Origin of the sequence: Brevundimonas sp. SPF441 (genome assembly GCF_009661015.1) — a bacterium.
GTDB lineage: Bacteria > Pseudomonadota > Alphaproteobacteria > Caulobacterales > Caulobacteraceae > Brevundimonas > Brevundimonas vesicularis.
The window spans coordinates 1-98,818 of the sequence record NZ_WJWX01000010.1 but is presented as its reverse complement, the minus strand read 5'-3'; the positions used below and the strand labels follow the sequence as shown (position 1 = coordinate 98,818).

Here is a 98,818-nt window from a genome sequence, read left to right as displayed (position 1 = left end):
GTGGGTCGCGGCGGCGTCGGGGTCGGGCGCGGCTGGGGTTGCGGCGGCGTCGGCTCGGGCGTCGGCGGTACGGGATCGGGCTGCTGCACCGGGGCGGTCGCGGCGTCGTCGGGCGAGGGTTCGGGCTGCGGATTGTCCGCCGGCGCCGCCTGGATCACCTCCTCCGAGACGATGGTCACCGGCACCGAGGCGACCAGCGGCGTCTCGTCCTCGTCCGTCTTGTGCGACACCATCACGAAGGCGAGCGCGATCACCCCGGCGTGCAGGGCGAGCGATCCGAGGATGGCGGGGCTCGGCCGACGCAAAGGATTCAGGCCTCCGGCGCCGTGTCGGTGATCAGGTTCAGCTTGGTGAAACCCGAGGCGCTCAACCGCGCCATCACCCGCGCCACCGCCTGATAGGGGGCGCGCCCGTCGGCCCGCACGAACACCGGCCGCTCGGCCGCCCTGTCGGCGCCGCCGGCCTCGGTCAACAGGCGCGTGGACAGGGCGTCGAACGCCGTCTCGCTGTCGCCGACGAAGATCGCGCCCTGCTGGTCGATGCTGACCGACAGGGGTTCGGACTTGATCTCGACCGCGCTGGCCTCGGTCTTGGGCAGTTCGACCGGCACGCCCACCGTCAGCAGCGGCGCCGAGATCATGAAGATGATCAGCAGCACCAGCATCACGTCCACCAGGGGCGTGACGTTGATCTCGGTCAGAGGCCCTTTACGCCCCCTGCGCCCTCGACGCCCGCCGCCGCTCGCACCACCGCCCAGGGCCATGGCTCAGACGCCCCGCTTCAGGCTGAGGTCGCTGGACGGCGGGGGCGGAGGCGGCGGTGCCGACGGGCTGCCCAGGCGGCGCGCCACGGCGGCCTGCAGGTCGTCGGCGAAGGCCTCCAGGCGGCCGACGAACTTGCCCGCGTCGATCGAGAATTTGTTGTAGGCGATATAGGCCGGGATGGCCGCCGCCAGGCCGATGGCGGTGGCGAACAGGGCTTCGGCGATGGCCGGCGCCACCGTCGTCAGATTGGTGTTGCCTGCCGCCGCGATCCGCCCGAACGCATTCATGATGCCCCACACGGTGCCGAACAGGCCGATGAAGGGCGAGGCCGTCGCCACCACCGACAGCACGCCCAGGCCGTTCTCGATCCGCTGGCCCTCGCGCGAGATCAGGCTGTTCATCGCCTTGTCGATCCGCACCAGCAGCAGGTCGCCCTGATGCTCGTTCAAAGCCCCGCGCTGACGCGCCTCGCGCCAGTCCGACAGGGCGATCACCAGCATGCGCGGCAGGGCATGGTCCGGCTCGGGTCCGGCCTGGGACGCCACCTCTTCCAGCGACCGGCCGGACTGAACCGACTTTTCGAACTCATCGGCGCGCTTGTTCAGCGCCGTGAACCGAACCGCCTTGTCGATGATGATCGTCCACGACCAGATCGAGGCCGCCGCCAGCCCGATCATCATGCTCTTGACCACCCAGTCGGCGGTCAGGAACAGCTCGACCGGGTTCATCATCGCGGCGTCGACAGGCGTGGTCATTCAGGCGCTCCGGGCGGAATCGAGATCGTCACGTCCCCTCTTCGACCGAGCGGACGTGACCATTGTGTGGCGTCCGGCCCGTTTAGCCCCGACCCGTCCGCCCGTCATCTGACAGGCGCGTCATAAGGGTTAACGGCAGGTTACTCGGACGCCGTCCGACGCGCGTTCGGATCGACCGCGACCGACACGGGTGCGCCTACGCTGATGATGACGCCCTCGTGGCCTTCCTTGGCGATGGAATAGGTGGCGGCGTCCTTCAGCAGCTGCTCCTCGCATTGACGGTCGCCGGGGCGGCCCAGTTCGGCGCAGCCGCGCTTGGCCGCATCGGTCCAGCCCAAGACCCGGCGCGTCGCCGCCTCGGCCCGCTTGATCGCCGCCTCGTCTTCTGCAGCGGCCTGCGCGATCAGGGCCTGGCGCGCGCCCTGCTGGTATTGCAGCTCGGCCTGGCCCGCCATCTTGCGTTCCCAGACCTTGTAATAGGGACAGCCTACCAGCCCGCCGCCGACCAGCAGCACGAACAGCAGGATCGTGACGATCACCGCGCTGGCGGACATCTTGTAGGTTTCTGCGGCCATGACGTTTCCCCCTCGTTGGCGCGATCCTAGTCGGCGGTCCCACCGGCCGCCAGCCACGGCGTGACCTTCTCGACCAGAGCCTTCGACGGCCGTCGCGGCCGTCCGTCCAGATGGATGCACACCGCCGTCACCTCGGCCCGGCACAGCACCTCGCCGGCCCGCTCCACGCTCTGGCGGATAATCAGACGCACGCCCTTCACCTGCTCATAGACGGTGCGCACCACCAGGGCGTCGTCGATCCGCGCGGGCTTGAGATATTTGATGTTCAGCTCCGACACCACGAAGGCCAGCGGCTCGGCCTCCTCCAGCAGATCGGCGTGCCCCACCCCGATGGCGCGAAGAAAATCGGACCGCCCCCGCTCGAAATAGCGCACATAGTTGGCGTGATAGACCAGGCCGGTGAAATCGGTGTCCTCGTAATAGACGCGCACCGGCAACAGGTGATCGCGCCCCTCGAAACGGCCGGCGGTGGGTTGGTCGGAGATTGCGGTCACTGAAACCTCGTGCGTCGTGCAGTCGCCATAGCCAGTCCGATCGCGACAAGCCATCCGATCACCGGCGAAGCGCCATATCCCACCACCGGCGCCGGATAGGCGCCCAGCAGATTGCCCGCCGACAGACCGATCCAGAACCCGGCCATGGCCAGTCCGACGGCGGCTCCAACGCCGCGCGCCCGCCAGCCTACCCAAAGCAACGGGGCCGACAGCACGACCAACGCCAGGCCCGCCGCCACGCCGAGGATCGGCGACATGGCCCAAACCGTCGGCACGACATCCTCGACATAGGGAACGCGCGGCAGGGCCTGCGAACGCGTCAGGCTCCAGAGCGCCAAAATCCAGGCCAGGGCCGCCAGCGGCGCCAGCGTCTTCCACGACCCTCTCGCCGCCGTCAGCAATCCGGTCGCCCCCAACGCGAAGGCCAGGCTGGCGGCCCCGTCGAAGCCGAGGCCGAACGTCAGGATCGTCAGGCCAGCGACGCCTGCCGTCCACCCATCGTCTGCATCCTGCGCCACGAGCCAGAGCAGCGGGGCGCCCAGCAGCGAAGCGGGGTGAATCAGAACCGGCCCCAGCGCCAGCCAGCGATGCGCGCCCTGCATCTCCACGCCCGTCGTCAACATCAGGACGGCGACGACCAGGATCGCCGCCGCCAACATCAACCTCGGACCCCGGCCTGGCCGCGCCATCCGCGACGCCGCCCACAGCGCCACGGCCCCGATCAGAAACGCCGCGCCCTGGACCACGACCGACGCCGTCCCCGCCCCGGCCGCCCGGATCGCCAGCAGGCTGATCGCCGCCGTCGCCGTGATTTGTGCGATCAAGGCGAGTGCCGACCGCTTCAACCGACGACGGATCACGGCCGGCGGTTCGGCGCGGCCATGAAGCCGGGGCAGTAGCTTTGGCGCATTTCGCGGAACTCGGTCGGCAGAGGGTCGTCGCTGAACAGGATGCGATTGGGGATGGAGACGAAGCCCACCGCCGGCCCGCCGGCGACGCGCCCGACATAGCCGCATACCGATCGCCTTTCGCCGTTCTCGGCGTAGCGCAGCTCGGCGCCGCGCCCCGCCTGGGTGCGGATTTGGCGCATCACCCGCGCATCGGCCGCCTCGGGCGACGGGGTATTCGACGGCTGCATCAGCACCCAGACGCCGACCGCGCACAGGGCGAGAACCAGCGCCGCCGCAATCATCAGACGCTGCTGAAGCGGACTACGATGGCGCATCACCCTCATGCGGCGGGCGCATCCAGGGTGAAGTCCAGCGGCGTGTCGGCGGCGGGCAGGCAGGCCCGATCCACCGGCTTTGACGGATCACGCAGGAAATCGCGCGCCATCTCGCGCGTGCAGGGGCTGGCGTTGATGACGCCGTGGGTCGCGTTGGTCACGATCACCACCTGGCTGTTCGAATAGCCCTTGGCGGCCGCCTCGGTCAGCGGCGGCGGGCAGCCCGGATCGATCTCGGCGGCGACGAACAGGGTCGGGATGTCAGCCCGGACCGGCAGATTTTCGATCGGCAGCGCCGGCCGTTCGCCCACCGCCGCGCAGACGTCGAACAGCCGCGACAGCGACGGGACCAGCACCTCGGCGACCGGATCACCGGCCGCCCCGGCCGCCAGCCGCGCCTTGGACTCGAAAGGCAGCTCCTCCTTGCACAGATGGGCCATGTGCTGACCCTCGAAATAGTAGGTGCGGCCCTCGGCGATCTCCGCGACCGGCGTCAGGTCGCCGGCGATGATCTTGTCCAGATCGACCGGCAGGCTGCGCACGCCCGTCGCGCTATAGGTCGTGTCCATCAAGAAGGCCGACAGGTCGTCGACGGTGAAGGTGCGCCCGTCCTTGCCCGTCACCGGACCGGCCAGCCATTTGCGCGCCTCGGCCTCGAACCGTGCTTGAAGGTCCGGATGCTGCGCCGCGCAGGCTGTCTGGGCCGCGCATTTGGCCAGGATGATCTTCACCGCCGCCGACACCTGTTCGGGCGTGCCGACGGCCCAGTTGCCCTCGGGCGGCCAGGGGCTGTCCATCACGGCGGCGCGCACGATCTGGGGCTGGTGGGTGATCACCGCCGCCTCGATGCGCGGACCGTACGATCCGCCCCACAGGTCGATCTTGGCCAGCCCCAGGGCCTGGGCCATGTCCTTCACATCGTCGGCGATGGCGGCGGCGTTGTACTGGTTCAGATCAACGCCTTGCGCCTGATACCCCTTCAGACAGGCGATCAGCCCGTCGCGGTCCTCGTCGGACGGCGGCCCCGCATCGGTCAGTTCGACGCCCGGACAGTCCATCGACGGGTTGCTCGCCCCGCCGCCCCGCTGGTCGAACAGGATCACGTCCTGATCCACCGCAAAGGCTTCCGGATTGCGACGCAGCGCCGCCAGCATCCGCCCCGCACCCGGCGTCAGGGCCCCGCCCGGTCCGCCGTGGAACATCACCATCGGCGGCAGCGCCTGACCCGCGGCGTCCTTGTAGGGCGTGCTGGCCTTGAAGATGACGACGGCGATGTCGATGCGTCGATCGCTGACCGAGCCGTCGCGCGCCTCGTCCACCGTCAGGGTCCCGCACCGCACCTCGCGCAGGCCCGTCGGCCAATCACTGGGACAGGCCTTGTCGGTGAAGACGGGGGCCTCTGCTCTCGCAGGCGGCGCCAGACCAGTCAGGCCGGCCGCAAACGCCATCACGGCCAGGGTGCGCAGGATCATGGGACGACGGCTCCGGTTCGCCCCCAGCAAACCCCCGCCCGCCCCGCTTGGCAACGCCTATTCGAACAGGTCGCCGGGCACGGGTCCGGCGGAGGGTTGCGCCGGCGCGCTGAGGCCCAGATGCGCATAGGCCTTGGCGCAGGCCATGCGGCCGCGCGGCGTGCGCATGATGAAGCCCTGTTGCAGCAGATAGGGTTCGATCACGTCCTCGACCGCATCGCGCGCCTCGGCGATGGCGGCCGCCAGGGTGTCCATCCCGACCGGCCCGCCGCCATAGTTCTCGATCAACGCCTTCAGGAACCGTCTGTCCAGGCTGTCCAGCCCGGCCTCGTCCACCTCCAGCCGCGCCAGCGCCCGCGCCGCCACCAGTTTGGAGATCGTCTCGGCCCCTTCGGCCGAGGCGAAATCCCGCACCCGGCGCAGCAGGCGCCCGGCGATCCGAGGCGTTCCCCGCGCCCGCGACGCGATCTCGCGCGCGCCGGCCTCGTCGATGGCTGCGCCCATTTTGCGCGCCGTGCCGCGCACCACCGCCGTCAGTTCGTCGGGGGTGTAGAACTCCAGTCGCAGCGGAATGCCGAACCGGTCCCTGAGCGGCGTGGCCAGCAGGCCCGCCCGCGTCGTCGCCCCCACCAGCGTGAACGGCGCCAGGTCGATCCGCACCGAGCGCGCCGACGGCCCCTCGCCGATGATCAGGTCCAGCACATGATCCTCCATGGCCGGATACAGGATCTCCTCGACCTGGGGGCTTAAGCGATGGATCTCGTCGATGAACAGGACGTCGCGCGGCTCGAGGTTGGTCAGGATCGCCGCCAGATCGCCCGCCTTGGCCAGGATCGGCCCGGAGGTCGCACGGAACCCCACGCCCAGCTCGCGCGACACGATCTGCGCCAGCGTCGTCTTGCCCAGTCCCGGTGGTCCGAACAGCAGCACATGGTCCAGCGCCTCCGCCCGCCCGCGCGCCGCATCGATGAAGACCTTCAGATTGCCCTTGGCCTGCGACTGGCCGACGAACTCCGACAACGTCTGCGGCCGCAGCGCGCGATCGAAGGATTCGCCGGTCTCGGCCTCGGGGGAGATGACGCGGGTCATGTCGATGCGGCTCTCATCGGCCCAACTCCTGCAGCGCCGCGCGGATCACCGCCGACAGCTCCGCCTCTTCGCCCAGACGGATCAAAGCCTGATCCACGGCCCGGCGCGCATTGACCTCGGCGACGCCCAGTCCAAGCAGGGCCGACACGGCCTCGCCGGTGATCGAGGGAACGGGCGTTGCGATCTCGACGTGCATGCCGGGTGCGACGGGCGCAAAGCTGGCGTCGCCCAAGGCCTTGCCTTTCAACTCGGTGACGATCCGCAGCGCCAGCTTCGGCCCCACGCCGTTGGCCCGCGCCACCGCCGCCTTGTCCTCGCGCGCCACCGCCGACGCCAGTTCGCCGGGCGGCAGAACGTCCAGCACCGCCAGCGCCGCCTTGGGCCCCACGCCCTGAATGGCCAGCAGGGTCGTAAACGCCCGCCGCTCGTCGCGCGTTAGAAATCCATACAGGCGCGGCCCCGCATCCTCGCTCCACTGCGAATGGACATGCACCGTCGCCTCGTCGCCCGGCGCAGGCAGTCGCCCCAGCGTCCGCGCCCCGCACGACACGACATAGCCCACGCCGGCGCAGTCGATCAGGCATTCCGCCTCGCCGACCTCGGCCAGCACGCCTCTCAAACGCCCGATCACGCCGCCCCCCGGTGCATCGCTTCCAGCAGGGATCGCTTCCGGAGTTGCGCATGGGTGATCGCAACCGCCAGGGCGTCGGCCGCATCCGCCTTCACGTCGCCCGCGGTCGGCAGCAGCCGTTTGACCATGAAGGCGATCTGGCTCTTGTCCGCATGGCCTGCGCCCACCACCGCCTTCTTGATCAGGTTCGGCGAATATTCCGCCACCGTCAGACCCGCCTTGGCCGGCGCCAGCATCACCGCCGCCCGCGCATGACCCAGCTTCAGCGTCGAGGACGGGTTCACATTGACGAACACCTCTTCCACCGCCGCCTCCTCGCAGCCGTAGTCGGCGCAGATCGTCCCCAGCGCTTCGAACAGATGCAGCAGCCGCTCGCTGAACGGCGCGGTCTCGGGCGGGGCCACCACGCCGTGCGCCACCCACCTCAGGCGCGCGCCGTCGGACACGACGACCCCCCAGCCGGTGCGTCGCAGACCGGGGTCCAGGCCGATGATTCTGACAGGTTCGTTCGCCATCCGTTCCCCTCATGCCGCAAAGAGGGTTATCGGGCAATGAACGGTTTCAGTCGTCGCGCGGGTCCAGGCTGTAGGCGACCACGCCCGGTATGGCGCACAGCTGTTCCGCCAGCCGCTTTAGCTGGCTTTCCTCGGCGGCCTTCAATCGCCAGGTCCGTCGAACGGTCTGTCCATCGATCAGCTCGAAACGGTCATGTCGCGCGTCCGCATCGATGGCTTTCAGCGCCGCCTCGATCGCCGGCTCCGGCGACGCCTCGCGCCGCTCCCAGCACACTTCGGCGTCCACCACCGTGCGCGCGGGCAAACGCCCGTTGATCAGCCTCAAACCGATCAGGATCAGCGCCGTGACCACCGTCGCCGCCGTCCCCAGCGCATAGAGGCCTGCCCCGAACAGAATGCCGATCGCCGAAGTGATCCACAGCGACGCCGCCGTGGTCAGCCCGTGGATCGAAAATCCGGTTCGGAAGATCACGCCTGCGCACAGGAACCCGATCCCCGTCAGCACGCCGTGCGCCATCCGCGTCGGGTCTGTGACGATGTTCTCGTCGGGCAGGGCGCGGAACGCCCAATCCGCCTGCGACATAGCCGCCAGCATCAGCAGGGCCGACGCCAGGCTGACCAGAATGTGCGTTCGCAGGCCCGCCGCCCGGCCTCGCCATTCGCGTTCGAAGCCGATGAGCCCGCCCGCGATCACCGCGCCGAGGATCGGCAGGACAGCGCCTTCCAGACTACCCAGATTCATCCGCGCTCAACGATGCGCCGAGCGCGGATGTTCCTTGGACGGACGATGCTGCGACATCGTGGTCGCAGCGGCCGCCTCAACCGTGCTTATCGATATAGGTCTCGGGATCCTTGTTCACCGGCTTTACGCCGGTGATGTACTCGGCCTCGAAGGCGGCGAACTTGACCGCCAGCGCATGGCGCGTCTCGACGTCGGCGTTCATACGGAAATCGGTCAGCCCCTGGCGCTCTTCCTCGCCCATGTGTTTGGAGTTGACGACGTTCGCCTCGCCCACGGCGTCGAACCAGGCCTTGGTGCCGACCTTGTGCTTTTCGACCGCCTTGACCGCGTCACGCAGCTTGTTGTGGTCCTCGATGGCGTCTTCGGTCTCGCCCTCGACCGTGCCGTCCTCGGCGTCGTTGGCGCCCTCGCCCTGCTTCAGCAGCTCCGGATAGAAGAACCGCTCCTCGGCCTCGGCGTGCACATCCAGGAACGCCGACAACCGCGACCAGACGGCGCTCAGCGCATCGGTGTTCTTGGGGTCGATCTGTTCGATGATCGCAAACAGTCGACGCTGTTCGGCATGGTCGTCGAGGATCAGCTGGGTGATGTCCATAGGGGGCTCCAGGCGTAACGGTGAAGCCTCGTTACGCCCGGCGCACGACCCGGTTCCGTGCGAACGACTCGCGGTCGTTCGGGATCAGCCCGCGTACTTGGCCGCGTCCTCGTCGGAGATGTCCTCGTTGGAATAGACCGCCGACACGTCGTCCTCGGCGTCCAGCGCGTCCAGCAGCTTGAACAGGGTGCCGACGGCCTCGCCGGTCACCGGCACTTCGGATTGCGGCTTCCAGACGATGGCGGTGGACTTGGGGTCGCCCAGCACCTTGGACATGGCCTCGGCCACGTCGTTCAGGTCCTCGAAGGCGGTCCAGATCGTGTGGCCCGGCGCGTCCTCATAGATGTCAGGCTTGACCAGATCGCTCTCGACGTCCTGGGCGCCGGCCTCGATGGCGGCCTCCATGACGGCGTCTTCCGAACCGGCCTCGGCGGCGTAGGTGATCTTGCCCACCTTGTCCCACATGAAGGCGACCGAGTTCATCTCGCTCAGCGCGCCGCCGTTCTTCTTGAAGGCCGCCCCGATGTTGGACGCCGCGCGGTTGCGGTTATCGGTCAAAGCTTCGACGATGATGCCCACGCCGCCCGGACCCCGGCCCTCGTAGCGGACCTCTTCCATCGTATCGACGTCGCCGCCGGCGGCCTTGTTGATGGCGCGCTGGATCACGTCCTTGGGCAGGCTTTCGGCCTTGGCGTTGTTGACCGCCAGGCGCAGGCGCGGGTTCGCCGCCGGATCCGGCAGGCCCGACTTGGCCGCCACGGTGATGTCGCGCGACAGTTTGGAGAACAGCTTGGAACGCTGCGCATCGGCGCGCCCCTTGCGGTGCATGATGTTCTTGAATTTCGAGTGGCCGGCCATGGGATCGTCTTTGAGCGTTCTGAACCTGAGCCGCGCCTCCTAAACGAAGAGCGGCATCCTGTCACGATACGCCGATCGGGGGCGACAGGGGTGGAACCTGTACCGTTTGGGCGTATTGATCCGGGCAAGACAGACGGAGCGTAAAGCCATGACCGCAGACGACACCATCTATGAAGCCGAAGGCTATATGGACGAGGACCTGCACGAGGCCGACATTGTCGAGTGGTACGAAGCCCGCCCGGTCACCGTCTCCACCGCCGTCGCCACCGGCGCCATCGTCACCGCCTTCACCCTGGGCGCCCTGACCGCCGTCGGCGCCCTGTTCCTGATCGGCCGTCTGGACGACTGAGGCCCTAGACGCTCAGGCGTAAGGCCAGGGCCGCCAGGGCGACGCCCAGGACCGGCAGGGTGAGCACCACGCCCACCTTGAAATAATACCCCCACCCGATCTTCACGCCCTTCCGCGCCAGGACGTGCAGCCACAGCAATGTGGCCAGTGAACCGATGGGCGTCATCTTCGGCCCCAGGTCGCTGCCGATGACATTGGCGTAGATCATCGCCTCCCTCGCCGCGCCCGTCGCGCCCGAGGCGTCGATCGACAGGGCGCCGATCAGGACCGTGGGCATATTGTTGGCGATGGCCGACAGGAAGGCCGTCAGGAACCCGGTTCCGAAGGCCGCACCCCAGACCCCGCCCTGCGCAAATCCGTCCAGCAGGCCCGCGATCTGGCGTGTCAGACCGGCCTTGCGCAGCCCGTAGACGACCAGATACATCCCCAGTGAGAAGATCACGACCTGCCACGGCGCCTCGCGCAGCACCTTCGTCGTGCTGATGACCGCGCCGCGGCCCGCCACGACCAACAGGACGACCGCCCCCGTCGCGGCGACGGCGGACACCGGCACCCCTCGCGGTTCTAGCACGAAGAAGCCGATCAGCAGAAGCGCCAGGATGATCCAGCCCCAGAGGAAGGTCGCCCGGTCCTTGATCGCGCTGGACGGCGCGGCCAAGCGCTCCACGTCATAGGCCTTGGGGATATCGCGCCCGAACACCGCGAACAGCACCATCAGCGTCGCCGCGATGCTCGCCAGGTTCACCGGCGCCATGACCGCCGCATAGCGGTCGAATCCGATGTCGAAGAAGTCGGCCGAGACGATGTTGACCAGGTTGGACACCACCAGCGGCAGGCTGGCCGCATCCGCGATGAAGCCCGCCGCCATCACGAAGGCCAGCGTCGCTTTGGGGCCATAGCCGAGCGCCAGAAGCATGGCGATGACGATGGGCGTCAGGATCAGCGCCGCCCCGTCGTTGGCGAAGACCGCCGACACCGCCGCGCCCAGCAGGACGAACAGGACGAACAGCCTGCGTCCATGGCCGCCACCCCATCGCCCGACATGCAGCGCCGCCCATTCGAAGAATCCGGCCTCGTCCAGCAACAGGCTGATGATGATGATCGCGACGAAGGTCGCCGTGGCGTTCCAGACGATGTCCCAGACCACGGGGATGTCGGCCAGGGTGACGACGCCCAGCAACAGCGCCGCCGCCGCACCGCCCATCGCGCTCCAGCCGATCTGCAGGCCCTTCGGCTGCCAGATCACCAGGGTGATGGTGACCGCGAAGATCAGAAAGGCGACGATCATGGGCGGCTCCATCTCGGCCGACCGACGACCGCAGCGCCCCCTCTAGCTTGCACGACACCATATTTCCAGTATCTTGGAATAATGGAAGCTGAACCGGCCATTCTCGCGCTCGCCGCCCTGGCGCAATCCACGCGACTGGACGCCTTCCGGCTGCTGGTCCGCCATGCGCCGGACGGACTGCCGGCCGGAGAGATCGCGGACCGGCTCGCCGTTCCGACCAATACGATGTCGGCGCATCTGGGCGTGCTGTCGCGCGCCGGACTGATCGCGTCCCAGAGGCGCAGCCGGTCGATCATCTACCGCGCCGATCTGGATCGACTGGGCGAGGTCGTGCTGTTCCTGCTGAAGGACTGCTGCCAGGGCCGCGCCGAGCTTTGCCAACCCCTGCTGGCCGAACTGGCCCCCTGCTGCGACTGAGGCCAATGGACGTCGTTATCTATCACAACCCCGCCTGCGGCACGTCGCGCAACACCCTGGCCCTGATCCGCCACGTCGGGATCGAACCGCATGTGATCGAGTATCTGAAGACTCCGCCCAGCCGCGCGCTGGTGGCCCAACTGGTCGAGCGGATGGGTGGATCGGTGCGCGATATCCTGCGCGAAAAGGGTACGCCCTACGCCGACCTCGGCCTGGGCGACACAGGCCTGTCTGACGACCAGCTGCTGGACGCCATCGCGGCCCACCCGATCCTGATGAACCGCCCCATCGTCGTCTCGCCCCTGGGCGTAAAACTGTGCCGCCCGTCCGAGGCGGTGCTGGACCTGCTGCCCGACCATCTCTCCAAGCCCTTCGTCAAGGAAGACGGCCAGGTCGTTCTCGACGCCTAGGGGCGGGCGCGAGGTCTATGACGCGCGTTGCCCGTCCAGCCAGTCCAGGCGGCTGAGCTGCAGGCTGATCGCCAGTTCGATGCGGGGACGCTCGATCGGGTCCAGCGACACCACATACTGACGCAAGGCGGCGATTTCCGCCTCCACCGTGCGCCTCAAGGTCGCCATGGCCTCAACCTTTCTGACAGGCGGCAGGCGGTCCCACATGCCTGAGCGCAGGCGGAAGGGATCCAGACCGACGCTGGCGGCGCGCTCGGCGTCGCAGATCCAGTCTTCCATCACCGCGACTCCCTGCGCCGTCAGGGACAGAAGAACCGTGCCCCGGCCCGAACCCGTCTCGGCCGCGTCGATCACGCCACGATCCGTCAATCGTCGAATAGCCGGATAGACGGCGCCCGCGCTGCCCCTCCATTCCAGAGACATCGACTCCTGGAACGCCTTGCGGACTTTGAAGGCGGTCGAGGCTCCGCGATGGTGGATTTCCGACAGGATGGCGCCTTCCAGCTCCGTCAGGCTTCCTTGCCGATTGTTCATTTGACCCGATCCGACTCGATAGTCCTAATCGGACTATCGACGTCCATGGAGGAATGCATGATCCGGTCCCTGTTCAAACGCGCCATGGCGGCGTCCTGCCTGGCCGGAGTCAGCCTATCGGCTGGCCTTGCTGCGGCGCAAGCCGCGCCTGTCTCTCAAGCGACCCCTCAGGCGACCGCGTCGGCGCCGGCGGCCGCTGTGGCCCGCATCCCGCTCTATGTCTCGGACGGCCGGGCGCTTCTGATGATGCGGATCAACGGCGGCCATCCTGCGCCCGTCGTCTTCGACACCGGCACCAACGGCAATCTGATCTACAAGTCCTACGCCGACGACATGGGCATGCCGAACGTGGGCCCGTCCCAGTCCAGGGACGGCAGCACGGGCCTGATGGTGCCCGGCTATACGACCAGTCTGAAGGGCGTGACCCTGGGCGGCTATGCAATCACCGAGGGCCCGGCCACCGTCTTCGAGTTCAGGGACGAGGACGAAGTCGGCATCTTCGGGCCCAACACCTTCCCCGAAAAACTGGTCGAGATGAACCTGGCGAAGGGCGAGCTTCGCATCATGGCGCCCGACGCGCCCCAGCGTCCCGAGGGCCCCGGACACGCCTATTCCGACGACGAACGCCTGCCGGTCGTCGCCCTGGAGCTGCCGGGCGCCTCGGTCGAGGCCACACTGGACACCGGCAACGACAGCGCCTTCCTTCTGCCGCTGTCTCTGGTCAGCCAGATCAAGCTGAAGGGCGAGCCGCGCAAGATCGGCATCGCGACCTCGGCCGCCGGAACCCAGCCGGTGTACGAGGCCCAGGCCGATGGTCCGGTCAAGGTCGGCGGCGTCGTAGTCGACAGCCCCAAGCTACGCTTCATCGAGGGCGGAACCCCCAATATCGGCCTGCCCATGATGCGCAAGTTCCGGTTCGTCTTCGACCCCACCAACGAACGCACCTGGGTCCTGGCGGGCGACTGACGCTCAGGGCGGTCTGATGCCGTCAGGCGTCGGACCGTTCAGGCGTTTGCGGGACGCGATCCGTCAGCAGCTTCAGGACCTTGGCGGTGATGGCCAGTTCCTCATCGGTCACGCCCGCCAGCAGTCGGGTGCGGTCTTCGCGCGCGACACGATCGGAGGCGTTCAGCGCCTCCAGCCCCTTGGGCTCCAGCCGGATCAGATTGGCGCGTCCGTCGCCGCAAAACGGATGACGCGACACCAGACCTTCTTCGATCGAGAGCTTGATGCGGCGTGACAGCGACGCCTCCGATATCCGCAGGATCGCCGCCAGCTCCGACTGCGTCAGCCCCTTGGGCTTGGACGCCAGAACATACAGGTGCGCGCGCTGCGCCGCCGTATAGCCTCGGCCGCGAAACAGCGCATTGGCCCGCGTGATCCACGCCCGGGCCACGAAGGCGATGCGCATGGACACGACCAGTTCCAGGCTTCCGCGCGGATCGTCCCCGGTCGTCGATGCATCCGCCTCCGTAAGGCTCAGATAGAAGGCGTCATCGAGATCGGCGGGGTCGGAAGGCATTGGCATCACGCAAACAGGCGCTGGATTTCAGGCGAAGGGCGACAGCCCTACCCCGCGCGCAGGTTCTCCACCACGCTTCTCAGCCGCGCCGGCAGCGGCTTGGGCCGGCGGGTTTCGGCATCGACATAGACGTGGACGAAATGGCCGATGGCGGCGGGAACATCCACGCTGCGCTTGAAGACCGCAAAGCCGTAGGTGACGCTGGAGGTGCCGATCGCATCGACCTTGATGCCGACCTCGATCACATCGGGGAACTTCAGCGACGAGGTGTAGCGACAGCCCGAATCCACCACCAGGCCGATGGACTCGTCCAGCGCATTGGCGATCAGCAGGTGGGCGTTCACCGCCGAGTCCACGAACTCGTAGAATTTGGCGTTGTTGATATGGCCGTACTGGTCGTTGTCGGCCCAGCGGGTGGAGACCATGTGAAAGGCCTTATAGGTCGCCCGTTGCGCCAGCGCGCCCTCGTCTCGTTTCGGCATCGTCGTCTCCCTCGGCGACGCGAACCGTCGCTCTCGATCCCGACGCTCTAGCTTGGACGACGTTAGGTCAAGCGCCTATCGGTAGGTCGTTGATGACGAAGGCTTGAACCATGACCCTCACGACCCGCGCCGCCGTCCTGTCTGACATGGGCGCCGCCCGCCCCTACGCCGACAGCCGCCCCCTGTCGGTCCAGACCGTCACGCTGGACCCGCCCGGCCCCGGCGAAGTGCTGGTCGCGATCAAGGCCGCGGGCCTGTGCCACTCGGACCTGTCGGTCATCAACGGCGACCGCCCTCGCCCCCTGCCCATGGCCCTGGGGCACGAGGCGGCGGGCGTGGTCGAAGCGCTGGGGGACGGCGTCACCGATCTCGCCATCGGCGATCACGTCGTCATGGTCTTCATGCCGTCCTGCGGCCACTGCAACCCGTGCGCCGGCGGCCGTCCCGCCCTGTGCGAGCCCGGCGCCGCCGCCAACGGCCGGGGCGAGCTGTTGTCCGGCGCCCGCCGCATTTTCCGCGAGGGCGAGCCCGTCAACCACCACCTTGGCTGCTCCGCCTTCGCCGAGCGGGCCGTCGTCTCGCGACGCTCCCTGGTCAAGATCGATCCCGACCTGTCGTTCGAAGAGGCGGCCCTGTTCGGCTGCGCCGTCCTGACCGGCGTCGGGGCCGTTGTGAACACCGCCGGCGTCAAGGCGGGCCAGAGCGTCGTCGTCATCGGCCTGGGCGGCGTGGGCCTGGCCAGCGTGCTGGGCGCCTTGGCCTCGGGCGCCAGCCCCGTTGTCGCCGTCGACCTGTCCGAGGACAAGCTCGCCCTGGCCCGCACCCTCGGCGCGGTCGAAACCGTCAACGCCGCCGACCCCGATGCGGTCGATCAGGTCCGCGCCCTGACGAACGGCGGCGCCGACTTCGCCTTCGAAATGGCCGGCTCCGTCCGGGCGCTGGAGGCGGCGTGGAAGATGACCCGGCGCGGCGGAACCACCGTCACTGCCGGCCTGCCGCCGCCCGATGCGGCCCTTGCCGTCAATGTCGTCTCTCTCGTCGGAGAAGAGCGCACGCTGAAGGGCTCCTACATCGGAACCTGCGTCCCCAGCCGCGACATCCCCCGCTACGTCGCCCTGTATCGCCAGGGCCGCCTGCCGGTGGATCGCCTGATGAGCGGCGTCATTCCCCTGGATGACATCAACACCGGCTTCGACCGCCTCCACGCCGGCGAGGTCGTGCGGCTGATCGTCAGACCCTGACGACACTGTAATCCCGCCGCCCGGTTTCGGCCGCAAATCCGCAGACCAATGTCCGCTCAAGCTTCAGCGGAGATCTCCCATGCGCCCGTCTCGCCTGTCCTGCGCCGCCGCGATTTCGGCCGTCGCCCTGGCCTTCGCCGTTCCGGCCCTAGCGCAGGAGACCTCGCCTCAAAACAACGCCGAGATGGCCGCCATCTTCGCCGCCGACCAGGCCGTAAGGCAGAACCTGACGCCGGACTTTTTCAAAGACCGCGCCCGCGTCACAGAAATGCTCGCCGCCGACGCCGAACGCCGTGTCCAGACCCGCGCCCTGCTGGACGCCGGCGCGCTCCAGACTGGCGAGGACTACCGCGCCGCCGCCTTCGTCTTCCAGCACGGCTCCACGCCCGAGGATTATCTGCTGGCCCATAGCCTGGCCGTCGCCGCCGTCGCCAAGGGCTCGCCCGAAGGCGCCTGGATCGCCGCCGCGACGCTGGATCGCTATCTGCAGATGACCGAAAAGCCGCAGATCTACGGCACCCAGACGCGCAAGACCCGCGACGCCCCGGCCACCCTCGATCCCTACGACCGCGCCCTGATCCCCGACAGCCTTCGCGCCGTCTTCGGCGTCCCGCCCCAGTCGGAACAGGACGCCCGTCTGGCGGCCGTCAACGCCGCGGCGGAGGCCGCGGCGTCCAAGCCCTGATTGCTCAGTTCGCCGCCGGCTTCGGCGGGGCGTTCTTCACATACTGGTCCAGCCAGCGGGTCATCTCCCACAGGGTGTGGCCCACCGATTCCCGCGCGCGGTATCCATGCGCCTCCAGCGGCAGGGTGACGTAGCGCGCCGTCGCCCCCAGCCCCTTCAGCGCCGCATAGAAGCGCTCGGACTGCACCGGGAAGGTGCCCGAGTTGTCGTCCGCCTCGCCGTGGATCAGCAGGATCGGCTCGTTCAGCTTGTTCGCATAGGTGAAGGGCGACATCTCGGTATAGACCTCGGTCGCCTCCCAATAGTTGCGCTGCTCGGACTGGAAGCCGAACGGCGTCAGGGTGCGGTTATAGGCCCCCGACCGCGCGATCCCGGTGCGGAACAGATCGCTGTGCGCCAGCAGGTTCGCCGTCATGAAGGCGCCGTAGCTGTGCCCCCCGACCGCGATCCGGTCGCGATCCGCCACCCCCATGCCGACCACGGCGTCGACCGCGGCCTTCGCATCGGCGACCAGCTGCTCGACATAGGTGTCGTTCGGCTCGGCCCCATCCTTGCCGATGATGGGCATGGAGGGGTTGTCGAAGATCGCATAGCCCTGGGTCAGCAGGAACAGATGGCTGGACCCGCCCGGCCGCACAAAGCGGTTCTGCACGTCCACCGTCTGGCCCGCCACCGCCGCATCGGTGAACTCGGCGGGATAGGCCCACATCAGCATCGGCAGCGGCCCGTCGCGGTCCTTATCGTAACCGGCCGGCAGATACAGCGTCCCCGACAGCTTGACCCCGTCGGCCCGCTCATAGGTCACCAGTTGCCGCGTCGCCTCGGCCAGCTGCGGCGCCGGATCGGGGAAGTTGGTCAGCCGCGTCGTCTGGCCCGTCGTCAGGTCTCGGATCTGCAGATTGGGCGGATCCAGCCGCGTCTCGCGCTGCGTCACCACCCGCTTGCCGTCCGTATCCAGGAAGCCGACCACCGCCTCGTAATCCGTATTGGCCGAGGTCCACAGCCGTTCGCTGCGTCCCGTCGCCGGGTCCATCGCGGCCAGGAAGGGGAACTCGCCCTGCGGCGTCGCGCCCGCGCCCGACATCAGGATGCGCCCCTGCGGATCGAAGCGGATCACCGAGCGCCCTTGAGCATTCGGCTGGGTCACCGGCTGGCCCGGATTGTCGTAGCGCGCCTGATAGTTCCGCTCCAGCAGCACCCGGCCCTCGCCGGGGTTGGACGGATCCACCACGAAGCGCGTCTCATGCCGGGTGTTGAACCAGCGGCTGTTGACGATGGCCAGATCGTCCCGGCCCCAGACGACGCCGCCAAACCGTTCCTTCAGGTCGATCAGCTTCACAGGCTCGGCCGTGAACGGCGCGGCCTGCATGAAGACCCGATCCCGGAACTCGGCCGCCTTGCGGATGTCCCCGCCGTCCAGCGCCTCGACCCAGGTCAGGGTCGCCGGCGCATCGGCCCGCCATTCGACCGCGCGCGGCCCCGGCGCCACGGCGTCGAAGGCGGTCGGCACATCGTCCCTCAGCGGCAGGTCGGCGACCGTGCGCACCTCGCGACCGTTCATATCCGTCACCACGATCTCGGTCGGGAACAGGTCGTCCGGCACTGCGTAGGAATAGGGCCGCTTGGCGATCTCATGCAGGATGTATTGGCCGTCCGGCGACACCGCGGCATCCAGATAGACCGCAGGCGCCCCGATCGTCCGGGCACGGCCGTTCAGCGGAACCAGCGTCAGCTGGCTGGTGAAATAATGGTCGAACAGGGCCTCGTCGCCGGGGTTCGACAACAGGTCCTGATACGTCCGCACCGGCGCGACCCGCCCGGCCGTCTCCTCGATGTTCGGCCCCGTCGGCGCCGCCGTCACGTCGGGCGCCGGACCGCGCCCCGCCGGAACCGCCTCGACCAAAAGGCCCGAACTGTCGGGCAGCCACTCATAACCCGTCCCGCCGGTCATATTGACCACCGGATCGGTCAGCTTGCGCGCCCGCGCCGAGGCCACGTCCACCACCCACAGCTCCAGCCCCGTCGGCCGGTCCAGCACGAAGGCCAGCGACTTGGCGTCCGGCGAGAACCGCGGCGCCGTGAACCGCGCGCCGTCGGGCAGGGCCACGATGCGAGGCTGCCCCCCGTCCACCGCCTGCAGGCTCAGACCCGTCAGCCACGCCACCCGGCTTTCGGCCGCGCCGTTGTTCCTGGGATTGATCCGCGTCCCCGCCAACCGCAGCATCGGCTCGGCCAGGGCCTTGATGCTGGGCAGGTTCGACCGGTCCATCAGCACCAGCGTCCGCCGATCCGGGCTCAGCATCGACGACGGCGTCGGCTTGGCGTCCAGGATGTCCGCGATCGGCGCCGGCGGCTGCTGATAGACCATCGGCCCCGCAGCCGGCGCCGCGTTCTGGGCTAACGCCGCACCCGCCACGCCGCTCAGCAGCACCGCCGCCAGAACCAGCCCAACCCTACGTCCACGCATCATCATCGTCTGAAGTCCCCACAAATCCCGAGCCCCAGACCTAACCCCGCCTTTCCACCGCCGACAACCCGTTTCGGCGTTACAGTGTCACATTGGCGCGGCGACGCCTGCGCCTGGCCCAGTCGATCCTCGAAATATCGTTGATACTCCAGATTGCCGCTTTCGGGCTTCGGCGTTAAGTTTCGCCGGAAACATCGGGGGGTGTGTCATGGTGAGTGCGAACACGACGGGCGGGGCCGACCGCGTCTTTCCGGGGCTCGCCGTCGTCATGGCGCTTGTCGTCGTGGCGGGCTTTTCGCTTCAGCTGGCGATGGGCCGCTCCAGCTTCGAGGCTCCGCTTCTGGTGCACGCCCACGCCGTGGTCTTCATGGGCTGGGTCGTCATCTTCCTGGTTCAGAACCTGTTGATCGCCACGGGCCAGCTGCGTTGGCACCGACCGCTGGGCTGGCTGGCGGCCGCATGGCCGGCGCCAATGCTGATCCTGGGCTGGCTGGTCACCGAGGCCATGGTGCGTCGGGGCGACGTGCCCTTCTTCTTCCGGCCCTTGCAGTTTCTGGTCTTCGATCCCCTGTCGCTCGCGACCTTCGTCGGCCTCACCGTCGCGGCGGTCTGGCTTCGTCGGTCGACGGACTGGCACCGCCGCCTGCACTATTCCGCCATGGCGATCCTGCTGGGGCCGGCCGTCGGTCGGCTTTTGCCCATGCCCTTGCTGATCCCCTGGGCCTGGGAGGCGACCACGCTCGTCACCCTGGCGTTTCCAGTCATCGGCATGATCATCGATCTGGCGAAGACCCGCCGGATCCACCCTGCCTGGTTCTGGGGTCTGGGGGTTCAGATCGCCATGATCGCGGCGATCGAGGCCCTCACCTGGTCGCCGCTCGGCCTTCAGCTTTACCAGACCGTCACGGCCGGTTCTCCCGGCGCCGCCGTCGCGCCGCTCGCCTTCCCGACGCCCCCCGGTCCGCCGCCAGGGGTCTGAGCATGACGCAGAGGCGCAGACCGCGTCCCTACCCCGCCAGCAGCGCCTCGACCTGATCACGCTCCGGCGCCGACGGCTGCGCGCCAGGACGCGTCGCGGCGAAGGCTCCGGCGGCGCAGGCGAAGCGCAGCGCCTCGGCCGGGTCCATGCCTTCCAGCAAAGCCACCGTGATGGCGGCGACGAAGGCGTCGCCCGCGCCCGTCGCATCGACCGCCTCGACGGCCGGCGGGGTCGCCCAGGCCATTTCGACGCCGCGCTGATACATGGCCGCGCCTCGGGCGCCCTTGGTGACGACGACCCGTCCCCCGCCCCGGTGCAGGCCGTCGCCATAGAAGGCCGCCTCGGTCTCGTTGACGACGATAAGGTCGGCGCGGCGCAGCAGCAGTTCCGACACCGGCGCGGCGGGCGCCAGATTGGCGCAGACGAAGCCCGTCGCCCGGCCCACCGCCGCCTCGACCGTCTCGATCGGCAGCTCCAGCTGCACGATCAGCGCGCCCTCGATCCGCTGCGGCAGCTGTTCAGGGGTGACCATGTGGTTGGCGCCGGCCGCGACCACGATCTGGTTCTCGCCGGTCGGATCGACGGCGATCAGGGCCACGCCCGTCGGGGCCGCCACATCCACCTCCACCCCCGCCAGATCGACGCCCAGATCCTCCATCAGGGCCAAGGCCTCGCCGGCCATGGCGTCATTGCCGACCCGCCCGATCAGGCTGGCCTCTGCCCCCAGTTTCTCGGCCGCCAGAGCCTGGTTGGCGCCCTTGCCGCCGGGATGCCGCGCCAGGGTCGCCCCGGTCACCGTCTCGCCCGGCGCCGGCAGTTGGGGCGCGGTGGCCACCAGATCCAGATTGATCGAGCCGACGACGGTGATCCTCATGCGCCGGCCTCCAGCGGCTCAACCTCCAGAGCTTGGGCCTTCAGCTTGGCGACGATCAGGTCGAACACCCCTTGCGTATCCGCCGCGACCGCCCAGCGATGCCGCGCCGTCGCCGGATCGATCCGGAACTCGACCGCCGTATGCCCGCGCGTCAGGTCCGAACCCGTCTCCACTTCGATCCGGCAGGGCTTGGTCTCGAACAGGTCGGGCTTGATCAGCCAGGCGATGGGACACGGGTCATGCAACGGAGCTGCGTCCCAGCCCACGATCTCGCGCTCCACCCGCTGCGAGAACCGCAGCGTCGACGCCGCCGCCCGCGCGGCCTCGCTGTCGATGGCCTCTATCGCTACGATCCGGGCCTCGGTCGCGCGCACCTGATGGGTCGCGTCCAGGCCGAAGGCGACCACCTGACACCCCGATCCGAACACCACCGCCGCCGCATCCGGATCGGCCCAGATGTTGAACTCGGCGGATGCGGTGACATTGCCGCCTTCCGACCGCGCCCCACCCATGACGACCACCGGCCCCAGCCGTTCGGCCAGCCGCCGATCACGCCGCATCGCCAGCGCCAGATTGGTCATCGGCCCCAGGACGGCGATGGCGACCGAGCCTTCGGGCCGGCTCATCACCAGATCGACGATGGCGTTGGCGGCCGGTCCGTCGCCGACGATCCCCGTCGGTTCGAACGGCTCCAGATCGCCCAGACCCTCCACGCCGTGAAACTCGCCCGCCCCCGCCGGCGGACGTTTCAGCGGCCGCTCCGCCCCGCCGAACACCGGCACGTCCTCGCGCCCGGCGATCTGGCGGATGATGCGCGCATTGCGCTGGGTCTTGGCGCCGGGAACATTGCCCCCAACCGTGGTGACGGCCAGCAGCGCCAGCTCGGGCGCGGCGAAGGCCAGAAACAGCGCCACGGCGTCGTCCACGCCGGGGTCGCAATCGATGATCAGGGACTGAATAGACACCGCCCATGACTAGGCAGGCCGGCCGCGCGGAGCAAGCCGCAACCGCGCCTCAGACCCGACACGCTTCCACGCACGCCGTCACGCATGCTTGGGCCAGCACCTCGGCCGAATCCGTCAGGGGGATCGGCGCATCCTCGGCCTTCAGCAGCAGCGGCACCTCGGTGCAGCCGGCGATCAGCCCGTGCGCGCCCGCCTCCGCCAGGGTCTGAGCCAGCCGCAACATCCCTGACCGCGCCGCCTCGCCGACATCGCCGCGCTTGACCCCATAGACCAGCGCCATGAAGGCCTCGCGGTCCGCGCCCTCCAGCAGCACCGTCTCGAGCCCGCGCGCCGCCAGCGCCTGCGTGTAAAGCCGCTCGCCCCCCGGCGTCGCCAACACCCCGATCCGCTCAACTCCAGACGCCGCCGCCGCATCCGCCGTCGCCGCGATCATGTCGATGAAGCGCAGGCCCTTCGCCTCGCACGCCGCGCGTATGCCGCCCGCCTGGGCGTGGGCGGTGTTGCAGGGCATGGCGATCACCTCGGCCCCCGCCGCCGCCAGCCCCTCGGCCATCTGTCCCAGCACGACCTCGGCCTCGCCCGGCCGGGTGTTGCGATCGGGCACCTGGGGGTTCAGGTCCATCACCACCCGGATGTGATCGGCGTCCCCGTCCGCCGGCGTCAGCGCCTGCACCCGCGCCAGAAACGCCACCGTCGCCGCCGGTCCCATGCCGCCGATCACGCCCAGGATTTTGCTCATCGCATCACACCCCATCCCACGACCGCGGCGGCGGCCAGAACTGCCGGCACGGCGTAGCGGCTCTTCCAGGCCCACGCCACCGCCAGGGCGACCGCAAAGATCGCCACGGCCGCCGCCATCGACGGGGCCCGCTGCAAGGTCGCCCATCCCAGCTCCACGCTGGTCGCGGCGATGATCCCTACGACGGCGGCGGCGACCCCGGCCAGAAGATCGTGCAGCCGCCGGTCCTCGACCACCGCCTCCAGCCGCTCATAGAAGATCATCGAAAAGGCGAAGGCGGGGGCGAACACCCCGGCCGTCATCGCCAGCGCCCCGCCCCAGCCCGCGACCACGAAGCCGACGAAGGTGCAAAAGATCACCAGCGGCGCCGGGATCACCCCCGCAAAGGCGATCCCGTCCAGAAACGCCCCATCGTCGATCAGCCCGCGCCCCACCGTATCGGCGCGCACATAGGGAATGGCGGTATAGGCGCCGCCGAACGTCAGCAGCCCCGCCTTCAGCCCCGTCCAGAACATCGCGACCCAGCCGACGTCGCCCGCCGGCCCAGCCGTTTGTCCAAACAACGGCCCGCCGTCCCCCAGCCCGTGCATCGCCAAGGCTGCGACGCCCGCCAGCACCACGACCCCGACGGCCAGACCGACCCGCCCGGCCCGGACCAGCACATAGGCCGTCCCGCCCGCCGCCAGCACGATCCAGAACGCCGCCCCGGCCAGGGTCGCCGCAAAGCCGACGACGGCGACGGCCCACAGCCAGCGATCCTCCAGGATATGCGATCCGATCTTGCAGACGGCGCGCACGATCACCGCGACCACCGCCGCCTGAACCCCCAGGAACGCCCCGGCCAGCAGGCCCACGACCGGCGACAGCGCCACATAGGCCCAGCCGATCCCCAGCATCAGGATCAGCCCCGGCAGCATGAACCCCAGGCCCGCCAGCAGACCACCGATCCGCCCCCGCGCCCGCATGCCCATATGCACGCACAGCTCGTGCGCCTCCGGCCCCGGCAGGACCTGCAACACCGCCAGCAGCCGGTTGAACCGCGCGCTGGACATCCACCCGTCCTGATCGACCAGCTCGCGCCGGATCATCGCGATCTGCGCCACCGGCCCGCCAAACGCCAGCAGCCCGAACCGCAAGAACCGCAGAAACACCGCCGCCAAAGACAGCGCCGGCGGGACAGGTTCGGACTGCGGCGCAATCATCCGATCAGTCCTGATCTCGCGAAAAGGATTTGCAAGTCAGGCCAGCCCTTACTGAGGGCTCGCCATGGCTCTTGCGACCGCGTCCTGCATCTCCACCCTCAAGCCGGCCCACTCGCTTTCGGGCCTCAGCTTGCCCTCACATTGCTGTTGAAGGTGGCCCACGGGATAGACGTAGCTTTCCGATCGCTGCGCTGCGGCGCCGATCTCTTGAGGCCCGACAAAAATGCCAAGGTCGGCAAGCCGACTTTCGGTGGCCATGCGGGCGGCGACCATCGATGACACGAGCGCGTCTGGGACAGGCGCCGCGCATCTCACGGCGTCGTATCGATAACGGACCATCGCCAGTGCGTAGAGGTCAGACGCCTTCTGTCGATCATGATCCGCCCAAGCCACCGAAGCCACGAACAGACAGAGAGGCTGAGCGTCGCCACGACCGTTCCAAAGCGCCACACGATCGTCGTCGGATAGAGAGGCGCCAATAAATTTCGAGCATTGGCCCAGGGTGTTCGAGGCAACCGGCTGGATACCCTGGACAGCGCTGTCTTCACGCCTATTTTCGACCGAAGTGGCGGGTTCTGACCCGCAACCCAAAAGGCCCGCGGCGACAAGCAGGGGGACAAGAACTTTCAAGATGCTCACCTTCGTCAATGTCGCCCTCCGATCCGCAGCCCGGCTATGAAACTGGCGTCAGCCTAAACCAGCACAAGCAGCGCGGCATAGACGCGATCATCCAAAGTCGCCGCCCCCGTCTTCACCGCCTCGAGCCCGCGCGATCCGATAGGGCCCCGCACGCATCGCCAGCGGCCTCCCCTTCCAGCTCAGTCGCACCGCGCCCTCGTTCAACATGGCATCCACCGCGGCGTGAACGTCAGGCATCGCCTCGCGCCACGCGCCGTCTTCGCCCGCGACCACCCGCGCGACCTCGCTGGGGCAGACGGTGGCGTCCTCGGCCCGGGCGGCCAGCAGCGCCAGCGTCGCCTCGCGCGAGTCCATGACGGACGGCGCGCCTACAGCGCCCCTTCGATCTCGGTCTGATAGCCGAACAGCCCCTGCGCTCCACCAGTGTGCAGGAAGACCACCGTCTCGCCCTTGAACCGGCCGGCGCGCGCCAGGGCGATCAGCCCCTTCATCGCCTTGCCGGAATAGACCGGGTCCAGCACGATCCCGTCCAGACGCGCGACCAGGGTCAGGGCGTCGATCACCCCCTGGTCGATCAGGCCATAGCCCTCGCCGACATAGTCGCAGTCGGCGACCACCTGCTCGCGCGTCACCCGTCCCGGCTGCCCCAGCAGGGCGGCCGTCTCCTCGGCCAGTTTGAAGACGTTCGCCTCCTGCTTGTCCTTGGGCGCCCGCACACCGATGCCCAGCACGGGAATGTCCGCCCCCATGACCGCCAGCCCGGCGACCAGACCGGCGTGGGTGCCCGCGCTGCCCGTCGCCGTCACGATCCGGTGGACCTCCAGATCCATCTCATCGGCCTGGACCACGATTTCCCGCGCGCAATCGACATAGCCCAAAGCCCCCGTAGGGTTCGATCCGCCGCCGGGAATGACATAGGGCTTGCCGCCCCGCGCCCGCACCTCGGCCGCCGTCTTCTCCAGCTCGGCGACCATGTCCGTCCCGCCCGGCACGGTGCGCAGGGTCGCGCCGAACAGCCGGTCCAGCAGCACGTTTCCGTTGCCGACATAGTCCGTTGCCTTGGACCCCGTCCGCTCTTCCAGAATGATCTCGCACGCCAGACCGTGGGCCGCCGCCGCCGCCGCCGTCTGGCGCACATGGTTCGATTGCACCGCCCCTTGCGTCACCAGCGTGTCGGCGTCCTGTTCGAACGCCGCGCCCAGCAGGAACTCCAGCTTGCGGGTCTTGTTGCCGCCGCCGGCCAGGCCGGTGCAGTCATCGCGCTTGATCCACAGATCCAGGCCCAGCTCTTCCGACAGGCGGGGCAGCGGCTCCAGCGGCGTCGGCAGATGGGCCAGGCGGATGCGGGCAAAACGGGCGAGATGCATGGGACGGTTTCCTGTTCGCCGTCTTGATAGCCCGCGCCCGTGACATTCAAAAGCGCCAGCCAAGCCGCCGCCCCTTCGCCCGCCTCGACCTCAGCCCGGCGCGCCGGCCTCGGCCACACGCGTCGGGGCGACGAAGGCGGCGTCGCACAGGGCCTGGGCGAAGGCGTGGGACGTGACCGCCTGCCTGTCCATCAAGGCGTCCAGCACCCCGGCGCCCGCATCCACCGTCACGACCAGCGGATAACGCCCGACCACCTGACCGCCCTGCGCCGGATCGCGCAGCTCGGCGGTCGCCCGCATCCGGTGTTCGGCGCGATCGCCGGCCAGAATGGCCAGGCGCGGCGCCCGGCTCAGCGCCTCGACGTGGATGCTCAGGTTCAGCCGATGCCGGCCGCCGGCGCACAGCCCCATTTCGTTCAGCACCTCGTCGTTGAAGGTGTCGGCGAAGTCGTCCTCGGCGTCCAGCCAGCCGGTCGTGGTTGTGACGCTGCCGATCCGCGCCTGCTCGGCCATGGCGGGCGACAGGGCCATCGGCGCGCCGCCGACATCCACCGAGGCGCAGGCCGTCAAGCCCGCGCACGCCAGAACCGCGATCACGGCGGTCGTCTTGATCTCTTTCATCGTTCCCTCTCCCTAGAGTTGATACCAAGCTTGGCTGCGATGAACGCCGCCTGAACGTCGTTCGACAAGCGGTCCGGAGCCAAAGCCGGCGTCCAAGCGTTGCCGTCGCATGACCGCCGCCGCGCCCCCTTTGGATCTGCAACGCGAGCGCGCCTATGTCCGCGATCTGGGCCGCGCCTTCGCCGGCGCCCTGGTGTTCAACATCCCGCTGTTGATGACGATGGAGATGTGGGCGCAGGGCGTGATCATGGACCGCTGGCGGTTGCTGACCTTCATTGTCGCCGGCCTGCCGCTGCTTTACGGCCTGGCCTATTACGCCGGCTTCTCAAAGCGGCGCGGCCCGGTCAACGATGCGCTGGACACCGCCGTGGCCCTGGCGGTCGGCTTCATCACCGCGTCGGTGCTGCTGATCCTGTTTGGTGTCGTCGAATGGGACGCGCCGCCGCGCGAGGGCCTGGGCATGGTCGCGCTTCAGGCCATTCCCGGCGCCATGGGCGCGCTTCTGGCCCGGCGTCAGCTCAGCGGCGACGGCGGAGGCGACACGGATGAAGATCAGGCCTCCTATTTCGGCGAACTGTTCCTGATGGCGGCCGGCGCCCTGTTCTTCGCCCTGAACGTGGCCCCGACCGAAGAGATGATCCTGATCGCCTACAAGGCCACGCCCGCCCACATCCTGGCCTTGATCGCCGTCTCCATCCTTCTGCTCCACCTGATCGTCTTCAAGGCGGGCTTCGCCGGTCAGGAAGAGGCCGATCATCCGATCAAGGCCTTCCTGCATTTCACCCTGCCCGGCTACGCCATCGCCCTGGCCGTCAGCCTGTTCACCCTGTTCCTGTTCGGCCGCACCGACGGCCATGCCGTCGCCGGCGTGGTCCAGACCATGGTCGTCCTGGGCTTCCCCGCCGCCATCGGCGCCGCCGCCGCCCGTCTGTTGGTCTGACCCCATGCCCACGAAGACAAAGCCCGCCGCATCGACCCGCCCTCTGTTGCAATGGGGCATGGCCTTGCTCGGCGCCGTCATCACCCTGACCGCCATCGGCATCGTGGTGTGGGAGGCGCTCCAACCCACGGCCCCGCCCGCACTCAGCGCCCGCATCGTCGCCGTGGACGTCACCGCCGCAGGCCAGGTCGCGACCGTCCGGGTCCAGAACGACGGCGACGACACCGCCGCCGCAGTGGATATCGAAGGGGTTCTGGGCGACCAGACCGCGACCGCCAGCCTGGACTACGTCCCCGGCCACGGCCACGCCAAGGCCTACCTCCGCTTCGACGCCGATCCGCGCGCGGCGGCCGTCTCGGTCAAGGGCTGGTCGGCGCCTTGACTAATCTGGCGCAATTCATCCCTCTATCTTCGTGCTGCGGGAGGGTATCGATTGCTGGCTTTTGTTGTCTTCGTGCTTTTGGGTACGTCGGACGTAGTGAAGGTGGAGCCGGACGGCGTTGGCCGTTGGCGCATGACGATCACCGCCTCAGATGAAACTGATCCGCTCCGTTTAGCTGAACGCCTTCGCCCCGCCGCTGCCAATCTCTGCGGGGCAAAGGGGTTCTATTTCGATCATTATACTTTTACGCTCGATCAACAGGTGCTGGAACGTCAAAGCTCTGCCAAACAGAGTGACAAGATGACCCTGGTTCAAGATGTTGTTTGCGCATCTTTGCCGGCTGTGGCTACTGAGCCCCTGCCCGCGCCGCCTCTGACCGAGGCGGAAACCCTCGCCCTGAATGCTCGACTCGAAGCTCTGACAACGGGCTATTTTTCAGCCTTGGACGAGGGCCGATATGCTGATGCCTTCGTCACGGCTGATGACGCGATGACCGGCGGCGCCACGCTGTCGGACTGGAGTGAGCAGCAGAAGCGATTTCAGGCTTCCGCCGGCGCCGTCACCGAACGCCGGATCGGTCGATTGACTTGGTACTCCAATCCTCCCAACGCGCCATTCGGCCATTACGGCGCGGTTGATTACGTCGCTTCGCGGGCGCTTCAGGACGAGTGCGGCTATCTGATTTGGTATCGCCCTAGCGCCGACGCAGCCCTACGGCTCATTCGACAGGAAACGACGCTATTGCCGCACAACCTTCCCGCCGAAACGCGAGATACTCTGCGCAAGGCGCACTGCATCCTACTGTAGAACGTCACGCCGCCTGGGCCAGCACCGCGTCCTGCATCCGCTCGACCGTCTGCTGGGGCGCGCCGGCGCCGTCCACCGTGGCCCGCAGCGTCTCTTCCAGCGCCGGGGTCACGCGCACGCTGGCCATGGCCCAGCCGGAAAAGCCGCGCGCCGGGATCGGCTTGCGCTCGATCACCACCACCTCGTCATGGCGCGGATCGCCCGCCAGGCGCGTCATCAGCCGGTCCAGATCCTGCGCTGCGCCCTCCAGCACCTGCAGGAACCGCCCGTCGTGGATCAGCAGCGCCCCGGTCAGGTCGTCGCGCGCATTGTTCCGCTGCGACGTGGCCAGGATGTCCACCTGCATCATCAGGCTGTCGGCGTTGCCCCGCGCGCGGCTGGTGTAGAGGACGCGTTCCAGGTTCAGGCTCATATCCTCGTTTCACTCCGCCGACGCCGGCATCCGGCCCAAGCTTTGCGCATAGCCCAATAAATCCGCCGCGCCTACAAGGACTTATGTGCGGCCTGAATCCGCTCGAAACCTAACGACCGTCACGTTCTGAACGCCACAGAAAACGTGCGAAGCTTTCCCAGATTCCCGTCTGTGTTCCCGCGCGACGAACCTCCATGTCTGGCCCCGTGATTTCTGCCGTCTGGTCCCGCAAACGGCCATCGACGGTCGCGAGTTGCGCGCGGTATTGGCGCATGATCGAGGCATCCATCCGCCGATCAGCTCTTGCAAACCAGTCGTCGACTCCAAACCGCAAGGCGGCACGCGTTTGGGCCGCACAAACTAAAATTCCGCGCTTGTTCATCTCGGGGGTCGTCGAGGCCCATCCACGGACGCAACGGTCGGTAATGGCTCCGGCGCACTGGGAGAAGGCCGCCTCGTCTGCGCCGGCTGGCAGTTCAGTCATGCAATGCAGGACAGATCGCTTCGTGTGCTCGCTCGCACACTCACCCGGATCAGGCCCATCCGCACAAGCGATCGCCTGTTGAACCTGAGCGGCGGTGAATGTCGGCGTCGGCAGAGTTTGCGCCCCTTGAACAAGCGTGGCCATCACGAACGCAGCGATCATTGGTTGCAGCCCTGAAGTTGTAGACGGAACAGAGAACGACGCTCTACGGACGCTCGCCTTCTGCGTCTAGGTTTCTGCGAAATACGCGCTATCATGCAGGCGTTCTCCGGGGGGTCGCAATCGAGCGGCTGAGATAGAGGTTTCTCCTCTGACCCGTCGAACCTGATCCGGGTCATGCCGGCGAAGGGATGAGTACGCTTCTGGTCCACGCTACAGGACCCTCGCGCCCGACGTCGGCGGACCTCAAACCGCTTGAGGCCGCCATGAACATCCAAGTCACCCCGCCCGTCCTGCCCGAAGAGCCCAATGTCGAGTTGGCTCTAAAAGACGCCCGCGAGGAGGTCATGCGCGAGACCGGGACCATCCCGACCGGCGAACGGGCCGGCAGCCGCAAGGTCTATGTCGCCGGCGAACTCTATCCCGACATCCGCGTCCCCTTCCGCGAGGTCGCCGTCCACGCATCCGCCAACGAGCCGCCGGTGACCATCTATGACTCATCGGGTCCCTACACCGACCCGACCGTGACCATCGACATCAAGCGCGGCCTGCCCCGCGTCAAATCCAGCTGGCAGCTGGATCGCGGCGACATCGCCCCCGTCGCCAACCCGCGCGAGGTCAAGCCCGAGGACAACGGCCATGCGTCCGGCCGCCACCTGGCCCCGCGCTTCGACACCTCCCACCACCGCGTCTTCAAGGGCGTCGAGGGCCGCCCGGTCACCCAGTACGAATACGCCCAGGCCGGGATCATCACGCCCGAGATGGAATATGTCGCCATCCGCGAGAACCTGCGCCGCGAGCAGAACAGCCCCTGCATCCGCGACGGCGAGGACTTCGGCGCCGCCATCCCCGACTTCGTGACGCCCGAGTTCGTCCGGCAGGAGATCGCGCGCGGCCGCGCCATCATCCCGCACAACATCAACCACCCTGAGGTCGAGCCGATGATCATCGGCCGCAACTTCCTGGTGAAGATCAACGCCAACATCGGCAACTCAGCCGTCCTAAGCTCCGTCGACGACGAGGTCGACAAGCTGGTCTGGGCCACCCGCTGGGGCGCCGACAACGTCATGGACCTGTCGACGGGCAGGAACATCCACAACATCCGCGACTGGATCATCCGCAACAGTTCCGTCCCCATCGGCACAGTCCCCATCTACCAAGCGCTGGAGAAGGTGAACGGCGTCGCCGAGGATCTGACGTGGGAGGTGTTCCGCGACACCCTGATCGAACAGGCCGAACAGGGCGTGGACTATTTCACCATCCACGCCGGCGTGCGCCTGCCCTTCGTGCCGATGACGGCCAAGCGGGTGACGGGCATCGTCAGCAGAGGCGGCTCCATCATGGCCAAATGGTGCCTGGCCCACCACAAGGAGAGCTTCCTCTACGAGCATTTCGAGGACATCTGCGACATCATGCGCGCCTATGATGTCAGCTTCAGCCTGGGCGACGGCCTGCGCCCCGGCTCCATCGCCGACGCCAATGACGAGGCCCAGTTCGCCGAGCTGCGGACCCTGGGCGAACTGACCAAGATCGCCTGGGCCAAGGGCTGCCAGGTCATGATCGAGGGCCCCGGCCACGTGCCGATGCACAAGATCAAACAGAATATGGACGAGCAGCTGAAGCACTGCCACGAGGCGCCCTTCTATACGCTTGGCCCGCTGACCACCGACATCGCGCCGGGCTATGACCACATCACATCGGCCATCGGGGCGGCCATGATCGGCTGGTTCGGCACGGCCATGCTCTGCTACGTCACGCCCAAGGAGCACTTGGGCCTGCCGGATCGTCAGGACGTCAAGGACGGCGTCATCACCTACAAGATCGCCGCCCACGCCGCCGACCTGGCCAAGGGCCACCCCGCCGCCCGCCTGCACGACGACGCCCTGTCACGCGCCCGGTTCGAGTTCCGCTGGGAGGATCAGTTCAACCTGGGTCTGGACCCCGAAACCGCCCGCAAATACCACGACGCCACCCTGCCCAAGGAGGCCCACAAGACCGCCCACTTCTGCTCCATGTGCGGCCCCAAGTTCTGCTCGATGAAGATCAGCCAGGACATCCGCGACGCCGCCAAGGCCCAGAACGACGCCGGCGCCTCCCTGTCGGAAGCCGAAGCCGGCATGGCCGAAATGAGCGCGAAGTTCCGGGCTGGGGGTGGCGTGGTGGAGGTGAAGGTGTGAGGGGCTCGAACCTAACCAGCCCTAGATGATCAGAGCTCAACTATCGCGAGAAGCCGGTTGACACAGAGCCGGCTGCGTAGAAACCTGCGCGGCTAAGTGATTGCGGCCGTGATAGGCTGGTCGTCGAGCGGGGATGCCATCAACGTTTTCCCAATCCATTTCGATGTGCCAGGACATGAATTGCCCTTGTCCGCATTCGTGGACACATCGACTCAAACCGAAGCTGTCATACGCGCGCTGAGCCAAGAGCTCTTCGATGGTCAGCTACAATTTCAAATCGTTGTCCTGCCTCCGAGCGAAGGATCATTTCTCACACGTCTTGGAGTGATCTTGCTTGCGGGGTGGGGCATCGTGTGGACCTTCACTGAAAGTGATGTCGGGCAAGCATTCATCAAGGGCCTGACGGGCGCAGAACCTGCCCATTGGGCTGAGAAGGTTGGCGCAGCCGCTAGAAGTGCTCTTACGGAAAACGACGACCAGAACGCAGAGCGAGAAGCCGCAAATGTGATCGTGTGTGAGGCTGCAAAGGCTTTTCTCGCCACTCCGAATAGCGACCTTAAGCAAGTAGGCATTTCAGAATTTCGATTCCGGAGTGCCTATGAGGCTAAGAACGCCTTCTACGAAAGTTGTGATCTTGTACCACAGCTTTCTGGGGTGGGCTTTGATGAGCGGCCATTTTTCCCAATTAATAAGACTGATTTTCCTAAATATCAGTCGTTGCTTCCGCCGAAAAATGAAGAGTTTGAACAACCATGGTTTACTTCCATTACTCAGCTGAGAGTCACTTCGCCTAACTGGAACCGTGAAGACGGCGCGCGACAGTGGAAGGCTCGTGACCGTCATGGCCGAGACAGGTACTTTCGTGTTGAGGATGAGGACTTTTGGCACCGAATAGCTGACGACTCGATTGATACTCATGTCATCGACACAATGACTGTCCAATGGGCATTTCAGGGGCGGCCGGACCAACCGAAGAATTGCCGAGACCTCAAGGTATTAGAATTCAATGGTACAGTCTTAGCCCACCCCCTTCCTGACGAAGCTATCGCCTCAATGTTGGGAGATTCAACTCAGATGATGTCTGAGCATCCCGACTTGTTTTCTTAGTAATGCTCTTAAGTTTCACGTGAAGAGAATACGTGAATATTCCTAAACAGCCAGTCCGGCAGGCAAGACCACCTTCCTCAACCGCTTCCTGCGTCAGCGGGCAGAGGCGTTTCGGTTCGTGAACCCGGACGCGGCCTCCCTCTCCCGTTGGGAGAGGGCTTGAGCGCCTGGGAGCCGTCAGGCGATCAGACTTGCGTGAAAGGGTGAGGGTCGGACCTCGCCGTTGACGCACGACCCTCACCCTTTCGGCTTCGCGCATCGCTGACGCTCTGCGAGCCTCAAGCCCTCTCCCAACGGGAGACGGACGGTCGTTGCGGCTTCTGCTAGATTGGGGACCGCGATGAACAAGATGCTGATCGACCACGAAACTGCGCTGAAGGCCGCCCGCCGCGCCGCCGAGATGGCCAAGCATGGCACGCGCGAGGAGCAGTCCGGCAAGTTCCTGCCGCCGCCCGGCTGGAAGGGCCATCTGGTCACCGCCGCCGACACCGCGCCTGCACCGAAAAAGCGGGCCTAGACTTTCCCTCGCCCAACGGGAGAGGGAATGCACAGCTAGCCACCCTACCTATGCACGACGTCCCTGCCCCGGCCGTTGAAATCCCTCGCGTTTCGCGAAATCGACGGCCTCTACCCGATCACCCTTCGGGGCGGCCTTAGACTGGCGGCGCGTCCTGTGTCGGGCGCGGGCGACAGGCCGGGGATGGGATGGACGACGACCACAGCTATGACGACGGTGGGTTCGAGGGGCCGCGCGATCCGTTTTACGATGCGATGACCCAGCAGGCGCTGGATCAGATCCGCATCCTGCGCGAGGCGGGTCTGGAGCAGACGTATCGCGACGCCCTGCATCACGATTCCTCGCCCGAGGCCGAGGCGGCCTTCTGGCGCGCGCACGGCCTGCCGATGCATCTGCTGCGGCTGCCCGATCTGGTCACATCGGACCCCGCCGCGCGCGCGGCCGACCGGGTGCAGAACCGCGCCTATCGCCGCCTGTCGAAGGAGGCGTGGGAGGCGGCGGGCACGGCCTATCTGGCCGGCTCCACGGCCGAGGAGGTCAGCGCCGTCTATGGCATGGCGGTCAGCACCTTTCGCGCCCGCGCCAAGGACGAAGGCTGGCGGCGCGAGGATCAGCCCGATCCCCTTCGCGAGCCCATCGACCTGGAGGCCGAGACGGCCGACGGTTTGCCCGACTATGGCGCCATGGCGGCCCACGCCCTGGTGCGGCTGAACCGGGCGCTTCAGGCCGGGCGCGCGCTGGAGGCCGCGCGCTGGGTGCGGCTGCACGCCGACCTGACCCGGATGGCGGCCGCCCCGCCCGCACCTTCGTCTCAGCCCCCGCCGAAGCCGCCGGCGCCGCCCCCGGTGCCGCCCAAGGAACCCGACCTGGGCGAACGCGCCGCCGCCGTCGCCGAGGAGATCGGCCAGATCGCCCGCGAAGCCTGCGCCCTCAAACGCGGCGACTACGCCGGCCGCGACGCCCTGATGGCCCGCCTCGAGGCGCTCGACGACCTGAAACCGGCCCCGACATCAGACGAATTAGACGAAATAGACGGTGTTTTTGTGGGGGCGGGGTCTAAAGCCGAACCGCCGGGCTGAACGTGAATCGTGAGTGGTGAATCGTGAAAAGAGGCGCGCCTATTCACCAATCACCACTCACCATTCACCCCCCTCACACCTCCGACGCGATCTTGCGCAGGGCCTCTTCGAACACCGAGGCCGGCTGGCCGCCCGAGATCAGATATTTGCCCTCGACCACCACGGCCGGGACCGAGGTGATGCCGCGCGCACGCCACAGATCCTCGGCCTGGCGCACGGCCTGGGCGTAGCGGCCCGAGGCCAGGACCTCGCCCGCCTCGGCCCGGTCCAGCCCGGCCTTTTCGGCGGCGGTGGTCAGGACGCCGGCGTCGGTCAGGTTGCGGTTCTCGGTGAAGTGGGCGGTGAACAGCGCCTGTTTCAGGGCCTTCTGCTTCTTTGGCGCCGTCTCATGCGCCCAGTGCAGCAGCCGGTGGGCGTCGAAGGTGTTCCAGATGCGGCTGTCGTCGGTCATGCGCATGTCGAAGCCCACCTCGCCCGCCCGCTCGCGGATCATGGCGCGGTTGGCGGCGGACTGCTCAGGGCTCGCGCCGTATTTGCGGCCGATGTGTTCGACGATGTTCTCGCCCTCGGGCGCGATCTGGGGGTTCAGCTCGAATGGCTGGAAGGCGATGTCGGCGGCGATCCCCTCGGCCTTCAGGGCGTCCAGGGCCGTGTCCAGCCCGCCCAGTCCCACCACGCACCAAGGGCAGACGACGTCGGAGACGAAGTCGATCTTCAGGGTCTTGAGCGGAGCGTTCATGGCGCGGCCTTCTGGAACAGCGTGTGTTGCTTTCCGGATATGGCGACGCCGCGCGGCGCGACAAGTCTCAGCCCAGGCTCAAATCCCTGGGCGGGCGAATCCGCCGCCAGCGCGCCTCCACGAAGGCGAAGGCGCCGAAGGCCATCAGCCCCGCCGCCGTCAGCCCCAGGATCCACGATCCGCCCGGCTGGGCCTCCAGCGCGTCCAGCGCCGCCGCCGTCGTCGTCACCTCGCCCGAGCGCGCATGCAGCCCCGCCAGAACCACGAACACCCCCAGCGGCAGATAGGCGAACCCGCGCGCCGCATAGCCCGCCCGCGCCAGCGCCGTCGCCGTGCCGCAGAAGGCCTTGGGGCACGCCAGGGCGTCGTCGAAGTCGTCGCGGACGGCCCTGACGATATTGCCCACGCCGACGCCCAGCACCACCAGCCCCGCCCCGATCAGCAGCACCTCGCCGAACGGCATCCCCAGCAGCATGGCCGCCTTCTCCTGGTTCTCGGCTACGCTCTCGGCCTGGGCCGCAGAGGCGTTCGTCGCCTCGCCGAACTCGTCCAGATATTCGAACACCCCCGACGCCAGCACGCCGTAGAACAGGCCGCTGACCGCCTGGCCCGCGCGCGTTGTCCAGCCCTTCAAGTCGCTGCCCTCGTGATCCGCGTCGAACACCGCCTGCAAGACCCGCCAACCGACGAAGGCCCACAGGCCCAGCCCCAGCAGCACCAGCCAGACCTTGCCGAACGGCTGCTCGGCCAGCCAGCCCGCCGCCCCGCTGGTCCCCACCGCATCGCCGATCCGGTCCGTCGCCGCCAGCAGGGTCAGCGCCCCGGCCGACAGGTAAACGAAGCCTCGCGCCCCATAGCCGACCCGCGCCGCCCATTCGATCAGGGTCGCCAGCGGCGGCAGGCGAAGGGTCTTGGCGGCGTTCATGATGTCTCCCACGTCAGGACGCCCTCAACGCGCCGGCCAAGGCAAAGGCTCCGCTTCGACCCTGTGTCGACATCCGACAGACACCGACGGGCGTATGCCGCTACGGTTCGCCTCCTTGGGAGCCGTTCGCGTGAACATCTACGAGTTTCACTTCTTCGACGAGGCGGATCGCCGTCCGCTGCTCGACTTCTTCGACGGCGCCGACGACGCCACGGCGTTGGAAGCCGCGCGGTCGCAGCTGGCGCGCCATGCCTCCTGCGCAGGTGTCGAAGTGCTGGAAGCCGGGCGTCTGGTCGGCCGCGTCACCCGCTGAGCCTCGGCCACTCTCTGCCCGATCGCGTACACAACGCGGTAAAGACACGACTTTTCCCCAGAAAGCCGCGTGATATATAGCAACGCTGTGTCGAGATTCGACAGACGCCACGCTCAGATCGCCTTATGCGCGAACTTATGAACCGCCTCTCGCCTGGCAACCGATTGATCCAAGGGCTGAACCCCGACGATCGCGACGCTCTCCTCGCCATCGCCACTCCGGTGGAATTCGCGCCCGGCCATGTGTTCAGTGAGCCTGACGACGCCATCGAACACCTGCATTTCATCGACAGCGGCTTCTGCTCCTCGGTCGCAGTGCTGGAGGACGGCCGCACCGTGGAGACCGTGATGATCGGGCGCGAAGGCGTGCTGGGCGTCGTCGCCTCGGTCGTGCCGCACCATGCCCACACCCGCAGCGTGGCTCAGGTCGCCGGAACGGCGCGCCGGGTGGACGCCGCCAAGTTCCGCGCCCTGTCGGCTCAACGGCCGGGCGTTCGCGACGCCGTCGCCGAATACATGGCGCGGCTTCAGGGCGAGTTGGAGCAGTCGGCCGCTTGCAACGCTCTGCACCACGCCGGGCAGCGGTTCGCCAAATGGCTGCTGCGCTGCCATGACCGGGTCGAGGGCGACACCCTGAACCTGACGCAGGAGTATCTGGCCTCCATGCTGGGCTCGCAGCGGACCACGGTGAACGAGGCGGCGCAGGGGCTTCAGAAGGCGGGGGCCATCGCCTATTCGCGCGGCCGGATCACGGTGCTGGATCGCGCCGCCTTGGAGCGGGCGGCCTGCGAATGCTACCGCCGGGGCGGAGACCGGCAGCCCTAGTCGACCTGGGCGGCCGGCAGTTCAAGGACCGCCTTCAGCCCGCCCATGTCGCTGTCCGACAGCATCAGCCGCCCGCCGTAGGCGCGCGTCAGGTCGTCCACGATCGACAGGCCCAGGCCCGAACCCGGCGCGCTCTCGTCCAGCCGCGCGCCGCGCTGCATGACGGTGTCGCGCTGATCGGCCGGCAGGCCTGCTCCATCGTCCTCGACCACCAGGATCATCTGGCCCAAGCCGCTGCCACCCGCCGAGACGCGCACGCGGCGCCTGGAGAACTTGGCGGCGTTCTCGATCAGATTGCCCAGGATTTCCTGCAAATCCTGACGCTCGCCTAGGAAGGACAGGCTGTCGGGCGCGCGCCAGTCGATCTCGACGTTCTTGTCGCGGAAGACCTGTTCGATCATCACCGCCAGCTCGTCCAGCACCTCGGCGACGGGCGTCGTCTCGCCCAGACCGTGGGCGGCGCGGGCGGCGGCGCGGGCGCGGCGCAGGTGGTGATCGACCTGGCCCTGCATGATCTTGGTCTGGCGCCGCACCAACTCGGGCAGATCGCCCTCGCTCGTCCCCGCCTCGGCCAGCATGACGGAGATCGGCGTCTTCAGCGCATGGGCCAGGTTGCCGACGTGGGTGCGCTGGCGATCCACGACCTCCTGATTGTGATCCAGCAGGCGGTTCACCTGCTCGGCCAGGGGCTGGATTTCCTGAGGGTACGAGCGGCCAATCCGCGCCGACCTGCCCTTGCGCACATCCGCGATCTCATCGCGCAGGTCGAACAGGGGGCGCAGGCCGATCCGCACCTGGATGAAGACCGCCGATACGAGTCCGAGCCCCAAGATCAGGAAGGCGATCCAGGTCACGCGCGCGAACTGGCGTGTGTCTGCATCGACGTCGGAGCGATCCAGCGCGGCGATGAAGATGACCGGGTGTTCGTGCCGGGGGATGGACTTCATGCTGGCGGCGACGCGCAGCGGCTCGCGCGTCTCGGCGTCGTCCTTGGGGCCGGTGGTGTTGAAGGTGATGACGTCGCCGAAGGCCGCATCCAGCCGCGCGGGCAGGTCGGCGGGCAGGGCCAGGTCATAGCGCCACAGCGAGGTCGAACGCGCCAGACTGACCAACTGACCATTGGGGCGAACCTCCATGATCTGCCAGTATTTGCCCGACAGCAGCCGCAGAGTTCTGGCGTCCTGGATCTGCGGAATGGCCTCGCCTTGCGGCGTGCGACTGGCGCCGACCACGATCTCGTCGATCGTCTCGTTGAGCATGGCGCCCAGACGCCGCAGCGCGGATTCCTGAAAGGCCTGGGTCAGCACCAGCGCTGAAATGACCAGAGCGACCACGATCCAGGCCGAGGCCAGCCAGATCAGCCGGCGCGTCAGGGAGCGACCGGGGCGACCAAACCAGCGGCCCCAGTCGTGGAGCCCACCGGCGTTGGGTTTCGAAGCCGTCGCCTCGGTCACGCCGGGTCGGATTCGCCCGCCAGCGGCGTCAGCCGATAGCCGAGGCCGCGCACGGTCTCGATCCGGTCCGATCCGACCTTCTTGCGCACCCGGCCGATGAAGACCTCGATGGTGTTGGAATCGCGGTCGAAGTCCTGATCGTAAAGGTGTTCGACCAGTTCGGTGCGGCTGATGACGCGCCCCTGATGCATCATCATGTAGTGCAACAGCCGGTATTCCAGCGAGGTCAGGCGCAGGGGCTCGCCATTGACGCTGGCGCGCGCCGCGCGGGGATCCAGCCGCAAGCCGCCGCACGACAGCGTCGCCGAGGCGATACCCGCCGAGCGGCGCAGCAGCGCCCGCAGACGCGCCAGCAGCTCTTCGGTATGGAAGGGCTTGGTCAGATAGTCGTCGGCGCCGGCGTCGAAGCCCGCCACCTTGTCCGACCAGGCGCCGCGCGCCGTCAGGATCAGGACCGGCGTCGTCTTGCCCTCGCGCCGCCAGCGCTCCAGCACCGACACGCCGTCGATCTTGGGCAGGCCCAGGTCCAGGACGATGACGTCATAAGGCTCGTTCTCACCCAGATAATGGGCTTCTTCGCCGTCCGGTGCATGGTCCACGGCATAGCCCGCGTCGCCCAGCGCCGCCTTAAGCTGACGCGACAGATCCGCGTCGTCCTCGACCAGAAGCACGCGCATCAGTTCGGCCTGCGACGTTGATTGTTGTTGTCGGGACGCGCCTGTCCGGTCTGGCCGTCGACCACGACCTCCCGCACGCGCCCGTCGCGTTCGACCAGGACGGAATAGTTGCCGTCGCGGCGCGGTTGGGTGTCGATGGGACGACCGCCGCCGGCCTCGCCGCCACGACGACGGGCCTCGTCGGGACTGACGCGCGGACCACGGTCCTGCGAGCGCTGGTCCTGATCGCGCGACTGGGCCTGCGCCGACGTCGTCATGACGGGCGCGAAGGCCAGACCGAGAGCCAAGGCCAGGGCCGGAGGGGCGATCAGGAGAGGGGCGGGTTTGCGAAACATGGCGACCGATCTAGTCCCGATCATCTGAACGGGCGCTGAATACGTCGTATAGTTTAAAGCGAACGCTGCTCCAAACCGGAGACCAAATCAGAAGACGGCGGTGTGACGTCTTTTTCATCCAGATGAACCGAACCTGATCGATCCTGTTCAGAACCGGCTCAGTCGCCGGGTGCTCAAATCGCCTCATCGCTGGTCACCCCGACCGGCAGAACATTTGAGGAGATCGCCATGCGCAAGCTCATCGTCCCCGCCATCGCCCTGGCCGCCGCCTCGGTCGCCGCGCCGTCCTTCGCCCAATCCTATCACCACCGCCCGGCCCCGCCCCACCACGCCAGCTATGGCTCGTGGCAGTCGATCAACGCCCGCCAGGCCAACCTGGATCGCCGTATCGATCAGGGCGTCCGCAACGGCCAGCTGAGCCGCCGCGAAGCCACCCGTCTGCGCGGAGAGTTCAACAGCCTGCTGCGTCTGGAAGCCAACTATCGCCGCGGTGGCCTGACCGCTTGGGAACGCCAGGACCTGGACCGTCGCTTCGACCGCCTCTCGGCCCAGATCCGCTACGAACGCCGCGATTACGACAACCGTCGGGGCTAAGCCTTAAGCCAGAAAGATCAGAGGCGCGGTCGAAAGGCCGCGCCTTTCTTCTGTTCCAGCCTCAGTTATCGATCCTCAGACCGACGACATCGCAAGGCGACGATGGCGACCCCGGCAGGACTCCAACCTGCGACCTCGGCTTTAGGAAAGCCTTGCTCTATGCAGCTGAGCTACGGGGCCACGATCGACGCCGTAGCGGGTCGGGGCGGCGGGGGGAAGTCGGGGCGGCGAAAAAGTCGGCAGGCGGAGCGGCGAATGGCGGCTCGGGCGATTGTGGTTAAGGGGTCTTAACCTACCAGATATCGCGGTGAACAAAGGACGAAACGCGCGATGTCAGCGATTCGGTCCTGATTCGTTTCGCCCTTGTTCCGCCAGCACGGAACGGCCGTTAACCGATCGGCGGAACGTGGGCGGTCAGGGCGCGCAGGCCCTCCAGAAGGCGGTCGGAATCGGCGCTGGTCTGGCCCTGTGCGGCCAGGGTCAGGCGAAGCGCGCGGACGTGAACCTCGACCGACGGCCAGGACCAGACGCCGGCGCCCTTCATCCGGTCGGCGATCTCGCACAGGCTGAAGGCGGCCTCGAAGAAGGTCGGGACGTCCAGATAGCCGGCCATGTCGACCATGGCGGAAGCGAAGGCGTAGATTTGGTCCGGAGCGTCATGCGGGCGGGTGGCGCACAGGGCCTCGATGGCGTCGACGTTGGCCGTCAGCAGGGTGAAGACATGGTCGCGCTGTTCATCCAGCGCCTGGTTGGCGCGCGACTCGGCCTCGATGATCAGACGGCCGCCCGGCCGCGCCATCTGACGCTGGAGCGAGGTGTGGACGCGGCGGACGGTGGAGGGTTTGGGCGCGGCGACAGGTTCGGTCACAGGCTGACCTTCATCGGCTTCATCAGCATGTCGATCTCGTCCTGATCCATGTTTTCCTCGACCGCCTCGCCCAGATCACCGGTCAGGTCGCTTTCGCGACGACCATCGGTGCCGGGAGGCGGTCCGTAGTTGTGCACCCGGCGGTCGGGGCCGATGTAGTGCTCGGACTCGACGAAATCCCGATCCTCGCCCCCCAGCCAGATGATCCGTTTCAACAGCAGAGACGGCGACAGAGGTTTGGCGACGATAAAGCTGGCGCCACAGTCGCGGCCCTGGTGAACCTTGGCCTGCGAGGCGTGACCCAGGATCATGATGACGGGCACATAACGGGTCGGGGTGGGGGCGTCGCGCCGCAGCCAGCGCACGAAGTCATACCCGTCCATGTCCGGCATGATGCAGTCGATCAGGATCAGATCGACCGAGCGGCGCGCCAGCAGTTCGACGGCCGCCTGGGCCGAGGCGCACTTGATCTGCTCCTTGCAGCCGAAGCCCTGGACGATGGAACCCAGCATATCCAGCGACGTGGGCTGGTCGTCGATCAGAAGGACCGTGGTGTGCGCCAGATTGACCCGATCGCTCTTGGCCATGGCGTCAGAACAGCATGAGGTCGCCGGCGTCGGCGTTCGATTGCGGGCGATGCTCGCCGGCGGCGGGACGAAGGCGGCCGGCCATGTCGGCCAGCGACAGGCGGCTGACGGCCTCGGAAGGGCTGGCGCCGCCGCCCAGCATGCGCAGGACGCCGGACAGAGCCTCGAGGCGCTGGGTCAGGGCGTCCAGGGCCTGGGCCTGGGTCAGGGCGTTGGGACGTTCCTCGGGCGGGGCGCGGCGGACCAGATCACTGACCAGGGCCTCGATCCCGTCGATGCCTTCGCGCACCAGCATCAGCTCGTCCGCGACGGCGGCCAGCAGATCGGCGTGTTCGGGAGGGGCGCTCACGCTCAGAACAGTTCCAGGGCGCCGGTATCGACCGGGGCCATGACGGGCACGGGTTTGGGCGCGACGACGTCGGTGACGGCGCGCTGCAGGGCGCGGCCGGTGACGGGCCAGTAGTGCAGGCGCCGTCCGCCGTCGCCGCGCAGGCTGCCGCCCACGACGGGAATGCCTTCGTCGCGCAGGAATTTCTCGGCGAAGTCGGCGTTGCTGCGTCCCACGTCGCGCAGGCTGTCGAACATGCGGCCGCCGCCGAACAGCTTGGCCTCCAGCCGATCGCGACGGGCGCCGGCCTTGAGCATGTCGTTGATCAGAAGCTCCATCGCATAGGCGCCGTAGCGACGTCCCGCGTCGGTCCCTGCGCCCGAGCCCTCGGGCAGCAGGAAGTGGTTCATGCCGCCGACGCCTGCCAGCGGATCGCGCACGCACATGGCGACGCAGGACCCCAGGATGGTGCTGAGCACGACATTGGGATCGGACGTGATGAAATGCTCGCCCTGACCGACGTGAACGCGCTTTTCGACCGTGTCCTTCAGGGCGGCGAAACTCATGTCAGGGGACCGAAAACAGCTTCCAGCTTGCCCTTCAGCTGGGCGACGGTGAAAGGCTTGACCAGGTAGTTGTTGACGCCGAACTGCACCGCACGCTGGACCAGCTCGCGGTCGGCGCGGCCCGTCAGCATGATGAAGGCGGTCTTGGAGGTGGGGGGATGGGCGCGCACGGCGCGCAGCAGGCCCAGGCCGTCCAGGTTCGGCATATTGTAGTCGGAGATGATCAGGTGCGCGGGCTTGGACACTATCTCACGCAAGGCGATTTCGCCGTCGGCGGCCTCGCGGATCTCGCGCACGCCGAGCTGTTGCAAGCTGGTGCGCACCAGCGAGCGCATCGTCATCTGATCATCGACGACCAGGCAGTGGAGTGAGGCGGCGGCGGGCATAGGTTACGCTCCCGATTAGGCGACTGACCGCGCAGCCGGATCGGCGCACAGTTCGAGAATGGCGGGGGACAGGCGGTGCAACGGCAACTGCCGCTCCACGGCGCCGATTTCATAGGCGGCCTTGGGCATGCCGTAGACGACGCATGTCGCCTCGTCCTGGCCCAGGGTGCGGCCGCCGGCCTGGCGCATCGTCAGCAGGCCCTTGGCGCCGTCGCGGCCCATGCCGGTCAGGATGACGCCGGTCATCGGACGCTTCAGCCGGGCGACGGATTCGAACATCACATCGACTGACGGACGGTGGCCGTTGACGGGATCGCTGGCGATCAGGCGGCAACGGGGCGTCAGGCCGCCGGACACCTCAAGATGGGTTGCGCCGCCGGGGGCCAGATAGATGTGGCCCGGCTTCAGCGGGGCGCCGTCCACCGCCTCAGTCACGGTCGGGGCGCAGACGCGGTCCAGGCGGGCGGCGAAGCTGGCGGTGAAGGTCGCCGGCATATGCTGGGTGATGACGGTCGCGGGGCAATCCAGCGGGAAGCCGCTGAGCACCGTCAGCAGGGCCTCGACCCCGCCGGTGGACGAACCGATGGCGAGAATCTGATTGGGGTCGGCGTGATAGGCGCGCGGCGCCTCGGCGGCGGCGGGCGTGTCGCCGCGGGCGCGGACACGCGAACGGGCTGCTGTCTTCACCTTGCCGATCAGGTCGTGGAAGGCGTCGACGCTGGCGACCGCCGGCTTGGCCACCGCGTCCACGGCGCCGATTTCCAGCGCGGCCAGGGTCACGTCCGTGCCCGCCGCCGTCAGGGTCGAGACCATGACCACCGGCATCGGCCGCAGCCGCATGATCTTTTCCAGAAACTCCAGCCCGTTCATATTGGGCATCTCGACGTCCAGGGTGAGAACGTCGGGGTTCAGGGCCTTGATCGCGGCGCGCGCCTCGATGGGATCGGCGGCGGTGCCGACGACCTCGATCTCCGGGTCCGACTTCAGGGCGGCCGAGATCAGCCCGCGCATGGTCAGGCTGTCGTCGACGACGAGGACGCGGACGGGGCTCATGCGCCACCCAGGCGATAGGTCGTCAGGCCGGCGGTCTGAAGCTGGCTGGTCGCCGGGCCGGAGACGCGTTCGGAGTGACCGATGTAGAGGGTCGCGCCGGGGTTCATCAGCGGAGTGAACCGCTTCCACACCCGCTCCTGGGTGGCGTCGTCGAAGTAGATGACGACGTTGCGGCAGAAGATGACGTCGAACTTGCCCTTCATCGGCCAGTCGCCGATCAGGTTCAGCTCCTTGAAGCTGACCAGACGCTTCAGCTGCGCGCCCGCGACCCACTGGCCGCGATCGGCGCGGTCGAAATATTTGCGCCACAGGGTAACGGGCGCGGGCTCCAGCGCCTCTTCGGAATAGACGCCGTCATGGCCCTGGGCGACCATGTTGGGATCGATGTCGGTGGCCAGGATTCGCACATCCAGCTCGGCCGCTTCGGGCAGGGCCTGAAGCACGGTCAGGGCCATCGAATAGGGCTCCTGCCCGTTCGAGCAGGCAGCCGACCACAGACGGACCCGGCCGCCGGCGCGGGCGCGCGCCGCCAGTTCGGGCATGACCCGGTCGCGCAGGTCGTCGAAATGGTGCGGCTCGCGATAGAAGCGGGTGACGTTGGTGGTCAGGGCCGCCGTCATCTTCTGACGCTCGTCCACGCCGTCCACGCCCTCGACCAGGGCGCAGTAGTCGCGGAAGCTGGTCAGACCCAGGGTGCGCAAACGCTTGGCCAGGCGCGAATACACCAGCGCGGCCTTGCCCTCGTTCAGGGCGATGCCCGCGTGGGCGTGCAGCATCTGGGCGATGTGGCGGAAATCCTCGGCGGTGAAGACGAACTCGCCCTCGACGATGGATCCCCGGCCGGCGGCGGCGGTCATGCGGCTTCGGCCTCGACTTGCGGCAGGATGTAATCCAGTTCGATCAGGCTGATCATGCGGCCGTCGATCGAGAAGATGCCCTTGACGAAGGTCTTGACCTGATCGCTGGCGACGTCGGGCGTCGGCTGGACCGAGGCCTCGCTCATCTGCAGGATGTCAGAGACGGCATCAACCAGCAGGCCGACCATGCGGCCGCCGATATGAGCGACCATGATGACGTGGCGCGCCGTCGGTTCCGAGGTCGTCAGGCCGAAGCGCGCGCCCAGATCGATGATCGGCAGGACCGTGCCGCGCAGGTTGATGACGCCCTTCATGTATCCCGGCGAACGGGGCAGAGGCGTCGCCGGCGTCCAGCCGCGGATTTCGCGCACAGACATGATATCGACGCAGAATTCCTGACTGCCGATGCGGAAGGCGATCAGTTCACGCTGGAGATCTTTGGCTTCGGTCATGGTTCAGCTCGCGAGCTTGAAGTCGGGACGGACGGATTTGCGGCGCATGTCGGTGACCAGCACATCGACATCCAGGATCAGGGCGACGCGCCCGTCGCCCAGGATGGTGGCGGCGGCGACGCCCTCGACCTGCTGGTAGTTGGTTTCCAGGCTCTTGATGACCACCTGGCGCTGGCCCTGGATGGCGTCGAACAGCAGGGCCGCCTGCTGGCCGCCTTCGGTCTCGACGACCACGGCGACGCCTTCGGTCGGGTTCATCGGCTGTTCGCGGAAGCCCATGATCAGAGCCACGTCGATCAGCGGCAGGAACCGATCGCGGAAGCGGATGACGGGATCCACGCCGCCGACGAAATGCAGATCGACGGCCTGCGGAGTCAGGCTCTCGACGATGGCCGGCAGCGGCGCGATCAGCGTCTGTTCGGCGGCGGCAACAACCATGCCGTCCAGCACCGCCAGCGTCAGCGGCAGGCTGAGGGTGAAGGTCGAGCCCTTGCCCGGAACCGAGCTGATGGAGATACGTCCGCCCAAGGCCTGGATCGAGCGTTTAACCACGTCCATGCCCACGCCCCGGCCCGAAATGTCGGACACGACGGCGGCGGTGGAGAAGCCCGGCGCGAAGATCAGATTGTCGATCTGTTCGTCGGTCAGGGGCGCGTCGGCGGCGATCAGACCCTTGTCGACGGCGATCTTCTTGACCCGTTCGCGGTTGATGCCGCGGCCGTCGTCGGAGATTTCGATGACGATCCGACCCGAGCGGTGCAGGGCCGCGAGACGCACGGTGCCCTCGGCCGACTTGCCGGCGGCGACGCGCTCATCCGGGGTTTCCAGCCCGTGGTCGATGGCGTTGCGCAGCATGTGGGTGATGGGTTCAGCCAGGCGTTCGACCACGGTCTTGTCGACCTCGGTGTCCTCGCCGGCCGTGACCAGGCGAACCTGTTTGGAGACCATGTCGGCGACTTCGCGGACCAGACGGGGCATACGCTGGAACACCGACTTCACCGGCTGGGCGCGGATGGCCATGACGCTGTCCTGGATCTCGCGTGTCAGCAGTTCCAGGTCTTCGAGGCCGAGCGCGATGCCCGAGGAGCGGGCCAGACCGCTTTCCAGGACGCGCTGCGACAGCATCGCCTGCTGGATGACCAGTTCGCCGACGACGTTGATCAGGCGATCCACCCGATCAAGATCGACACGGATCGTCACCGGCGCGGGCGCGACAGGGGCCGAAGCCGGCGCGGGGGTCGCCGCCACGGGTGCGGCGACGGGCTCAACGACGGGCGTAGCGATGATCGGCGCCGGGGTGGGCTCGGGCTCCAAGGCGGCGAAGGGCACAACTTCGGCCGCCGGCTCGGCGGCGCCGGAGGCCTTGGCCAACAGGGCGGCGATATCCAGATCGTCACTGGCGGGCAGGACGGCGGCCGGTTCGTCGTCGAACGCGCCGATATCGGTTGCGCCGCCGGCGCCCAGGGGCGTGATGGTCAGGTCGCAGTCGCTTTCGACGAAGTCGAAGACCTCGCGCACGGCCGCCTCATCGACGGCGACGGCCAGATCGACCGTCCAGGTCAGGCAGCCGTCCTCGATGGACAGCGCGTCCAGCGTCGGCGTTTCGCTGTCGTCCACGAGGACCGTGACCGGGCCGAGACGACCCAGCTCGCGCAGCAGCAGGCTGGTCTCGTTGGCGTTCACGTACATCCGGCCCATCGGCTTGAACACGATGCGCCAGCCGACCGACGGCGCGTCGGCGCTCAGGTCGGCGATGGGTAAGGGCGCAGGCTCGTCCAGCGCCATGTCGAAGGCCATGGGAGTGAAGCCGAAGTCGTCTTCGTCTTCCTCGACCTCGACCTCGACCGGCGCCTCGCCGCCGTGGGTCAGGACCTGCATTTCGGCGACCAGGGCGGCGGACCGCGCCTCGTCAACCGGCGGGATCAGACCTTGGGCGGCCTGAATGTGATCGGCCAGTACGTCGGAGGCGCGCAGCAGGGTCTTGATGGTGATCGCGTCGCACGGTTTACGGCCTGCGCGTAGTTCGTCCATCAGGGTCTCGAAGACGTGGGCGAACCGGACCAGGGCCTCCAGGCCGAAGGCCCCTGCCCCGCCCTTGACCGAATGGACGGCGCGGAAGACGGCGTTGATCGTCTCCAGGTCGGTCTGACCCTGTTCAAGCAGCATCAACTTGGCTTCCAGGTCCGCGAGCAGCTCGTCGCACTCCTGGAAGAAGGTGGCTTTGATGGCTTCGAAGGCGTCCATTAGGTCGGGGTCCGGCGGGCTTCAGGCGATCAGGCGGCGACGCGGCGGACGGCGTCCACCAGCTTTGCGGGGTCGAACGGCTTGACGATCCAGCCGGTGGCGCCGGCGGCGCGGGCGCGCGCCTTCTTCTCGACATCGCTCTCGGTCGTCAGCACCAGCACCGGGGTCGTGCGGTGGTTCGGATCGGCGCGCACGCCCTCGATGACGCCGAAGCCGTCCATGCGCGGCATGTTGATGTCGGTGATGATGACGTCGGCGCCCTTGGACGCCAGGGTCTCCAGACCGTCCACGCCGTCCACCGCCTGGATCACGGTATAGCCCGCGTCTTCCAACGCCATCAGCAGCATGTCGCGCATGGTGCGTGAATCGTCGATCGTCAGAACGGTCTTGGTCATGCCAACGCCCCCTCGGTGTTGAAGTCCGGCGCGCCATAGGCCGCCCATTGTTCCGTCCAATATTGGGACACAGACCCTAAACTTAGGTTGACGCCGTCGGCCGCCCACGTCTTTCGCGCCGACAGCAGGATCTGAAGGCACAGGCCGCCCAGGCGCTGAACCGCAGAGGCGTCCAGGACCACCGGATGACCGCGCAGGGCCAGCAGTTCCGCCTTCAGCGGCTCGGCCGCGTTCAGGTCCAGCACGTCGGACAGGATCAGGGTTTCAGTCATCAGAACTCCTCCCAACCGTCTTCGACGGCGGCGGCTTGAGGCTTGGGCGCGGCGCCGCCACGGCCTATGGTCTTCAGCGCGGCGACCATGTGGCTGGAGCGAGCAACGGGCTTGGCGACGGGCGCAGGGGTGCGAACCGGCGCGGGCGCAGCGGCGCGCGACGGCGAAGACCCGACGCGGAACTGAGCGACCGAGGCTTGCAGGCTCTCCGCCTCCTGGGCCAGCGAATGGCTGGCGGCGGTGGACTGCTCGACCATGGCCGCGTTCTGCTGGGTGACCTGGTCCATCTGATTCACGGCGGTGTTGACCTGGGCCAGGCCGACAGCCTGTTCCTGAGCCGAGGCCGCGATTTCGGTGACCAGGCTGTCGATCTCGGCGACCCGGTCCACGATGCGTTGCAGGGCCTCGCCGGTCTCGCCGACCAGTTTGACGCCCGAGCCGACCTGACCCGTCGAGGCCGAGATCAGGGTCTTGATCTCCTTGGCGGCTTCGGCCGAACGCTGGGCCAGGGCGCGAACTTCGGAGGCGACCACCGCAAAGCCGCGACCGGCCTCGCCCGCACGAGCGGCCTCGACGCCGGCGTTCAGGGCCAGAAGGTTGGTCTGGAAGGCGATCTCATCGATGACGCCGATGATCTGATTGATCTGAGTGGACGAGCTTTCGATGGCGGTCATGGCCTGGACGGCGTCGCGCACGATCACGCCGCTCTTCTCGGCGTCGCCGCGCGCGGCCTGGACAACGTCCGAGGCTTGGCGGGCGCCTGAGGCGGTCTTGTTCACCGTCGCGGTGATTTCATCCAGGGCGGCGGCGGTTTCCTCCAGCGAGGCGGCCTGCTGTTCGGTGCGGCGCGACAGGTCGTCGGCGGCCTGCGAGATTTCGCCGGCGCCCGAGCGGATGCCCGAGACGTTGTTGACCACGACCGAGACGGCCTGCTGCAGCTGGGAGATCGCGGCGTTGAAATCCGTCTTCAGCTGCGCGGCCTTGGCGCTGAACTCGATGTCGATCCGGTAGGTCAGATCCCCGTTCGCCATGGCCGAAAGACCTTCGCCCAGGGCGCCGATGGCCTGGGCGTCCTCCGCGGCTTCGCGCGCCTTGTCGGCCTCGCGTTCGGCGCGTTCCTGCTCGGACATCGAACGCTGCGCCAAAGCGTCCCGTTCGACGCGGACCTTCTCGATCGCGGCGTCACGGAAGGCCACGATGGCCTGACCCATCTTGCCGAACTCATCCTTGCGCTCGGCGCTGGCGACCTTGATGTCGGTGTCGCCGGCCATCAGCTTTTGCATATAGCCGATCATCGTGAAGATCGGGCGCACGATGGAGCGCGTCGCGACGAAGCCCGCGATGAGGGCGATCACCAGCGCCGAGATCAAACCTACGATCGTGGCGATCAGCGCTGTGCGGCTGGCGGCGTCCTGAGCCTCGGTCGAGGCCTTGCGCGCCTCATCGTTGGCGGTCTTGATCTGGTCGATCGTGTCTTCGACAGGCGAGATGTAGTTGTCGGCCGTTCCGTTGCGCCCGACCATCTGCACAGCCTGGGCTGCCTGGCCATCGCGCACCATCGCCGAACCGGTTTCGACGACATTCTTGTACCAGGTCGCATTGGCCTCGACCGCCTTGTCCACCAATGCGGTGCGATCGGCCGGCAGTTCGCCGCGCAGCTCGTCCATGGCCGCCAGGAACTTGGCGCGGTGCGCATCGACGCGTTCAATATAGTAGGGGTCCTGAGACAGGAGGTAACCGCGGAAGGCGTTCTCCTGACGGGCCATGTAGAACTCGGCCGTCGCCGTGGTGCGGTTGGCCTGGTTTTCCACCGTGCGGACTTCGCCAGCCTTCTCCAGCTGAAGCAGACTGGCGATGACGACGGCGCCCATGACGGCGATCGCCGCCAAAACGAGGCCAAAGGCCGCGAACAGCTTGCGGCCGACGGGCATATTTTCAATCAACTTCAACTCAGCATCCCCCGGTGGATCGGTAACTCAGAACGAATAGGTGGCGGCGGCGACGAGGCGACCCTCATAGGGCTCGCCTGCGCTGTGGCGGTCGGTGTCGTACCAGCGCAGATCGACGGCCAAGGCGTCGGTCAGCTTCTGTTTGGCGCCGACGTTCCAGGCATTGTAGTCGACGCCGCCGTCGGCCATGCGGTTGGCGACGGCGGCTGAAATCTTCGTCTTGGCGGCGACGGAGACCGTGCCTTGAAGCTCCAGCCACCAGGCCTCTTTCGTCGCAGCGAAGCCGTCGGGCGAATAGTTGACGCGCAGGCGCGTCGCCACGGGGCCCAGCTTGCGTGAAGCGTCCGCCTGATATTCCCAGTAGTTTTTGTCTACGCCGGCGCGCGACCCTGGCAGGTCGCGATTCATGACCCCCAGATCCAAGGTGAAACCGCCCGCCTTGGGTCGCCAACCGACCATGCTGACGATCTCCATGTCGTAGCCTTGAGACCCGGCGGCGTCAGAGACGAAGACGCTGGCGTAGCCTTCGCCGAAGCCGGCTTCCGCCTTGGCGAAAGGCGCAACGTCCTGATTGCTCTTGCCCAGCCCTTTGCCGACATACTCGCTGGCGACACCGACATCGAGGCCGAACGATTGGGCCTGGGAGGTGATCGGTGCTGCGAGGCCTACTGCCGCGACAACAAAGAAGGCTGACGAACGAAACATGATGATCCCTGAAGCTTCTGCATTCTGAAGGCCAAGGATGAGGCGATGATTAATATTAAATCTGAACCGGACCGTATGTAGGATTGCGTAACCCATAAGATGTGTCGCCCAGCGTCCAAGCCGCGGCATCGTAGGGGGTGCGGGTCACTCCAAACCGAATTTGAGCGACTACGTATGTTCACGTAGTCGAAATGAGCCTATACGAAAGTTGTCAGAAAAGCGGCGAGGCCCGGCAGCCCAAGTTCTGTCGAGTTTTCGCATCCCAACCCATACTCCGGTGAAATATATCCAGCAGCCTAGGAACAGCACGAGGACATGATTTTCAGGTCCAGGACATGGTGGAGCGGGGTCTTGATCGCGTGTCTGGCTGTTCTTGTGGCGACGCTGGTTCGCAGCGCGCTCGAACCGTTTGGAAACTTCTACTATCTGCCGCTGGTCCCGGCGGTGATTGTTACGGCTCTGCTGGCGCAAAGGGGGGCGGTCGTGCTCGCGATCCTGTTGGCCATCGGGGCCAACCTGTGGCTGGTGCATCGCGAAAGCGTGCTGGATGCGGCGACCAACGCCGCGCTTTTCGCGGTTATCGCCTGGGTCATCGCCGAGGTCTGTCGTCGGCTGATCGACTCGTTGGAACAGGCCCGCGCCCTGACGCGCCATCTGGCGCTGCGCGAGATGCTGCTCGACACTATCGTGGCCACGACGCCGATCGTGACCCTGGACCGCGAAGGACGCACGCGCCGCGTGACCCCGGCCGCCGCCGATCTTCTGCGTGTGGATCGAGAGACGGCGATGGCGCAGCCTTTCGCATCGCTGCTGCCCGGCTTCGACGACGCAGCCCTGGCAAAGGCCCGTCAGGGCGGCGAGGTGCTGGGCCCGTCCTCCGGCCCTTGGACGAGCGGGAATATAGACAAGCCTGGGCCGCCGCTGACGCTTCACGCCAACGTGCTCCCCGACGACATCGCCCCCGAACACATCGTCCTGACGCTGGGCGATCAAAGCCAGGCCGAGACGATCCGCAAGGGCGAGCGCGACCTGAACGACAAGCTCAGCAGCGTCTGGCGTTTGAACTCGATGGGCGAAATGGCCGCGACCCTGGCCCACGAACTGAACCAGCCGCTGACCGCCGCCACCGTTTATCTGCATGCCGGCCAGGCCGAACTGACCCGGCTGGGAACGGTCGCGGAAGGGCCGGCCAAGACCATCGACCTGGCCAAGACCCAGTTGCTGCGCGCGGGCGACATCATCCGGCGCATGCGCGAACAGGTCGCCACAGGTTCGCGGTCCTTCACCGAAGAGCGCGCCTCGCTGATCGTCCTGGACCTGGCGCCGGTCTTCGCCCTGACGGGCCAGGACACCGACACGACGATCGCTCTGGATGTGGAAGAAGACGACGATCAGGTTCTGGCCGACCGCATTCAGATTCAGCAGGCGCTGGCCAATCTGGTGCGCAACGCCGTGGACGCGGTCATCGGACGCGAGGGCGCGCGGGTGACGGTGACCGGCCGGACGCTGGGCGTGGACGGCTATGAGATCGCGGTGTGCGACAATGGCGACGGCATCCCCGAAGACAGAATCGACAGCATTTTTCATCCGATGGCGACGACCAAGGCCGGCGGCATGGGTCTGGGGCTGTCGGTCACGCGTTCAATCGTCGAAAGCCACGGCGCGACCCTGGTCGTCAGCCGGAATTTTCAGGGTGGAGCGACCTTCTCGTTTCGTCTGCCGCGTCCAACGGAGTCCGAAATCTGATGAGCCCGCACTCCGTTTTCATCATCGACGACGACCCCGCCATGCGCGACGCCCTGGTGCTGATGCTGCGCGGGGCTGGCTACCGGGCGCGCAGTTTCGTCAGCGCCGACGACTTCCTGACCAATCTGCCCGAAGACCGCAGCGCCTGCGTCATCACCGATGTGCGGATGCCGGGGCTACAGGGTTCCGAACTGGTCGGGCGTCTTAAAAGCCTGCGCGGCGACACCTGGCCGGTGATCGTCATCACGGGTCATGGGGAGGTGACGCTGGCGGTTCAGTTGATGAAGGCGGGCGTCGTGGATTTCGTCGAAAAGCCGTTCGATCCGCAGCGAATGCTGGACGCGGTTTCCAGCTGCCTGGCCTCCCTGACCAGTCTTGAGGCCGAGCGGATCGCGCGCGAGGACGCCAAGGCCCGACTGGACACCCTGACCCCGCGCGAGCGGCAGGTGTTCGACGCCCTGATCGACGGCTGTTCCAACAAGGAGATCGCGCAAAGGCTGGAGATCAGCCCGCGTACGGTGGAAATCTTTCGCGCCAAGGTGATGACGAAAATGCAGGCCGCGAACCTGTCCACCCTGGTCCGGATCGGAATGCGCGCCGGCGACGCTTGAGCCGGACGAGATTCGTCGCCACCTTAGTCGCGACATGAGCGACCGGTCCGCAGGCCTCGCCCCGTCCCGCGTGACTGCGGTCCTGGGGCCCACCAACACCGGCAAGACCCATCTGGCGGTCGAGCGGATGCTGGGTCACGCCTCCGGCATGATCGGCCTGCCGCTGCGGCTGCTGGCGCGCGAGATTTATGAGCGGATCGTCAAACAGCGCGGCGCGGCGGCCGTCGCCCTGATTACGGGCGAGGAAAAGATCGTCCCGCCGCGCCCGCACTATTTCGTCTGCACCGTCGAGGCCATGCCGCTGGAGCGATCGGTCGAGTTTCTGGCCATCGACGAAATCCAGCTGGTCGCCGACCCCGAACGCGGCCACGTCTTCACCCAGCGGCTACTGCACGCGCGCGGTCGGTTCGAGACGATGTTCCTGGGTGCCGGCACCATGGAGCCGTTGATCCGCCGCCTGGTGCCGGATGTCGAGATCGTGACGCGCGACCGGCTGTCCACCCTGTCCTATGCGGGCTCCAAGAAGCTGACCCGCCTGCCGCGCCGCAGCGCCATCGTCGCCTTCTCGACCGACCGCGTCTACGCCATCGCCGAGTTGATCCGGCGTCAGCGCGGCGGCGCGGCGGTGGTGATGGGCAGCCTGTCCCCCCGCACCCGCAACGCCCAGGTGGCGCTGTATCAGTCGGGCGAGGTCGATTTCCTGGTCGCCACCGATGCCATCGGCATGGGGCTGAACATGGATGTGGACCATGTCGCCTTCGCGGGCCTGAGAAAGTTCGACGGGCGGCGCACCCGTTGGCTTTACGCCCATGAGATCGGCCAGATCGCCGGGCGGGCCGGCCGGCATCTGCGCGACGGCACCTTCGGCGTCACGGCCGAGGCTGAGGATCTGGACCCCGATCTGGCCGAACAGGTGGTCGAGCATCGGTTCGATCCGATCGAGGCGGCGGAGTGGCGAAACGCCCGGCTGGATTTCGACACCCTGCCCGACCTGCTGCGCTCGCTGACGGTGACGCCCCAGCGATCGGGGCTGAGCCTGACGGCCGAGGCGCTGGACGAGACCCTGCTGCGTCGCCTGATCAAGGACGAGGAGGTGGCCCGCATCGGGCGCTCGCGCGGGGCGGTCATGCGTCTTTGGGAGGCGTGCCAGTTGCCCGACTTCCAGAAGACGACGCTGGATGAACACGCCCGGCTGGCCAAGGACGTCTTTCACGCCCTGACCGGCAAGCGCGGCCGGCTGACCGACGACTGGATGGCGCCGCGCTTCGCCTTCGTGGATCGTGACGACGGTCAGATCGACCAGCTGTCGGCGCGGCTGTCGGCGGTGCGCACCCTGTCCTACATCGCCAACCGGCCGGACTGGGTCCACGACGCGCAAGGCTGGCGCGACAAGACCCGCGCGCTGGAGGACCGGCTGTCCGACGTGCTGCACGAGCGGCTGACCGCCCGGTTCGTGGATCGCCGAACCACCGCCCTGATGCGGGCGCTGAACGTGCGCGAAGACACGTTTGCAGGCGTCGCCGATGACGGCGAGGTCACGGTCGAGGGACAGGTCGTCGGCCAACTGGAAGGCGTGCGCTTTCAGATGGAAAAGGGCTCTTCGGCCCTGGAAGACCGCACCCTGCGCCAGGCGGCTGTGCGTGCGGTGACGCCCGAGATCAATCGACGGCTGGGGCGTCTGGCGGCCGAGACCGACGACGGTTTCTCGATCACGCCGGACGGGGCGGTGCTGTGGCGCGGCGTGCTGACGGCGCAGATTGCCGCGACGCCGCAGGGCGTCGATCCCTTTACGCCCTCCGTGCGCCTGCTCGGCGATCTGGGACCGACGCCCGCCCGCGAGCGCGCCCAGCGCCGGATCGAGGCGTGGCTGGCGGCGGAAGCGGGCCGTGCGCTGCGCGATCTGCGACGGCTGCGTCAGGCGGTCGAGAGCGGCGCGCTGAAAGGTCTGCCGAGGGGCATCGCCTTTCGCCTGATCGAGGCCGGCGGCGTGATCGACCGGCGCGAGGTCGAGCGCGATCTGGCTGCGCTAAGCCAGGTCGAGCGCCGTACGCTGCGCACTTTCGCCATCCGCATCGGGGCGCATTCGGTGTGGCTGCCCGGCCTTCAGAAGCCGCGCGCCCGCCATTTCGCCCAGGCCTTCGTCGCCACGCCGCTGATCCCGGCGACGCCCGATCTGATCCCTGCGCCGGTGGAGCCGCCCTCGGCGCGGCTGTTGTCCGCGCACGGATTGCGATTGGCGGGACGGTGGCTGGCGCCGGTCGAAACGCTGGAGAAGATGGCCGAGCTGCGAGCCGCCAATCACGGCCGGCTGTCTGAGGAGGCCCTGACCGATCTGGGTTGGCGCGCCGATCAGGCCAAACACATCATCGCCGCCCTTAAGGTCGAACGCGCCCGCCTGCCCGACAAGCCGGGCGCAGCGCCGAAGATCGTCAAGGACTCGCCCTTCGCGGCGCTGGCCGTCCTGACCGAAGCGCCGCCTGCGCGACCCAAGCGTCGTCGGCCGCGTCGAAAGGCGAAGGCTTGAACGAGAACGCCTGTCGCATCGACATCTGGCTGTGGCGCGCGCGGTTCGTGAAGACGCGCGGCATGGCGGCCGGTCTGGTGGAGCGGGGGGCGGTGCGGCTGACGCATCAGGGGCGCGAGACGCGGCTCGACAAGCCCAGTCGGTGCGTTCACGTCGGGGACCTGCTGACCTTCGCCCAGAACGGACGCGTCACCAGCCTGAAAGTCGAGGGGCTGGGCGAAAGGCGCGGGCCTGCCGAAGAGGCCCGCGCCCTGTATTCGCTTACGGTCTAAATGGGCTCACGCAGCGCGACGCGCGGTAGGCCCAAAAGAACGGCCTCAAGTCGCGCGCAGCGCGGCAGGCCCTACTTCTGGATGACGAACTCGCCTTCGATGTGCAGCTTCACCTCGTCGGAGACGGCCGGCAGGGCGTAGTTGATGCCGAAGTCCGAGCGCTTGATGGTCGCCTCGCCGTCGAAGCCGGCCTTGTACGCGCCCATGACGGTTCCGGCGCCGTTGAACTCGACCTCGATGGTGACGGGCTTGGTCACGCCCTTCAGGGTCAGATCGCCCACCACGGTCGCTTCGTTGGCGTCATCGGCGTCGACCGTGACCGAGCGCGAGACGAAGGTCGCAGTCGGATATTTGGCGGTGTCGAAGAAGTCGGCGGTCTGCAGGTGGGCCTCCAGACGATCGTCGTTGGGCGCCACGTCGGTCAGCGGGATGGTCGCGGTGAGGGTCGAGGCCGACGGGTTGGCCGGGTCCAGCTTCAGCTCCGCCTTCACGTTCACGAACTGGCCCGTATAGGTCGAAAGGCCGAAGTGATTGACCGACCAGGTGATCTTGCCGTGGCCGGAATCCAGATCGTAGTTCCCGGCGGTGACTTCGGCGGGGTTCTTGGTCAGAGCGGCCTGAGCCACGACCGCGCCGCCGGCGATCAGGCTGAGGGCGGCGGCGCCGGCGACGGCGTATTTCATGAAGGGGGTGCGCATGGGGAGTTCCTGTCGATGGGGCGGATATGCAATCAATACAGTTGCGATTAGGCGCTGTTCTGTCAAGGCGCTGCGAATGGCTCTCGCCTTAAGCCGCGCTGTTGACAGTTGGTTGCGTGGCCGCCATGTCGCAGGCCTCCCGCCCACAGACCGACACCCGTTTTTCGCTCAATGACCTACATCGTCACCGACGCCTGCGTGAAATGTAAGTTCATGGACTGCGTCGAGGTGTGTCCGGTGGACTGCTTCTACGAGGGCGAGAACTTCCTGGTGATCGCGCCGGACGAATGCATCGACTGCGGCGTGTGCGAACCGGAATGCCCGGTCGACGCCATCGTGCCGGACACCGAGGACGAGCCCGACGGCAAATGGCTTCAGGTCAACGCCGAATACGCCAAGGTCTGGCCGAACATCACCGTCAAGGGCACGCCCCCCGCCGACCGCGAGCAGTACGAGCGCGAAACCGGCAAATACGAGAAATACTTCAGCCCCAAGCCGGGCAAGGGTTCCTGATTCAAGGACTGGCGGCGCTCAAGCCTTGCCGTATTTGCACGTCCGCCCTGTGGACGTTTTGAAATTCCGCAGATTTGTGATAGGTTCTGTTTCATTGGATCGGGCGGTCCGCGAAATTTTCGCGCCGCCCGTGTTTGCGACAGAATCCCGCCCTAGACGGGATCGGCCAGAGGTTTGGTGATCCGTTTCCGCTTTTGACGCCTGACATCATCCCTTCCGACGGAGCGTTCCGGCGGATGAGATCCTGTTTGCGTTTCCTGCGCCTTCGTTTCGCCCGGCCCTGACCGGGAAAGGACGATTATGACGAGCAAGACTGGTCTGGAGTTCAAGGTTGGCGACGCGGTCGTCTATCCGGCGCACGGCGTCGGCAAGGTGGCGGCGATCGAGACCCAGGAAGTCGCGGGCATGTCGCTGGAGGTCTATGTCGTGACCTTCGACCACGAGAAGATGACCCTGCGCGTCCCGACCAAGAAGGCCGTGACGGCCGGCCTGCGTTCGCTGGCCGCCGACGACGTCGTGACCAAGGCCCTGACCACCCTGAAGGGCCGCGCGCGCATCAAGCGCACCATGTGGTCGCGTCGCGCCCAGGAATACGAGGCCAAGATCAACTCGGGCGACCTGATCTCCATCGCCGAAGTGGTTCGCGATCTGCACCGCGCCGACACCCAGCCGGAACAGTCCTATTCGGAGCGCCAGCTCTATGAATCGGCTCTGGACCGCATGGCGCGCGAAGTCGCCGCCGCCAACAAGATCGACAAGGACGCCGCCGTCGAGCTGCTCGCCAAGTCGCTCAGCGCCAAAAAGCCGATCCCGACCGCCGAAGCCGCCTAAGCTTCGAGTCTCGGACTAAAGAAAAGGCCCCGGAGCGATCCGGGGCCTTTTTTGATGCGTCGCAGAGCCGGGGTCAGAAGTATTCGGCGTTGGCCGGGCATTGGGCGCTGATGCGGCGCGCCGTGATGCTGGCGGGGATATAGGGGGTGCCGCGCACGATCTGGGCGCCGCCGCGGAAGCTGAAGCTGGTTTCGGTGTAGGTCCCATTCAGGCGAACGGCGATGCGACGGCCCTTGCGATCCTGACAGGTCCCTTCGAAGCGGGCGTTGCCGTTGCCGACCGCGCGAGTCGGATAGGTGCAGCGCCACTTGTTGGTCGACAGGCCGCCGAAGAATCGGTTGATCTCGCTGGGCCGCACGCACTTCTGCTCGGTGTCGCGCTGGCCCACCGCGCTGGTGGTGTATTCCCAATAGCCGGGCAGGACTTCGGACTGAGCTGCGGTCTGGGCCGGAGCGATGGCGGGCGAGGCCAGCATGAAGCCGCCGGCCATCACCGGGGCCAGGACGGCGACCGCGCGCTTGGGCAGGCGATCGATCAAGGACGGACGGGACATGGAAGCCTTCTGTTCTGCTTGGGTCTCTTTTGAGGTCGTCATCATATGGGCCATACAGGGCGGCATTTGAATGACGGCTGAACGAGACGCAGGGACGACGGGTCCAGACTCGGCTTGACGCCGAACCGCCTCTTCCCTTATACGGCCCCCTCTCGCGCGGGCTGGTTCCCGCGCGCAACTGTTTCATGCGTCCTCTCCCACGTTCGGGCTGGACGCCGCACCTTAAGGATCTGACGATGTCGCGTCGTTGCGAACTCACCGGTATCGGCCCCATGGTCGGCCACAACGTGAGCCACTCGAACATCAAGACCAAGCGCCGCTTCCTGCCGTCGCTGAAGACGGTCAAGGTCACGTCGGAAGCCCTGGGCCAGACGTTCAGCCTGCGCATCTCGAACGCCGCGCTGCGCACCCTGGACTACAAGGGCGGCCTGGACGTCTTCATCGTCAAGGCTCGCGACGAGCAGCTGTCGATCGCCGCTCAGCGCATCAAGCGCCAGATTCGCGCCAAGCTGGCCGAACAAGCCGCCGCCTGATCGGCGACCGCGACATAGAGTTCTGGAAGAGGCCGGTGGAAGCACCGGCCTTTTTCTTTGCGCCATTGCCCGCTCGCGCTAGCCTGTCACCTCAGAGAGGGACGGCTTCATGCGCATCAAGATCTTGCTTTTGGCGGCAGCCAGCGCCCTGACGCTGTCGGCCTGCGCCACCGCCGCCCAGCCGGCGCCGACGCCGACGCCACGTGAATCGACCGCCTTCACTCTTGCCACCGATCAGCCGCTGACGCCGGAACAGCAGGCGATGCAGTTCGACAAGGCCGATTTGTCGATCAAGGTCCTGCCCGAAGACAAGGCCATCGACGCGGTCGCCGTGCTGGACTTCACCGCCAAGGCGCCCCTGACCGCTCTGGTTGTCGAACTGGACACCCTACTGACCATCTCCTCGGTCCAGATCGACGGGGTCGAGGTCGCCGTCGATCGCTGGTCCAACCCCGAAGGCCGGCTGACGGTGCAGCTGCCCGAGCCCTTGGCCACGGGCCGGTCGGCAGCCCTGCGCGTCGCCTATGCCGGCCAGCCGCGCGTGGCGCCCCGGGCTCCGTGGGACGGCGGCTTCGTCTGGTCCACCGCGCCGTCGGGGGAGCCATGGATCGCCACGGCGGTTCAGGGCGAGGGCTGCGACATCTTCTGGCCCTGCATCGACAGTCCGCACGGCGAACCGGGTCGGGTCGATCTGCACATCACCGTGCCATCCGCCCTGTCGGCGCCGTCCAATGGCCGCTTCCTGGGCAAGGTCGATCACGGCGACGGCTGGACCACCTGGAACTGGTCGGCGAAATCGCCCAACACCTACGCCATCGCGCTGAACGTCGGGCCCTACGAAGAGGTGTCGGGCGAATACGCCAGCCGGTTCGGCAACACGATCCCGATGCGCTACTGGCATCTGAAATCGGACACCCCCGAACAGGTCCAGGCCCTGTTCGCCCAGTTCCCAAAGATGCTGGACTTCTTCGAAGCCACCGTCGGCCCCTTCCCCTTCGGCGATGAGAAGATGGGCGTGGTCGAGACCCCGCACCTGGGCATGGAGCACCAGACGATCAATGCCTACGGCAACGGCTACAAGATCGACGGGCGGGGCTACGACTGGCTGTTGCAGCACGAGTTCGCCCACGAATGGTTCGGCAACCAGCTGACCAATCAGAACGCCGACGACATGTGGCTGCACGAGGGGTTGGGGTCATACATGCAGCCGCTCTATGCCCGCTGGCTGCTGGGCGACCGCTATATGCAGCGCGAACTGGCCAACCAGCGCGAGGGTCTGATCAACAAATATCCCGTCGTTTCAGGCACGCCCAAGACCGAAGACCAAGTCTACAAAGGCGACGTTGGGCCGGGCAATGACATCTATTCCAAGGGCTCGCTGATCAGCCATTCGCTGCGGATGCTGATCGGCGACGCCGCCTTCCACGACGCGGTCACGCGTCTGGTCTATGGCCGACCCGACCCCCGGCCGGGCAATTTCGCGCCGTTGTACCGATCCACTGGCGACTTCCTCGCGATCATCAACGACGTCACGGGCCAAGACTATGGCTGGTTCTTCCGCGGCTATCTCTACAACGCCGCCCTGCCGGTGCTGATCCAGACCCGCAACGGCGATGTGCTGAAGCTGGAGTGGACGACGGGCGACGGCGGCGTCTTCCCCATGCCGCTGGAGGTCGAGATCGACGGGCGCGTTCAAACCGTGGCCATGACCGGCGGGCGGGGCCAGATCGCGGTTCCGGCCGGTGCCCATGTCCTGATCGATCCGCAGAACAAGGTGCTGCGCCAGATGGACGTGATCGACGAGCTGCAGGCCTACAAGGCGGCGCAGAAGCCGAAGTAGCGACCGGTCAGGCCTCGGCCACCGTCACCGACTGGCGCACCATCTGACAGCGCTCCTGCGTCGTCAGGAAGGCGATGTCCGCCGCATCGCGCCCGCAGGCGATCCGCACCAGGCCTTCGACCGGCGCCAGGCCCGTCGGATCGACCAGCCACCAGCCGTTATCCAGCCAGACCTCGAAGATGGCGTGAAAGTCGGGCGGGCTGAGTTGGTGGGCGAAAGCGCTGACCGCGCGCGCAGGAATGCCCGACGCCCGGCATAGCGTCATGCCCAGGTGGGTGAAGTCGCGGCACACGCCGGCCCGGTCGATGAAGGTGCGCGCCGCCGTGGTTTCGGTGTCCGACACGCCGTGCTCGTAATCGACGTTCTCGGTGATCCAGTTCAGGATCGCCAGCACGCGCGCGCCGCCTGCCGTGTCGCCGAACTCGCGCGTCACGAAGCGGCCGAACTGATCCGACGGGCAATAGCGGCTGGGCTGGAGATAGGGCAGGACCTCGGCGGGCAGCTCGCCCCAGTCATGCTGGGATACGCTAGGCGGCAGGCCCTTCAGCACGCCGTTTTCGACCACCGCCTCATAGGTCAGCTTGACCTCGCCCTCGACATGGCAACGCAGGGTGCGGGCGCCGAAGTCGACGTCCTCGTCTTCGTGAAAATCGACCGGCGGGTCGAAGGTCAGGGTTTCTTCCAGAATGTCCTGGCCCGGCCAGTGCGCGACCTGGATCTTGTAGATGGCATCCGTCGGCGGATCGAAACGATAGACGAGTTCGGCGCGGACGCGCAGTTTCATGAAAATCTGCCGATCAAAGGGAGATGAGAAGGTTGCTGGTGAACGCCACGCGGTCTGGGCCGTTCCGTGGTGGTCCGCGCCTTCTGGCCTGTGCAAATCGACAAGACAAGACAGTGTGTTAATCTGAGCCCCATGATCGCTTCCCCTGCCCTTCTCGCTCTTCGGGAAGCCACCGCCTCAGCCCACGAAACCCTGGAAGTCCAGGCCCACATCGAGCCGCGTCTGGCGGACCACGCCACGCGGCCGGCGACCGTGGCGGCCTTTTACCGCTTCCATGCCGGACTGGAGCCGCTCAGCCATCCGCTGGTGGCGGCGTTGAACGCCGAACTGGGCGCCGGCTTCGAACCGCGATCACGTGCGAACGGGATCGCCCAGGACCTGACGATACTGGGGCAGCGCATTTCTCCGCCCGCGCGTCCGGCTGCGCCCGCCTCGGCCGGCGAAGCCTTGGGCTGGGTCTATGTGGCCGAAGGGTCGATGCTAGGCGGTCGGATCATTCGACGCCGGCTGGCCGCCGAGGGTCGCGATCTGGACGGCCTCGGCTTTCTGGATCCCTATGGCGAAGAAACCGGCGCACGCTGGCGCGCCTTCATGGATTTGCTGGACCGGGCCTGCTCAAACGGCCACGTCACGATCGATCAGGTGGTGAGGGGCGGCGTCGACGGTTTCGCCTTCGCCCACCGCATCTTGCAACCCGAGCCGCAGGAGGCCGCGGCATGACCGAGACGCTCGACCTGGCCGATGCCGCGCTGAACGAGTGCGATCGCGAGCCGATCCACATTCCTCAATCGATCCAACCGCACGGCTTCATGCTGGTGCTGGATCTGCAATCCCTGACCCTCCGCCAGGGGGCGGGCGCGATCGAGGAGTTGACGGGCCGCAAGGTCTGGATCGATCGCACCGTCGCCGACGTGTTGGGCGATGTCGCCGACCGGGCCGTACGCGCCATGGCCGCGCATCAGGAGGCCGGCTTCGCCTGTCGTTGGCGCGCGACCAATCGTCTGGAATACGACGTCGTGGTGCATCGTGCGCCGGGAACGACTTCTGGCACGATCAACGATCTGATGATCATCGAGGTCGAGCAGAGCTCGCAGCAGGCCCGCCTCGGCGTCGATCTGATCGCCAACCTGGATGCCGCCGGCGCCGCGCTGGAACGGGCGGTGACGATCCAGACGGTGTCCGAGCGGGCGGCGGACGCCTTCCGTCGCCTGACCGGTTTCGACCGGGTGATGATCTATCGCTTCCAGGACGACGAGGCGGGTCAGGTCGTGGCCGAAAGCCGCGCCGATGGGTCCGGCTCCTTCCTCAACCATCATTTCCCCGCCACAGACATCCCGCAGCAGGCGCGCGCCCTTTATCTGCGCAACCCGGTGCGGGTTATTCCGGACAGCCGCTATACGCCCCAGCCCCTGCGCCCCATTGCGCCCGGCGAGGCGCCGCTGGACATGAGCGACAGCGGCCTGCGCTCGGTGTCGCCGATCCACCTGCAATATCTGCGCAACATGGACGTTCGGGCCTCGGCGTCCGTTTCGATCATCGTCGATGACGCCCTGTGGGGGCTGGTGGCCTGCCACAACGCCTCGCCTAAACTGCTGCCCTATGAGCTGCGCGTGGGCTGCACGGCCCTGGCGCGTAATCTGGCGCGACAGCTGAAGTCCAGGACCGACGCTGACCTCTATCGCGAGCGCACGCGCCTGCGCCGGATGGAGGACGAACTGCTTTCACGGCTGTCGCCAGACCGGGCGATGCGAGAGGCGCTGGGCGAAAAGGCCGACGCCCTGATGCAGCTGACCAGCGCGGACGGTCTGGCCATCGTCAGCGACGGCGATATCCAGACCTTTGGCCATACGCCGCCCGAAGACGGCGTACGCGCCATCGCCGCCTGGGCGGCGGGACGGCCGGGCCTGCGCCCCGTCTCGTCGCACAACCTGGCCTCTGTTCTGCCCGCCGCCGAGGCCTGGAAGACACACGCCAGCGGTCTGCTGGCGGTGACCCTGCCTCTGGATCAGCCGGTCTCGCTGCTGTGGTTCCGCTCGGAGGTGCTGGAAACGGTGCGCTGGGCCGGCAATCCCGCAACGGCGGAGAAGACTGGCCCCAACGCCATTCTGACGCCCCGCGCCTCGTTCGAAAGCTGGTCGGACACCGTCTCGGGCCGCGCGCACCGCTGGGGCCCCGCCGCCGTGGAATCCGCCGCCCGGCTGAGGGACGCGCTGGCCGACTACGCCGCGGTCCATCAGATCCGACGGCTGAACCGATCGCTGCAGGACCGCCTGTCCGAGCGCGACCTGCGGCTGGAACAGCAGCAGTATCTAATCCGCGAGGTGAACCACCGGGTTCAGAACAGCCTGACGCTGGTGTCCAGCTTCCTAGGCCTTCAGGCGCGAGAACAGGCGGGCAGCTCGGCCGCAATGGCGCTGAACGAGGCGCGACGTCGCGTGCGCGCCGTCTCTGCGGTCCACAGTCGGCTGTATCTGAGCGATCAGGTCACGACCATCGACATGAGCCGCTACATCGGCGAGCTGATCGGCGATCTGGGCTCCAGCATGGGGCCCGACTGGGCCGCCGCCATCGAAACCGATCTGGACCCCGTCTGCATCGAGCCAGGGCGCGCCATCACCATCGGCCTTATCCTGACGGAACTAATCATCAACGCCCAGAAATACGCCTATGGCGGCAAGCCTGGTCCGTTGCGGATCGCCTTCCAGGAAGACGGCGCCTTCTTCCGCATGACGGTGGAGGACGAGGGCGCCGGCGGGCATCTGGCCGGCAAGGGTTTCGGCTCGATGATGATCAAGAGCCTGGTCGGTCAGTTGGACGGGACGATCGACTATCGAGACCGCGCGCCGGGCCTCAGCGTCGTGTTGCGGTCGCGGATCGACCCGCTCGTTTAAGGCGCGGCCTGACGGCGCCTGTGGCGTCAGGTCGCATGGCGCCGTAAGAGCCGGGCCATGTCCGCCATGGCCTTTCGCCCCTCCTCGCGCGCCTTTGCGCTGATCGTTCTGCTGATCGCGGCCAGCGTGCTGGGCCTGGCGCCCATTCTGGTGCGATTGACCGAGACGGGACCGGCGGCGGCGGGGTTTTGGCGGTTTCTCTTCGCCCTGCCCCTGCTGACGATCCTGGCGGCGCGCGAGCCGGGCGGCGTCGGCGGGCCGTCGAAATGGGCGCTGCTGGCGGGCCTGTTCTTCGCCCTGGACCTCAGCTTCTGGCACTACGGCATCGTCATGACCTCGGTCGCGAACGCGACGGTGCTGTGCAACCTGACGCCGGTCGTCGTGACCCTGTTCGGCTGGTTTGTGCTGAAGGAGCGGCCGCACCGGCTGTTCATCCTGGCCCTGGCCCTGGCCATGGGCGGCGCCTTCGCCATGGCGGCGGGCGCCGATGGCGGCCAAGGGACCAATCCGATGCTGGGCGACCTGTTCTCCCTGTCGGTGGCGGTCTGGTACTCGGGCTATTTTCTGGCGGTGCAGGCGGCGCGGCGCACGGCCGGCGCGATGCGGGTGACCTTCTGGGCGACGCTGCTGGGCGCGCCTCTTCTGTTGATCGTCGCCCTGGCGCTGGGCGAGGCTGTCATCCCCGCCGCACCGGCCGGCTGGGCCGCCTGCGTGGCCATGGGCGTGATGCACGTCTTCGGACAAGGCGGCGTGGCCTGGGCGCTGGGCAAACTGCCCGCCTCGGTCACTGCCGTGACCATCCTGATCCAGCCGGTTGTCGCGGGCCTGCTGGGCTGGTGGATCTTCGGCGAGACCCTGACGCCGGTTCAGGCCCTGGGCGGCGCCCTGGTGCTAGGCGCCATCGTCCTGGCGCAGAGATCACAAAACAAAACGGGCGCGGGAAAAACTCCCGCGCCCGCCTCTAAGCCTTGAAGGCTGGATCGACTTAAAGGACCTTGAGGTCGATCGCCGAGGTCTTGCCGCGCTGGTTTTCCAGCTCGTATTCGACCTTGGCGTTCTCATCGAGGCCCTGAAGTCCGGCCTTCTGAACGGCGGTGACGTGAACGAACACGTCGGAGCCGCCGCTATCGGGCTGGATGAAGCCGTAGCCCTTGGTGGGGTTGAACCACTTGACCGTGCCGGTCGCCATGTCTGCGTCTCCGTAAACGCGCTTTTCCAGGCGGATCCCCCTCGAGGTGACCCGACAATCCATCTGGACAGCTCGTTCAGGCGAAGGAGCGAAACGCGGGTTTGGACCCCACGCGAAATCCGGACTGCAGCGATGTTGTCACCCGGCTTTTCCAGACGGTCAACAGCAAAGCGAATCGCACTGGACGCATTCAGGCTTAACGACAGAGGCCCCGCGCGGCCCCGTCGATGTGCAGATGGTTGGCGTGGGCGGCGTTGTAGTCGGGCGTCAACACCGTCGAGAACAGCTGGCAGGCCCCGTCGCGCAAGGCGTGCAGGAAGCGGCCGCCCGGCTCGCCCGCCGGCCCGTCGCCGCGCCAATCGTTTAGAACGCTGACGGTCCGACCGTCCTTCAAGGTCACCGCTGCGACATCAAGCGCGTTGGCCTTGGCATGTTCGCTGGGCCGCTCGGTCTCGTCCTGCGAGCCGTAGATGCGGCGGCACGAATAGGTGCCGTAATTCTCCACCCGCGCGGGCGCCGAGCCCAGAATGTCGCGCGAGGCCGGGCGCAGCACCTGTCGATCCCAGATGACATAGCGGACCGCCAGCGGGCACTGCATGACCACATCGGCGGGGGCCAGCGGCGTCACCTCGCCGCCCGTGATCCGCACCGCCCCGCGCACTACGCAGAAGCCGCCGTCGTCGCGGTCGGGCGCGCGTTCGACCTGAACCCCCGCATTGCGCAGCGCCTGCATACAGGCCTCGGTCGCGCCCTCGACAGCCTCGGGGGTGGCGGCGGTCGGCACATCGAAGGCGGCGACCTTTGCGGTGGTCGCGCGGCCCAGCGGACGATCCAGATCCAGCGGCTTCCACGGCAGGTCCTGGGGCGGAGCGAAGGCGTTCAACAACGCAAAGCCGGCGCAGACCAGCAGCGCCAGCTCCCACACCAGATTCCACATGTCCGCCAGATCGCGCTTCATTCGCCCCCTCGGAGGCCGGACGGGCCCGGCGCCTTAACGCCCAGCTTCGCAGTCGGCTCCCTCGCCCTTGCTCTCTGCGAGCCGTCGGCCCACTCTCTTGCTATGGGAAAGAAATCCGACGCCTATGACGCCGAGCTGGAGCAAATCCAGCTGGCCATCGTCCAGACCCAGGCCTGGAGCATCGAGCATGGCTCGCGCGTGGTCATCGTGCTGGAGGGGCGCGACACCGCCGGCAAGGACGGCGCGATCAAGCGCCTGACCGAACATATGTCGCCGCGACAGACCCGCGTCATCGCCCTGCCCAAACCCAGCGACCGCGAGACGAGCCAGTGGTATTTCCAGCGCTATGTTCCGCACCTGCCGGCGGCGGGCGAGACGGTGATCTTCAACCGGTCCTGGTACAACCGCGCCGGGGTCGAGCCGGTCATGGGTTATTGCACGCCCGAGCAGTACGCCCAGTTCATGACCGACGCCCCGCGCTTCGAGCGGATGCTGACGGACGACGGGATCATCCTGATCAAGATCTGGCTGGACATCTCGCGCAAGGAGCAGGCGAAGCGGTTGAAGGAACGCCGCGACGATCCGTTGAAGAAGTTCAAGCTGTCGTCGCTGGACGCCGAGGCTGAGGCGCGGTTCGACGCCTATTCCGACGCTCGCGACCGGATGCTGGACGAGACCGACCGCGACTATGCGCCCTGGACCGTCGTCGCCACCGACGACAAGAAGACGGCGCGGCTGAACATCGGCCGCTACATCCTGTCTGTGCTGAGCCACACCAGCATCGACATCAGGAACCCGGATCCCGACGTCGTGTTCAGCGCCGGCAAGGCCAAGGGCAAACTGGCGCGCTGAAGCGCCTCAGGCCGTTCTGACGATCCCGCCAGAGGCCGCCACCGGCCAGGGCGTCAGCCGCCCGCCCGCGCAGGGGCCGCCCTTGCATTCGCCGGTCAGCGGCTCGAACACCGCCCCGTGCCAGCCGCACAGGATCAGTGCGCCGTCCGGCGTCAGATAACGGTCGATCTCCATGGCGATCGGAAAACCTGCGTGCGGGCAGCGATCGACCCAGCCCGCGACCTGACCGTCCTTCCTGACCACGAAGCCGTGGAAGAAGGCCTCGCCGATCTGCAGCACGAAGCCGCGCGAGCCTGGGTCGGCGATGTCGCTCTCGGCGCACAGGGCCACGCCGGGCGGCGTCTTCCAGACCCGTTTGCGCTCGGCCGGCGCCTCGGCCGCTTCAGACACGCTCGGCCTTCAGCGGGCGCGACAGCAGGCCGTCGATCAGACCATCGACATCGATCTCGCCGGCCAGCAGGGCGGCGACGCCTTCGGAGATCGGGATTTCCACGCCCAGACGCGCGGCCAGTTCGCGAACCGCCGGCGCGCTTTCATAGCCTTCCGCCACCGACCGTTTGCCGGCCAGGGCCTGTTCGACCGTCTGGCCCTGACCCAGGGCCAGACCCAGGCTCATGTTGCGCGACTGGGGGCTGGAGCAGGTCAGGACGAGGTCGCCCAAGCCGCACAGGCCCGCCACCGTCTCCGCCTGCCCGCCCATGGCGACGGCGAGGCGAGTCATCTCCGCAAAGCCGCGCGTGATCAGGGCGGCGTGGGCGCTGCGGCCCAACTGGCGCCCCTCGGAGATGCCGCAGGCGATGGCCAGGACGTTCTTCAGCGCGCCACCCGCCTCAGCGCCCACCAGATCGGTCGCCAGATAGGGCCGGAAGCCCGGCGCCGACAGGGTGTTCAGCAAGGCCTCGCCCAGCCCCTGATCGGCGCAGGCCAGGGTCACGGCGGTCGGCAGGCCGCGCGACACCTCGCCCGCGAAACTGGGGCCGGAAAGGACGGCGGCGGGGGCGTCCGGCAGGGTCTCGGCCAGCACCTCGGTCATCAGCTTCATCGTGCCGCGCTCGACGCCCTTGGAGCAAAGAACCACCGGCACGCCGGCGCGATAGTAGGGCGCAAAAGCCGTCAGCGTCGCGCGCATGTGCTGGGCCGGCGGCACCGCCAGGATCACGTCGCAGTCGCCCAGATCAGCCAGATCGGCGGTGAATTTCAGTTCGTCGGCCAGCGGCACGCCAGGCAGATACAGGTCGTTGGCCCGCGTCGCCCGCATCGTCTCGACCAACTGCTGCTCGCGCGCCTGCAAGGTCGTGTCCAGTCCGGCCCGAACGCAAACCTGCGCCAGGGCCGTGCCCCAGGCGCCTGCGCCGATGACCCCTGCCGTGCGGAATTCCATACGCCCTCCCGAGGCGGTTTCGTTCGTCATGCTTTCGCGCCCTTGCGGCCCGGCTTGTGCGAAGGATCGGACAGGGCCCGCGCTTCGTCCAGCGGCCATCGCGGCCGTGCGACGACGTCGATGTCGCTGGTCAGGCCCAGCGCCAGCCGTTCCGCCCCCGCCAGGGCGATCATCGCCGCATTGTCGGTGCAATAGGCCATGGGCGGCGCCAGGAAGTCGAAGCCGTGTTTCGCCGCCGTCGCCTGCAAGGTCGCGCGGATGGTCTTGTTGGCCGCAACTCCGCCCGCGACGACGAAGAGTTTGTGGTCATGCGTCTCCGCATAGGCCGCCAGCGCCCGTTCCGACCGATCCGACAGCTGGCGCGCGATGGCGTTCTGCACCGCGTCCGCCAGATCCGCCTTGTCCTGCTCGGTCTCGCAGGTCTGGGCGATACGGAAGGCCGCCGTCTTCAGGCCCGAAAAGGAAAAGTCGCAATCCTTGCGGCCCAAGAGGGCGCGCGGCAGATCGATCTTCGACCCGTCGCCTTGCATGGCCAACCGCTCCAGCGCCGGGCCGCCCGGATAACCTAGCCCCAAGGCCTTGGCGATCTTGTCGAACGCCTCGCCGGCCGCGTCGTCAATGGTGGCGCCGATCCGGCTCATGTCACCGACGCCGCGCACCTCCAGAAGCTGGCAGTGGCCGCCCGACACCAGCAGTAGCAGGAAGGGATAGGCGACCTCCGCCCCCAGCCGCGCCGACACCGCATGCCCCTCAAGATGGTTGACCGCCACCAGCGGCAGGCCGCGCGCCAGCGCCGCCGCCTTGCCGAAGCTGAGGCCCACCATGACCCCGCCGACCAGACCCGGCCCGGCGGTCGCCGCGATCCCGTCCAGCCCGTCATAGCCCATATCGGCCTCGGCCATCGCGCGGCGCGTGACCTCGGCGATCATCTCGACATGGCTGCGCGCCGCGATCTCGGGCACCACGCCGCCATAGGCCGCATGGTCGTCGATCTGGCTGTGAACGACCGAGGACAACACCTCCGCCCGACCGCTCGTCAGGCGCACGACCGAGGCGGCGGTCTCATCGCAACTGGTCTCCAGGCCCAGCACCGTCAGCGGGCCGGGACGAGGGGGGACATCCCGTCCAGTTGCCGCATCGGCGCCGCTGCTATAGTCGGCGGACATCTCCATCGGGTCGAGGTAGCGACCCGGCGACCGGTGCGCAACGCTCATGACCTTTCCTCTCCGCATCGGCACCCGGCGCTCCAAGCTGGCGCTCGCCCAATCCGGCATGATGCAACGCGCCATCGGTCGCGCCCTGAACGTGCCCGAGGCCGAGATCGAGACCGCCGTTCCTCTGGTCGAGATCGTCACCACCGGCGACCGCATCCAGGATCGCCGCCTGCTGGAAGTCGGCGGCAAGGCCCTGTTCACCAAGGAGATCGAGGAGGCCCTGCTGGCCGGCCGGATCGACATCGCCATCCATTCGATGAAGGACGTCCCCGCCGAACAGCCCGAGGGCCTGTGCATCGCCGCCATCCCCGAGCGCGAGGACGCCCGCGACGCCTTCATCAGCCGTGACTTCGACAGTTTCGACGCCCTGCCCTTCGGCGCGCGCCTGGGCACCGCCAGCCTGAGACGCCAGGCCCAGGCGCTGGCCCTGCGGCCGGACCTGAAGGTCGAGATGCTGCGCGGAAACATCGACACCCGCCTGCGCCGCGCGGCCGAGGGCGATTTCGACGCCATACTTCTGGCCGTCTCGGGCATGACGCGCCTGGGCGTCACCGACCATATCCGCGAGAAACTGTCGCTGGACGCCTTCCTGCCGGCGCCGGGCCAGGGCGCCTTGGCGATCCAGACCCGCGCCGCCGACATCGACGCGCCCCTAAACGCCCAATGGGTCGCCGCCCTGAACCACCCCGAGACCGCCCTGTGCATCGCCGCCGAACGCGGCACCATGACGGCGCTGGAGGGGTCGTGCCGCACCGCCGTCGGCGCCTTTGCCCGCATCGAACACAACACCCTGCACCTGACCACCGAAATGCTCAGCCCGGACGGGTCCGCCCGCTGGCGCCGCGTCGGCGATCTTTTCCAACCGACCGAAGCCGACGCGCGCGCCTTGGGCCAACGCGTGGGCGGCGAGGTCTACGCCTCTGCCGGCGGTCAGGAAGTCGATCCCGCGACCCTGGACGGATGAACGTTACGCCGACACGAGTCTGGATCACCCGCGCCGAACCGGGCGCCGCACGCACCGCCGCCCGCCTGCGCGACATGGGGTTCGAGCCAATCGTCGCGCCCCTGCTGAGCCTCGAAACGCTGACGCCTCCCGTTCCCGATCTGGCGTCGTTCGCCGCCCTGGCCTTCACCAGCATCAACGGCGTGGCCGCCTTCGCCGCTCTGACGCCCCGCCGCGACCGTCCGGTGTTCGCCGTCGGCGATGCGACCGCCCAGGCCGCCCATGATGCGGGCTTCGCCGATGTCCGCTCCGCCTCCGGCGACCTGCGCGACCTCGCCCGCCTGATCGCCAGCGCCATCGCCAGCCCCGCCGTCCTGGTCCCTCAAGCGGAAACCCCCGCCGGCGATTTCACCGCCGCCCTCACCGCCGCCGGCGCCCGTAACGTGGCGATCCATTCGCTGACAGTCTATCGCGCCATCGAAACCTCAGCCGCGGAGCCGTCGCTGTTCGACGCCGTTCTGATCCACTCCCCCCGCGCCGGAAAAGCGCTCGCCAAACGTGGTCACGACGCCCTGGCGCACTCGGTCCTCGCCTGCATCTCTCCGGCCGCCGCCGCCCCGCTCGTCGCGCTCGGCCTGACGCCCGTTGTGGCAAAATCGCCCGACGAGACCTCATTGCTCACGATCTTGAACACCACGCTTGGCAAGCGCGATCCGGCCGTATAAAGACCCCGTCTCGCGCGGACAGCTTCGTCCGTCGCAACCGGGCCGCTTTAGCTCAGCCGGTAGAGCACATCATTCGTAATGATGGGGTCAGGTGTTCGAGTCACCTAAGCGGCACCACTTCTCCGAGCGCGGTTCGCGCTGGAGGCGGCATCTAGAGCGCCAAAATACATCCTCATGGTTGAATCGTCACCTGCAGCGCACGTAGCAATCCCTAGCTAAGCAGCTTTGGCTTGACGGGGTCGGTGTTTTGGGGCCATGGCGCCGCATTATCTATGCCCGCAGGCCGACATGAACGACGCAGTTGATCCCGTAGACATCGCCATCGGCGGACGCATCCGCACCCGTCGTGAGGAACTGCGCATCACCCAGGCGCAGTTGGCCGCCGGCGCGGGCGTGACCTTCCAGCAGATCCAGAAGTACGAGCGTGGCGTGAACCGCGTCTCGGCCGCCCGCCTGCTGCAGATCGCCTCGGTGCTGAAATCGACCGGCGCGGCCCTGCTGGGCGAATTGGAAACGGCCGAGGGCGACGAGCTGGCTTTGGCCGCCCCCGGGGTCGCCGAACTGCTGGCGGCTTTCCGCGGTATCAAGGACGCCGCTCAACGCGACGCCCTTCTGACCGTGGCCAAGGGCCTGCGCGGCTGATCAGGCCCTGTTGCTGGCGCTTTTCAGCAACTGCTCGACCTCATCACGATGATCGGCGCCGTCGAGAGCGGCACCTGCCAACCACGACTGGATGGCGTCCAGCGCGCGCGCATCGCGACCGTCCGAGCGGCCGGCGTCGGACAGGCTCTGGCGAATGATCTCGATCATGCAGACCGCCTCGACGGCCGAGGTCGGGGCGTGATCGAGAAGCGTGGTTTCCGCCGCTTCCATCGGCGCTAGATCCAGTTCGACGAGTAGATTCTCGCCGCTGGCGGACAACGATGACGATCCGACCTGTTTCGCCAGATTGGCCGTTTCCAGCCACGAGCGGAAAAGCGGCATGAAGGCGGGGGTGGTTTGGGTGTTCATGACATTCAGACTTTCTGTAGCGCCCGGATCGATCCGGGCGCTGATTTGGGACGGGCGTAGGGGGCGCACTGGGCCTCCCAGACGCCGAAGAGGGCGAGAAGCAGGAGCTCGAACCAGACGACCATTCGGGTCGATACGATCGACCACAGCAGGGCGTCGGAGCCGGCGATGCCGGCCAGATGGGTCGAAACCGCGATGAGCTGGGCGCCGGCGGCAAGAAGCAGCCACCATCGGTCGTAACGGAGAGCCAGACCGACCAGCAGACAGAACATGGACACCGACAGGATCGCCACCCCCCACCGGAAATGCCCGATGAACAGGTGATCGACCAACGGCGTGCCCCAGTTAAGGACGACCAGAGCGACCAAGGCGATCCGCTCCGGCATACGGCCCTTCCAGAGCAGAAGCGCCATGACGCCGTAGGTCAGGCACATCAGAAACAAGGACAGCGGCGACCCCATTCCGACGGCCGCGATCAAGCGGCGACGGCGAGGACCGGGGCGAACCCAGTGGGTTTGACCGTCTTGTCTTCGTGCGCACCGTCCATATGCCAGCCGACCTGATGGTCGTCGGCGACCTGGGCCAGCTCGCCGTGACTGGCGATGACCGCGCCGCGAACCTCGGTGAGGTGGTTCAGGCCCCGAACCATATTGGCCAGGGCGTCTTGTCCGACTTCCGCCGCTAGGCGCGCCTCGACCCGACCTTCCAGCGCCGTCTGGACCAGCCGGCAGACCTCGATCATCGCCTGATCGACGGCGTGTTCTGCGGTTCTGACCTGCCGCGCCACGCGGACGCCGACGTGCATGTTCTTCATTGGCTCGTCTCCCGTTAAGCCTTTTGGTCAGCGCATTTCAGCGGGAGCGAGCCGGTCGAAAAGGGATGGAACCACCATGCCCGCCGTCACGATCCCGATGGCGAACAGAAGGGCGATAGCGGCCCCGGCGACGATGATCCCCACTCTCGCCAGAGCGCCCCGAGGAGGCGCAGGCAGAAGCCAGGAAGTCGTTGGGTCGGAAACCGCATCGTCCGACTGTTCGGCCGACGTGGGATCATTGAGCGTATTGGGGCCGGTGTCGGGAATGAGTATCGACGCCTCTGAGTAGCCAATACTCAGTCGCCGGGCCGCCAGTTTGCGGTCCGAAACGCCCAGCTTGGCATAGGCGCGATGCAGGTGATTGCCGACCGTGCGCGGCGAGATGCGCAGGTGCGCAGCGATTTCCTTGTCCTCAAGACCCTGGCCGGCCAAGCGGACACATTCGCTCTCTCTCGTCGTCAGGCCTTCTGGCATGGGGACCCCCTTGGGCCTGTTTACCCTAAAATGAGGGGGAGTCAGCCGATATGCTTACGCCGCAAAGCAGTTTCTGGCGGCTGGGCGCTGCGTCAGATCACTTGAACATATAAGCATATCTTTATATGTCTGTCGGTCTGACACTGACAGGAGCCTCTCTTGGCCGCTCGTTCTTCCTTCCTCTTCACCTCGGAAAGCGTTTCCGAAGGCCACCCCGACAAGGTCGCGGACCGCATCTCCGACACCGTCGTGGACGCCTTCCTGGCCAAGGACCCCGAGGCGCGCGTGGCGTGCGAGACCCTAGTGACGACCCAGCGCATCGTGCTGGCCGGCGAGGTTCGCGCCACCCAGCCGGGCAACACCAAGGAACAGAACGAAGCCTTCACCCAGAGCATCATCGACAGCCTGGAGCCGCTGGTCCGCGCCGCGGTTAAGGACATCGGCTATGAGCAGGACGGTTTCCACTGGGAGACGGCGGACTACTCCTGCTTCCTGCACGCCCAATCGGCCGACATCGCCGTCGGCGTCGACTCGACCAACGAGAAGGACGAGGGCGCGGGCGATCAGGGGATCATGTTCGGCTATGCATCGAACGAGACGCCGGAGCTGATGCCGGCGACCCTGCAGTACAGCCACAACATCCTGAAACGCCTGGCCGAGGTCCGCCACGCCGGGGGCTCGCAGCTCGAGCCCGACGCCAAGAGCCAGGTCACGATCGAGTACGAGGACGGCAAGCCGGTGCGCGCCACCTCGATCGTCCTGTCGACCCAGCACGCCAAGGGGCTGAGTTCTGAGCAGGTCGCCGAGATCGTCAAACCCTATATTCTCGAAGTGCTGCCGGAAGGCTTCACCGACGAGAACACCGTCTGGCACATCAACCCCACCGGCATCTTCGAGATCGGCGGACCGGACGGCGACGCCGGCCTGACCGGCCGCAAGATCATCGTCGACACCTACGGCGGCGCGGCGCCCCACGGCGGCGGCGCCTTCTCGGGCAAGGATCCGACCAAGGTGGACCGTTCGGCCGCCTACGCCTGCCGCTATCTGGCCAAGAACGTCGTCGCCGCCGGCCTGGCCGACCGCTGCACGATCCAGATTTCATACGCCATCGGCGTGGCCAAGCCCCAATCGATCCATGTCGATCTGCACGGCACCGGCAAGATCTCCGAAGCCGTTCTGGAAGACAAGATCCTGGACCTGATCGGCGGCGCCACGCCGCGGGCGATCCGCCAGCATCTAGGCCTGAACAAGCCCATCTACGCCCGCACGACCGCCTACGGCCACTTCGGCCGCGAGCCGGACGCGGACGGCGGTTTCAGCTGGGAAAAGACCGATCTGGTCGATCAGCTCAAGGCGCTGGCCTAAGGCGTCAAGCGGCCTGATCGATGGTCAGGCCGCGCACGCCCGCCAGATTGGCGTCGGTCAGGTCGGCCTGGCGGGTCTGAGCGCCGTGCATCGTTGCACGGCCCAGATCGGCGCCGGCCAGGACGGCGCGCTTCAGGTCGGCGCCCGACAGGTCCGCGCCGCGGAGCACGGCGCCTGTCAGATCTGCAGGCATCAGCCGGTCGGCGGCGATCAGAAGCGGCCCCAGTTGCGCCTCGCGCATGTCCGCTCCGTTCAGTCGCGCGCCCCGCAGGCGCGCCCCGCGCAGGTCGGCGCGACGCAGCTTGGCGGAGCGTAGGTCGGCGTTGTCAAGCTGAGCGCCCTGCAACTGCACCCCCTCCATATCCAGGCCGTAGAAGACCGCGCCCTTGGCCGACAGGGCGGTCAGGTTCAGGCCCGTGATCGACTTCAGCGGACGCAGGTCGACGCCGTTGAAGACCGACGGCTGTCCTTCCGCGCCGCCGGTCTCGCACCAGCGCGCGTGTTCGCGCAGCATCTCGGCGGCCGGCATCTTTTCCACGGATTCGCAGGACGACTTGTTGTCGGTCAGGGCGCCCTGCATGTCGGCGCCGTCGGCGCGCCACATGGTCGTCTTGCAGCCCACAAGGATGGCGTCGCGCAGGTCCGCGCCCGACAAATCCGCCCCTGACAGATCCGCGCCGGCGAGGTCGGCACCGCGGAAATCCGCCTGTTTCAGATTGGCCCGCACGAGCTTGCAGTCCTTCATCACCGCGCCAGAGAAGTCGGCCTTCACCGCGATGACGCCGGCCATTTTGGAGCGTTGAAGATTGGCGCCGGCCAGGCAGGCGCCGCTGGCCTCGGTCTCGTCGCGGTGGCGCGGTTCGATGACCTTGAAGCCCAGTCTGGCGTCGGCGGCCGCGATGGTGCCCTCGCGCAGGTCGGCCTCGAACAGATCGGCCCCCGACAGGTCCGCCCCGCGCAGACAGGCGCCGCGCAGGTCGGAGCGGCGCAGGCTGGCCTCGGCCAGGATCGCATCCTGCATGTCCGCGCCGAAGAAGTTGGCGTTGTCCAGCTTGGCCCCGGTCAGATCGCAGCCTTCCAGACAGGCGGCGGCGAAATCGGCGTCGGCCAGATTGCGGCCCTTCAGGCTGAGGCCCGACAGGTCCATCCAGGCGAAGACCGCGCGCGCGCCGCCGGGTCGGGCCTGGAACAGCCGATCGTGCCGGGCGCAGATGACGTCCAGCTCCGCCTGCGTCAGGCGCTTTCTCACGAGGGGTTCAGCGGCGAGGGCCATCAGGGCACATTACGCGCCCTGACTTAAGAAACCTTTGAACGGCGAAGCCGCCTCAGACGGTCAGCAGCCCCTGGGCCTGAAGGGCCTCGGCCAGCTCGCCCGGCCCGGTCCACAGGCGCGTATAACCGGCTTCGCCCAGTCGCTTCAGCTCGGTGACCAGATCGGCCTTGGGCGAGGCGACGAACCGGCCGTCGAAGCCTGCGCCGTCCTCGCTGATGCGCACCATCGGGCGACCGGTTTCCAGCCGGTGCAGGAAGCCTTCGCACAGGGCCGCGCCTTCTTCGCACATCAGGCCGGTTTCCACGGTCAGCCCTTGTGCGCGCAGTCGCTCGGTGCCGCGCCCGGCCGCAAACGGCGACGGGTCCATACAGGCGATCACGACCCGCGCCACGCCCGCCTCGGTCAGGAAGTGGGCGCAGGACTTGCGGCCGGACGACCGAGCGCCGCAGGGTTCGAGCGTGACATAGACGGTCGAGCCCACGACATCCGCGCCGGCGGCCGGCACGGCCTGCTCCTCGGCATGGGGACGACCGCCCGGCGCGGTGGCGGCCTGGGCGATGACCCGGCCGTCCTTGACGATGACGCAGCCGACCGCCGGGTTGGGCCAGGTTTCGCCCATCCGGCCGGTCGCCAGGGCGATCGCCTGGGCCATAAAGGCCTGGTCGGCTTCGCTCCAGCTCATGATGCGGTCGGCAATGTCTCGGCGCGAGCGGCGTCGAGGTAGCGGGCTGCGGTCGGCTTCAGATCCCCGTCCAGATCGATCTCCAGCGGATTGCCCGTGGGGATTTCGACGCCGACGATCTCATCGTCCGGCACGCCGAACAGCAGTTTGACGATGGCGCGCAGGGAGTTTCCGTGGGCGGCGATCAGCACGTCCTCGCCCGCCTTCAGACGCGGCGCAATCTCGGCGTCCCAATAGGGCTTCACCCGGTCCAGCGTGGTCTTCAGGCTTTCGGTGTCGGGAATGGCCTTGCCGGCGTAGCGGGGATCGGCGTTGAAATCGAACTCGCCGCCGGGGGCCAGCGGGGGCGGCGGCACATCATAGCTGCGGCGCCAGATCTTGACCTGGTCTTCGCCGTGCTTCTGGGCCGTCTCGGCCTTGTTCAGACCCGTCAGACCGCCGTAGTGGCGCTCGTTCAGCCGCCAGTCCTCGATCACCGGCACATCGGTCAGGCCGGCCGCCTGCAACGCCAGGGCGCCGGTGCGCTGGGCGCGCGTCAGGACCGAGGTGAACATCACCGCCGGCTTGAACCCGGCCTCGGCGATCAGTTCACCGCCGCGACGCGCCTGGCCCTCGCCCTCCGCCGTCAGATCGACGTCGACCCAGCCGGTGAAGCGGTTCTCGAGGTTCCACTGGCTCTGGCCGTGGCGGAGCAGGATCAGGCGCGGCATTCGGTCGGTCCTTCGGAATACAGTCATTCGGGGTTAGGACGCCCTCCGAAGTCGGTCAAGGCTCGCAGGCCTCGCCATTGCTTGTGGCGACGCGCACGCCGGGGTAACGGTCGGATCGATGTCCGACCGTCTTTTCTTTCCCCTGGCGCTCGCCGCCGCCGTCGTGATGATCGCCCTGGCGACCGTCTGGCCGTGATCCTCTAGAAGAGGATCTTGCGCAGATTGATGCGGAAGACGCGCCCCTGCGGGTCCAAGTAGTCGCGTTGGTAGTTGACCGGCGTCTGGCCGTCACTGCTGGTCACCGAGACGCGGTCGTCAAAGATGTTCTGAACGCCGAAGCCGATCCGCGTGCCCTTCAGGAACGGGAAGCGCTCGACCCATGACGTGCGTTGGGTCAGGTCGGCGAAGGCGAACAGATTGACCGTGGTCCGGCCCGAGAAGTCCAGATCGGGCGAACCCAGCGCGTCGCCGTTGACCGTCGTGCCCGAGCGCCAGTTGGCGTTGACGAAGGCTCCCACACCGTTTCTGGACAGGCCGGTCTGAAGCTGGACCTCATGGCGCGACTGACCGCCCGAGCCGGAGATGGAATCGCCGTCCAGCAGATCCAGCGGCGCCAGACCGTCGCGAATGGTGACCTCGTCCTGGACACGCCAGGTGTGGGTCAGCGACAGGTTGAAGATGCCTTGGCCGGGCTGCATTCCCGATCCACGCCCGCCGCGCATCCGCCCGCCGCCGCCGGGTCCGCCAGGGCCGCCCGGTCCGCCCATCATCATTCCGCCGCCGCCCGGGCCGCCACCAGGACCGCCGCGTCCGCCCGGACCACGACCGCCCGCCGCCGCCGGGTTCGGCTTGCCGAACGGGCGCGAGAAGTTGAAACCCCACTGTACGTCCTGCTGCTCGCGCTTGAAGAAGTTCAGCGGACGGGCGTCGATGGACACCAGATTGCCGTCCGCATCGCGAACGAACCGATCCGGCAGCGCCGCTTCCAGATCGGGCGTGATGGCCGGGAAGCTGGAGATTTCATTGTCCGCCTCGGTGCGGGTGTAGGCCAGGTTCAGGCGAAAATCCTTGTCCGACACCGGCTGCCAGTTCATGCCCAGCTTCAGGATTCGCCGATCCTCGGCCTGCAGATTGGGATCGCCGCCGGTGATGCGGTTGATCTCGACGGTCTGGCCGGTGCGGAAGTCGAAGACCGGCGTATTCGGCGTCGATACTGTCGGGTCGTTTAGCTGCTGGACCGTCGGAGCCTTGCCCTCGTCGGAATAGTTGGCCGAAAACGACAGCCGCTCGACTGGCGACCAGTTCAGCCCGGCCCCGACCGAGGACACGCCGCCGAAGTCGGACAGTTCTTGGTAGGCCAGGTTCAGATTGGCCGACAGGTCGCCGATCTTGGGCAGGACGCCGCGCTCGACGTTGGAAATCGGCAGGTCAAAGTTGGCTTGGACGCTGCCCGAGTTGCGCGACTGCGACCGATCCACGGCGACACTTGAACCCAGGCTCTCGGAGAACCGCAGGCTCTCGGAATCCAGCGATTGATAACCAGCCCCGACCTTGAAGGTCGAGGTGATGTCGCCGGCCGGCAGCTCATAGGGACGCCCGTTCAACACCAGTTCCGCCGTCGCCGTCTGGGCCACAGAGTTGGCAGTGTCGCGCGGATTGACGATAGCCCGGTCGGTCAGGTCGCCGAACGGATTGACGGTCAGATCGCCCGCGATCAGGGCCCGCAACGCCGTCGCGTTCACACCTCGTCCCGTCGTGGTGTCGGTCTCGACACGGCTATATTCCCCCGTCGCCGTCCAGCGCCAATCGCCGACATAGCCGTCGAACACGGTGCCCAGTTCGGCCGTACGGGTATCGGTCTTGCGCGTCAGGGCGCCGGGCAGGTCCAGATAGCTGAACAGATCCACGTTCTGACCGGTCGGCGAGAACGGATTGGTCCCCGGCACGGTCAGCTGAACATTGGGCAGGCCCTGGTAGCTGAAGCTGTTTGAGTCCTCCACGCTGCCGCTCAGCGTCATGCCGACCTTGTCGTTCAGGTCGTGCTTGTAGGTCCCCGACACCGAAAGCTCGTCCGTCTTGGGCAGCAGGGTGCGATAGGCGTTGGCCAGTTCGCTGTCGCCGCCGGCCGTCGTGCTGCGGTCGATGTCGCGCTCGGTCTCGAACAGGGTGTTGGAGGTCGTGCCGTTGATATCGACTGACCAGCGATCGGAGCCGGCGATGCGCAGGACGTTGTTCTCGCTGGCGGTGGTCGTGCGACCGCCCTGCTCCGGCCGGCTGACGTTGACCGAGGCGGTCAGGGACTTAAAGTCCGCCTTCAGCACGATGTTCACCACCCGCTGATTGGCGCTGTAGCCATAAGACAGCGCGGTCTCTTCCGGCAGGACGTCGAACCTGTCGATGGCCTCGGGCGGAATGCCGCGGATCTCGCGGAAGCCCGAGATACGCCGCCCGTTGACCAGGAAGACCGGAGACCCGCCCCGCGCGCTGCGGGTCTGGGCCTCCAGCAGGGTGATCAGCTCGCCGATGTTGGTCGCGCCGAACGCCTGAATCTGGGCGGAGTCATAAGAGACGATCGGTTCCTGCCCGCCCAGGGCCACCCCGCGCCGCGCCGCCGTCACCTCCACGTCCGGCAGAACGACCGTCGGCTCCTCCTGCTGGACCTGCGCCTGGGCTTCTACCGGCTGGGCCTCGTTGGTTTGGGCCTGAACAGGCTGGACGACACCGGCGGCGGGGGCCAGCGCAAGCAGGAGAAGCGCGGTCTGGGTCATGGAACGACGATCCGGGAGATGATTTCAGCCCTTGTCAGGACGGGACAAACATGGCCGTAAAACGACACAATTCATGAACAAAGTGAAAGCGTTGCGCACTTTCAACACGACGCAAAAACCTGCGACGGAAAGTCCGCTAGGGCGCGTTAAAGCCTGTTGGGTTGCGTTCTGAAGGCAGCCCGCAAGACACGCTCAAACCGGCGTCTTGGCCCAACCTCGGAGTCCAGCGATGAAGACTCCGCGTTGACCGCCTCCGGGCTTTCGGCTATAGGCCCGCCCTCTTGAGATTTCCGCGCCGTGGACGTGTGCTCCGCGGCGTTTTCCGTTCGAAGGTTTGACATGGCCAACAACCCCGGCGCCCGCAAGGCGATCCGCAAGATCGAAGCGCGTACCGAAGTGAACAAGGCGCGCCGTTCGCGCGTCCGCACCTATCTGCGCAAGTTCCAGGAAGCTCTGGCTGGCGGCGACGCCGCCGTCGCCAAGACCGCCTTCATCGAGGCTCAGTCCGAGTTGATGCGCGCCGTCTCCAAGGGCGTCGTTCACAAGAACACCGGCTCGCGCAAGGTTTCGCGCCTGGCCGCCCAGCTGAAGAAGCTGTCGGCCGCCTGAGCCAAAATTAATCCAACAGCGGACGGAGCAGCTGTCGCTGTTTCGTTGTGGGATTATAAAGCAATATCAACGGCGAAGGCGCGCAAGCTCCTTCGCCGTTTTGCGTTGTGTCGCTAACTGTCCAAATCTAAAACACCGATCGTCGAGCCATGATCCGGCCGAAATTCCAAGCGGTGTCAGGGTTTGACGGAGTCAAACAATTTAACTGCGAATCGACCAACGAATCAGCGTTGACCCACCCGGCTCGCGGCGTAAGTTTTGGCCTCTAACGCACTTCCATCCCAGCACGGATGAAGACGGCGCGAGGCCTATGTTTCGCGTCGGCGGGAGATGTCTGTTCAGAGGTTAGACCCCGTCCGAAAAGCATCGCTTTTCGGCGCAGGAGAAGTCGTCCCTGAACCATCGCCTTGAAGCGCGGAAGGTCGGAATGGTTCTTCTAAGGTGGGCGGGCAAAGATGGTTGGGGGCGCAGCGGCGATGGCAGGCGGAACGAAGACGTCGGGACTGACGGATCCGGACCGCATTTGGAGCGAGGCGTCCGTGCGCCTGCGCGCTGAAATCGGCGATGGTCCCTTCTCGTCCTACATCGCCCCGTCGGCCGTCCGCCTGGACAACGCTGGCCATCTGATCCTGGTCACCCCGACCGCCTATGCCCGCGACTGGGTGCGCAAGAACGCCCTGCGTCGCATGAACGAGCTGTGGCTGGGCCTGGACGGCCTGTCGCGCCGTCTCGAGGTGCGCTGCCGCGCCGAAGTGGGATCGGCGCCGCCGGCCTCGGCCGTGATGCCGGGCAATGTGGTGGACGCCGCCCCGCGCCTGGCCGCCTTCGCCGCCACGCCGCAGATGGCGCCCGCCGCCCCGATCAGCGCTGACGGCGCCCGCGCGGTGCGCGCCGCCGGTCTGCAGGATCGCCTGACGTTCGACAGCTTCGTCGAGGGCCAGGGCAACGCCTTCGCCCTCGCCATCGCCAAACAGGTGGCCAGTTGGGCCGACGGCCACTTCAACCCCGTCTTCTTCTGCGGCCCCTATGGCTACGGCAAGACCCACCTGCTGAACGCCATCGCCTGGGAGGCCCAGCGTCTGCGGCCTGAGGCCAAGGTCGTCTATCTGACCGCCGAACGTTTCCTGTCGACCTTCGTCAAGGCGATGCAGGACCGCTCGACCGCCGCCTTCAAGGAAAGCCTGCGCTCGGCCGACATGCTGCTGCTGGACGACGTCCAGTTCGTGGGCGGCAAGACGTCGACCCAGGAAGAACTGCTCTCGACCCTGACCGCCCTGATCGAGGACGGCAAACGCATCGTCTTCTCGGCCGACCGTGCGCCCATGGCCCTGACCGAGGTCGAGCCGCGCCTGCGCAGCCACCTCGCCGCCGGCCTGACCTGCCCGGTCGAGGCAGGCGACCGCGAGCTGAAGATCGCCGTGGCCCAGAACCGTCTGAAGGCCCTGTCGGCCCTGGGCGTCGTCCAGGGCGAGGCCAACCCGGAGGTCCTGGCCCAGCTGGTGGACCGCACCCCCGGCTCGATGCGCGAGCTCGAGGGCGCCGTGAATACCCTGGCCGCCGCTGCCGGCGCGCGCCTGTCGTCGGTGTCGGTCGACGAAGCCTCGACCTTGCTGGGCATGGCCATGCGCGGCGGGCCCGAGCGCCGCATCACCGTGGACGAGATTCAGAAGACGGTCGCCGACCACTTCAACATGAAACAGGCCGACCTGCTCAGCGAACGCCGCACCCGTTCGGTCGCCCGCCCGCGCCAGATTGCCATGTATCTGTGCAAGCAGCACACGACCCGCTCCTACCCCGACATCGGTCGTCGTTTCGGCGGACGCGACCACACCACGGTCCTGCACGGCGTGCGCAAGATCGAGGAGCTGATGCCGCAGGACGATCAGATCGCCCGCGACGTCGAGGCCCTGACGCGCAAGCTGCGGGGCTGATTTCGAGCGGCGAGTGACGCGTGGCGAGTGACGAGCGAGGAGAAACTGTCTCCTCCTACCGAGTTGCCCCCAATATCCACTCGCCACTCGCCACTAACCACGCGCCACTTCCTTGCAGCCCGCGCCCAATCCGCTAGTGTCCCAGGTCACTTAACCGCAGCCGCCTTGCGAGTCGGCCGCGCCGGGCGAGACGACATGCAGCTGACCATCGAACGATCCGCGCTCCTGAAGGCCCTGGGCCACGTGCAGAGCGTCGTCGAACGTCGAAACACCATTCCAATCCTGTCCAACGTCCTGCTGAGCGCGGGCCGCGACCGGCTGGCCTTTGCCGCCACCGATCTGGACATGGAGATGGTGGACGAGGCCGAGGCCCTGGTTCAGGTCGAGGGCCAGATCACGGCCCCCGCCCACACCCTGTACGAGATCGTGCGCAAGCTGCCGGAAGGCGCCGAGGTCTCGTTGCTCTATTCGGGCGACGATCCCCGCCTGGTCGTCTCGGCCGGCCGGTCGCGCTTCAACCTGCCGGTCCTGCCGGCGGGCGACTTCCCCGTCATGTCCACTGACAGCGCCGGCGCCTCCTATGTCCTGCCCAAGGAGGATCTGGCGCGCCTGATCGACAAGACCCGGTTCGCGGTCTCGACCGAGGAAACGCGCTACTACCTGAACGGCCTGTATCTGCATACGGTCGCCGAGGCCGGCATTCCGCTGTTGCGCGCCGTCGCCACCGATGGCCACCGCCTGGCCCTGGCCGAAACCCCGGCGCCCGAGGGCGCGGCCGGCGGCCCCGGCGTCATCGTGCCGCGCAAGACCGTGGATCAGGTCCGTCGCCTGCTGGACGATGCCGGCGGCCCGGTCGAGGTCACCGTCTCGGCACAGAAGATCCGCTTCCAGATGGGCGAGGCGTCCCTGACCTCCAAGGTGATCGACGGCGCCTTCCCCGACTATCTGCGCGTCATTCCGCGCGGCAACGACAAACAGGCCGACATCGACAACGCCCTGTTCGCCAAGGCCGTCGACCGCGTCGCCACCATCTCGGCCGAGAAGAGCCGTTCGGTGAAACTGGCGTTCGACAACGACCGCGTGAAGCTGACCGTGCGCAACATGGAAGCCGGCCAAGCCGAGGAAGAGGTCGAGATCGGCTATTCCGACGAACCGTTCGAGATCGGCTTCAACGCCCGCTACCTGCTGGACGTCGCCGGCCAGATCACGGGCGAAAACGCCGCCTTCCGCTTCGCCGACCCGGCCTCCCCGACGCTGGTGCTCGATCCGGGCGATCCGGGCGTCCAGTATGTGCTGATGCCGCTTCGGGTGTAATCCTGCCTCACGCGCGTTAGAGAGCGAGCGTGATCACCTCCCTCACCCTCACCGACTTCCGCTCCTATGCAGGGGCGCGGCTGGAGATGACCTCCGGGCCTGTGGTGTTGCATGGGCCGAACGGAGCGGGAAAGACCAATCTTCTGGAGGCGATCAGCCTGCTGACCCCCGGCAAGGGGCTGAGGGGCGCCACCGCCGCCGAGATGGGCCGGCGCGAGCCGGGCGAGGCGACCGGACGCGCCTGGGCCGTCATGGTCGAACTGGATGACGAGACGCGGCTGGGCACCGGCGTCCAAACGGCGGGCGCTGCGCGGCGCATCGTGCGGATCGACGGCGAGACGGCCCAGCCCGGGCGGCTGCTCGACTATCTGCGTCCCGTCTGGGCGACGCCGGAACAGGATCGGCTGTTCTCGGACGCGCGCGCCGAGCGGCTGAAGTTCTTCGATCGGCTGGTCTTCGCCGCCGACCCCGATCATGCCGCCAGCGTCTCCGCCTATGAAAAGGCGCTGCGCGAGCGACTGCGCCTGCTGAACGACGCCCAGGACGGCCGTGAGGCCGACCCCGTCTGGCTGGACGCCCTGGAGGTTCGGCTGGGCGAGGCCGGAGCCCGCGCCGCCCTCGCCCGCGTCGCCGCCCTGCACGCGCTTCAGGCCGCCATCGACGCCCGCAGCGATCGTCCCTTCCCCCAGGCCGACCTGGGCCTTGAAGGTCTCGCCGAACAGATGGCCGAAGCGGGCGCCGAGGAAGACGAGATCGCCGCCGCCATCCGCGACGGACTGGCCAAGGCCCGCGCCCGCGACGGCGCCGCTGGCCGCTCGCTGTTCGGGCCGCACCGCACCGACCTGACCGCGCTTCACCGCGAGAAACAGCGCCCCGCCGCCGAGGGCTCTTCGGGTGAGCAGAAGGCCTTGGTCCTGAACCTGATCCTGGCGCAGATCGCGCGGCTTTCAGATCATGCTGCGCGCCCGATCCTGCTGCTGGACGAAGCCCCCGCCCACCTCGACGAACGCCGCCGCGCCGCCCTGTTCGACGAGATCACGGCGCTGGATCTTCAGGCCTTCATGACCGGCACAGAACGCGACCTGTTCGCCGGTCTGGAAGGCCGCGCCCAGTTCGTCCGCGTAGCCGGCGGCGCGCTGGAGAGCGACTAGGGTTTCGGCGCGGAATTCCTCGCTTTTTCGCCGAAATTTCCTATATGTTGCGGGCTTCGGCGCGGTGCGATCCCGCCGTCGATTCGAGCGCCGGGTCCGGCGCTCCATCCCCGTCCCGGTCGGGACTTCAGAGCCAATGACTTCATGACCGATCCGATTGCCGACCTGCCCGAATACGGCGCCGATTCCATCAAGGTTCTCAAAGGCCTGGACGCCGTGCGCAAACGCCCCGGCATGTATATCGGCGACACCGACGACGGCTCGGGCCTGCACCACATGGTCTATGAGGTGGTCGATAACGCCATCGACGAGGCCCTGGCCGGCCACGCCGACCTGGTCCAGGTCATCCTGAACAGCGACGGCTCGGTCACCGTGACCGACAACGGCCGCGGCATTCCCACCGGCATCCACGAAGGCGAAGGCGTTTCGGCGGCCGAGGTCATCATGACCCAGCTGCACGCCGGCGGTAAGTTCGACCAAAACTCCTACAAGGTGTCCGGCGGTCTGCACGGCGTGGGCGTGTCCGTGGTCAACGCCCTGTCCGACTGGCTGGAGCTGAAGATCTATCGCGACGGCAAGGCGCACCAGATGCGCTTCGAGCGCGGCGACACGGTCAAGTCGCTGGAAGTCACCGGCGACGCCCCCATTCGCGAGGACACGGGCAAGCCGCTGAGCGGCACAGAGGTCACCTTCTTCCCGTCGGTCACCACCTTCAGCCACATCGACTTCGACCTGAAGACGCTGGAACACCGCCTGCGCGAACTGGCCTTCCTGAACTCGGGCGTGGTCATCAAACTGGCCGACCAGCGCCACGCCGAGCCGGTCGAGATGATCCTGCACTACGAGGGCGGTGTCGAAGCCTTCGTGCGCCACCTCGACAAGTCCAAGACGCCGATCCTGAAGGACGTCATCGTCATTCGCGGCAAGAAGGAAGGGATCGAACTGGATCTCGCCCTGTGGTGGAACGACAGCTACCACGAGACCATGCTGTGCTTCACCAACAACATCCCCCAGCGGGATGGAGGCACCCACCTGTCGGCCTTCCGCGCCAGCCTGACGCGCGTCATGGGCGGCTATATCGAGAGCTCGGGCGCTGGAAAGAAGGAGAAGGTCTCCGTCACCGGCGAGGATGCGCGCGAGGGCCTGACCTGCGTCCTGTCGGTCAAGGTGCCGGATCCCAAGTTCAGCTCCCAGACCAAGGACAAGCTGGTCTCCTCCGAAGTGCGTCCGGCCGTCGAGGCCCTATGCTCGGAAGGCCTGTCGACCTGGTTCGAGGAGCATCCGGTCGAGGCAAAGCAGATCGTGGCCAAGATCATCGAGGCGGCGTCGGCGCGTGAGGCCGCCCGCAAGGCCCGCGACCTGACGCGGCGCAAGTCCGCGCTGGAAATCTCGAGCCTGCCGGGCAAGCTGGCCGACTGCCAGGAGCGCGATCCAGCCAAGTCCGAACTGTTCATCGTCGAGGGCGATTCCGCCGGCGGCTCGGCCAAACAGGCGCGCAACCGCGAGAACCAGGCCGTCCTGCCCCTGCGCGGCAAGATCCTGAACGTCGAGCGCGCGCGTTTTGACCGGATGCTGTCGTCGGACCTGATCGGCACGCTGATCCTGGCGCTGGGCACCGGCATCGGCCGCGACGACTTCAACGCCGACAAGCTGCGCTATCACAAGATCATTCTGATGGCGGACGCCGACGTCGACGGCGCCCACATCCGCACCCTGCTGCTGACCTTCTTCTATCGTCAGATGCCCGAGCTGATCACGCGCGGCCACGTCTATATCGCCCAGCCGCCCCTCTATAAGGTCTCCAAGGGCAAGCAGTCGCGCTACCTGAAGGATCAGGCCGAGATGGACGCCTATCTGATCGAGGAAGGCTCGTCAGAGGCCGAGCTGGACCTGTCCACTGGCGAGCGTCGACTGGGCCTGGACCTGCAATCCCTGGTGCGCGAGGCCAAGGCCTTCAGCGCCAGCGTCGATCGCCTCAGCCAGCGCGCCCCCGCCTTCGCTATCGAACAGGCGGCGCTCGCCGGTCTGTTCGCAGAGCATTCGGACATGGCGACCGCCTCGGCCGCCGCCGCCGTGCGCCTGAACCTCTATGCCGAAGAGGGCGATGGCGAGTGGACGGGCGCGCCGGGCGAACAGGGCGCCGTAGTCTTCACCCGCACCCGTCGCGCGGTGCAGGAGACCATCGTGCTGGAGGAGACCCTGATCCGCTCGCTGGACGCCCGTCGTCTGGCCGAACGCGCAGCCGCTTTCGACGGCGTCTTCGTCGCCCCAGCCACCTACCGCCGCAAGGACAAGTCCACGACCATTCGCGGTCCGCTGGACTTGCTGACCGCCGTGCTGGATGCCGGTAAGAAGGGCCTGTCGATCCAGCGCTACAAGGGCCTGGGCGAAATGAACCCCGAGCAGCTGTGGGAGACGACGCTGGACGTCAACGCCCGCACCCTGTTGCAGGTCTCGGTCGAGCACGAGGAAGACGCCAACGACCTGTTCGCCAAATTGATGGGCGACGTCGTCGAGCCCCGGCGCGAGTTCATCCAGGACAACGCCCTGGACGCCGCCGTCGACGTCTGATGACGAAGGCGACATGTGGTCCGGGTCACTAAAGCTGAGACTCGGATCACAATAGGTGAGACTGAAGTCACATCTAGCCGGTCGGCTTCTTGCGCGTACCAGAGACGAATCTCACTCGTGAAATCAGCGTCGGTATGGTGCCAACAGCAGCCATCAGGGGTGTTGCGTTAAAGCGACATTCATGTCCGATGCCCAAAGCCATGCGCATGACAACTACGAGCTGGCTACCAAGAGTGGCGTTTAGCAGCCTCTTACCGCTCAGCCCTGTACAACAAGTGATGTTCGATGCTGCGCGGCTATCGCTATCCGTGCCGATCGCCAAATAGCCCTGAGTATTTCGGGCGTGCATTGGACCCTCTCGAACATCGTGCGCTCGCTGCCTACTCGATGGAGCACGTCCTGCTCCATCGAGTAGGCAGCGAGCTGGGATGGCCATTGGGCTGAGAGGAACAGCGTCCAACTAGAGCCTCCAAGCTCAGTCGGAATATGCCTGTTCACCTCCCGCAAGCGGGCATCGACCCCCGACGCGAATCCGATCTTCCAAAGGTCCGTATCGCCGAAACGAAACGCATAAGTTGATGCTCGACCATCTCTTCTGCGTATGACCGACGTCCATTCTGACGGTCGGGTCCGGTTGTCGGCGACGGATCGAAGCGGCGCACCATCGATGAAGGACCCGCGTGCTCACCCCTGTCCCGGCGGTCGTCTCGATCTCGCCGATTGCGCGTAATCATATCCCGGGCGAGGTCCGGGGTCAGATGAAGAAGGTCGTCCAACTGCACGACAGTCCAGAGACCGTTAACGCTGCGGACCAAACCGCAATCGGCCAACTCCTGGCGCGCGAAGCGCACCTCCTTGTGGAAGTCTTGATCAAGCTCAGTGCCAGCTGGAGCATTTCGCACTCGACGCAGCCCATTTGCCTCCAGCCAGTCATAGACCTGCGGAGGCGAGACGGGCTTGTCACTCGACACCAAGGCGCGCGCTACCGCCATGACGTAGTGGATCCGGGTAGAAGGCTCGGCCATCAGTTCCAGTCCATCCGGCTTCATGAAGATACAGTCGATACGGTAGAATGATCGGCGCCGCCGCTAGGCCACCTGTTCCGCCGAGCGCATGGCGGCAGGAATCCTGGGCAGACCGGGGCGCTGAATGTACGCAGAGTAGCGCTGCTGAATCCTCGTCAGGAAGGGTGGAAGAAGGCGGCCAACCCGGACATAGTCCTTCTTGACCTTCTTAACTTCTCGGATCTTCATGTCCTTGAATTGTACAGAGAATGTATTGCCATCGAACATCGCGTAGATGATTGCCTCTTTATCTTGTTCATCCGTGAGGTTACCGAACGTCTGATTAATTCGCCGCTCAGCGTCGGGTACAATCTTAGCTCGCAGAAGGTAGAGCTCTGTACTGTCACTGCCATGCAGACAGTCACACTCGGCCCTTATGTTCATGTAGTAGAACTTCTCCGCCTCAGCCACGGAGCAGAACACATCTCTAGGCGCGTAGATGTTTTCGATGAGCCGTTCGTTGCGCAGGAACCGCTCGCCCTCCATCACCCGATACATGGATTGATGATATTCGCCAGCTTTCGCTGTCGCCATTTCCAAACAAAACGCTTCAGTCCCAAAGCACTTCGTCAGTTTTGCGCCGGGCTCGCGGGGACATCCCGATCAAATGCGCCGGGCCACATTCAAATCACTGAAGTTCGGCGGCACCAATTTGTCAGCCTGGTCGCCGACATTGCTGCAGGCCGCTTGGCAGCATGGTTCGGTCCATCTGGTCTGAAGTCGTTTGCCAATCTATTTGTGAACATCGAAGAAGTTGAGACACTTCGCGGACCAAGTGGCCTCGGGCGTAGTGAAATGGTGTCAGTCAAGCAGGCGACACAGCGCCTTCGGATCGGTCATCGGACTTTGACGGCGCTTATATTGCAACAGCACGCTTGCGCGGACTGGGGTCGCAAAAGACGGCTCATCGCTGTTTCGAGAAACTCGGTGGATCGGTGGGCTCTAGAGTTGGTCACGTCCGCAGATCTCGCGCGCCCGATAGGCGTCGGCGCTGTCTCGATTACGAAGAGGCTGCAACAGCTAGGTATTGAGCCTATTTTGAATGCCAATCCACAAGCGAAGATTGCCGCGCTTTGGTCACGAAAATCCGTCGAAGAGGTAAGCTTCGAAAAGCAATGGGTTACAGCGTCAGGGACCGTGTGCGTCAAACCCAAGCGGAGCAGCATAAAAAAAACTCAAGCTACGTGATGGACGAACAGTGCCGAAAGGCAATATTTCCCTGACCGAGCTTAAGCGCCTGACTAAGATCGATAGTGAGACCCTTCGGCACCTCACCCTAAACGGCTATTTGCAAGCTACGACATTCACCGCAGCAGGTCATCTGCGGGGAGTGTTGCGAACGTCTGCTCAGGCATTTCGAAAGACATATGTCTCCAGCACGGAGATCGCCGCCACGCATGGCCTGAACGCAGTTGCGGTTACGCGACGTCTGCGCGCAAGCGGCCTGCGACCAATCTTGGAACTAGAGAACAATGTCCGAGTGCAGTCCTGCTGGCGCAGGGCTGATATCTTGGGTCAAGACTTTAAGCGCAGTACCTACTTCCCTGTGGTCGACTCTCAACCCCCTCCACGTTAGGAGGGACACCTCTATTGCTGCTTAGACCTCATGGTAGTCCCCGGCTCGCTGATGGTGCGGTTTACGTCCACGTAGCAGCGGGGATCCTTGGGACAAATTCATCAGGAATCCGTGCGGCAGTCGACGCCGGGTACATCACAGCACAGAGCCGCTCGATCACTGACAAAGTGCTGACTGTCGTTGAACGCGACGTGTTGGAGTTTGCCAGCCGCTTTGTTTTCACACCAAAGCTGCCTCTGAAGTCGGCCTCTCTGTCAGAAGTGTGTCGTGCAACTTGGCTCGTTTGGGGATCAAGCCTGTATGGCCCGGCATGCGCCCAGTCCACGCGCTCTGGAAGCGCACATCGTTCGACGTAAATGACATTCTCGAACGCTGGACCACTACAGAGGGTATACTTTCTGAGCAGAGCTCTTTGTTTGCGGTCACATGAGCCTATGCATGGCACCGAAACGATCTAGCCCAAACTGCTTGCCAGTCATTTAAAAGGTCTTAGGCTCCCCAGCGATCGAACTAGAGTAAGAAGGGGCAAGTGAAGGATGGCGAACCCGGATCGCCCGTCTTTGTCTCAGCATCTCGTGATAGCAATCGGCCAAATCGAGAAGTTGTTCGTCTGTCAGACTGTCGCCCAAGGCCATGAAGCGCGCTTTCATCGCATTAAAATCGTCGGCGCTGATCAAGGGAGAACAGGAGGTCGGCATTACGTATGCGATCAATAGGGTGTCACCAGTAAAGCGGGGGAGCCTTTGCTCCCCACTCCTTATCAGAATCTCCAGCCGATACCGGCGTTGGCGCCGACATGGTTCTGGGTGTCGAAGGTCGCGCCGGCCCGGAAGACCATGGACCCGTCGCCCAAGGCGCGGGAGTAGCCCATCGCCATGGCAGATTGGCCCTCGTAGGTGCCGTAGCCGACCGCAAACATCGACTTGTCGCGCTCGGCGATCTGCGGCATCCCGGCCGCCGCCAGAGCGCCCGCCGTGCCGGCGAAGGCCAGCTTGCGCACTTCCTGGACGTTGTAGTTGACCGCCGCCAGCCGCATGTCGGTGTAGGTGTTCGACTGCTGGATCGCTTCGTTCATGCTCTCGCGCAGCTGCAGCACATTGACGGCGTCAGTATCGGCGACCCCGGCGGCGACGTTGCTGACCGTGACCGCCGGACCATTGCTGCGACCCAAGACGACGCGGGTCTGGCCCTGGTCGGCGTACTGGAGCGAGTTCTGACTTAGGGCCAGGGCGTTGTCGGCTGTGGTCTGGGCGGTCGCGACGGCCTGGTTGGTCTGGAACAGCTGCGATCCGTTGACGGCTTGCGTGGAGGCGGCCGTCACCGCGCCTGCCGCGACATTGTTCAGCGTCACCGGGGCCGAGGCGTCGCCGCCCTGGAAGGTGATGCTGTTTGTGCGTCCGCCGTTCGCGTCGGTGTCGTACTGCACCGCATTGGTCGCCGCGAAGGCCAGCTCGTAGATCTGGCCGCCGTTGACGGCGTCGGTCGAGCCGGCGGCGATCCGGCCGTTGGCGACATTGTGCAGACCCACCGCGCCGCCGCTGGCGCCGACCAGGGTGAGGTCGTCGGAGCGCACGCCGCCGTTCGGGGTCTCGGGGTCGTCGCCATCACTATATTGAACGGGGCCCAGGCTGCCGTTCGCGATGTTGTTCGTCAGATTGGTGATCGCCGTGGTGTTGAGCGCGACCTGAGTGTTGGTCGCGTGCAGCTGCGATCCGTTGACGGCGTCAGTCGAGATCGCATTGACCTGTCCTGCGGCGACATTGGTGATGGTTGTGCCGTTGGCGCCGGCCAAGGTCAGGGTGTCGCGGGTGGTCGTGTCGTAAGAGACGGCGGTCCCGGCCAGGGCGTCCACTCTGTCGGAGACGCCTTGCAGCTGGGCGACATTGACGGCGTCGGTCGCCGCCGTGCCTGCCGCGACATTGGTCAGCTGCCGTTCGGCGCCGGCCGAGCCGAACGAGACCGAACCGACCGACGACTGAAGGCCCGTGACGCCCAGCGCCGCATAGTCGGCCTGGGCGGCGCGATCGGCGACGCTGCCCGCGCCCAGAGCCATGCTGTTGTCGGCGACGGCTTGGGCTTCAGGGCCGACGGCGACGCCGTCCTGACCTTGAGCCGTCGCTTGCGCGAGGTTCGAATTGACGGCCAGATAGACGCTTGAGCCGCCGCCGACCGGAGCCGCCGACAGGGCGTTCAGGAAGGCCTGGAGGCTGGCGTATTGGACGCCCTGATAGGTGATGGCGACGCCCAGGGTGTTGGTCAGCGGATTGAAGGCGGAGCCGCCGCCAAAGCCGGCGGCGAGGCTCTGGCCGAGCGCGAAGGCCTGGCCGCCGTTGACGGCGTCAGTGGAGCCCGAGGCGATCAGGCCGGCGGCGACGTTATGCAGACCGACCGGACCGGTCAGGGCGCCGACGAGAGTCACGTCATTGGTCGCCACGCCGCCGTTCGGAACCGTGGGGTTTGCCGCGTTCGAATACTGAACCACGCCGATCGCGCCATTGTTCAGGTTGTTGGTGATGGTGGTGATGGCCGTCGTGTTGGTGATGATGTCGGCGGTGTTGTCTGCGACCTGAGCGTTGGTCGCGAACAGCTGGGCGCCGTTGACGGCGTCGGTCGAGGCCGCGCTCAAATCCCCGGCCGCGACATTGCTGATCGTGGTGCCCGCGGCGCCGGCCAGCGTCAGGGTCTCAAAGCTGGGATCGTCGTAGACGACCGCCAGCGCCGAGGCAGCGGCGATGTCGGCGATCGCCGTCGTGTTGACGGCCACCTGGGTATTGGTGGCGAACAGCTGTGCGCCGTTGACGGCCTCGCTCGATGTCGCCGAAAGGGCGCCGGCGGCGAGGTTGCCGATGACGGTGCCGTCCACGCCGGCCAGGGTGACGCGACCGGCCAGAAGATCGTCGTACATCACCGCCGTATCGGACAGCGTTCCGAGGTTCGTCGTCAGATTGGTGATGGCGGTCGTGTTGATGCCGACCTGGGTGTTGGTGGCGAACAGCTGCGCGCCATTGACGGCTTCGCTCGACGTCGCCGACAGGGCGCCGGCGGCGACATTGCCGATCACGGTGCCGTCTACGCCGGCCAGGGTCACGCGGCCGGCCAGCAAATCGTCATACATGACCGCCGTATCCGACAGGACGCCGAGGTCTGTCGTGAGGTTGGTGATGGCCGTGGTGTTCAAGCCGACCTGGGTGTTTGTGGCGAACAGCTGGTCGCCGTTGACGGCCTGGGTGGAGCCGGCGCTGAGGTCGCCCGCCGCCACATTGGTGATGACCGTGCCGCCGATGCCGGCCAGAGTCAGGCTGGACGCCGTGGGGTCGTCATAGGCGACGGCGATGTCGGCAAGGGCCTGCAGGTCGTCGGAGACGCCCAACAGCTGGCCGACATTGACCGCGTCGGTCAGCGCCGAGCCGGCCGCGACGTTCGTCAGCTGACGCTCGCCGCCGGCAATCCCGATCGACACTTCGCCGGCTGACGTCTGAACTGCATCCAGGCCGAGGGCGGCATAGCCGATCAGGGTACCTCGGTCGGCCGTGCTGGATGCGCCCAGGGCGACGCTGTTGTCGGCGCTGGCCGAGGCGGCGGGGCCGACGGCGGTCGAGTTCAGCCCGCCGGCCAGGGCGCCGCCGAGAGCGGAGTTTACCGACAGGAAGGGCGTCCCGCCGCCCGGTGTCGTGAAGATGGCGTCCAATGCCTCCTGGACGCTGCTGTACACCACGCCGTCGTAGGTGAGGCCGATGTCGATCGTGCTGGTGGCGGGGTTGAAGAGGGTGCTGCCGCCGATCTCGGCCGCCAGGCTCGAGCCCAGGCCGAAGAGCTGGCCGCCGGTGACGGCGTCGGCGGAGCCGAGGGCGAGAAGGCCCGACGAAAGATTGGCGATGCGCGTGCCTCCTGTTCCGCCCAAGGTCAGGGTGGCGGCCGTGGCGTCGTCATAGGTGACCGCCAGGTCGGCCAGGGCCTGAAGGCTGGTGGAGACGCCTTGAAGCTGGCCGACATTGACCGCGTCGGTCAAAGCCGATCCGGCCGCGATGTTGGTCAGTTGGCGCTCCGCCCCGACCGCGCCGAAGGACACCTCGCCGACGGAGGTCTGCGGCGTCGAAACCCCCAGGGCGGCATAGTTGGCCAAGGCGCCGCGCAGGGCGGCGCTGTCGGCGCCGAGGGCCAGGCTGTTGGCGACCGCCACGGACGAGTCCGCGCCCAGGGCGATGGAGCCCGAGGCCCCGCCCAGAATCTCCGCTTCGCGGCCGAGCGCGATCGCATCGACCGCCGTGGCGGCCGTCAGGGCGCCATTGCCGAAGGCGATGGAGTTCAGTTCGCCGGCGATGGCGACGGCCCCGCCGGATCCCAAGCCGGTGATGCGGTTCCCGCCGATCGAAATCCCCTGCTCGGTCTCGAGGGTGAAGGCGTCGGCCTGGTTGATGCAGGCGTCGGGGAGATTGACGACATTGCCGTTCACATCGAGGACGCCCAGGCGGATGTCCTGACCGCTGGCCGCGTTGTTCAGAAGGGTGGTCGCGTTCAGATTGAGGCGCGGCGCGAGGACCGAGAGCAGACCGTTGATCGACGTCTCCAGAGGGGTGGCGATCCCGGTGATCACCGGGCGCATGATCTCCGTCACCGCTGAGCGGGGCAGGGCCACGCCTGTGCACACATCGACGATGCTCGTCTGCGCCCGAGCGGGCGCGGCCACGGTGAAAAGCCCCAGGGGGGCGATCGCGCCCAAGGCGTAGACGGCGGCGACCAGCAGGCGCGTGGCCAAGGCGGCGCTGCTGACAGACGGCAGTCGGTCGGTCGTCGGACGGGTGTGCATCGTGATCCTCCCAGCGGCGGGAGCTCATCGACGGCTCCCGAACGGAGAGGCTAATGCGGGCCTCGACACAATCGTGACGTGTTTGCGATTCCCTGGCGTTTGCGCGAGGGCCATACTTTTCGCGCCTAGTATCGGCGCTGAAGTCGGACTGGAACGGGGGTGAAAAGGTCAGACGCCTGGCTGACCGACTTCAAACCCAGCTTATCGAGCGCCTTGCCGCGATGGTAATCGACGGTCCTGGGGCTGATCCCCAAGGCGCGTCCGATCGTTTTGGACGTACCGCCTTCAACAGCCAGCTGCAGGATCTCTTGTTCACGGCGGGACAGCCGTGCCAAGGCCTGCTTGGTAGGTCTACTAGGTAGGGTTAAATCATTGTCAAATAGAGGCAATTTGCAGTGCGCTACAATGGCGGCGGCGTTGGCGTCATCGCTAGCTGCGTAGGACAGCAGGTCTGCCACCCCAGCATTGTGAAGCGCGATGATCTCGCGCGGCGTCGCCAGCGGGTCCCCCAGTATGACCAGCGGCGTATCTGGCAGTTCGCGACCAACCACCTCGGTCGCTCGCAGAATGTCCACGATGGTCGAGGCGGAACAATAGACGACGGTTTGCACGCCGGCGCGCGTCCTGAGCGCCTGATCCAGCGCGTCGGTTACATCCACCCGAACCTCCTCTCGCTCGAGCGCGCGACGCACCGCACAACCTCGGCGAGCAGGGTCGACGAACAGAACCGCTCTGCCAGCCTGGGTGCGGATCCGGGACTCGCCGACGAATCGACTGACGGTCCCGTTCGCCTCGATCAGGGGGAAGGCCTTATCCTCCACCGAAAGCAGGCTCCCGCTCTTGTCACGCACACGATAGGCGGCCTCGGCGGACCTGCCTGTCATCAGCGTCTCGATCGCGGCCCGAAACGCGGGGCGGTCCTCTTCCAGAACCGCAGCGAGTTGGTCGCTCCAGGCCATGACGGAGGGGCGATCCCCGGGCCAGGCAGCCTGGGTGTCGATGTTGAGGAAGCGACGGGTCCAGTCCGCGACATCGACGGTCCAGAGTAGTCGGCGTTCAGGCGCAGTAGTCTCCGCGTCCAGCGCTTCCACAGCCGCCGAGTGCCATTCGGACAACTCGCCGCGCGCGTCGAATAGGGGAAGCGTGCGCACAGTGAACCAGGTGTAGGCGCCGTCCGCCCTACGGAGCCGATGCCGGCTTTCGAAGGGCCTGGCCAAGGTAAGAGCCCGACCCCAGTCGGCGATGATACGGTCTCGCTCAGCGGGGTGCAGCCAGCCCATCCATCCGTCTGTCCGCGCCTGTTTCAGGTCAGCCCCCAGATAGGTCTGACACCGCTCATTCATCCATCGAATTACGCCACGGCTGTCCAAACGCCACAGAAATAGGGGGGCAAGGTTGGCCAAAGAATCGAGGGTGGACTCCGCGGTCAGCAGCCGCGCTCTAAGACTTCTTTCCTCGGTGACGTCGCGAAGAACACAAAGCACAGCGTGAACCTTGCCGTTGCGAGCAATCGGGGTGATCGCCGCCGTCACCCAAATCTCTCGTGCAGCGTCCGGTCGATCGATATGGATCTTGATATCGTCTGCCGTTCCTGCGTCGCCGCCCCAAGCTTTGGCGACAGTCGCTGCAAGTTGCGTCGATAGTGAAGGCGCCATTTCAGCGAATACGCCGCCCTGTACCGCCGACAGGGGTAGCAAAGTGCGACAAGCGTCGTTGAAATAGATGGACGCCCCGGCGCCGACGATCACGAGGGTTGGAAACGCTTGGCGCAGCATCGACTCGACTGCGTGGATCATCCAGTCACGATCATAGTCTTCTGAGACGCCGGTCGCTTCCCCCGATCGCGCGAGCCCTTCGGCCATAGCGTTGATCATGAGTTAGTCCTCCAGAACCGGAAGCTTGGTCATCGAGTCACAACTTGAGGTAAACAGACTACCCAACAGACCGATTGCAAACACAAGCTTTTCTGGAACTGAATCGAACACTTTCGCGTGTCGCGTGCATAACCACGAGAGCTGACAGAGCACTCTAGATGTCGGTAAGCCCCAACACCTCGTTGTCGGAGGACACGACGACGCTGATCAACAGTCCAGTGCTAACTGCAGCATCAGACCGAATGATGTTTCTAGGGTTGAGCTGCCTTTGATTGCCTACTCGCCTGCCGATGCAGGCTCACTGCGAGCTATAGCGAAGGACCAGCCGACCTCCACCGATCGGCGACCCAGTCCGTATCGCCAAGTTCGCGCTCTCAAGATTTTTAGCTCAATGTTCCCATTCTCAGAAACTATGAACCAACCAGCTCATATTCTCAAAAATTGTGACCGGGCGATCTCAAGAATTTTGAACCGCGCTTGAAAAAGCCGTTTCGTTTCAGCGAAGGCTTTCTCGTCAAATATGACGCGGACCAGACGACGCGGACGCGCGTCGTCGTCAGAACTCTTCCCAGTCCGATTGAATAGCGGCCGCAGCCGCCCGCCCACCGCCGCCGGCCGCCATACGCGCGCGCGCGGGGGCGGCGTGGGCGCGGGCGAAGCTCTCGACCCGGGCCTTCATCTGC

103 protein-coding genes, 2 tRNA genes, 1 pseudogene and 1 riboswitch are annotated in these 98,818 nt (G+C 66.8%); of the genes and pseudogenes, 39 read left to right on the top strand and 67 right to left on the bottom strand.

Features of this window, described 5'->3' with window-relative positions; all coding sequences use genetic code 11:
* The 14 genes and pseudogenes from GGC30_RS08105 to GGC30_RS08040 form a co-directional block, all read right to left on the bottom strand.
* A pseudogene (locus GGC30_RS08105) lies at positions 1-305 on the bottom strand (energy transducer TonB); the annotation flags it as partial.
* Positions 306-310: 5 nt separating this feature from the next.
* Entirely contained in the window at positions 311-763 is a 453-nt protein-coding gene (locus tag GGC30_RS08100) for an ExbD/TolR family protein (RefSeq protein ID WP_055806475.1), read from the bottom strand.
* Positions 764-766: 3 nt separating this feature from the next.
* Positions 767-1,519: a protein TolQ gene (gene tolQ / locus GGC30_RS08095; RefSeq protein WP_153923386.1), complete on the bottom strand. Its 753-nt coding sequence runs from the start codon at positions 1,517-1,519 to the stop codon at positions 767-769.
* 140 nt (positions 1,520-1,659) lie between these two features.
* Entirely contained in the window at positions 1,660-2,094 is a 435-nt protein-coding gene (locus GGC30_RS08090) for a hypothetical protein (protein ID WP_153923385.1), read from the bottom strand.
* Positions 2,095-2,120: 26 nt separating this feature from the next.
* Entirely contained in the window at positions 2,121-2,579 is a 459-nt protein-coding gene (ybgC, locus tag GGC30_RS08085) for a tol-pal system-associated acyl-CoA thioesterase (RefSeq protein WP_370451930.1), read from the bottom strand.
* A 5-nt stretch (positions 2,580-2,584) separates the two neighbouring features.
* Positions 2,585-3,412: a hypothetical protein gene (locus GGC30_RS08080; protein ID WP_153923383.1), complete on the bottom strand. Its 828-nt coding sequence runs from the start codon at positions 3,410-3,412 to the stop codon at positions 2,585-2,587.
* Positions 3,413-3,444: 32 nt separating this feature from the next.
* On the bottom strand, positions 3,445-3,813 hold the full coding sequence (locus GGC30_RS08075) for a hypothetical protein (RefSeq protein WP_153923382.1): 369 nt from the start codon (positions 3,811-3,813) through the stop codon (positions 3,445-3,447).
* Between the two features lie 5 nt (positions 3,814-3,818).
* A complete protein-coding gene (locus tag GGC30_RS08070) occupies positions 3,819-5,285 on the bottom strand; it encodes an alpha/beta hydrolase (RefSeq protein ID WP_153923381.1) in 1,467 nt (488 codons plus the stop codon).
* Between the two features lie 57 nt (positions 5,286-5,342).
* Positions 5,343-6,374 carry a Holliday junction branch migration DNA helicase RuvB gene (ruvB, locus tag GGC30_RS08065; RefSeq protein WP_153923380.1) on the bottom strand — a complete coding sequence of 344 codons (1,032 nt, stop codon included), beginning with the start codon at positions 6,372-6,374 and terminating at the stop codon, positions 5,343-5,345.
* 13 nt (positions 6,375-6,387) lie between these two features.
* On the bottom strand, positions 6,388-7,005 hold the full coding sequence (gene ruvA, locus GGC30_RS08060; RefSeq protein WP_055806492.1) for a Holliday junction branch migration protein RuvA: 618 nt from the start codon (positions 7,003-7,005) through the stop codon (positions 6,388-6,390).
* Positions 7,002-7,520 carry a crossover junction endodeoxyribonuclease RuvC gene (ruvC, locus tag GGC30_RS08055; protein WP_153923379.1) on the bottom strand — a complete coding sequence of 173 codons (519 nt, stop codon included), beginning with the start codon at positions 7,518-7,520 and terminating at the stop codon, positions 7,002-7,004. The genes ruvA and ruvC overlap by 4 nt, the downstream gene beginning before the upstream one ends.
* A gap of 46 nt (positions 7,521-7,566) precedes the next feature.
* Entirely contained in the window at positions 7,567-8,262 is a 696-nt protein-coding gene (locus GGC30_RS08050) for an MgtC/SapB family protein (RefSeq protein ID WP_153923378.1), read from the bottom strand.
* A 76-nt stretch (positions 8,263-8,338) separates the two neighbouring features.
* Entirely contained in the window at positions 8,339-8,857 is a 519-nt protein-coding gene (locus GGC30_RS08045; protein WP_153923377.1) for a hemerythrin domain-containing protein, read from the bottom strand.
* 84 nt (positions 8,858-8,941) lie between these two features.
* Positions 8,942-9,715, bottom strand: coding sequence for a YebC/PmpR family DNA-binding transcriptional regulator (locus GGC30_RS08040; protein ID WP_055753937.1), 774 nt, complete (start codon positions 9,713-9,715; stop codon positions 8,942-8,944).
* Between the two features lie 148 nt (positions 9,716-9,863).
* Here GGC30_RS08040 and GGC30_RS08035 point away from each other — a divergent pair, with 148 nt between their 5' ends.
* Positions 9,864-10,064, top strand: a complete 201-nt coding sequence (locus GGC30_RS08035) for a hypothetical protein (RefSeq protein WP_055753936.1) — start codon at positions 9,864-9,866, stop codon at positions 10,062-10,064.
* Positions 10,065-10,068: 4 nt separating this feature from the next.
* Here the strand turns inward: GGC30_RS08035 and GGC30_RS08030 are convergent, their stop codons facing one another.
* Positions 10,069-11,352: an arsenic transporter gene (locus GGC30_RS08030; RefSeq protein ID WP_153923376.1), complete on the bottom strand. Its 1,284-nt coding sequence runs from the start codon at positions 11,350-11,352 to the stop codon at positions 10,069-10,071.
* A gap of 81 nt (positions 11,353-11,433) precedes the next feature.
* Between GGC30_RS08030 and GGC30_RS08025 the strand changes: the two genes are divergently transcribed.
* Both GGC30_RS08025 and arsC read left to right on the top strand, forming a co-directional pair.
* Positions 11,434-11,769, top strand: coding sequence for a helix-turn-helix transcriptional regulator (locus GGC30_RS08025; protein WP_153923375.1), 336 nt, complete (start codon positions 11,434-11,436; stop codon positions 11,767-11,769).
* A gap of 5 nt (positions 11,770-11,774) precedes the next feature.
* The gene (arsC, locus tag GGC30_RS08020; protein WP_153923374.1) at positions 11,775-12,179 is read left to right on the top strand and encodes an arsenate reductase (glutaredoxin); all 405 of its coding nucleotides are present in this window, start codon (positions 11,775-11,777) and stop codon (positions 12,177-12,179) included.
* A 15-nt stretch (positions 12,180-12,194) separates the two neighbouring features.
* Here the strand turns inward: arsC and GGC30_RS08015 are convergent, their stop codons facing one another.
* Entirely contained in the window at positions 12,195-12,713 is a 519-nt protein-coding gene (locus GGC30_RS08015) for a PadR family transcriptional regulator (protein ID WP_153923373.1), read from the bottom strand.
* Positions 12,714-12,770: 57 nt separating this feature from the next.
* Here GGC30_RS08015 and GGC30_RS08010 point away from each other — a divergent pair, with 57 nt between their 5' ends.
* Positions 12,771-13,679, top strand: coding sequence for a retropepsin-like aspartic protease (locus tag GGC30_RS08010; RefSeq protein ID WP_194943550.1), 909 nt, complete (start codon positions 12,771-12,773; stop codon positions 13,677-13,679).
* Positions 13,680-13,701: 22 nt separating this feature from the next.
* On the opposite strand, the gene GGC30_RS08005 is transcribed toward GGC30_RS08010, so the two are convergent.
* Positions 13,702-14,235 carry a MarR family winged helix-turn-helix transcriptional regulator gene (locus GGC30_RS08005; RefSeq protein ID WP_194943549.1) on the bottom strand — a complete coding sequence of 178 codons (534 nt, stop codon included), beginning with the start codon at positions 14,233-14,235 and terminating at the stop codon, positions 13,702-13,704.
* A gap of 47 nt (positions 14,236-14,282) precedes the next feature.
* Positions 14,283-14,717, bottom strand: coding sequence for a thioesterase family protein (locus GGC30_RS08000; RefSeq protein ID WP_055806518.1), 435 nt, complete (start codon positions 14,715-14,717; stop codon positions 14,283-14,285).
* 110 nt (positions 14,718-14,827) lie between these two features.
* Here GGC30_RS08000 and GGC30_RS07995 point away from each other — a divergent pair, with 110 nt between their 5' ends.
* Both GGC30_RS07995 and GGC30_RS07990 read left to right on the top strand, forming a co-directional pair.
* The gene (locus tag GGC30_RS07995; protein ID WP_153923370.1) at positions 14,828-15,958 is read left to right on the top strand and encodes a zinc-dependent alcohol dehydrogenase family protein; all 1,131 of its coding nucleotides are present in this window, start codon (positions 14,828-14,830) and stop codon (positions 15,956-15,958) included.
* A gap of 79 nt (positions 15,959-16,037) precedes the next feature.
* A complete protein-coding gene (locus GGC30_RS07990; RefSeq protein WP_153923369.1) occupies positions 16,038-16,643 on the top strand; it encodes a hypothetical protein in 606 nt (201 codons plus the stop codon).
* A gap of 4 nt (positions 16,644-16,647) precedes the next feature.
* Here the strand turns inward: GGC30_RS07990 and GGC30_RS07985 are convergent, their stop codons facing one another.
* Positions 16,648-19,116 (bottom strand): prolyl oligopeptidase family serine peptidase, encoded by a 2,469-nt coding sequence (locus GGC30_RS07985; protein WP_153923368.1) that lies wholly within the window; start codon positions 19,114-19,116, stop codon positions 16,648-16,650.
* A gap of 202 nt (positions 19,117-19,318) precedes the next feature.
* On the opposite strand from GGC30_RS07985, the gene GGC30_RS07980 reads away from it, so the two are divergent.
* Positions 19,319-20,089 (top strand): hypothetical protein, encoded by a 771-nt coding sequence (locus GGC30_RS07980; protein ID WP_153923367.1) that lies wholly within the window; start codon positions 19,319-19,321, stop codon positions 20,087-20,089.
* Between the two features lie 28 nt (positions 20,090-20,117).
* On the opposite strand, the gene GGC30_RS07975 is transcribed toward GGC30_RS07980, so the two are convergent.
* The 8 genes from GGC30_RS07975 to GGC30_RS07940 form a co-directional block, all read right to left on the bottom strand.
* A complete protein-coding gene (locus GGC30_RS07975; RefSeq protein WP_153923366.1) occupies positions 20,118-20,963 on the bottom strand; it encodes a ribokinase in 846 nt (281 codons plus the stop codon).
* On the bottom strand, positions 20,960-21,928 hold the full coding sequence (locus tag GGC30_RS07970) for a nucleoside hydrolase (protein WP_370451928.1): 969 nt from the start codon (positions 21,926-21,928) through the stop codon (positions 20,960-20,962). The genes GGC30_RS07975 and GGC30_RS07970 overlap by 4 nt, the downstream gene beginning before the upstream one ends.
* Before the next feature lie 49 nt (positions 21,929-21,977).
* The gene (locus GGC30_RS07965) at positions 21,978-22,667 is read right to left on the bottom strand and encodes an aspartate/glutamate racemase family protein (protein WP_153923365.1); all 690 of its coding nucleotides are present in this window, start codon (positions 22,665-22,667) and stop codon (positions 21,978-21,980) included.
* Positions 22,664-23,869 carry a chromate efflux transporter gene (chrA, locus tag GGC30_RS07960; protein WP_153923364.1) on the bottom strand — a complete coding sequence of 402 codons (1,206 nt, stop codon included), beginning with the start codon at positions 23,867-23,869 and terminating at the stop codon, positions 22,664-22,666. The genes GGC30_RS07965 and chrA overlap by 4 nt, the downstream gene beginning before the upstream one ends.
* 48 nt (positions 23,870-23,917) lie before the next feature.
* Positions 23,918-24,499 (bottom strand): hypothetical protein, encoded by a 582-nt coding sequence (locus GGC30_RS07955; RefSeq protein ID WP_153923363.1) that lies wholly within the window; start codon positions 24,497-24,499, stop codon positions 23,918-23,920.
* A 96-nt stretch (positions 24,500-24,595) separates the two neighbouring features.
* Positions 24,596-24,862 carry a DUF3253 domain-containing protein gene (locus GGC30_RS07950; protein WP_153923362.1) on the bottom strand — a complete coding sequence of 89 codons (267 nt, stop codon included), beginning with the start codon at positions 24,860-24,862 and terminating at the stop codon, positions 24,596-24,598.
* Between the two features lie 14 nt (positions 24,863-24,876).
* Positions 24,877-25,875: a D-cysteine desulfhydrase gene (locus tag GGC30_RS07945; RefSeq protein WP_153923361.1), complete on the bottom strand. Its 999-nt coding sequence runs from the start codon at positions 25,873-25,875 to the stop codon at positions 24,877-24,879.
* 90 nt (positions 25,876-25,965) lie between these two features.
* Positions 25,966-26,496, bottom strand: a complete 531-nt coding sequence (locus tag GGC30_RS07940) for a hypothetical protein (protein ID WP_153923360.1) — start codon at positions 26,494-26,496, stop codon at positions 25,966-25,968.
* 109 nt (positions 26,497-26,605) lie between these two features.
* On the opposite strand from GGC30_RS07940, the gene GGC30_RS07935 reads away from it, so the two are divergent.
* From GGC30_RS07935 to GGC30_RS07925, 3 genes are read left to right on the top strand one after another with little or no spacing between them, the layout of a single operon-like run.
* Positions 26,606-27,436, top strand: coding sequence for a TIGR02587 family membrane protein (locus GGC30_RS07935; RefSeq protein ID WP_045809874.1), 831 nt, complete (start codon positions 26,606-26,608; stop codon positions 27,434-27,436).
* Positions 27,437-27,440: 4 nt separating this feature from the next.
* Positions 27,441-27,818 (top strand): hypothetical protein, encoded by a 378-nt coding sequence (locus tag GGC30_RS07930; RefSeq protein WP_153923359.1) that lies wholly within the window; start codon positions 27,441-27,443, stop codon positions 27,816-27,818.
* Positions 27,819-27,869: 51 nt separating this feature from the next.
* Positions 27,870-28,625 carry a DUF4019 domain-containing protein gene (locus GGC30_RS07925; protein ID WP_153923358.1) on the top strand — a complete coding sequence of 252 codons (756 nt, stop codon included), beginning with the start codon at positions 27,870-27,872 and terminating at the stop codon, positions 28,623-28,625.
* Positions 28,626-28,629: 4 nt separating this feature from the next.
* On the opposite strand, the gene GGC30_RS07920 is transcribed toward GGC30_RS07925, so the two are convergent.
* Both GGC30_RS07920 and GGC30_RS07915 read right to left on the bottom strand, forming a co-directional pair.
* Positions 28,630-29,037 carry a BLUF domain-containing protein gene (locus GGC30_RS07920; RefSeq protein ID WP_066554378.1) on the bottom strand — a complete coding sequence of 136 codons (408 nt, stop codon included), beginning with the start codon at positions 29,035-29,037 and terminating at the stop codon, positions 28,630-28,632.
* Positions 29,038-29,146: 109 nt separating this feature from the next.
* Complete coding sequence (locus tag GGC30_RS07915) at positions 29,147-29,683, bottom strand: hypothetical protein (protein WP_153923357.1); 537 nt, start codon at positions 29,681-29,683, stop codon at positions 29,147-29,149.
* 97 nt (positions 29,684-29,780) lie between these two features.
* Positions 29,781-29,890: riboswitch (TPP riboswitch) on the top strand.
* A 137-nt stretch (positions 29,891-30,027) separates the two neighbouring features.
* On the opposite strand from GGC30_RS07915, the gene thiC reads away from it, so the two are divergent.
* From thiC to GGC30_RS07895, 4 genes are all read left to right on the top strand, one after another.
* Positions 30,028-31,857 (top strand): phosphomethylpyrimidine synthase ThiC, encoded by a 1,830-nt coding sequence (gene thiC, locus GGC30_RS07910; protein WP_153923393.1) that lies wholly within the window; start codon positions 30,028-30,030, stop codon positions 31,855-31,857.
* A 186-nt stretch (positions 31,858-32,043) separates the two neighbouring features.
* Entirely contained in the window at positions 32,044-32,964 is a 921-nt protein-coding gene (locus GGC30_RS07905; protein ID WP_153923356.1) for a hypothetical protein, read from the top strand.
* Between the two features lie 340 nt (positions 32,965-33,304).
* The gene (locus GGC30_RS07900; RefSeq protein ID WP_153923355.1) at positions 33,305-33,481 is read left to right on the top strand and encodes a hypothetical protein; all 177 of its coding nucleotides are present in this window, start codon (positions 33,305-33,307) and stop codon (positions 33,479-33,481) included.
* Positions 33,482-33,669: 188 nt separating this feature from the next.
* Positions 33,670-34,560, top strand: coding sequence for a hypothetical protein (locus tag GGC30_RS07895; protein WP_153923354.1), 891 nt, complete (start codon positions 33,670-33,672; stop codon positions 34,558-34,560).
* A gap of 73 nt (positions 34,561-34,633) precedes the next feature.
* Here GGC30_RS07895 and GGC30_RS07890 read toward each other — a convergent pair whose 3' ends face one another.
* Positions 34,634-35,299 carry a DsbA family oxidoreductase gene (locus GGC30_RS07890; protein WP_153923353.1) on the bottom strand — a complete coding sequence of 222 codons (666 nt, stop codon included), beginning with the start codon at positions 35,297-35,299 and terminating at the stop codon, positions 34,634-34,636.
* 67 nt (positions 35,300-35,366) lie between these two features.
* Positions 35,367-36,224: a DUF1206 domain-containing protein gene (locus GGC30_RS07885; protein WP_153923352.1), complete on the bottom strand. Its 858-nt coding sequence runs from the start codon at positions 36,222-36,224 to the stop codon at positions 35,367-35,369.
* 130 nt (positions 36,225-36,354) lie between these two features.
* On the opposite strand from GGC30_RS07885, the gene GGC30_RS07880 reads away from it, so the two are divergent.
* Entirely contained in the window at positions 36,355-36,537 is a 183-nt protein-coding gene (locus tag GGC30_RS07880; RefSeq protein ID WP_055806575.1) for a hypothetical protein, read from the top strand.
* Positions 36,538-36,662: 125 nt separating this feature from the next.
* The gene (locus GGC30_RS07875; protein ID WP_153923351.1) at positions 36,663-37,361 is read left to right on the top strand and encodes a Crp/Fnr family transcriptional regulator; all 699 of its coding nucleotides are present in this window, start codon (positions 36,663-36,665) and stop codon (positions 37,359-37,361) included.
* Here GGC30_RS07875 and GGC30_RS07870 read toward each other — a convergent pair.
* From GGC30_RS07870 to GGC30_RS07860, 3 genes are read right to left on the bottom strand one after another with little or no spacing between them, the layout of a single operon-like run.
* Positions 37,358-38,815, bottom strand: a complete 1,458-nt coding sequence (locus GGC30_RS07870; protein WP_370451927.1) for a sensor histidine kinase — start codon at positions 38,813-38,815, stop codon at positions 37,358-37,360. The two genes, GGC30_RS07875 and GGC30_RS07870, sit on opposite strands and share 4 nt — an antisense overlap.
* Positions 38,812-39,492, bottom strand: a complete 681-nt coding sequence (locus tag GGC30_RS07865; protein ID WP_017505887.1) for a response regulator transcription factor — start codon at positions 39,490-39,492, stop codon at positions 38,812-38,814. Before GGC30_RS07865 ends, GGC30_RS07870 begins: the two co-directional genes overlap by 4 nt.
* The gene (locus tag GGC30_RS07860) at positions 39,492-39,827 is read right to left on the bottom strand and encodes a hypothetical protein (RefSeq protein WP_055806585.1); all 336 of its coding nucleotides are present in this window, start codon (positions 39,825-39,827) and stop codon (positions 39,492-39,494) included. Before GGC30_RS07860 ends, GGC30_RS07865 begins: the two co-directional genes overlap by 1 nt.
* 228 nt (positions 39,828-40,055) lie before the next feature.
* Between GGC30_RS07860 and GGC30_RS07855 the strand changes: the two genes are divergently transcribed.
* Positions 40,056-40,421 carry a hypothetical protein gene (locus GGC30_RS07855; protein WP_091750079.1) on the top strand — a complete coding sequence of 122 codons (366 nt, stop codon included), beginning with the start codon at positions 40,056-40,058 and terminating at the stop codon, positions 40,419-40,421.
* A gap of 103 nt (positions 40,422-40,524) precedes the next feature.
* Here GGC30_RS07855 and GGC30_RS07850 read toward each other — a convergent pair.
* The 14 genes from GGC30_RS07850 to GGC30_RS07785 all read right to left on the bottom strand — a co-directional run bounded on the left by GGC30_RS07850 (position 40,525) and on the right by GGC30_RS07785 (position 51,083).
* Positions 40,525-40,601 (bottom strand) — tRNA-Arg (locus tag GGC30_RS07850).
* 208 nt (positions 40,602-40,809) lie between these two features.
* Entirely contained in the window at positions 40,810-41,289 is a 480-nt protein-coding gene (locus GGC30_RS07845; RefSeq protein ID WP_055806615.1) for a hypothetical protein, read from the bottom strand.
* Positions 41,286-41,876: a response regulator gene (locus GGC30_RS07840; protein WP_045811566.1), complete on the bottom strand. Its 591-nt coding sequence runs from the start codon at positions 41,874-41,876 to the stop codon at positions 41,286-41,288. Before GGC30_RS07840 ends, GGC30_RS07845 begins: the two co-directional genes overlap by 4 nt.
* A gap of 4 nt (positions 41,877-41,880) precedes the next feature.
* Positions 41,881-42,225: a hypothetical protein gene (locus GGC30_RS07835; RefSeq protein WP_045811565.1), complete on the bottom strand. Its 345-nt coding sequence runs from the start codon at positions 42,223-42,225 to the stop codon at positions 41,881-41,883.
* Positions 42,226-42,227: 2 nt separating this feature from the next.
* Positions 42,228-42,770: a chemotaxis protein CheD gene (locus GGC30_RS07830; RefSeq protein WP_055753918.1), complete on the bottom strand. Its 543-nt coding sequence runs from the start codon at positions 42,768-42,770 to the stop codon at positions 42,228-42,230.
* Complete coding sequence (locus GGC30_RS07825; RefSeq protein ID WP_039246211.1) at positions 42,767-43,156, bottom strand: response regulator; 390 nt, start codon at positions 43,154-43,156, stop codon at positions 42,767-42,769. Before GGC30_RS07825 ends, GGC30_RS07830 begins: the two co-directional genes overlap by 4 nt.
* Positions 43,157-43,171: 15 nt before the next feature.
* The gene (locus GGC30_RS07820) at positions 43,172-44,209 is read right to left on the bottom strand and encodes a chemotaxis response regulator protein-glutamate methylesterase (protein WP_153923350.1); all 1,038 of its coding nucleotides are present in this window, start codon (positions 44,207-44,209) and stop codon (positions 43,172-43,174) included.
* The gene (locus GGC30_RS07815; protein WP_045811562.1) at positions 44,206-45,066 is read right to left on the bottom strand and encodes a protein-glutamate O-methyltransferase CheR; all 861 of its coding nucleotides are present in this window, start codon (positions 45,064-45,066) and stop codon (positions 44,206-44,208) included. Before GGC30_RS07815 ends, GGC30_RS07820 begins: the two co-directional genes overlap by 4 nt.
* Positions 45,063-45,518 carry a chemotaxis protein CheW gene (locus GGC30_RS07810; RefSeq protein ID WP_039246217.1) on the bottom strand — a complete coding sequence of 152 codons (456 nt, stop codon included), beginning with the start codon at positions 45,516-45,518 and terminating at the stop codon, positions 45,063-45,065. Before GGC30_RS07810 ends, GGC30_RS07815 begins: the two co-directional genes overlap by 4 nt.
* A 3-nt stretch (positions 45,519-45,521) precedes the next feature.
* Positions 45,522-47,762: a chemotaxis protein CheA gene (locus GGC30_RS07805; RefSeq protein WP_153923349.1), complete on the bottom strand. Its 2,241-nt coding sequence runs from the start codon at positions 47,760-47,762 to the stop codon at positions 45,522-45,524.
* Between the two features lie 29 nt (positions 47,763-47,791).
* Positions 47,792-48,157, bottom strand: coding sequence for a response regulator (locus GGC30_RS07800; RefSeq protein WP_039246220.1), 366 nt, complete (start codon positions 48,155-48,157; stop codon positions 47,792-47,794).
* Entirely contained in the window at positions 48,154-48,429 is a 276-nt protein-coding gene (locus GGC30_RS07795) for an STAS domain-containing protein (RefSeq protein WP_039246221.1), read from the bottom strand. Before GGC30_RS07795 ends, GGC30_RS07800 begins: the two co-directional genes overlap by 4 nt.
* On the bottom strand, positions 48,429-50,360 hold the full coding sequence (locus tag GGC30_RS07790) for a methyl-accepting chemotaxis protein (protein WP_194943551.1): 1,932 nt from the start codon (positions 50,358-50,360) through the stop codon (positions 48,429-48,431). The genes GGC30_RS07795 and GGC30_RS07790 overlap by 1 nt, the downstream gene beginning before the upstream one ends.
* Before the next feature lie 45 nt (positions 50,361-50,405).
* The gene (locus GGC30_RS07785; RefSeq protein ID WP_153923347.1) at positions 50,406-51,083 is read right to left on the bottom strand and encodes a TorF family putative porin; all 678 of its coding nucleotides are present in this window, start codon (positions 51,081-51,083) and stop codon (positions 50,406-50,408) included.
* A 351-nt stretch (positions 51,084-51,434) separates the two neighbouring features.
* On the opposite strand from GGC30_RS07785, the gene GGC30_RS07780 reads away from it, so the two are divergent.
* The 4 genes from GGC30_RS07780 to GGC30_RS07765 are packed head-to-tail and all read left to right on the top strand — an operon-like array spanning position 51,435 to position 56,236.
* A complete protein-coding gene (locus tag GGC30_RS07780; RefSeq protein WP_228763670.1) occupies positions 51,435-52,829 on the top strand; it encodes a sensor histidine kinase in 1,395 nt (464 codons plus the stop codon).
* Positions 52,829-53,440 carry a response regulator transcription factor gene (locus tag GGC30_RS07775; RefSeq protein WP_066628728.1) on the top strand — a complete coding sequence of 204 codons (612 nt, stop codon included), beginning with the start codon at positions 52,829-52,831 and terminating at the stop codon, positions 53,438-53,440. Before GGC30_RS07780 ends, GGC30_RS07775 begins: the two co-directional genes overlap by 1 nt.
* Before the next feature lie 34 nt (positions 53,441-53,474).
* The gene (locus GGC30_RS07770) at positions 53,475-55,964 is read left to right on the top strand and encodes a helicase-related protein (protein WP_153923345.1); all 2,490 of its coding nucleotides are present in this window, start codon (positions 53,475-53,477) and stop codon (positions 55,962-55,964) included.
* Positions 55,961-56,236, top strand: a complete 276-nt coding sequence (locus GGC30_RS07765) for an RNA-binding S4 domain-containing protein (protein WP_153923344.1) — start codon at positions 55,961-55,963, stop codon at positions 56,234-56,236. The genes GGC30_RS07770 and GGC30_RS07765 overlap by 4 nt, the downstream gene beginning before the upstream one ends.
* Before the next feature lie 71 nt (positions 56,237-56,307).
* Here the strand turns inward: GGC30_RS07765 and GGC30_RS07760 are convergent, their stop codons facing one another.
* Positions 56,308-56,934, bottom strand: coding sequence for a YceI family protein (locus GGC30_RS07760; protein WP_153923343.1), 627 nt, complete (start codon positions 56,932-56,934; stop codon positions 56,308-56,310).
* Positions 56,935-57,105: 171 nt separating this feature from the next.
* Here GGC30_RS07760 and fdxA point away from each other — a divergent pair, with 171 nt between their 5' ends.
* Both fdxA and GGC30_RS07750 read left to right on the top strand, forming a co-directional pair.
* A complete protein-coding gene (fdxA, locus tag GGC30_RS07755) occupies positions 57,106-57,447 on the top strand; it encodes a ferredoxin FdxA (protein WP_017505910.1) in 342 nt (113 codons plus the stop codon).
* A 300-nt stretch (positions 57,448-57,747) separates the two neighbouring features.
* A complete protein-coding gene (locus GGC30_RS07750) occupies positions 57,748-58,278 on the top strand; it encodes a CarD family transcriptional regulator (protein ID WP_055753908.1) in 531 nt (176 codons plus the stop codon).
* Positions 58,279-58,351: 73 nt separating this feature from the next.
* Here the strand turns inward: GGC30_RS07750 and GGC30_RS07745 are convergent, their stop codons facing one another.
* Positions 58,352-58,831 (bottom strand): DUF3617 family protein, encoded by a 480-nt coding sequence (locus tag GGC30_RS07745; protein WP_153923342.1) that lies wholly within the window; start codon positions 58,829-58,831, stop codon positions 58,352-58,354.
* 236 nt (positions 58,832-59,067) lie between these two features.
* Between GGC30_RS07745 and rpmB the strand changes: the two genes are divergently transcribed.
* Together rpmB and GGC30_RS07735 are read left to right on the top strand one after the other, a co-directional pair.
* A complete protein-coding gene (rpmB, locus tag GGC30_RS07740; RefSeq protein ID WP_026108540.1) occupies positions 59,068-59,364 on the top strand; it encodes a 50S ribosomal protein L28 in 297 nt (98 codons plus the stop codon).
* A gap of 109 nt (positions 59,365-59,473) precedes the next feature.
* Positions 59,474-61,204 (top strand): M1 family metallopeptidase, encoded by a 1,731-nt coding sequence (locus tag GGC30_RS07735; protein ID WP_153923341.1) that lies wholly within the window; start codon positions 59,474-59,476, stop codon positions 61,202-61,204.
* Between the two features lie 7 nt (positions 61,205-61,211).
* Here GGC30_RS07735 and GGC30_RS07730 read toward each other — a convergent pair whose 3' ends face one another.
* Positions 61,212-61,988 (bottom strand): transglutaminase family protein, encoded by a 777-nt coding sequence (locus GGC30_RS07730; protein WP_066628713.1) that lies wholly within the window; start codon positions 61,986-61,988, stop codon positions 61,212-61,214.
* A 132-nt stretch (positions 61,989-62,120) separates the two neighbouring features.
* On the opposite strand from GGC30_RS07730, the gene GGC30_RS07725 reads away from it, so the two are divergent.
* Genes GGC30_RS07725 through GGC30_RS07715 form a run of 3 tightly spaced genes read left to right on the top strand, consistent with a single transcriptional unit; the run spans position 62,121 to position 65,851 of the window.
* Positions 62,121-62,708 (top strand): biliverdin-producing heme oxygenase, encoded by a 588-nt coding sequence (locus GGC30_RS07725; protein WP_153923340.1) that lies wholly within the window; start codon positions 62,121-62,123, stop codon positions 62,706-62,708.
* The gene (locus GGC30_RS07720) at positions 62,705-64,879 is read left to right on the top strand and encodes a histidine kinase dimerization/phosphoacceptor domain -containing protein (protein ID WP_153923339.1); all 2,175 of its coding nucleotides are present in this window, start codon (positions 62,705-62,707) and stop codon (positions 64,877-64,879) included. Before GGC30_RS07725 ends, GGC30_RS07720 begins: the two co-directional genes overlap by 4 nt.
* A 57-nt stretch (positions 64,880-64,936) precedes the next feature.
* Positions 64,937-65,851 carry a DMT family transporter gene (locus GGC30_RS07715; protein WP_153923338.1) on the top strand — a complete coding sequence of 305 codons (915 nt, stop codon included), beginning with the start codon at positions 64,937-64,939 and terminating at the stop codon, positions 65,849-65,851.
* A 13-nt stretch (positions 65,852-65,864) separates the two neighbouring features.
* Here the strand turns inward: GGC30_RS07715 and GGC30_RS07710 are convergent, their stop codons facing one another.
* A complete protein-coding gene (locus GGC30_RS07710; RefSeq protein ID WP_017505920.1) occupies positions 65,865-66,068 on the bottom strand; it encodes a cold-shock protein in 204 nt (67 codons plus the stop codon).
* 196 nt (positions 66,069-66,264) lie between these two features.
* Positions 66,265-67,026: an extensin family protein gene (locus GGC30_RS07705; RefSeq protein WP_153923337.1), complete on the bottom strand. Its 762-nt coding sequence runs from the start codon at positions 67,024-67,026 to the stop codon at positions 66,265-66,267.
* 102 nt (positions 67,027-67,128) lie between these two features.
* Between GGC30_RS07705 and ppk2 the strand changes: the two genes are divergently transcribed.
* Positions 67,129-67,878 carry a polyphosphate kinase 2 gene (gene ppk2 / locus GGC30_RS07700; protein ID WP_153923336.1) on the top strand — a complete coding sequence of 250 codons (750 nt, stop codon included), beginning with the start codon at positions 67,129-67,131 and terminating at the stop codon, positions 67,876-67,878.
* Positions 67,879-67,884: 6 nt separating this feature from the next.
* Here the strand turns inward: ppk2 and GGC30_RS07695 are convergent, their stop codons facing one another.
* Genes GGC30_RS07695 through tsaD form a run of 3 tightly spaced genes read right to left on the bottom strand, consistent with a single transcriptional unit; the run spans position 67,885 to position 70,425 of the window.
* Positions 67,885-68,268 carry a Rieske (2Fe-2S) protein gene (locus GGC30_RS07695; protein WP_066554261.1) on the bottom strand — a complete coding sequence of 128 codons (384 nt, stop codon included), beginning with the start codon at positions 68,266-68,268 and terminating at the stop codon, positions 67,885-67,887.
* Positions 68,261-69,259 carry an NAD(P)H-dependent glycerol-3-phosphate dehydrogenase gene (locus GGC30_RS07690; protein ID WP_153923388.1) on the bottom strand — a complete coding sequence of 333 codons (999 nt, stop codon included), beginning with the start codon at positions 69,257-69,259 and terminating at the stop codon, positions 68,261-68,263. The genes GGC30_RS07695 and GGC30_RS07690 overlap by 8 nt, the downstream gene beginning before the upstream one ends.
* Positions 69,260-69,285: 26 nt before the next feature.
* Positions 69,286-70,425, bottom strand: coding sequence for a tRNA (adenosine(37)-N6)-threonylcarbamoyltransferase complex transferase subunit TsaD (gene tsaD / locus GGC30_RS07685; protein ID WP_370451929.1), 1,140 nt, complete (start codon positions 70,423-70,425; stop codon positions 69,286-69,288).
* Positions 70,426-70,471: 46 nt separating this feature from the next.
* Between tsaD and hemC the strand changes: the two genes are divergently transcribed.
* The 4 genes from hemC to GGC30_RS07665 all read left to right on the top strand — a co-directional run bounded on the left by hemC (position 70,472) and on the right by GGC30_RS07665 (position 72,783).
* Positions 70,472-71,437, top strand: a complete 966-nt coding sequence (hemC, locus tag GGC30_RS07680) for a hydroxymethylbilane synthase (RefSeq protein ID WP_153923335.1) — start codon at positions 70,472-70,474, stop codon at positions 71,435-71,437.
* Complete coding sequence (locus tag GGC30_RS07675) at positions 71,434-72,141, top strand: uroporphyrinogen-III synthase (RefSeq protein WP_153923334.1); 708 nt, start codon at positions 71,434-71,436, stop codon at positions 72,139-72,141. The genes hemC and GGC30_RS07675 overlap by 4 nt, the downstream gene beginning before the upstream one ends.
* Before the next feature lie 41 nt (positions 72,142-72,182).
* Positions 72,183-72,258 (top strand) — tRNA-Thr (locus GGC30_RS07670).
* A 171-nt stretch (positions 72,259-72,429) separates the two neighbouring features.
* Positions 72,430-72,783, top strand: a complete 354-nt coding sequence (locus tag GGC30_RS07665; protein WP_039246365.1) for a helix-turn-helix domain-containing protein — start codon at positions 72,430-72,432, stop codon at positions 72,781-72,783.
* On the opposite strand, the gene GGC30_RS07660 is transcribed toward GGC30_RS07665, so the two are convergent.
* The 4 genes from GGC30_RS07660 to GGC30_RS07645 are packed head-to-tail and all read right to left on the bottom strand — an operon-like array spanning position 72,784 to position 74,440.
* Positions 72,784-73,152: a hypothetical protein gene (locus GGC30_RS07660; RefSeq protein WP_055806745.1), complete on the bottom strand. Its 369-nt coding sequence runs from the start codon at positions 73,150-73,152 to the stop codon at positions 72,784-72,786.
* 5 nt (positions 73,153-73,157) lie between these two features.
* Positions 73,158-73,613, bottom strand: a complete 456-nt coding sequence (locus GGC30_RS07655; RefSeq protein WP_137722501.1) for a hypothetical protein — start codon at positions 73,611-73,613, stop codon at positions 73,158-73,160.
* Positions 73,614-73,627: 14 nt separating this feature from the next.
* Positions 73,628-73,966 carry a hypothetical protein gene (locus GGC30_RS07650; RefSeq protein ID WP_091750252.1) on the bottom strand — a complete coding sequence of 113 codons (339 nt, stop codon included), beginning with the start codon at positions 73,964-73,966 and terminating at the stop codon, positions 73,628-73,630.
* Between the two features lie 27 nt (positions 73,967-73,993).
* Positions 73,994-74,440 carry a helix-turn-helix transcriptional regulator gene (locus GGC30_RS07645; RefSeq protein WP_153923333.1) on the bottom strand — a complete coding sequence of 149 codons (447 nt, stop codon included), beginning with the start codon at positions 74,438-74,440 and terminating at the stop codon, positions 73,994-73,996.
* 159 nt (positions 74,441-74,599) lie between these two features.
* Here GGC30_RS07645 and metK point away from each other — a divergent pair, with 159 nt between their 5' ends.
* Positions 74,600-75,805 carry a methionine adenosyltransferase gene (metK, locus tag GGC30_RS07640; protein ID WP_153923332.1) on the top strand — a complete coding sequence of 402 codons (1,206 nt, stop codon included), beginning with the start codon at positions 74,600-74,602 and terminating at the stop codon, positions 75,803-75,805.
* A 4-nt stretch (positions 75,806-75,809) separates the two neighbouring features.
* Here the strand turns inward: metK and GGC30_RS07635 are convergent, their stop codons facing one another.
* The 4 genes from GGC30_RS07635 to GGC30_RS07620 all read right to left on the bottom strand — a co-directional run bounded on the left by GGC30_RS07635 (position 75,810) and on the right by GGC30_RS07620 (position 81,238).
* Entirely contained in the window at positions 75,810-77,078 is a 1,269-nt protein-coding gene (locus GGC30_RS07635; protein ID WP_153923331.1) for a pentapeptide repeat-containing protein, read from the bottom strand.
* 52 nt (positions 77,079-77,130) lie between these two features.
* Positions 77,131-77,760 (bottom strand): bifunctional diaminohydroxyphosphoribosylaminopyrimidine deaminase/5-amino-6-(5-phosphoribosylamino)uracil reductase RibD, encoded by a 630-nt coding sequence (locus GGC30_RS07630; RefSeq protein WP_039246330.1) that lies wholly within the window; start codon positions 77,758-77,760, stop codon positions 77,131-77,133.
* Positions 77,757-78,470 carry a 2,3-diphosphoglycerate-dependent phosphoglycerate mutase gene (gpmA, locus tag GGC30_RS07625; RefSeq protein ID WP_153923330.1) on the bottom strand — a complete coding sequence of 238 codons (714 nt, stop codon included), beginning with the start codon at positions 78,468-78,470 and terminating at the stop codon, positions 77,757-77,759. The genes GGC30_RS07630 and gpmA overlap by 4 nt, the downstream gene beginning before the upstream one ends.
* A gap of 200 nt (positions 78,471-78,670) precedes the next feature.
* Complete coding sequence (locus GGC30_RS07620; RefSeq protein WP_153923329.1) at positions 78,671-81,238, bottom strand: TonB-dependent siderophore receptor; 2,568 nt, start codon at positions 81,236-81,238, stop codon at positions 78,671-78,673.
* A gap of 339 nt (positions 81,239-81,577) precedes the next feature.
* On the opposite strand from GGC30_RS07620, the gene rpsT reads away from it, so the two are divergent.
* The 5 genes from rpsT (at position 81,578) to gyrB (ending at position 88,814) form a co-directional block, all read left to right on the top strand.
* On the top strand, positions 81,578-81,847 hold the full coding sequence (gene rpsT / locus GGC30_RS07615; protein ID WP_017505938.1) for a 30S ribosomal protein S20: 270 nt from the start codon (positions 81,578-81,580) through the stop codon (positions 81,845-81,847).
* A gap of 455 nt (positions 81,848-82,302) precedes the next feature.
* On the top strand, positions 82,303-83,778 hold the full coding sequence (dnaA, locus tag GGC30_RS07610) for a chromosomal replication initiator protein DnaA (protein WP_370451926.1): 1,476 nt from the start codon (positions 82,303-82,305) through the stop codon (positions 83,776-83,778).
* 195 nt (positions 83,779-83,973) lie between these two features.
* A complete protein-coding gene (gene dnaN, locus GGC30_RS07605) occupies positions 83,974-85,092 on the top strand; it encodes a DNA polymerase III subunit beta (protein WP_153923328.1) in 1,119 nt (372 codons plus the stop codon).
* 29 nt (positions 85,093-85,121) lie between these two features.
* The gene (recF, locus tag GGC30_RS07600) at positions 85,122-86,243 is read left to right on the top strand and encodes a DNA replication/repair protein RecF (RefSeq protein WP_370451925.1); all 1,122 of its coding nucleotides are present in this window, start codon (positions 85,122-85,124) and stop codon (positions 86,241-86,243) included.
* A 144-nt stretch (positions 86,244-86,387) separates the two neighbouring features.
* Entirely contained in the window at positions 86,388-88,814 is a 2,427-nt protein-coding gene (gyrB, locus tag GGC30_RS07595) for a DNA topoisomerase (ATP-hydrolyzing) subunit B (protein ID WP_153923327.1), read from the top strand.
* 1,088 nt (positions 88,815-89,902) lie between these two features.
* Here gyrB and GGC30_RS07590 read toward each other — a convergent pair.
* The 3 genes from GGC30_RS07590 to GGC30_RS07580 all read right to left on the bottom strand — a co-directional run bounded on the left by GGC30_RS07590 (position 89,903) and on the right by GGC30_RS07580 (position 98,135).
* Positions 89,903-90,418 (bottom strand): hypothetical protein, encoded by a 516-nt coding sequence (locus GGC30_RS07590; RefSeq protein WP_153923326.1) that lies wholly within the window; start codon positions 90,416-90,418, stop codon positions 89,903-89,905.
* A gap of 1,796 nt (positions 90,419-92,214) precedes the next feature.
* A complete protein-coding gene (locus GGC30_RS07585; protein WP_153923325.1) occupies positions 92,215-96,261 on the bottom strand; it encodes a YadA-like family protein in 4,047 nt (1,348 codons plus the stop codon).
* Between the two features lie 125 nt (positions 96,262-96,386).
* On the bottom strand, positions 96,387-98,135 hold the full coding sequence (locus GGC30_RS07580) for a PAS domain-containing protein (RefSeq protein ID WP_153923324.1): 1,749 nt from the start codon (positions 98,133-98,135) through the stop codon (positions 96,387-96,389).
* Positions 98,136-98,818 lie beyond the last annotated feature (683 nt).

What these genes read in the sequence shown, in the direction of transcription:
- GGC30_RS08100 (WP_055806475.1), bottom strand. Translation starts at nt 763, where the DNA reads ATGGCCCTGGGCGGTGGTGCGAGCGGCGGCGGGCGTCGAGGGCGCAGG.
- tolQ (WP_153923386.1), bottom strand. Translation starts at nt 1,519, where the DNA reads ATGACCACGCCTGTCGACGCCGCGATGATGAACCCGGTCGAGCTGTTC.
- GGC30_RS08090 (WP_153923385.1), bottom strand. Translation starts at nt 2,094, where the DNA reads ATGGCCGCAGAAACCTACAAGATGTCCGCCAGCGCGGTGATCGTCACG.
- GGC30_RS08075 (WP_153923382.1), bottom strand. Translation starts at nt 3,813, where the DNA reads ATGCGCCATCGTAGTCCGCTTCAGCAGCGTCTGATGATTGCGGCGGCG.
- GGC30_RS08070 (WP_153923381.1), bottom strand. Translation starts at nt 5,285, where the DNA reads ATGATCCTGCGCACCCTGGCCGTGATGGCGTTTGCGGCCGGCCTGACT.
- ruvB (WP_153923380.1), bottom strand. Translation starts at nt 6,374, where the DNA reads ATGACCCGCGTCATCTCCCCCGAGGCCGAGACCGGCGAATCCTTCGAT.
- ruvC (WP_153923379.1), bottom strand. Translation starts at nt 7,520, where the DNA reads ATGGCGAACGAACCTGTCAGAATCATCGGCCTGGACCCCGGTCTGCGA.
- GGC30_RS08050 (WP_153923378.1), bottom strand. Translation starts at nt 8,262, where the DNA reads ATGAATCTGGGTAGTCTGGAAGGCGCTGTCCTGCCGATCCTCGGCGCG.
- GGC30_RS08045 (WP_153923377.1), bottom strand. Translation starts at nt 8,857, where the DNA reads ATGGACATCACCCAGCTGATCCTCGACGACCATGCCGAACAGCGTCGA.
- GGC30_RS08040 (WP_055753937.1), bottom strand. Translation starts at nt 9,715, where the DNA reads ATGGCCGGCCACTCGAAATTCAAGAACATCATGCACCGCAAGGGGCGC.
- GGC30_RS08035 (WP_055753936.1), top strand. Translation starts at nt 9,864, where the DNA reads ATGACCGCAGACGACACCATCTATGAAGCCGAAGGCTATATGGACGAG.
- GGC30_RS08030 (WP_153923376.1), bottom strand. Translation starts at nt 11,352, where the DNA reads ATGATCGTCGCCTTTCTGATCTTCGCGGTCACCATCACCCTGGTGATC.
- GGC30_RS08025 (WP_153923375.1), top strand. Translation starts at nt 11,434, where the DNA reads ATGGAAGCTGAACCGGCCATTCTCGCGCTCGCCGCCCTGGCGCAATCC.
- arsC (WP_153923374.1), top strand. Translation starts at nt 11,775, where the DNA reads ATGGACGTCGTTATCTATCACAACCCCGCCTGCGGCACGTCGCGCAAC.
- GGC30_RS08015 (WP_153923373.1), bottom strand. Translation starts at nt 12,713, where the DNA reads ATGAACAATCGGCAAGGAAGCCTGACGGAGCTGGAAGGCGCCATCCTG.
- GGC30_RS08010 (WP_194943550.1), top strand. Translation starts at nt 12,771, where the DNA reads ATGATCCGGTCCCTGTTCAAACGCGCCATGGCGGCGTCCTGCCTGGCC.
- GGC30_RS08005 (WP_194943549.1), bottom strand. Translation starts at nt 14,235, where the DNA reads ATGCCTTCCGACCCCGCCGATCTCGATGACGCCTTCTATCTGAGCCTT.
- GGC30_RS08000 (WP_055806518.1), bottom strand. Translation starts at nt 14,717, where the DNA reads ATGCCGAAACGAGACGAGGGCGCGCTGGCGCAACGGGCGACCTATAAG.
- GGC30_RS07995 (WP_153923370.1), top strand. Translation starts at nt 14,828, where the DNA reads ATGACCCTCACGACCCGCGCCGCCGTCCTGTCTGACATGGGCGCCGCC.
- GGC30_RS07990 (WP_153923369.1), top strand. Translation starts at nt 16,038, where the DNA reads ATGCGCCCGTCTCGCCTGTCCTGCGCCGCCGCGATTTCGGCCGTCGCC.
- GGC30_RS07985 (WP_153923368.1), bottom strand. Translation starts at nt 19,116, where the DNA reads ATGATGATGCGTGGACGTAGGGTTGGGCTGGTTCTGGCGGCGGTGCTG.
- GGC30_RS07980 (WP_153923367.1), top strand. Translation starts at nt 19,319, where the DNA reads ATGGTGAGTGCGAACACGACGGGCGGGGCCGACCGCGTCTTTCCGGGG.
- GGC30_RS07975 (WP_153923366.1), bottom strand. Translation starts at nt 20,963, where the DNA reads ATGAGGATCACCGTCGTCGGCTCGATCAATCTGGATCTGGTGGCCACC.
- GGC30_RS07965 (WP_153923365.1), bottom strand. Translation starts at nt 22,667, where the DNA reads ATGAGCAAAATCCTGGGCGTGATCGGCGGCATGGGACCGGCGGCGACG.
- chrA (WP_153923364.1), bottom strand. Translation starts at nt 23,869, where the DNA reads ATGATTGCGCCGCAGTCCGAACCTGTCCCGCCGGCGCTGTCTTTGGCG.
- GGC30_RS07950 (WP_153923362.1), bottom strand. Translation starts at nt 24,862, where the DNA reads ATGGACTCGCGCGAGGCGACGCTGGCGCTGCTGGCCGCCCGGGCCGAG.
- GGC30_RS07945 (WP_153923361.1), bottom strand. Translation starts at nt 25,875, where the DNA reads ATGCATCTCGCCCGTTTTGCCCGCATCCGCCTGGCCCATCTGCCGACG.
- GGC30_RS07940 (WP_153923360.1), bottom strand. Translation starts at nt 26,496, where the DNA reads ATGAAAGAGATCAAGACGACCGCCGTGATCGCGGTTCTGGCGTGCGCG.
- GGC30_RS07935 (WP_045809874.1), top strand. Translation starts at nt 26,606, where the DNA reads ATGACCGCCGCCGCGCCCCCTTTGGATCTGCAACGCGAGCGCGCCTAT.
- GGC30_RS07930 (WP_153923359.1), top strand. Translation starts at nt 27,441, where the DNA reads ATGCCCACGAAGACAAAGCCCGCCGCATCGACCCGCCCTCTGTTGCAA.
- GGC30_RS07920 (WP_066554378.1), bottom strand. Translation starts at nt 29,037, where the DNA reads ATGAGCCTGAACCTGGAACGCGTCCTCTACACCAGCCGCGCGCGGGGC.
- GGC30_RS07915 (WP_153923357.1), bottom strand. Translation starts at nt 29,683, where the DNA reads ATGATCGCTGCGTTCGTGATGGCCACGCTTGTTCAAGGGGCGCAAACT.
- thiC (WP_153923393.1), top strand. Translation starts at nt 30,028, where the DNA reads ATGCGCGAGACCGGGACCATCCCGACCGGCGAACGGGCCGGCAGCCGC.
- GGC30_RS07900 (WP_153923355.1), top strand. Translation starts at nt 33,305, where the DNA reads ATGAACAAGATGCTGATCGACCACGAAACTGCGCTGAAGGCCGCCCGC.
- GGC30_RS07895 (WP_153923354.1), top strand. Translation starts at nt 33,670, where the DNA reads ATGGACGACGACCACAGCTATGACGACGGTGGGTTCGAGGGGCCGCGC.
- GGC30_RS07890 (WP_153923353.1), bottom strand. Translation starts at nt 35,299, where the DNA reads ATGAACGCTCCGCTCAAGACCCTGAAGATCGACTTCGTCTCCGACGTC.
- GGC30_RS07885 (WP_153923352.1), bottom strand. Translation starts at nt 36,224, where the DNA reads ATGAACGCCGCCAAGACCCTTCGCCTGCCGCCGCTGGCGACCCTGATC.
- GGC30_RS07875 (WP_153923351.1), top strand. Translation starts at nt 36,663, where the DNA reads ATGCGCGAACTTATGAACCGCCTCTCGCCTGGCAACCGATTGATCCAA.
- GGC30_RS07865 (WP_017505887.1), bottom strand. Translation starts at nt 39,492, where the DNA reads ATGCGCGTGCTTCTGGTCGAGGACGACGCGGATCTGTCGCGTCAGCTT.
- GGC30_RS07860 (WP_055806585.1), bottom strand. Translation starts at nt 39,827, where the DNA reads ATGTTTCGCAAACCCGCCCCTCTCCTGATCGCCCCTCCGGCCCTGGCC.
- GGC30_RS07855 (WP_091750079.1), top strand. Translation starts at nt 40,056, where the DNA reads ATGCGCAAGCTCATCGTCCCCGCCATCGCCCTGGCCGCCGCCTCGGTC.
- GGC30_RS07840 (WP_045811566.1), bottom strand. Translation starts at nt 41,876, where the DNA reads ATGGCCAAGAGCGATCGGGTCAATCTGGCGCACACCACGGTCCTTCTG.
- GGC30_RS07830 (WP_055753918.1), bottom strand. Translation starts at nt 42,770, where the DNA reads ATGAGTTTCGCCGCCCTGAAGGACACGGTCGAAAAGCGCGTTCACGTC.
- GGC30_RS07825 (WP_039246211.1), bottom strand. Translation starts at nt 43,156, where the DNA reads ATGCCCGCCGCCGCCTCACTCCACTGCCTGGTCGTCGATGATCAGATG.
- GGC30_RS07820 (WP_153923350.1), bottom strand. Translation starts at nt 44,209, where the DNA reads ATGAGCCCCGTCCGCGTCCTCGTCGTCGACGACAGCCTGACCATGCGC.
- GGC30_RS07815 (WP_045811562.1), bottom strand. Translation starts at nt 45,066, where the DNA reads ATGACCGCCGCCGCCGGCCGGGGATCCATCGTCGAGGGCGAGTTCGTC.
- GGC30_RS07810 (WP_039246217.1), bottom strand. Translation starts at nt 45,518, where the DNA reads ATGACCGAAGCCAAAGATCTCCAGCGTGAACTGATCGCCTTCCGCATC.
- GGC30_RS07805 (WP_153923349.1), bottom strand. Translation starts at nt 47,762, where the DNA reads ATGGACGCCTTCGAAGCCATCAAAGCCACCTTCTTCCAGGAGTGCGAC.
- GGC30_RS07800 (WP_039246220.1), bottom strand. Translation starts at nt 48,157, where the DNA reads ATGACCAAGACCGTTCTGACGATCGACGATTCACGCACCATGCGCGAC.
- GGC30_RS07795 (WP_039246221.1), bottom strand. Translation starts at nt 48,429, where the DNA reads ATGACTGAAACCCTGATCCTGTCCGACGTGCTGGACCTGAACGCGGCC.
- GGC30_RS07790 (WP_194943551.1), bottom strand. Translation starts at nt 50,360, where the DNA reads ATGCCCGTCGGCCGCAAGCTGTTCGCGGCCTTTGGCCTCGTTTTGGCG.
- GGC30_RS07785 (WP_153923347.1), bottom strand. Translation starts at nt 51,083, where the DNA reads ATGTTTCGTTCGTCAGCCTTCTTTGTTGTCGCGGCAGTAGGCCTCGCA.
- GGC30_RS07775 (WP_066628728.1), top strand. Translation starts at nt 52,829, where the DNA reads ATGAGCCCGCACTCCGTTTTCATCATCGACGACGACCCCGCCATGCGC.
- GGC30_RS07770 (WP_153923345.1), top strand. Translation starts at nt 53,475, where the DNA reads ATGAGCGACCGGTCCGCAGGCCTCGCCCCGTCCCGCGTGACTGCGGTC.
- GGC30_RS07760 (WP_153923343.1), bottom strand. Translation starts at nt 56,934, where the DNA reads ATGCGCACCCCCTTCATGAAATACGCCGTCGCCGGCGCCGCCGCCCTC.
- fdxA (WP_017505910.1), top strand. Translation starts at nt 57,106, where the DNA reads ATGACCTACATCGTCACCGACGCCTGCGTGAAATGTAAGTTCATGGAC.
- GGC30_RS07750 (WP_055753908.1), top strand. Translation starts at nt 57,748, where the DNA reads ATGACGAGCAAGACTGGTCTGGAGTTCAAGGTTGGCGACGCGGTCGTC.
- GGC30_RS07745 (WP_153923342.1), bottom strand. Translation starts at nt 58,831, where the DNA reads ATGTCCCGTCCGTCCTTGATCGATCGCCTGCCCAAGCGCGCGGTCGCC.
- rpmB (WP_026108540.1), top strand. Translation starts at nt 59,068, where the DNA reads ATGTCGCGTCGTTGCGAACTCACCGGTATCGGCCCCATGGTCGGCCAC.
- GGC30_RS07735 (WP_153923341.1), top strand. Translation starts at nt 59,474, where the DNA reads ATGCGCATCAAGATCTTGCTTTTGGCGGCAGCCAGCGCCCTGACGCTG.
- GGC30_RS07730 (WP_066628713.1), bottom strand. Translation starts at nt 61,988, where the DNA reads ATGAAACTGCGCGTCCGCGCCGAACTCGTCTATCGTTTCGATCCGCCG.
- GGC30_RS07725 (WP_153923340.1), top strand. Translation starts at nt 62,121, where the DNA reads ATGATCGCTTCCCCTGCCCTTCTCGCTCTTCGGGAAGCCACCGCCTCA.
- GGC30_RS07720 (WP_153923339.1), top strand. Translation starts at nt 62,705, where the DNA reads ATGACCGAGACGCTCGACCTGGCCGATGCCGCGCTGAACGAGTGCGAT.
- GGC30_RS07715 (WP_153923338.1), top strand. Translation starts at nt 64,937, where the DNA reads ATGTCCGCCATGGCCTTTCGCCCCTCCTCGCGCGCCTTTGCGCTGATC.
- GGC30_RS07710 (WP_017505920.1), bottom strand. Translation starts at nt 66,068, where the DNA reads ATGGCGACCGGCACGGTCAAGTGGTTCAACCCCACCAAGGGCTACGGC.
- GGC30_RS07705 (WP_153923337.1), bottom strand. Translation starts at nt 67,026, where the DNA reads ATGAAGCGCGATCTGGCGGACATGTGGAATCTGGTGTGGGAGCTGGCG.
- ppk2 (WP_153923336.1), top strand. Translation starts at nt 67,129, where the DNA reads ATGGGAAAGAAATCCGACGCCTATGACGCCGAGCTGGAGCAAATCCAG.
- GGC30_RS07690 (WP_153923388.1), bottom strand. Translation starts at nt 69,259, where the DNA reads ATGGAATTCCGCACGGCAGGGGTCATCGGCGCAGGCGCCTGGGGCACG.
- tsaD (WP_370451929.1), bottom strand. Translation starts at nt 70,425, where the DNA reads ATGTCCGCCGACTATAGCAGCGGCGCCGATGCGGCAACTGGACGGGAT.
- hemC (WP_153923335.1), top strand. Translation starts at nt 70,472, where the DNA reads ATGACCTTTCCTCTCCGCATCGGCACCCGGCGCTCCAAGCTGGCGCTC.
- GGC30_RS07675 (WP_153923334.1), top strand. Translation starts at nt 71,434, where the DNA reads ATGAACGTTACGCCGACACGAGTCTGGATCACCCGCGCCGAACCGGGC.
- GGC30_RS07665 (WP_039246365.1), top strand. Translation starts at nt 72,430, where the DNA reads ATGAACGACGCAGTTGATCCCGTAGACATCGCCATCGGCGGACGCATC.
- GGC30_RS07660 (WP_055806745.1), bottom strand. Translation starts at nt 73,152, where the DNA reads ATGAACACCCAAACCACCCCCGCCTTCATGCCGCTTTTCCGCTCGTGG.
- GGC30_RS07655 (WP_137722501.1), bottom strand. Translation starts at nt 73,613, where the DNA reads ATGGGGTCGCCGCTGTCCTTGTTTCTGATGTGCCTGACCTACGGCGTC.
- GGC30_RS07650 (WP_091750252.1), bottom strand. Translation starts at nt 73,966, where the DNA reads ATGAAGAACATGCACGTCGGCGTCCGCGTGGCGCGGCAGGTCAGAACC.
- GGC30_RS07645 (WP_153923333.1), bottom strand. Translation starts at nt 74,440, where the DNA reads ATGCCAGAAGGCCTGACGACGAGAGAGAGCGAATGTGTCCGCTTGGCC.
- GGC30_RS07635 (WP_153923331.1), bottom strand. Translation starts at nt 77,078, where the DNA reads ATGGCCCTCGCCGCTGAACCCCTCGTGAGAAAGCGCCTGACGCAGGCG.
- GGC30_RS07630 (WP_039246330.1), bottom strand. Translation starts at nt 77,760, where the DNA reads ATGAGCTGGAGCGAAGCCGACCAGGCCTTTATGGCCCAGGCGATCGCC.
- gpmA (WP_153923330.1), bottom strand. Translation starts at nt 78,470, where the DNA reads ATGCCGCGCCTGATCCTGCTCCGCCACGGCCAGAGCCAGTGGAACCTC.
- GGC30_RS07620 (WP_153923329.1), bottom strand. Translation starts at nt 81,238, where the DNA reads ATGACCCAGACCGCGCTTCTCCTGCTTGCGCTGGCCCCCGCCGCCGGT.
- rpsT (WP_017505938.1), top strand. Translation starts at nt 81,578, where the DNA reads ATGGCCAACAACCCCGGCGCCCGCAAGGCGATCCGCAAGATCGAAGCG.
- dnaA (WP_370451926.1), top strand. Translation starts at nt 82,303, where the DNA reads ATGGTTGGGGGCGCAGCGGCGATGGCAGGCGGAACGAAGACGTCGGGA.
- dnaN (WP_153923328.1), top strand. Translation starts at nt 83,974, where the DNA reads ATGCAGCTGACCATCGAACGATCCGCGCTCCTGAAGGCCCTGGGCCAC.
- gyrB (WP_153923327.1), top strand. Translation starts at nt 86,388, where the DNA reads ATGACCGATCCGATTGCCGACCTGCCCGAATACGGCGCCGATTCCATC.
- GGC30_RS07585 (WP_153923325.1), bottom strand. Translation starts at nt 96,261, where the DNA reads ATGCACACCCGTCCGACGACCGACCGACTGCCGTCTGTCAGCAGCGCC.
- GGC30_RS07580 (WP_153923324.1), bottom strand. Translation starts at nt 98,135, where the DNA reads ATGATCAACGCTATGGCCGAAGGGCTCGCGCGATCGGGGGAAGCGACC.